Here is a 115,343-nt window from a genome sequence, read left to right on the forward strand (position 1 = left end):
TTTACAGTGAGACTGACTTGGATATACCTGATAGCATGTTTGACCGCATTTGGCCATGCGCACGGGCAACCCTATTATTTCACGCATTACCAAGTGGAAAACGGTCTGTCAAACAATGCGGTGCTCTGTAGTGTGCAGGATGAACTGGGATTCATGTGGTTCGGCACCAAGGATGGCCTGAACCGCTTCGATGGCTATTCGTTCAAGGTGTTCCACAGCGACCCGAATACACCCAACGGGCTGGGCAGCAACTATATCCGGGCGCTGCATACAGACAAAACCGGGCGCATATGGGTGGGCACCGACCAAGGCATCTTCCTCTTCGATCCGAAAACGGAGTGCTTCTCGCTATTTCACCCGATGATCGTCAACGAAATAATCGATATGCAAGCCGACCGGGCTGGTGATGTGTGGTTTATCGATAACCTTACCCTGTACCGATATTCCTTCGCCGATGACCGGTTGACCCCCATCACCCAGCCGTCGCAACATGCCGTCAGTTCATTTTGGGTAGCCGGGTCGGGGGAGATCTGGGCCGGCACCAGCCAAGGCGACCTGCTGCATTACCATCCGGCCAAGGGATTGATCGGTCAATATCCCCTGTTTGACCATTCGCCCAAGGTAACCTCGCAATGGATAGAACGGATATACGGCACCGGCGGAAATCACCTCTTCGTAGGCACGACCAAACAGGGCGTAAAACTGTTCGATACCCATACCGGCAGGTACGAAGATTTATTGGCCCGTGATGCAAGCGGAGCGGATGTCTTTGTACGGGATATCGTCGAAAATCAAGCAGGTGAATACTGGTTTGCCACGGAATCGGGCATCTTCATCTACCACCACGGCAGCGGATATCATACAAACCTCAGAAAGCAGCGCGGCGACCCCTGGGCGCTGTCGGACAATGCCGTATATACCCTTTGCAAGGATAAAGAAGGAGGGATCTGGGCGGGTACCTATTTCGGCGGGATAAACCACTATGCGGTGGGCAATACCTTTTTTGAAAAGTTTTTCCCGCTGGATGGATTGGGTGACACGAATACGATTTCGGGAAACGCCGTGAGGGAGATCTGCGCGGATCGAAAAGGCAACCTCTGGATCGGTACGGAAGATGACGGATTGAACAAATTGGAGGTGGCTACCGGCCGGGTGACGAACTACCGGCCCACGGGCGACCCGCAGGGCCTGGCTTATTCCAATATCCATGGGTTGCTGGTGACGGGGGATACGCTGTGGGTGGGGACATTCGAGCACGGACTGGACTTGCTGGACGTGAACACCGGTAAGGTCATCCGGCACTACGCTGCCGAAAATCAAGATGGGGCATTGCAAAACAATTTTATTTTCAATATCTATCAAACCCGCAAGGGACGGATTTTACTGGCCACCGGAAAGGGACTGTATGAATATGAACGACTGAACCGGCGGTTTCGCCTGATCCCTGAACTTCCGGATTATATCTTCTATACCACGTTATTTGAGGATAGCGAGGGAAGGATCTGGGCGGGCACCTGGCGCGATGGCCTGTATTGCTTCGACCCCAAATCGGGTGAAACAAGGTTGTTTGCTCACGATGTTCAGGAACCGAACAGCATCGGCAGTAATCGGGTAAACCGGATCATCGAGGATAGCGGCGGCCATATCTGGGTGGCCACGGAAGGCGGATTGTGCAAATGGAATGCATCGGACAATCGCTTTGTTCGATATGGCACGGCACACGGGCTGCCGAGCAATTTGATCCTAGCCATGCTGGAGGATGCCGAGGGGAAGCTGTGGGTAACCACTTCTAAGGGACTGGTACGCTTTGATGCCGCAACCGGGGAAATCAAAGTATTTACGAAGGCAAACGGATTGCTCAGCGACCAGTTCAATTACAATTCGGCCTACCGGGCGCCGGACGGTACGCTGTACTTCGGCAGCGTGAGGGGGTTGATCCGGTTCAACCCCGCCAACTACCGGGAAAACACCTACCAACCGCCGGTATACATCACGGGGTTGCAGGTCTACAACCGTGAGCTGGAAATCAACCAAACGGGATCGCCCCTTACCCGAGCGATCACGTTTACGGACCAACTGGAGCTCAACCACAATCAATCGTCTTTCAGCATCGATTTTGCGGCGTTGAGCTTCGTATCGCCCGGTATGACGGAATATGCCTATAAGATGGAGGGACTGGATAAGGCGTGGACGCATATCCGCACCAACCGGAAGGCTTACTTCACCGAATTGCCGCCGGGAGATTACCTATTCAGGGTAAACGTAGCAGACAGTAAGGGCGGATTCAAAGGCAAAGAGACCCAGCTGCGCATTACCATATTACCCCCTTTTTGGGCGAGCCTGCCAGCTTACGGCTTCTACCTGCTACTGGTACTCGGCGCCACGTGGTATGCCATCCGGAGCTACCATCGCCGGACCCACGAACGAAACAAGCGGAAGCTGGAACTGATCCGGCACCGGAAGGAGGAAGAACTTTACCGGGCAAAGATTGATTTTTTTACCAATGTGACACATGAGATCCGCACGCCGCTCACCCTCATCAAAGCCCCTTTGGAAAAGGTGCTGAAAAAGGCAGACGAGCTGCCCAGCGTAAAACAGCACCTGCAAACCATGGAACGCAATACCGAACGGTTACTGGAGCTGACCGACCAGCTGCTTGACTTCCGGAAAACGGAGGTGACGGGCTATCGGCTGACCTTTACCCCCATCAACATCCATGAACTGCTCCGTGAAAATTGCGCGGGTTTCAAATTGCTGGCCGCGCAGAAAAACATCCGCCTTCGGCTGACGCTGCCAAAAGCGCCCCGCATCGCTGCGGTGGACAAAGAGGCGGTGACGCAGATCATCGGAAATTTGCTGGGCAATGGACTCAAATACGCCGAACGCAGCATTGACGTGTCCCTGCTGGAAGGTACGCCGACGGACGTGCTATTGACGATCGTGGTCAAGAATGACGGCTACCTCATTCCCATGGACATGGGTGAAAAGATCTTCGAGACATTTGTGCGGCTGAAAGCTACCAACGACCAACAGGGAACCGGACTGGGACTGGCGCTCGCCCGTTCGCTCGCACAGCTCCACAATGGCAACCTTCATTTGGCGCCTTCAGAAAACGGGTTGAATGTATTCGTATTGACGCTGCCCCTAATGCAACAACGCGCATCAAAATGATTGTATGAACACGGATTTATCAACAGAAAAACCCGCTATATTGGTGGTGGATGACCACCTGGAGATACTCGAATTTATTGCTGACGACCTGAGTGAAGACTATCACGTATTGAAGGCCGAAAACGGGCGGCAAGCGCTCGCGATCTTGGCGGACCATCCGGTGCAGCTGATCGTCAGCGATGTGATGATGCCGGAAATGGATGGATATGAACTCTGCCGCCGTATTAAATCGGATGTGGAGCATAGCCACATCCCCATCATTTTGCTGACGGCCAAAAACACGCTGCAATCGAAAATCGAGGGACTGGAACAGGGTGCGGACGCGTATATCGAAAAGCCCTTCTCGCCGGAACATCTGCATGCGCAGGTGCACAGCTTATTATCCAATCGAAATAAGATCCGGGAATACTTCGCGAGTTCGCCCCTTGCGCACATCAAAACCATGGCCCATACCAAAGCAGACGAGCACTTCCTGGAACAACTGAACGAGGTCATTGGCTGTCACATGGCCAATGCAAGCTTCGATGTGGAACACCTGGCTGAAAAAGTGAACATGAGCCGGCCGACCTTATACCGGAAAATCAAGGCGATATCCAACCTCACGCCCAACGACCTGATCAACATCGCGCGCCTGAAAAAGGCCGCCGAACTGCTCAGCAAAGGGGGGTATAAAATCTATGAAGTGTCTGATCGGGTGGGTTACAGCTCCCAGACGCATTTCGGCCGAAATTTCCAAAAGCAGTTTGGCATGTCGCCAAGCGAATACCTAGCGCAGCACAAGCCGCAATAAGTCATTGCCTCCGCTTGCTTTCCGGTCGGGGCGGCAGGGGGGCTGGGTGTCCAGCCAATAGGGTTTGTAGCATATTGACGACCTCCGGTAAATCATTGGCGCGATTCTGCTCTTCGATCGCGCCCTCGGCATAGTCATACAACTCAACCTCCGGCACCCCAGTGCCATCTACGGCTTTCCATTCGACCAGCCGGTAACGATCAGTGCGTATTGCCCTGCCCAAGCGCCCGCCTCTCGGAAAACTGTGATACACATGATTCCGCAACACCGTATCGGGGTTGTTCAATACCGGCACCATGCTGATGCCGTCGATGGGCTGTTCGACCCGCGGCTGCGGAAGTCCCGCTAACGCCGCCAGGGTCGGATAAATGTCGACCGTTTCGGTCAGCTGCCGGGTGCGCGTGCCGCCGGTGACCTGCGGAGCCGCAATAATCAACGGAATCCGATTAGCCAGTTCGTAGTTGACATGCTTCGTCCACATGCCCATTTCGCCCAATAAATACCCGTGGTCGCCCCACAGCACCACGATGGTCCGCTCGTCAAGACCGAGGGATGCCAATTCATCCAGTACCTTGCCGATTTGGGCATCCACATAGCTCACCCCGGCATAGTATCCATGGATCAATTGGCGGGTCAGGCTATCCGGGAGCAACTCGGCTGCGGGCTCCGCCGGAATGGGCGCGTACTGATTGAGCTCCTCCTTGTTTTTTACCGCGTAGGGAGGCGCACCTGCCGGTTTATCGGTCACCGACGGCAAGGGCAGTTTTTCAGCATCATATAAATCCCAATACTTCCGAGGTACCGAAAAGGGTAAATGGGGCCGGGCGAAGCCCACGGCCAAAAAGAAAGGCTGATCGGCTGCCGCTTTGAATGCCCGGAGCCGTTCGACCGCCCTATTGGCTACCCGCCCATCCGCGTAGGCATCGTCGGACACCGCGGGCGACTCCCAGGCTGCTCCGCGCGCGAGCGCGCGGGCTGCCTGCCAGGTGTAGTTTGAAAACAGGGCTTCTTCGCGGGTAAATTTGCCGTGTGTACTTGCCGAATCCCGGTATTCGATGACCCGATCGGCATGATGGGGTACGCTCCACGAAAGGCTATCGTTGTACGTGTTATGACCGATGTGGAAGACCTTTCCCATCGATTCGGCATGATAGCCATGCTGCTTGAAATACTGAGGTAAGGTGACCGCTTCGGGATAGAAATCCCGAAAGTTCCGGCCGAAGTCATATATACCGGTAGACGTTGACCGGCTGCCCAATAAGAGGTTATAGCGGGATGGCGCACAGACCGCTTGGTTTGCATAGGCACGCTCAAACAGCAAGCCCGATGCTGCAAGCCGATCAATGTTGGGCGTGATCGCCATCGAATCGCCGTAACACCCCAGCGCCGGCCGAAGATCATCAACGAGGATCACCAACACATTTGGCTTTTCCTGACGCTGCTGCGCTGTGGCGCAGATCGACGCCGCCATTGCAAGCCATAAAACGATATATATCATCAATCTATCCGGATATCATACAGGCGCTGATGCAACCCGTTCAATTCCGTTTCCGGCATTTTGACCACCTTGCGGTCATAGGTCATCAGCCCATTGGTTTCCACTTCGACGTCGGTTGTCTGCGTATACACCGCAGCCGATAGCCCCAGGGGTATCAAGCGGGCCAAATCATCCACCAGTCCCTGGTAACGGCGCTTCAGCTCCTCGGCATTCTTGAAGCTCTGATAGCCCCAATTATCTTTGTTTTGCCAGGTATGCCCTTCAACAGGCAAACCCAAGCCACCGAACTCGCCGAGCACCAATATTCGCTTATCGCCGAACAATTCGGGACGTGGCATGACCGCATCCGGATAGTTATGAATATCGAAGATATGTCCGGTCGGGAAGAAGTTGCCCCCGCTGGCGCTGTTTACCAAGCGTGAGGGGTCGTATTTCATCGTCCACTCCGTGATCTCCGTAGTTTTGAACTGTCCCCAGGCTTCATTGAACGGCACCCATACGACAATGCTGGGGAAATTATGCAGCGCGTCCATAATGGCTTTCCATTCCTTGCGGTAGATGGCTTCCGACTCGGGACTGCGATCTTTGTCGTGCTGTTTGCCGGACGTGATCCCCGGCCGCATATCCCAGTGATTATCACCCAGGTCTCCGCTGGGCATATCCTGCCATACCAACACGCCGATGCTGTCGCAATAGTAATACCAACGGGCGGGCTCGACCTTGATGTGCTTGCGGATCATGTTGAAGCCCATGGCCTTGGTTTTCTCCACATCGAAGCGCAAGGCTTCATCCGTAGGTGCCGTATACAGTCCATCCGGCCACCACCCTTGATCAAGCGGGCCGTATTGGAAGGTAAATTCATTGTTGAGCAGCATCCGTTGGATTCCTTTGACATCTGCACCCATGGATATTTTGCGCATGGCGAAATAGGAAGTGATCTCGTCGATGACCTTGCCATTGCGTACGATAGCGGCTTTGAGATCGTATAAAAACGGAGCCGACGGCGACCACAATTGGGGGTTATCGATCTTCAGGGCGATGGCTGTGCCCACGGCGGTCGTTTCTTCAGCAATTTTCTCCTGTCCTTTCCACGCGGAGATACGGAGCTGGTCACCTGCTTTGGCACCCTCCACGGCGGCCTGCACCGACAGCGTATTGTTATCGATATTGGGTGTGTGCTTGGTGGATACGATGTGTGTTTCGGATACCCCCTCCAGCCAGACAGTCTGCCAGATACCGGTCACCGGTGTGTACCAAATCCCATGCGGATTGACCACTTGCTTGCCATTCGGTTGTGGTCCCTCATCGGTGGGATCCCACACCCCTACAACGATCTCCTGTTTAGCACCTTTGGCTAGGTGCGGCGTAATATCGATGGAAAAGGGGTCGAAGCCCCCTTCGTGTGATCCCGCCAGCTGGCCGTTGACATAGACGTCGCACTTCCAGTCCACCGCCCCGAAATGAAGGAGCACCCGTTGTTTGCGCAGGTTCTTATCAACGGCAATGGTCTTTCGGTACCATAGCGAACTATCTTGGCCCACCGTCTTGCCGACACCTGAGAGCGATGATTCCACCGGGTAGGGGACCAGTAACTGTCCATCGTAGTTGACTGGCGGTTTTCCCAGTTTTCCGGGCGAGATGGCATATTCCCACAAACCATTAAGATTTTGCCAATCTTCGCGAACCAGCTGCGGACGCGGATAGTCGGGAAGCGGATTGGTTGCATCTATTTTTTCCGACCACGGTGATTTGATTTTGTCCCCGACAGGCTGCCAGGTGGTTGCTTGCTGGGCGGTCAGGTAGCCCGTTTGCAAAACAGATAAGCATACTAAAATGAACCGGTGTTTCATCGTTTCTTCAGAAGTGTTTAACGTTTATAGTGACCGACAAAGTAACAGATAAATAGTTGGTTTTCAATATCAGTTTATTAACAAAATGTTATTTTATTGCATTTTCTGTAACAATCTTGACCCATTCTTGCAATTACACGTGCTTTTTTTCATATTTTTGCATCGGCTGAATAGTTATTAGGCATGTCTACTAAGATAAAAAGGAAACTATACGCAAAGTTATTTTTTGCCATCTTTTTTGCAAAGATGTTCATCGCTACTGCGCCTATTTTCCTCCATGGTTTTGACCGCGAAGCGTTATTGCAGGTAGTCATGCAGCTTGAAATCGAAAATAACAACGGAAAATCAGGCCTTGGTGACCAAGTCAAGGACATTTTTGGAAACGACTACCCCAAGTCAATCGCTTATTTTAATTTTCAGCCACCGACCGATTTCACCGTTCACCCCGTTTTCGTTTTGGATGATGCCCATCATACCTGCGCATTTTATCCGGCGGTGCCTACCCCCCCTCCCAATTGCTGATATCATAACCGTTCGTCAATCCATTTATCGGCTCATTCAGCCCTGGTGTTGAACGCAGTTTGTCCAAACCGACGTTACGGTCGTCGGTGTGTGCTGCGCCCAAGGACCGATGATTCAGTATGAATGCACATTAATATGATATCAGTATGTTTGGTACACGAGTATCCGCGATTTTGAAGTTATCAAAGCGGGATTTGAAATATGATTTACCGGCAAGTGTGGTCGTTTTCCTGGTAGCCCTGCCCTTATGTTTAGGCATTGCAATGGCTTCGGGAGCCCCCCTTTTCGCCGGATTATTAACAGGAATTATCGGAGGCCTGGTCGTGGCCTCCTTCAGTGGCTCACAATTGAGCGTAAGCGGTCCGGCCGCAGGACTTACAGTCATCGTCTTTGGCGCGATTGAGCGGTTGGGCGCGTACGAGACGTTCTTATTGGCCGTGGTGATCGCGGGTATAATCCAAGTTGCGCTGGGCGTTATCCGCGCCGGCATGATCGGCAACTATTTTCCTTCTGCCGTGATCATCGGCATGTTGGCAGCCATCGGGATTACCATCATCCTCAAGCAGCTGCCTCATGCGGTGGGGTATGACTCCTCGTTCTTCGGAGAGGAAAGCTTTGTGCAGGCCGACAATGAAAACACATTTTCAGCATTACAGAAAGCTTTTGGGGCCATCAATTATGGCGCATTCATCATTTGCGCCGTTTCATTAGCGATATTGATCCTGTGGCCCAGGTTTAAGAAATTGAGCATCGTGCCGGCGCCATTGGTCGTAGTCGTAATGGGGGTATTGATCAGCCAGTCATTGATTGGGAGCAACTTAGCACTTGGACAGAATCACTTGGTGGTCATCCCGGTTGTCAGCTCGTTCAATGAGTTTCTCGGATTGTTTACCTTTCCTGACTTCACCCAGATTATCAACAAAGATGTCTGGATAATGGCTATCACCATTGCGGTGATCGCTAGTTTGGAAACGTTGCTCAGTCTGGAGGCCGTCGACAAAATCGATCCATTTAAACGCGTTTCGCCGACCAACCGGGAATTGCTTGCACAAGGAATTGGCAACATGAGTTCAGGGTTACTTGGCGGCCTGCCCATGACGGCTGTGATCGTGCGGTCATCTGCGAACGTAAACGCCGGCGGGAGATCGAGACAAAGTGCAATGTTGCACGGCATATGGCTGTTATTGGCGGTCATCCTCATCCCTACCGTCATCAACTTGATCCCATTGGCCAGCTTAGCGGCCATCCTCCTCCATACGGGGTATAAATTGGCCAAGGGCGAGATTTTCAAGCAAATGTGGCATAAGGGACTAGACCAGTTCATCCCGTTCATGGTGACGATCGTTGCCGTCGTCTTTACCGATCTGCTTACCGGTGTCGGGGTGGGACTATTGGTCGCCATGTTTTACATCCTCCGGAACAACCTTTTCAATGCCTTTGAATATGACATTGAAGAAAATGAGGATGGTGCCAAAATAACATTTACCTTAGCAGAAGAAGTGACGTTTCTCAACAAAGCGGCCATACAGAAAGCCTTGTACAGCTTACCAAGGCGCATCAGCGATGTCATCATTGATGGATCTCAAAGCCGTTTTATTGATAAAGATGTGATCGAGGTGATCAAAGACTTTGAGCAGAATGCGGCCAGCAAGGGAAAAACCGTGGAACTGGTGGGCATCGTCAACAAAAAAAACGTGCCCAATATCAAGCGTTTTGCGCAAACCATTTTAAAAAATGATTCACTGAAAAAGAAAGCTATCAAACAACCGTTATAATTGTTTAAAAAAATAAACCCATGTATAAAAAGCATTTGGAGAACCCCCTATTAAAAGCAGGATTTGAAAAAATACTGGAAGGCAACAGAACATGGATGAAATTGGTCGCCGAAGACACCACTGGCAGATTCCAGCAATTGGCACATGGACAGCATCCTGAAATCCTGTGGATCGGCTGCGCCGACAGCCGAGTACCGGCCAACCAGCTTACCAATACCTTACCTGGAGAAGTATTTGTACACCGCAACATTGCCAACGTATGTGTGCATTCGGACATGAACATGCTCAGCGTACTGGACTATGCGGTGAATGTGTTGAAGGTAAAACACGTGATCGTGGCTGGGCACTATGGATGCGGCGGTGTGGCAGCGGCGCTTAGCGGCAAGCAATTCGGACTCATCGACAATTGGCTCGGCCACATTAAAGATGTATACCGTCTCCACAGCGAGGAGATCGATGCCATCGAAGACGAAAAACAGAAAGTCAACCGGCTCATTGAGCTGAATGTGGCCGAACAGGTCTCTAACCTGTGTGCCACATCGATCGTCCAGAATGCATGGAAAGAACGAGACGACCTGGCTGTGCACGGTGTTGTCATCGACATCGTCACGGGACAGATCATCGACCTTGCCATCACCTTTACGGGTTCGGAAGGACTGGGTAAAGTCTTTGCATTCCGTTAAAGACGGAGATATAAAAACAAGAACGGGTGGCCGCTTGGCCACCCGTTCTTGTTTTACTCCTGTTCCAAAAACGGATACCGGTAATCCGATGGCGGATCGAACGTCTCCTTGATGGTACGTGGCGATACCCAACGCAGCAGGTTGATCATCGAACCCGCCTTGTCGTTGGTGCCCGACCCCCGTGCGCCTCCGAAAGGCTGCTGGCCCACCACCGCCCCCGTACACTTATCGTTGATGTAGAAATTGCCAGCGGCATGTCGCAACACGTGCGTTGCCTGGCTGATGGCATAGCGGTCTTGGGCGATCACCGCACCCGTAAGCGCATAAATGGATGTACGATCGATTACCCCGAGTATTTCCTCCCACTGATCATCTTCGTACACATACACCGTCAATACCGGTCCGAAAAGCTCCTCACACATCGTCACGTAATCCGACCGCTTGGCCAGGATGACCGTCGGGTGGATGTAGTACCCTTCGCGCTTGTCGTATGTACCCCCTGCGATGATCTCGGCGTCTGGATCTTGTTTCGCCGCATCAATGTATTTTGCCAGCTTATCAAAGGATTTTTCGTCGATCACGGCATTGACGAAATTGCTGAAATCCTCGGTGGGACCGATCTTAAATGACGCAATATCTTTAACCATCAGTGCCTTCAGCTCCGGCCACAGCGACCTGGGGATATACACTCTGGAAGCGGCGGAGCATTTTTGCCCCTGATATTCGAATGCTCCCCGTACGATAGCGGTATTGGCGGCCGACACATCAGCCGAGGCGTGTACCAAGATAAAATCCTTGCCGCCCGTCTCACCCACGATGCGGGGATAGGAACGATAGCGATGGATATTCGCTCCGATGGTCTTCCAGATGTTCTGAAAAACGGCCGTCGACCCCGTGAAATGGATACCTGCGAAATCCGGATGCTTGAAAATCACGTCCCCCGCTTCGGGGCCATCCACATAAACCAGGTTAATCACCCCAGCCGGCACGCCTGCTTCACGGAATACCTCCATGAGCACGTTTGCCGAGAAAATCTGTGTATTGGCGGGTTTCCAAACCACCACATTGCCCATCATCGCGGCAGACGTCGGCAGATTGCCCGCGATAGCCGTAAAATTGAACGGCGTAAGCGCAAACACAAACCCTTCCAGCGGCCGCTGCTCTACCCGATTCCACATACCCCTTGGTGACACCGGTGGCTGCTGAGCATAGATTTCGCTCATGTATTGGACATTGAAGCGCAGGAAGTCCACGATTTCGCATGCCGAATCGATTTCTGCCTGGTAGGCATTTTTCGACTGCCCCAGCATGGTCGCTGCATTCAGCTTATACCGGTATGGTCCGGCGATCAGGTCAGCCGCCTTCAAAAATATGGCCGCACGCTGTTCCCATGGCAGGTCCTCCCACGCCGCTTTTGCCTCCAAAGCCGCCGCTATGGCAGCTTCGACGTGGCTTTTGTCGCCGTAATGGTAATGTCCGAGCACGTGCTGATGGCGATGTGGTGGGTGTATGGATACCTTACGATCGGTACGCACCTCCTTGCCGCCGATATACATCGGTATGTCTGCTTGCTCGGCAAGCGCAGCCTGCAGCGCTTGCTGCAACCGACTTCTTTCTTTGCTGCCAACCCCATATGATAATACTGGCTCGTTCACCGGTGCTGGAACGTTGAAAAATCCTTTTAACATGGTATCTATCCTTTAATATGAAGCTGCAAAGGTACCAAAAACGGTCCACCTGTCAAAGCGGCTCCGGCTGGGCGTCGCCGATGAACCTCCGTGAGGGCCTGCAGCAGCGCCAGGGCAGCACGGACCTACGAACATTGATACTTATCGTTATATTTGCTTAGACAAAACAAAACCAATGAAATGCCGGACACTGATATTATTGGGCCTTTTCTCCATTAGTCTCGCCTATGGACAGCGCCACTGGCAGCACGGGCGTGTGGGGGCGACGCCCAATGGACGTGACCTACAATACGAAGACGGGACACCCTTCTTCTGGCTGGGGGACACGGCATGGGAACTCTTCCACCGGCTTACCAAGGAAGAGATCAAACAATACCTCGACAACCGCAAAGCCAAAGGATTCAATGTCATCCAGGCCGTCGTACTGGCAGAATTTGACGGCCTGCGGCGGCCTAATCAATACGGCCATATTCCGCTGGCAGACCTAGACCCGAAAAAACCGAACGAGGCCTATTTTGACCTGGTGGACTATACGGTGCAATTGGCTCATGAACGGCAGTTATTCATCGGGTTGCTTCCCACCTGGGGCGACAAGGTAACGCGTATGTGGGGTACCGGCCCGGAAATTTTCAATCCGGACAATGCGTATCACTACGGCAAGTGGCTGGGCAGCCGCTACAAAGACCAAGAAAACATCATCTGGATCTTGGGTGGTGACCGGCCGGCTATGCAGGATGCGACAGATGCCCGTCCGATCTGGCGTGCCATGGCCAAGGGCATCCTTGAAACAACGGCCGGGAAGGCGCTGCTCACCTACCATATTTCCGGCGGCGAGCGCTCTACTTCGCAACAGATCCACCAGGAACCTTGGCTGCATATCAACATGATGCAATCCGGCCACGGTTCAGGACACGACGTGCCCGTATGGGAATGGATTGCCCGCGACCGGAACATGACCCCTACGAAACCCACCCTGGACGCAGAGCCGAACTACGAAGATCACCCCGTCAATCCCTGGCCAACGTGGGACCCCAAAAATGGGTACTTCAATGATTATGATGTGCGCAAGCAAACCTACCGATCGGTTTTTGCGGGGGGGTGCGGTGTCACCTATGGCCACCATAGCATCTGGCAATTCTGGAGTGCACGAGAGGAGAAGATCAATCATGCCGATCGGTATTGGACCGAAGCACTCGATCGCCCCGGTGCGTTTCAGGTCGGTTACCTCAGACAACTCATTGAATCGCGCCCCTTCCTCGATCGTATGCCGGATCAGGGTCTCATTGCCGGTGGACAAGGGGAACTGGGGGCATACAGTTGCGCATTCAGAGACCGCATCGGGAGTTACCTGATGGTGTACATGCCCGTTGGCAAAACCATGACGATAAACACGTCGGCCATCGGGGCGGATCGCATCAGGGCATGGTGGTTCAATCCGGCCACGGCTGAAACCACGGCCATCGGCACATTCGACAACCCGGGGAAGCTTGAGGTGACCACCCCGACACAGGGCTTCGGCCACGATTGGGTACTGATCGTGGATAACCCGGCTTACCGATACCGTATTCCGAGATTCAACCAGTGATTTATACCAACATGACGAACGCGTTTTTCGAAGAATTGTTTACCTATAGCCGCTACTGCAACCAGCGGTTGGCCGCGGTGCTCATGGAACCGTCCACGGCCGTTGACCAAAAATCAATAAGCTTGTTCAGCCACATCCTGAACGCTCACCAAATCTGGAACAGCAGGATCCAGCAGCAACCCAGTACGCATGGGGTGTGGGAAATCCGCCCGCTGGGTGAATGGGCCGAAATCGACCTGCGCAATTACGACCAGACGCTGGGCATCCTGAAAACCTGTGTACTGACCGATCCTGTCGCCTACACCACGAGCAATGGCCAACCCTTCACCAATACGGTTGGCGATATCCTATTCCATATCATCAACCATTCTACCTATCACCGGGGACAGCTGGCACTCCTATTCAGGCAACAAGGGTTGGAGCCCCTGCTGACGGATTACATCTTTTACAAACGGTAAGCTTTTTTTTGGACGTTTATTTCTTCAACCGTTCGGCAAACACTTTTTTAAACTTTTCCAGTTTAGGCACGATGACGTACTGACAGTATGCCTGCTCCGGATTGAGGTTGAAGTAATTTTGGTGATCGTCTTCTGCGACATAAAACGCGTTATAGGGCTCGAGCGTGGTCACAATAGGTTGATCATACACCTTTTCATCGGTGAGCCGCCGGATGTAATATTCGGCTTTCTGCCGTTCTTCATCGTTGTGATAAAAAATCGCCGACCGGTATTGTGTGCCGATATCGGCGCCCTGCCGGTTGAGCTGCGTGGGATCGTGCGACGTGAAAAATGCTTCGAGCAACTCGTCATAGGTAATGGCTTCCGGCTGATAGATCACGTTGATCGCCTCGGCATGGCCGGTCCGCCCCGTGGATACCTGTTTATAGGTGGGATTAGCTACCGTACCGCCGATGTAACCCGAGATCACGGTATCGACGCCCGCCAATTGCTGGAATTGGGCTTCGGTACACCAAAAGCACCCGCCGGCGAAGGTGGCCGTGTCGACCAGCGCGGTGGACGCTCCGCTGCGTGGGAGCGTATCGGACTGTGGGCGTGTGTCAGACTGCGCGGTATGCGAATCAGTGGTTTGCATGCATGCACCATTCAACATGGCAACAATCACGATCAATAATAACCTCATTTGCGGTATTCCTCTATACAAAAATACGAAACCTTTTTCTATTTGGCGGCATGGTTTACCCAACCGTCAATACGACCTTGCCGAACTGTGTCGACGTTCTCATTTTTTGAAGGGCCACTTCTGCATCTTCCAGCGGGTATACGCTGTCAATGATGGGTTTGATGCCATGATTCGTTACAAAAACCAGCATATTCTCTGCATCGGCGGGTGACCCCATGGTGGTGCCCAACAAGGAAAGCTGCTTCCAAAAGATCTTGCGCCCGTTGAGTGGAGGCAGATTACCGGCGGTGCCACCGAAAAAGACGATCCGTCCACCGGGATTTGCCAAGTCGGGGTAATGAACAAACCCTTCTCCCAACGCACTATCGATAATGACATCGAAGCCCGCGGCCCGCTCCGTTAACTGCTGTGCCCAATTGTCGTCCGTGTACAGCACCCCGCCGGTTGCCCCCAGTGCCACGGCCTGTTCGATCTTGGACTGGCTGCTTGACGTGACGTATACCTCCGCACCTGCGTGTACGGCAAACTGCAGCACAAATGTAGCCACCCCCCCGCCTATACCGGCCACCAACACCTGCTCTCCCGGCTGCAATGCCGCCCGGCTAAAGAGTGCCCGATAGGCGGTAATGCCGCCGAGCGGCAGGGCCGCGGCTTCTTCGAACGACAGATGCCGGGGTTTTTCATACAGGTTTGCTACCGGCACGCGTACATACGCTGCAAATGTACCATCCTGGGGTAGTCCGAGGATATGAAACGCCTGCTGCTGTACGGCCTGCCGATTGCCCCAATTGATGGATGGGTTGATGATCACTTCTTTGCCCACCCACTCGCGGCTGGTACTTTCGCCTACACGGTCGACGATACCTGCTCCGTCCGAACCCAGTATGATGGGGAATTTCAATCCGGCATACTGCCCCTGCTGTATCCACCAGTCGCGCCGGTTCAACGCCGCCGCCTTGATGCGCACCAATGCTTCGCCCGTTGCCAATTCCGGTAGGGGCACTTCTTTCATGACCAGCTGCTGTTTGATTCCTTCAAGGACAATGGCTTTCATCGTTTGAGATTTGAGACATCAGACTTTAGACATGAGACTTTAGACATCAGACTCTTTGGACTTCTGGATTAAAAAATAGCGGCTCATATCTGAAATATGGCCGCTATTGTTACTTTTTTTACTTTTTACTTTTTACTTCGCGTCTGCATAGCGCTTGGCCACGGCATTCCAATCAATGACATTGAAAATTGCTTCCAAATATCCGGGGCGTTTATTTTGATACTTCAAGTAATAGGCATGTTCCCATACGTCGATTCCCAATATGGGCGTTCCTTTCACTTCCGCGATATCGAATAAGGGGTTATCTTGGTTCGGCGTGGATGTCACCTGCAACTTGCCCGATGCGTCAACAATGAGCCAAGCCCAACCCGAACCAAAGCGCGTAGCGCCTGCTTCCTGCAATTTTTTCTTCAACTCATCAAATGATCCGAACGCCTCATCGACAGCAGCCGCCAAATCACCCGATGGCGTACCCCCGCCATTTGCTGACAGGACTGTCCAAAACAACGAATGGTTGAAATGTCCGCCTCCGTTGTTGCGCACCGCCGGGGGATATTTCGAAATGTTTTGGCATATTTCTTCGATGGTCGAGGTTTCCGCATCAGTGCCTGCAATGGCTTTGTTGAGGTTGTCCACGTAAGCCTGGTGATGCTTCCCATGGTGAATTTCCATGGTTTCCTGATCGATATGGGGTTCCAATGCATCGGTGGCGTAAGGTAACGCCGGTAATTCAAAAGCCATAATCTATATTATTTAATGAAAAATGAGTTATAAAGTACTTGGACAAACTTAGCTAAAGTTGTACGTAAATGCAACTTTTATCGAGCGCTCACCAGTTACAGAAACGATCATGCTGGCCTAATATAACGATTACAAAGGCTATTTTGTTTGGCGCAATCGATCGACCGGTTTACTTGGTCCTTTTATTACGAAAAAATGACGTGATTAGCGCTGCACATTCGCTTTCCAACACACCGCTGATGACGGTCGTCCGGGGGTGCAGTACGGCTTTGCCAAAGGAGGAAAACCCCCGCTTGTCATCCCGTGCTCCAAAGACGATACGGCTGATCTGGGTCCAGTAGGCGGCGCCTGCACACATCAGGCAGGGTTCGATGGTGACGTACAGCGTGCAATCTTGCAGGTATTTGCCGCCGATGTAATTGGCCGCCGCCGTGAACGCCTGCATCTCGGCATGTGCTGTCACGTCATTCAACCGTTCGGTGAGGTTATATCCGCGCCCGATGATCCTACCCTTGGAAACGATCACCGCGCCAATAGGCACCTCATCCTGCTCCAGCGCTTCCTGTGCCTCCTTTAGCGCTTCTTTCATGTAAACCTCATCAGAGACGGCATCCCCCGCGTCTTCAAAGTTGATGTATCTCATTTAAATTAATTTAGCGCTTTGGGCGCTTATACCCGGTTGCTATCGAGGTCAGCCAACCCCTTCTTCAGTGTAAACAGGATGTAATCGCGGTTGCGCTTGACGCGGCTGGCCAGCCGGCCGATCAATTCATCTTCGCCGCCTTCCCTGAACGCCAAGTCTTCGTCTGAAAGGTGATTGTATTTTCGCCTTAATTTCATTTTCAGGGCTTCCCACTCCCGGAGTGTTATCTTGATGTCTGCCATATCATGTGATTTCCGCCAAACTTAGGCAAACCTGCCCTTTTTTGCAAGTTGTGCAGCCACTCACCCGCCACCTAAAACCAATAGGGGTGTCCTTTGTTTTAACAAAATTTATGATATTATCCTCAATTTCGGCTTGAATTTTGTGGAAAAGCTTGATACCTTATATTATACGACATGAAAAAAATTAACATTATGAAAAAGTATTTTATCATTGCTTTCCTGGTAGCGGCAACCTCTTTGGGTGCCAACGCCCAATTGCTGCCCAGCCTCCAATTCGGTGTGAAGGCGGGTCTCAACTTTTCTAACCTAAGGTCTGAAGACGGCGGTTGGCTGGACGCCAGCACCCGTACGGGTTACCAAGCCGGTGTATGGGCCCGGATCGGCGGCGCAGGTGTGCATTTTCAACCGGAACTGTATTTGACTGGTAAAAGCTCGGAAGCTAAATTAGTCGACACCGACGAAGAAGGCAAAGTGACCTTCACGTCGCTGGATTTACCCTTGTTGCTCGGTACCCGTATCGGCTTAGGGCCTGCCGGTCTCCGTATCCACGCCGGACCGGTTGTTTCGTTCGTGGTAGACAAAAACATCGGCGAATCCCTGCAACAGGTGACCGAATTCAGCGAATATAAAAACCAAGCGTTCGCGGTGACCGGTGGCCTCGGGCTTGACATCAGCAATTTCCGCGCGGATGTGCGTTATGAACACGGATTGAGCGAATTGAGCAAAAATGACAGTGCTCCGCAAAAAGTCAATCTGTGGACGGTTGGAATCGGCTATCGCCTGTTCTAACAACCGATAAAGAACTCATATAATCAGCGCCATGCTTTTCCATCAGCATGGCGTTTTTTTATAGCCAGTCCAAAAACTTAGAACAGTTCTAAATTAAGGATTTTATTTGTTTGTTTTCACCGGTATTAAATCTATTGGTAGATTTGCTTACCAAATTAAAATACGCGAGGAGAATGACTAAGTCGAAACATCTGCTTTCTTCATCATTGGGGAAGAAGCTGATCATGAGTTTAACAGGGCTGTTTTTATGTTCGTTTCTAATTATCCACCTGATCGGCAACCTGCAATTATTTTATCATGACCAGGGCAAGGCTTTTAATGATTATGCCCATTTCATGACCCACTTTACGCCCATTAAGGTCATCTCCTATTTACTCTATGCTTCGATTGTCATCCATGCCATTTATGCGTTGCTATTGACCCTTCATAACCGCAGAGCCCGCCCTGCAAGCTATGCGGTATTCCGGGGGTCGGAAAATAGCGCGTGGAGTTCACGCAACATGGGCCTGCTCGGTACGGTGCTGCTCGTGTTTATCGTGACGCACATGAGTAATTTTTGGTGGAAATACCACAACGACGGCGTGCCTTATGTGGAATACCGCACCGACCTGGCCACACAAGAAACGACCGTGACCGAATTAATCGGCGACGAATACACGGACTACGTCAAATATGTTGATAATGATGTAGAAGTCCTCAAGGCAAAGGACCTGTACAAACAGGTGCAGTTTACCTTTAAAAACTGGATGTTGGTCGCGTTCTATGTCATCGCTATGGCGGCCCTGTCTTTCCACCTCATCCATGGGTTCAAGAGCGCCTTCCAGACGCTGGGTTTCGACCACAAAAAATATGCGCCCGTTATCCGGTTTTTCGGTATTTGGTTATTCGGCGTAGCCATTCCCCTCGGGTTTGCGGCCATGCCCGTCTATTTTTACTTTTTCAATTAAGCTATTGACGATGCCGCGGCTTTGCGGCGCATCATGATATATTAGCGTTTATTTAATATGTTAGATTCGAAAGTACCAGCAGGGCCGTTGGCCGAAAAGTGGTCTAAACATAAGTTTAACCTCAAATTGGTGAACCCCGCCAATAAGCGGAAATATACCATCATTGTGGTGGGCACCGGATTGGCCGGATCGTCGGCTGCCGCCTCGCTTGCCGAACTGGGTTATAATGTCAAGGCATTTTGCTACCAAGATAGCCCCAGGCGGGCACACTCCATCGCCGCCCAGGGTGGCATCAACGCCGCAAAGAATTATCAAAATGACGGGGACAGTGTGTATCGGTTATTCTACGACACCATCAAAGGGGGCGATTACCGTGCCCGGGAAGCCAATGTATACCGCTTGGCCGAGGTATCGGTGAACATCATTGACCAATGTGTCGCCCAGGGCGTGCCTTTTGCCCGCGAATACGGCGGGCTGCTTGACAACCGCTCATTTGGCGGCGCCCAGGTCTCGCGTACGTTTTATGCCCGCGGGCAAACGGGACAACAATTGCTATTGGGTGCTTACTCTGCATTGAATCGCCAGATCAACACCGGAAAGGTAACGATGTACAACCGGCATGAGATGCTGGATGTGGTCACCATCGATGGTCACGCCCGCGGCATCATTGCCCGGAATATGGTGACAGGCGCCATTGAAGCGCACGAAGGCCACGCTGTGTTGCTTTGTACAGGCGGTTACGGCAATGTCTTTTTCCTGTCTACCAATGCCATGGGCTGTAATGTGACTGCCGCATGGCGTGCACATAAACGGGGGGCGTTCTTCGCCAATCCGTGCTATACGCAAATCCACCCTACCTGCATCCCCGTGACAGGCGACCACCAATCCAAATTGACGCTCATGTCCGAATCCTTGCGTAACGACGGACGGGTATGGGTACCGAAAACGGTGGAACTCGCACAGAAACTCCGGAAAGGGGAACTAAAAATATCCGACATCAAGGAAGAAGACCGCGATTATTACCTGGAACGCAAATATCCCTCATTCGGTAATTTGGTGCCCCGCGATGTAGCTTCACGGAATGCTAAGGAGGTCGTAGACGAAGGCCGGGGCGTAGGTGCCTCGGGTATCGCGGTGTACCTCGATTTCGAAGAGGCGATCAAGCGGCTGGGTGAAGATGCGGTACGGGCCAAATACGGTAATCTTTTTGACATGTATTACCAGATCACTGACGAAAACCCGTATAAACAACCCATGCGCATCTATCCGGCCGTGCATTATACCATGGGCGGCTTGTGGGTAGACTATAATCTGATGACAAGCGTACCGGGATTGTATGCATTGGGCGAATGTAATTTTTCTGATCACGGCGCCAATCGGTTAGGTGCATCGGCATTGATGCAGGGACTTGCCGATGGGTATTTTGTGATACCCTACACCGTAGGTGATTACCTGGCAGGACTGGGTTTTGATCCGGTAGACAAAAATCACCCTAACTTTGAACGGACGCGCAAAGAGGTGGAAGACAATGTGCATAAACTGCTCGCACTCAAAGGCAGCAAAACGGTAGATGACATACACAAAAAGCTCGGCCACATCATGTGGGAGTACTGTGGCATGGCGCGCAATGAAGCAGGCCTCACCAAGGCCAAGGGACTCATCCAAGAGCTGCGCCGGGAGTTTTGGAGTGATGTGACCGTGCTGGGTGAAAATGAAGAAATGAACCAATCCCTTGAAAAAGCCGGTCGTGTGGCAGACTTCCTGGAACTGGGTGAACTGATGGTGGATGATGCACTTCAACGCCGCGAATCCTGCGGAGGGCACTTCCGTGAGGAAAGCCAAACCGAAGAAGGCGAAGCCAAACGTGACGATGAGCATTTTCGCTATGTGGCTGCCTGGGAATACACGGGTGAAAACCAGCCAGAGGTGCTTCATCAAGAATCATTGGAGTTTGAGAACGTTAAATTGACACAACGAAGCTATAAGTAATTTTAGCAAATCATATCATCATGAGTGGAAACATGAACCTGACGCTGAAAGTGTGGCGTCAAAAGAATGATAAAACGAGGGGTAAATTTGTGACCTACCAAGCCGATGGCATATCGCCCGACATGTCTTTTTTGGAGATGCTGGACGTGGTCAACGAAGGCCTGGTACGGAAGGGTGAAGACCCCATCCACTTTGACCACGACTGCCGGGAGGGCATCTGTGGCATGTGCTCTTTGCACATCAATGGAAGACCTCACGGACCGAAACAAGGCACGACCACTTGCCAATTGCACATGCGTAGTTTCCATGATGGGCAGACGATCGTCATCGAACCCTGGCGGGCTGCGGCATTCCCGGTGATCAAGGATTTGGCGGTAGACCGGTCTGCGTTTGACCGCATACAACAGGCGGGCGGGTATGTCAACGTGAATACCGGCGGCGTGCCAGACGCCAACGGCATCCCGATCCCGAAAGTAATAGCCGATGAGGCCTTTGAATCGGCTACGTGTATCGGCTGCGGCGCCTGCGTGGCGGCATGTAAAAATGCGTCGGCCATGTTGTTCGTTTCGGCCAAAATCTCGCAATACGCATTATTGCCGCAAGGGCAGACCGAGCGTTATAGCCGTGCGCAGGCCATGGTAGCCCAGATGGATGCAGAAGGTTTCGGCAGCTGTACCAATACGGGCGCCTGCGAAGCCGAATGCCCGGTAGGCATTAAGCTGACCAACATTGCGCGCATGAATCGCGAATACTTTACCGCCAAACTTTTCAAGGAAGAAGCAACGCACTAGCACCTGAAGGTTGCCGTTTGCTGTCACGCTATGATATTTCGCCTATGTTAATGCATGGGGTTATCATGGATTTTCTTACTTTTACATGGACTAATACGTGTAACTGTGAGTACGGTTGTCAAGATAAGGTTATTGTTGGTAGCGCTGACGCTGTGTTTTATCGGTACTGCTGTCACCATTAACCTTACATTCAACGATAAAGAGATTTTACTGCTTGACGCGCACGAACTACAGCGCAATCTACACAAGAAAGAGCAGATCGTCTATGAATTCTTCGGTGACTCCAGTCGTTTAGACAGGCTCAAATCGCTGGATACAGACGTCAAACAGGCCGAAAGCATTCTTGACCATTTTGCGGCGCAGCATGAAATTTATCCATTCGTATACGTCAATAGCGAACTCATATTCTGGGGTACGGATAAATTCGTGCCGAAGACCGACGCCGGCATACGCAATGGCGTAGACATCATCATTGCCGGAAATGGCCGGTATGAATCCATCAAAAAAAGCATCGGCAATTTCTCCATCTTATTTCTAATCCCGATAAAATCGGATTTCCAAAAAAACAACGAATACCTCCAAAGCAGTTTTGCTAAGCACTTGATCGCCACCAACAACCTCGATATTGCGGCGTATGACGACCAACTCATTTACAACATCAGGAGTCTGACCGGCGAATACCTGTTTTCTGTCAAACTACGCGATGGGCAGCATGACACGTTCTTTTCCACGCTCGAATTAGCCATGTGGCTGCTTGCCGGCTTGTCGGTTACCGTGCTGCTTAATATGATGTGTGTTTGGCTGGCCAGGCGCGGCAACGTATGGTCTTCGTTAGCGCTGTTTGCCTGTGGCTTGGTCGGAATCCGGTACCTGGAACTTCATTATGGCTGGTTGGCCTCCCATTTCTACACCGGCATTTTCGACTCCATGAATTTTGCGTCCAGTTTCATTTTTCCGCATTTAGGTGGATTTTTACTGAATGTCATCGCGTTTACCTGGTTCGTTGGTTATGCCTACTCTTTTCGAAATCAGCTGACCATTCCGCGGTGGGGACATACGAAAACGGGCGGTGTGGTGGTCATTTTTTTGTTCGGCGCGTTGATTTATCTGGTCAGCTACGCGATTACAGAGATATTCGCCGGCCTGGTCACCAATTCGGATATCAACTTTGACGTTACCAATATACTGGACCTCAATACATACAGTTGGATCGGGATATTTGCGCTGTGCTTGAGCATGATGTCGCTCCTGTTACTGATTGACCTGTTGGTTGAATTTGCCCACAGGCTCATCCCCAATTCACGGAGACTCTTGGCGATCGGGACGGCGGTGGTGATCTGTATGTGGATGCTTATTGATTATTTCGGTGAATTTTCGATCGATAACTTCCCTGCGACGTTCGTGTTATTGAGCGTATTAATAGGACTACGCGGATGGTATCTCCGCCGGGAAAGCCAATTCGACCTGGCGATCTTTATCGCTACCCTGCTGCTGCTTGCGGGTATTACCGCGGTAAAGCACAGCCAATTTCACCGTTATAAAAAAGAGGAAAAACAAAAGCTGGAAATTTCAAAACTGGAAGCCGTGGACGACGCCAATGCCATGTCGCTGTTTCACGACCTGGAAAAAGAGATGGCTCAGGATCCTGTACTGATCGAGTACTTCAAAAATCCGAAAGACGGGGATAGTGAGCTACTCAATGAGCATCTCAAACGAACGTACCTCAGCGGCCACCTGTCAAACTATGAGTTTTTGGCCAATCAATACGATACTGATTGGATCCCGATCGGCAAAAGTTCGGCGAGTAAACGCGAAGCATATCGGGAAAAAGTGATATCAGGAGCGATCAAGGTGTCCGAGAATTTCTATCGAGGCAACAGCAGGTTTGGCAATTTTGAGTATTTCGCCCAGCTCCCCGTGGAGGAAAATGGCAATCCGTTGGGTATTCTGCTCATCGAATTGCAGAACCGGTCATTCAATCAACTCGCATCATACCCCGGTATTCTGGCAGATAACCGGATAAGCCGGCAACAGACCGCACTGATTTCGCAATATGCCTATGCTTTCTATCGGGATGGCCAGCTGGTCAGCCAGTACGGAGACTATGTATACCCATTATCTGCGGAAGCGTACCCTGCGGAACAACGCAAATATATCTCGCTCGGCAACAATGGCGGATTTGAGCACCTGGTGTACCGTCCGAACAACCGGACCTTGATCGTGGTCAGCCAGCCGGAGCAAAGCCGCTGGACACAGTTGGCTGCCCTGTCCTTCATTTTTCTCGTTTTCTTACTGTTTGCCATACTCGCATACGTTTCGCGCTGGCTGGTGCTGACCTTGAACAGCAATGATTTTAGTCTGCGGAACCTCCGGTGGAGTTTCCTCATCCTGACGAACCGCGTGTTATACAGCACCCGGATCCAGACCTTTATGGTCATGGCCGTGGTGTTTACGTTGATTGTCGCTGGGACCATCACGTTTTTCAGTATCAGCCGACAGTTCAGAAAGCAACAGGAAACCGGCGTGTTGAAGCAGGTGGTTGACATCGCGGGAAGGTTGGAATCCCGAATGCTCAAGGAGGCTAACATTAACCAGGCCATATCAACGGATGAACAGTTCAACACGATCGCTGAATCCGTGGCTTCCGACCTGAATCTATACGGTACGGACGGTCAACTGATTTATTCAACGCAACCACGGATACACGACCTCCGGCTCATTTCGCGCTATATGCATCCACAGGCGTGGTTGCACATGGCGCGATACCGGCGTTCGGAATTTATACAGCACGAGCATATTGGAGGGCTGAATTATATCGCTGCCTATGCGCCCATCCGAAATGATGCCTATGAGCCCCTGGCTTTCCTGAGCTTGCCAAATTATAGCTATCAGAAAGAATTTGATCAGAACGTGGGACTTCTACTCAATACATTGGTGAATATTTATGCGTTGGTCATCTTGGTTTTAGGCTTGTTTGCGGTATTCGTGGCCAACAAAATCACGGCTCCACTTGCATTGGTGCAACGCAGCCTGGCCAAGACCAGCATCGGCAAGCAAAACGAGCCGATCTTTTGGAAAAGGCATGATGAGATAGGTAGTCTCATCAAAGAATATAACCTGATGATCGCCGCGCTTGAACAGAGTGCCAACACCATCATGCGTTCAGAACGGGAGTCTGCCTGGCGCGAAATGGCGAAGCAAGTAGCCCACGAAATTAAAAATCCATTGACCCCCCTAAAACTGGGCATACAACAGTTGGAACGCTCGTGGAAAGAAAGAGATCCCCGGTTTGACGAGCGGTTTGCGCGATTCAGCGCTTCCTTCATTGAGCAAATTGACAGCTTATCGCTTATCGCCTCCGAATTTTCGGAATTTGCAAAAATGCCGGACACGCAGCTTAAAGAAGTCGATGTATTGGATATCATCAACAAAGCAGCGGAGGTATTCAGTAATAATGTAGATGTCAAAATCCGCATCATCAATCGCTGCGGCGATGGTGTCATCACCACACAGGGCGATCGGGACCAGTTATTGAGATCGTTTAACAACCTGATCAAAAACTCGATAGAAGCCACCATAACCAAACGCAAATGCTACATTGACATCGCCATCAGCTATGATGCGGATGATTATGTATCCATCGCCATCCGGGATAATGGCGATGGTATAACTCCCGAAGCGAGGGAAAAATTGTTTCAACCGAACTTCACGACCAAAAGCTCCGGTACCGGACTCGGGTTAGCTTTTGTCAAACAAGCGGTGGAAGGAATGGGGGGGCATATCCGATACGAAACCTATGTCGGAAAAGGAACCACGTTTTACTTGCAGATCCCTTCGGTGTATGCCAAGAGGGCATCACACAGTGTTGTTCAGGGATAATCGCTCTTCGGTTTCTGAGGCATTGCATTGAGGCATTATTTCAAGACGACGCTGCTTTGCCCCATCACTGCGCCATCTGCATACAGCAGAATCGTATACGTACCTTTTTGAAAGCCCCGGGTGTCCTTCCATTCGATCGTATACGATGCCCCATCGTTGACAAAGTCTATCGCTGTTTTGTAGGTGTATTGAATCTGATTGCCATCGACTTCGAAGAGCCCATTATCAGTGGTGCGCAAGTTGCCATTTGCGTCAATCACGCGTATATAGATATCGTGCAGGCCCTGTTGGGCTAATTGGTTATCAGCGATCGTAAAGTCAATTTTTAACTTATCGACCCTGCGTGCACGTGTTTCGACCGATTCCCGATCATTGCTTCGCTCCCGTATGCCGCTGATCGACATATTCGAAACTTTAAGAGCCGACGCCAGTTTTATCTTATCGGTCAGGTCTGTGTTCTCTTCTTCTAACAACGCTACCCGACCTGACGAAGTAGAGACCTCCTGCTTGAGTGCCTCCCGCTCGGAAATCAGTTGTGCATTTTGGTCCCGTAAATTTTCGACGTCAGTTAAATATTTAGATACCTGCTGTTTCAGCTGGCTGATTTCTTGCCGGGCGTTGGTCAATTGCTCGCGCGTAAGGTTCTGTTGAGCCAGCTGCGCACGCAATTCGGTGATCGTTGTATGCGCGCTGTCACGTGCAGCTTTCAGCGCGGTACTAAGCTCAATACGTTCATCGTTTAATCGGTCCAACTCCGCTTCGATACGGTCTACCTCCGCCTGCATACTCACCCGTTCGCTCGTCAGTTCAAAGACCCGATCACCTGTGTTTTTATATTTGATATAGAAATATACATTGGTTGCAAGCAACGCCACAATGGCGACCACGAAGAAATAAATCTTCGTAGAATCCTTTCTCATCTCTTCAGGCCTGGATTCAACACCACCTGTTTCTTGCATGGTATATATTTCTTGCATGGTTTATGTACAGCAAACCCTCATCCTAACACACTGTGAAGGTATAAACAAAAATTGTTCCAACATATTTTCGGGAACATCGTCTTCTCATGCCTCGCGGGTGCGCGAAGAGAGTGGCCTGCGCATGAGCTGTAGGTCGGAATGCACCATCTCTTTCACCAGCGCATCAAGGCTATACCGGGGCTTCCAGCCCAGCGTTGACCGTGCTTTGGATGCATCACCGATGAGCAGGTCAACCTCCGTGGGCCGGTAATAGGTTGGGTCTACTTTTACAATCGTCCGTCCGAATTTTAGGTGCTCCGGGTCGATTCCCAGTTCACCCAAACGATTTTCATCGGCATCAATGATCACCCCCCGCTCACGCTCCCCCTTGCCGCTAAATTCTACCTCGATGCCCAGTTCCGCAAAACTCATTTTCACAAATTCCCGGACGGTGGTGGTTACGCCTGTAGCGATGACATAATCTTCCGCTGTTTCCTGCTGCAACATCAACCACATTGCCTCTACATAATCCTTGGCGTGTCCCCAATCTCGCTGGGCAGAGAGGTTGCCCAAAAACAACCCATCTTGCAGCCCCAGGGCTATTCGCGCCACCGCACGCGTGATCTTGCGGGTTACAAACGTCTCTCCACGGATGGGACTTTCGTGATTGAACAGTATGCCATTGCATGCATAGAGGTTATACGCTTCCCGGTAGTTGACCGTAATCCAATACGCGTATAACTTAGCCACAGCATAAGGACTCCGCGGATAAAAAGGGGTGGTTTCGTTTTGCGGCACTTGCTGCACCAGTCCGTACAGCTCCGATGTGGCCGCTTGGTAAAAACGGCACTTTTTGCCTAAACCAAGCAGCCGGATAGCTTCCAACACCCGAAGCGCCCCCACCCCATCCGCGTTTGCCGTGTATTCGGGTGTATCAAAACTTACTTTGACGTGGCTTTGCGCGGCTAAGTTGTAGATTTCATCTGGCTGGGTCTCTTGAACGATGCGGATAATATTGGTCGCATCTGTAAGGTCACCGTAGTGCAGCGTGAAAAGACGGTTGGATTCGTGGGGATCTTGATATAGATGATCAATGCGGTCCGTATTGAATAAGGAGCTCCTGCGCTTCAGGCCATGCACGGTATAGCCCTTATTGAGCAGCAATTCGGCCAAATACGCGCCATCTTGCCCCGTCACGCCGGTTATAAGCGCCGTTTTCGACATCGATCAATCCTAATTACGCCTCAGCACCGATTTCAATAAATATTGTCCGTACCCGCTCTTCAGCAACGGCTGTGCAATGGTCTCCAATTGTTGCGCGTCGATGTAACCCATGCGGTAGGCAACCTCTTCGATGCAACCGATCTTCAGTCCCTGCCGTTCCTCGATGACCTGCACGAACTGACCCGCCTGCATCAGGGAGGCAAATGTGCCGGTATCCAACCAAGCCGTGCCACGACTGAACACGCCGACCCGTAGTCGCCCCTGCTGGAGGTACACTTTGTTGACGTCCGTGATTTCGTATTCACCGCGGGCCGAAGGCTGGATGCTTTTTGCAATTTCAATCACCGAGTGATCGTAGAAATACAAACCCGGCACCGCGTAGTTTGATTTGGGATGCGCTGGCTTTTCTTCGATGGATACCACATTGCGTGCTTCATCAAATTCGACCACACCGTAGCGTTCCGGATCGGATACGGGGTAAGCAAATACAACCCCGCCTTCGGGGTCCGCACTCTGCTGCAACAAACGCGATAGTCCCTCCGCATGAAAGATGTTGTCGCCCAGTATCAATGCAACGTTATCCGTTCCAACGAATTCTTCTCCAATCACAAAGGCCTGCGCCAGTCCATTGGGCACCTCCTGCACAGCGTATGAAAAGGAACAACCTAATTGTGCGCCGTCGCCCAGCAATTTACGAAAAGCGGGCAAATCATGAGGTGTGGAGATGATCAGCACTTCCCTGATACCCGACAACATCAGCGTAGATAAGGGATAATAGATCATCGGCTTATCGTACACGGGCATAAGCTGCTTGCTTACAGCCAATGTCAACGGATGCAAACGGGTGCCCGAGCCCCCTGCTAAAATAATACCTTTCACTTATTTTGCGGCTTTCACGGCAAACGCCACAGTGACGTCTCCCCAATACAACGTCACGGCACCTGTTTTGTCGGCCTTAATAGTAAACTGTTCGACCAATGCTCCGCCAGCAGACGGTGTAGCCGTTACCCGCAGGGCATCCTGGGTTTCATCATACTCCGTACCTGACTGATCCCATGTTTTATTGAAAATAAACGTCATGCTCTGCTCATCGGGTATGGAATACAGGCTGTACTTCCCGGCGGGGAGCGGTTGACCCTGGATCAACACATCTTTGTCCACTTCAAAGGTAGTGGCCTCGTTAGCACCGGTACGCCAAACTTTGCCAAACGGGGCGATATCCACACCCAATTGGCGGCCCTTCAACGAGGGCTTGCTGTAATGGATTTCGATCGTGACACCGTCAGCCGTTGTCACCTTCGTGCTATCGGGGGGGCTTGGTCGTTTGCTCTTATCCTGCTGGGCAAAAGACAGTGTCGACATCGACACGACGAGCAGAACTGCTAAAATACTTGTTTTCATACAATTTAAATTTATGGGTTTACAAAAATAGGGTTAAAGCCGCTCGAAATTAAACACCAGGTATCCTACCTGACCATCCAACTCCAGGGGCATCCGCAATGTCAGTTGCTGTTCATCGGCATAAGACATATCAAGCCGATAACCTGCCGTCACATTGCTCGGTTTATCACCGGGATAAATCTTCTTAAACTGGAATTGGGGTTCGCCGTTATCCTTGCCCGGATTGTAAATCGACCAAACGATGTTGCGCACCGCTCCCGGGGCGCATAATGTCCCTTCCGTATTGAATGTGATGGTTCCCCGTCCATTATTCGGCAGGTTCCAAACACTTCCGACGAAGCATTCCGCCGGCGCTTCTTCAAAAATAGTTTTGACGGAATACGCTGTCGGAAAATTTTCTTTGTCTATCGAATGCAGTGTCCACTGCCCTTTGATACCGTTGCGCCATGCCGCGGCTGAAGGCCCTCCCGCTGCTTCGGAAGTCCCCCCGGTTGCCGCACCTTGCTGAGAAGCGCATGACATGCAAAGGATAGACGCGGATACGAGGGCAGCGACGATAACTAATAACCTGTTCATAATTTAAACGAAATAAGAAGGTGTAAAGATAATGGATTCCCTTATAATTTTATTGTTTTTTATCTGCCATATAGGATAATCATGTATGTTTGTGTGCGCAAGGCGTCATGAACTGTTTTGTATGACTAACACGTCCAAAAACCATACCATCAGCAAATTTATCGCTAAATTATTGGTGCGGCTATTTATATTGCTGCTATTGTTTGCACTGGCGCCGTTTGTGTTTGAAAAAAAAACCGCGAGACCTTTGGAGCAAACATTCGTATATATGGAGCACAAGTGGGCCCTCATTTTTCCAGGGCTGCTTTTCCTGAGCTTCTTCGTACTGCTCGTCTTAACGCTTCGACATCGATACCAACAGACCGACCTGAATTGGATGTTGTCATTGAACACGGCCCTGCTGGTTGTTTATGTCGTTATGCTGTATGTCAGGCTCTATCCGCTGATCTTCGGCTGAGATGAATCATCTTAGTCATTACCTTTTTATACCTTTGGGGTTTTATCCATAGACGATGGCTCAAAATAAAATATGGCGCACAACCAAGACGGTGCTTAAAATCAGCGTGACCGCCGTGGCGCTGTATTGGGTGTTCAACAAAGTAGAACCCAAGGACCTGAAGGAAGCATTGGTCCATTCCAACCCGATATTTCTGGTGCTGGCCTTCATCGCATACGCATGCTCCATCGTCATCGCCTCCTCCCGATTGAATAGCTTTTTCGGCAACACCGGTCTGGATCTGTCCGAACGCTATAATTTCAAACTCTACCTGCTGGGTTCGTTTTACAACCTGTTCTTACCGGGCGGCGTGGGTGGCGATGGTTATAAAATCTACTTCCTGCGGCGCAAATTCAAGGTCCAGGGCCGTCAACTATTGTCTGCCGTATTTTTTGATCGCCTCAGCGGATTCTGGGCGCTGTGCTTGATTATTTCTGCGCTTATCATATTCATGCCCCACCTGCGCATCCCGCGCGAAATCCCCATCCTCGCCGTCGCAGTAGGCACTGCCGCCTATTACTTGGTTTTGCGGAGGTATTTCGCGGTCTATAGCCGCCACTTCATGGTCACGCACCTAAAAGCGTTGGGTGTCCAATCCATGCAAGTGATCTGTGCGATCTTCCTGCTCTACGCATTGGGCTTTGAAGGCAAGTTTGCTCCCTATTTGTTTATGTTTTTGCTTTCATCTTTGGTCGCCGTTGTCCCATTCACCGTGGGCGGATTAGGTGCGCGGGAGATGGTTTATATTTATGGCGCCCAATATTTCTATATCCACTTAGACGATCATTTGGCGGTACTCTTCAGCTTGCTGTTTTACCTGACGTCGGCGGCGGTGGCGGCCCTGGGTGCGTATTTTATTTTCCGTCCGCAGGGATTGGGTGAAGACCGGCTGCCGACCACCGAAGAAGCCGAAATGGGCACAACGGCATACGAGGAAGAGGAAGCAAGCAATCCAAAAAATTAGGCATGGCAAACATTGTGATTAGTGGCGCCAGTAACGGTATCGGTTTCGAAGCCGCAAGGGCACTGGCCACCCCCGAAAACCAACTGGTGGCGTTGGCGCGCTCCGAGGAAGGTCTGCATAACCTGCGGGAGGCTGCCCTCCGGCACAACGCCAAATCCCTTATCCATGTCTTGCCGTTTGACATCGTCAGCGGCGACTATCCAAGGGTGCTGCTGCCATTCGTAGCGGAAAAGCTTGGCGGCCGGATAGATACGCTGATCAACAACGCCGGATCACTGGTCAACAAACCGTTTGAGGAAACTTCTGTAACCGAATTTTCAGACATGCTGCAAAGCAATTTTCTCGCCCATGTGCGCATGATCCAACACCTATCGCCGTGGATGCCGCCCGGGAGCCATATCGTCAATATCGGCAGCATGGGCGGATTCCAAGGCAGCGTGAAATTTCCGGGATTGGCCGCTTATTCGGCCAGCAAGGCCGCGCTGCATACCCTCACCGAATGTCTGGCGCTGGAATTTGCAGATAAAGCGATTAAAATAAATTGCTTAGCTTTGGGTTCCGCGCAAACAGAAATGCTAAGAAAAGCGTTTCCACAATACCAATCGCCGGTGACCGCTGCGGCGATGGGCGAGTACATCGCCCATTTTGCCCTTACCGGACATCGGTTGTTCAATGGAAAAGTGTTGCCGGTGGCAGTCACCACGCCCTAGCGGGGCATCGATTAACCGAAAAGAGATGAAAACACGGCATTCGCTCCGATTATTGGCAGCAGCCATTATCATGATGATGGCCTATTCCTGCCGGAATGAAACCCGGGAAGATGCCGAAGAAATAGCAAAGGACGCGGTATCGCCTTCCCTTCCTTATATCGCCTTTTTTGATGCGCAATCCGAACAGCTCGAAGCCAGAAAAAATCCAGCTTTTGACCATTCTCTGCTCAATGTTGACGCATTGACCCAAGCGCTCATCACCAATTATCCCGAGATCACCCCAAAAGTAGCGAAAATAGCCAACGACACCCTCTACTTGGAGATTACGGATGCACAGTATCTTACCCAGCAGATGGGATCATCCGGCGCTCAGATGTATCTATTGGAGGCAACCTACGCTTACACCGAACTCACCGACATCAATGCGGTCCATTTCAGTTTTAAAGAGGGCGATCATGCCTCACCCGGCACCTTCACCCGTGCGCATTTTGAGACGGTTGCACCTGTTCATTAGCCGTCTTTCAGCATCAGCAAACCCGCCAGCTGCTACATGATTTGCCAGTCGCTGTTTAAATCCTATCTTTGCTGCAAAAAACCAGCTCGGTATCTATTGCAATGAAGAAAATTTTGGGCTATATCCTTTCCCCTGTTTTTTATTTACTTTTTGGCATCGTTATCACCGTGTTCCATCCGATCCAATGGCTGTGTCTCAAACTCGGCGGCTATCAGGCACACAAGAACGCGGTGGATGTACTCAACTGTTGCTTGGTAGCCTGCTATTATGTATTAGGCAATACGGTGAAATTCAGCAACAAACAGCAGCTCCCGACGGACAGGCCTATCCTTTTTGTGGCCAACCATCAGAGCATGTACGATATCCCACCGTTGATTTTTTTCCTGCGTAAGCATCACGGCAAGTTCATTTCCAAAATCGAATTGACCAAAGGCATTCCGAGCATTTCCTTCAACCTCCGCCATGGGGGGGCAGCCAACATCGATCGTAAAGACCCTAAGCAGTCCATTGCAGAAATCCTGAAGCTGGCCAACAACATGAAAACCAAAAATTGGTCGGCTTTTATCTTTCCAGAAGGCACCCGTGCGAAGACCGGAAAAATCAAACCGTTTAACGTGGGCGGCATCGCTACGATCCTGAAAAAAGTCCCCAACGTGTTGATTGTGCCCGTAGCCATCAATCATTCATGGGAAATGGTCCGTTACGGATTTTTCCCGCTCAACACATTGACGCGCATGTCATGGGAAGTGCTTACGCCCATTGAACCCCAGGGCCTGGGCACGGAAGAGGTGGTCGCTCAGGTTGAAGCCAGCATCAAGGAAAAGATTGCACTCAATTAACCCGCCGTCCTTTCCATTGATACTTTCCCATGTTGCCCGCTATGCCGATGTATACCAAATAGATCACATGCAGCACGGTCAATACAGGCAGATAACCCAATAGATCGACCCGCTTCGCAAAGCGGCAGATCGGATACAAGAAGAACAGCTCGACAAGCAATTTCAACACGACAGCCGCAGCGAATACCGGCCACATCGTAACATCGACAAAAAGCATGGTCATGCCAGCCACCAACAATAACGCATTGAATAGCCAAATGGCTATGCCCAACGCCACAATCCCTTTGTTCTTATAGTGTGTGCTCTTAGATGCCCAGCGCCTGCGTTGTTGGATAAACTCCTGCAAATTCCGCTTCGCATCGGTATAGACAATCGCGTCTCTCGACTTGCAAAAACCAATGTTGTCGGGATACTTCGCCGCTACTTTATGCAAAAACAATTCATCGTCACCCGACGCCAAATGGTCAATCCCGTTGAATCCGCCCATTTCATAAAACACATCACGGCGATAGGCTAGGTTAGCCCCGTTGCAGGTAGAGGGCCGACCGTGCCCGATACCCGCGGCTCCCAAGCCGATCAGGTAGAGAAATTCCAAGGTCTGCAACTCCTCAAAAAAACCGCGTTGCTCCGAGTACACCACGGGCGAAGACACCAGGTAGCTCCCATGCGCTTCGGCATACGCGATCACCGAGGCCAGCCAGCCGCCCCCCATTCGGCAGTCGGCATCTGTGGTAACGATAAACTCGCCGGTGGCCATGGCCATGGCGGTAGATATCGCTTTCTTCTTATACGAATTGAGCGGTTCGGTCTCATTCAGTTTCAGCAGCTTCACGCCTCGGGAAGCAAACGACTCCACAATCGCAGAGGTATTGTCCGTGGAGTGATCGTCTACCACAATGATTTCGAGCAATTCCGCGGGAAAATCCTGTGCCAATATTGCAGAAAGTGTGCGCCCGATATTGGCCTCTTCATTTCTTGCCGCGATCAGCACGCTGACCCTCGTGCTGGGCGAGCCCTTCGTTGCCACGAACGGCAAGGCCAGCCATCCGGTCCGCATGTAACATACCAATACCGCGTATATTCCAGTGAATACCGCCAGGGTGATACTAGTTAGCAGTGTCGCCAAAGAAATTAATTTTTAAAACAAACACGGAACCCAAGATGGCCGGCAAGATAAGGTTTATAAACCAGATGCACGAAGCAATCGCCATTACGGCGATATCCTGACCGGTGATATGCGCATAGAGATAGCTCGCCGTGACACTCCTTACCCCAAAATCAAACAAGTCTAACGTGGGCAAAGCGGATTGCACAAAAAACAGGATAAAGATCATCAACAGCATGGGCATGAATCGGATATCCGGAATAATGACCAACATCAGTATGCAATACTGCGAAGTGAAGATGGCAAACCTTGCCAACGAGTTGAGGAAAACGACCGTCAATTCTCGCGGACTATAGCGGGTCAGTATTTCAAAAAAACGCTGAAACCGCTTGAGGAAACCGATTCGTTTGATCCAGGAACTGATCCACCTCACGTTGAAATACAACGTCAGGAAAAACCCGGCATAGGCAATTGCCAATAACCACAATGCCACACCGGCGATGATGCTGATGTCAAAAAAGCGGTTGACAAACCAAGCGATGCTAAGCGATCCGGCCACGCTTGTCATGACCAACTGCGCCAATGCGCCCACCCCCATCGCTACCGCGCCGAAAATACGCTTACGCGGTTTGAGAAACATCACGCGTCCGCCATATTCACCGATCCGATTCGGGGTGAAGATTGCCCACGTGAGCCCGCAGAATACAGACTGTACGGCTTTCCATAAACTAATCCGCTCAACGGGACGGCAGAGATAACGCCATTTTACCGCCTCCAGCAGCCAATTGGCAAACATCATCAAGACGACGACCGACAACGTGGTGATCACCGTGAATGTGCCGAGGGAATGCATCAGCCGCTTAAATTCCTGTAAATTCTGATGGTTATTGAGCTTGCGGTATAGCACCCATGCCACCAGAAGCAGAATGGTAACCTTGAGTACGATGCCCAGTATTTTTTTCGTGCCGTTGCCCAAACCTGATGATTTAGCGTGCAATGTTACTAAAATTTACGAGGCAAACCTAACACCATCATTTATGGAATCGGCCATGAAATTTCATCCAAAAGGAAACGGGGAGATTTGATTCCCGTCGGATTACATAACGGCCGTTTTGTTTACGTTTTTGTTCACTTTTAATCCTTATCGTTATGTGGTATCCAAAACAGGATATTTTCAGCCAACATTGGCTGGATATCATTTTTGAAGGTCGCAACAAACAATACGGCGCCTATGTCTTGCGGCGCAATGCGTCTAAAAACACCAACCTCGCCCTATGTATCGCCTCCAGCGTATTCGTAGTCTCCCTGCTCGGGCCGTTAATTAAAAACCGGTTTTCTCCCGATGCCGCCTCACAAGTGCTTGACCAGCCACTGAAACCAGGAGTCATCGTCGAATTGACACCCCCGCCCCCCATCGACAAGTCCCTCTCCCAACCGCCCGCGGCGGCGCCACCCGCACCCCGTACCAGCCAGGTGCGCATGTCCGCACCGGTGGTGGTCAGGGCCGACCAGGTGACAGAAGAGCCGCCATCAATCGCTACCCTCAAATTAGCCAACCCCGGATCACAAACCCTTGCAGGTAATCCCGACGCGGCCATCCACATTGACGTTCCGCTCGGCGACGGTCATGGCGATGTCGCCGTAACGGAAACCGGCGGACAATCAGACGTGCCTTTTACCGCGGTAGAAATCGAGCCTTCATTCCCCGGGGGAATGGAAGCGTTTCTGAAATATGTGCAGGAAAACTATCGCTATCCGCCACAAGCGATGGAGCATGGCGTAAAAGGCAAGATCATATTGGCATTTATCGTTGAGCGCGATGGCTCACTGACGGATATAACCATTATGCGTGATCTCAAATTCGGCACCGGCGAAGAGGCCGTCAGGTTGTTGACCACGTCGCCCAAGTGGACTCCCGGCATCCAAAATGGCCGACCGGTGCGCGTAGCCTATACCCTTCCTATTGGTCTCGATATTAGTCATTGAACCCACGACCCGCATTGCGTTTCCTTGGAAATGAAACGCATGCGGGTTATTCATTAAAAAAACCTAATATTGCAGCATGCTGCAACCGACCAACAACGAGCGAATTATACTGGGTATCGACCCTGGCACGGCCGTACTAGGCTACGGCGTCATCAAGGAAACGGGCAAACAGCTATCGCTCATCAGCCTAGGCGTTGTCAAGTTGGATCATTTGAATGACCATGGCCTTAAGCTGCAGCATATTTTTCAGAAAACAAGCGCCCTGATTGCGCAATATCAACCCGATTGTGTGGCATTGGAAGCCCCATTCTATGGCAAAAACATCCAGGTAATGCTCAAGCTAGGCCGTGCCCAAGGTGTTGCCATGGCCGCGGCGCTGAACCGGGATATCCCGATTTTCGAATACGCACCACGGAAAATCAAACAAGCGGTAACAGGCAACGGCAATGCCAGTAAGGAACAGGTGGCGGCCATGCTCAAGACCCTGCTGAAATTTGACGAAAGTCCGCAGTTCCTGGATGCCACCGATGGATTGGCCGTTGGTGTATGCCATGCATTCCAGAACCGACCCGCCACAGGAAAGAAACAGTCCTATTCAGGCTGGGAAGCATTCGTACGGGAAAATACCGACCGCCTGAAATAACCCGCTCTGCCCCAATTAACCCTACAGCTAACCCAGGCAGTTGCGGACGAAGCCTTGGAGACGGCAGCGAAGCGAACCGGATCCCAGCTGAGGAGCAACCGTCTGAATCACCCTTACAACTTCACTTGCCTGATCACATTCTTCACATTCAATTCAATAATATCCGTCATCGTCCGGCATTTCAGGTATTGATTATTCTCATAATAGTCGGCATAGCCTTCCCGCAACCGCTTTACATTGGCCGGTGTGGAGAGTTCCTCCGTATTGGACACGTCGCGCAATGCCGCAATACGATGACGCTCGCTTCGTACGCGGTGCACGATGGACGACCGCTCTTCCTGCTGGTATTGCGATACCGTACGATCCGTCAAGTGCTCCATGCAAAGCTGCACAAATGCCAAATTATCTTTAAAAAACTGGGGCATGTATATTTTAGGGTTACCTTCGTAAAACTGCTGATCAAAATCAATCGCACGGATGCGAAACTGAAAATCATCAAAGTCAGGCGTAATCTGCACGACAAAATTATACGCACGCATATCGCCCAGCAACGTAATGATACACCGCTCATTGAATTTCACGAACTCCTTGGCTATCCGTTTGGGGTTATAATCCGGATTATACATCAGCGATTTCGCAAATACGTCACCCGGAATACCCACGATATGCTCTTCCACCAAGGTGTGATCATCCACCAGGTAATTCACCTGGTTAGGGGATATGATCTGTTCCAATTCCAGTCCGTATATTCTCGATGCATCGGCTTGCTTCACATAAAAATAGTCGTAAACATCGTTCAGCCTGTTGACAATTCGGATCCTGAAGGGATGCGTGTTGCCAAAAGCGCAATATTCAACACGGTCAATATATTTATGCTCGACAATACGCGTATTACCGGATGCTTTCAATTGGGCATAAATGATTTTCAAGCCACTGTATAAATTTTCCTGTATGTGAGGCGGGTACAGCGGAGTTTCCCACAAGGTATCATTTCCGTTCTTGTCGATCACCGGCACGGTCTCATAGAACTCCAGCAAGTGGCTGTAGCTAATGGGCATGCGGGCATCCCGCTGATAAGCACGCAAATATTTCTGCAATTCCGGCGTTACCGGGTATATCGGTTTTTTTCGGGAAATCTTTACTTCCTCCATGTCCATAGCCGCGAGTCCTTTTTAGGTAAAGATACGAATTTGACCTCGACTATTTAAAAATTGAAATATTTTCATAAATCCAATCCATTTAGTACCTATTTTTGAGGAATTGGCAAACAAGCATCGGTCTTCCGCTAAACCTGGAGCAGCAGTTAAACGGTTTGGGAGTAAAAGGAAGAAGCTCCTTTGGGAGAGGAGCTTCTACGCTAACCAATTATAAACCTATATTAAATTGAGGGAGGGCAACACTATAATCAGCATTTTATGTCAACTTTTTGCTGATTGATTAATACAAAAGTAATAATAATATTGATTCATTAAAATTTTTTTATAGAAAAAATTCAATTTTTATGTTTTTTGTAATTAAATTTGGGATAATCTGAAAAAAACATCAATTTTTATGGAAAAAAAGAACGAAAATTTAGACCTTGACAACTTAGATATACAAATTTTATCTACTTTGATGAATGATGCGTCGATGCCTTATACAGAAATAGCAAAAAAATTGATTGTTTCTGGCGGCACCATACACGTAAGAATGAAAAAGATGGAAGAATTAGGCATCATAAGAGGGTCTAATTTGATTATAAACCCGCAAAAAGTCGGATTTGACATTACTGCTTTCCTCGGAATCTATTTAGAGAAGGGTTCACAATACAATAATGCGGTCGAACAGCTGAAACAGGTGAAGGAGGTAGTCGAATTACATTATTGTACGGGCACGTACAGTATGTTTGCCAAAATCATCTGCCGGGATACCACGCACCTGCGAAAAGTATTGAATGAAGATATCCAGGCGGTGAAGGGCATACAACGGACCGAAACCATCATCTCGCTTGAAGAAAGCATCAAACGGCAGATCAGCTTGACATAAGTTCCATATGGCTCGCGGCGTTGCGAGCCATATTTACCGTTGAATGCCTCCGTCCAATCCGACCTTTACATCAAAAGGCTTGCAGTATGCATCTATTAGCATCGCGAATTGCTTACGGGTGACCAGCTGTTGATCATCATATTCCCCTTCAAAATGGAACCGTTTTTTCCAGTTTTTCTGCACATATTCCTCCATCTCTTCTCCGCGCTGACCCACAAACTTTATATAGCTGAATACATCGGCCAATGTCAAGGTGTCCACATCGGGATGGTTGACAAACCAGATTTGGCTTCTTGAAAACAGCTGGTTCAATACCGGTTTGATTTCTGCTGCATGCACAGCGGTATCCGGATCAAAAAACAGGCGATGATCCGGACCCGTTCTGCCCACCAGCACACCGGTGGCGCCGATGCGTTGGATGGCAGCAAAATGCGGACTCTCGATCGGCACATCCGAAAACGGGATCAACCGTGCTCCGTATTGCAGCAGCTCGCCTTGCACATTCCGCGCATCCACCTTGTCTGATGTCGTCTTGAAAAATGCCGTATACGCTGCAGCCGCCCCGACCGCCTGCCCTACATGCATCAACAGCGGAATATCTTCAACGGTACCGCCCAGCAAACCCTCGACCGCCGGCAATGTGTTGGTCACAAATAAATTGCTATCGTCCGCCGGCATCAACGCCCCCAGTGGCAACGTAAACGGTATACCATCCAGATTGCCTACCGCCACCCCCGTGCGGGAGAGCGCGTGATAAGCCACCGATCCGATATATCCTTCGGGCAACGGTTTCCGCGCGGTTATACTATCCGCACCTTCCGTGGCCAGCTGGTACAGGTAACCATCGATAGAAGCATCGATGACCGCCCGCACATTGAAACGCTTCCTGTCCGCCAGTTCAATCTGCCAGTTCTTGCCTGATTTTTTTACCGAACGGAGTTGCCCCTGTTCGATTATCGTCAGGTTTTTGGTCGTCTTGATGAGGCTGTCCAACGCATTTTGTACGATCCTTGGATTCAATCTCCGCCTGGCTATCCTAGATAGCGAATCGCTGCGCTTATCACGCCGCAAAGTCGCCGCCAACAGATCCGCCCACACCCCGGCATCCAGGTTTGCGCCAGCAGTGATCGCCGTCGCGTCCGAAGTCAGCTCGGGCACCATCTTATCTCCATTGACTACCCAAACCGTATTCAGATTAGATTTGGAAGACTGCAAAGCCGCTGCATAGGCATCGGCACCATATCCATATACCAGTACTTGGGGCCGCTTGCTTTGCGAAAGGCCTATGAAAGGGAGCAATGACAATAGACAAAAGAGTAAACGGCGTTTATTCATACCAGTCGATTTAGTGCAAAACGTAAAATTAGACATAAATGCTTCAGTATGGTTTATTTTTTGTTTTTTAATCCCGCAAATCGTAAATGATAAATCATAAATCGTAAATCAATAACTACCTTTGCACCATGATAAGTGAAGAAAAATCCCTCAATTTCTTAGAGGAGATCATCGAAGAAGATATTCGAAACGGCAAGCACGGCGGAAAGATCATCACCCGTTTTCCGCCTGAGCCAAATGGGTACCTGCACATCGGGCACGCCAAGTCCATCGTGCTCAATTTTGGACTGACGCAGCAATACGAAGGCAAAACCAATCTGCGGTTTGACGACACCAATCCGGTGACGGAAGAAACCGAATACGTGGAAAGCATCAAAAACGATATCAGGTGGCTTGGCTTCGAATGGGCCGAAGAGCTGTATACATCCGATTATTTCGAAACCCTGTATAACTATGCAGTGAAGCTGATCAAAAAAGGAAAGGCCTACGTGGATGACAGCACATCGGAGGAGATCGCGGCATCCAAGGGTACGCCTACCGAGCCGGGCAAACCCACGCCTTATCGTGATCGCACAGTGGAGGAAAACCTGCGCCTGTTCGGAGAAATGCGCGACGGCCAATATCCGGATGGCGCCAAAGTACTGCGGGCCAAAATCGACCTGTCTAATCCGAATATGCACCTGCGTGATCCGCTGTTATACCGCATCAAGCATGCGCACCACCACCGCACGGGCACTGAATGGTGCATCTATCCCATGTATGACTTTGCGCATGGCCAAAGCGACTCCATCGAGCACATCACGCACTCGATCTGCACGCTCGAATTCATCCCCCACCGGCCGCTCTACGACTGGCTCATCGAAGAACTGGAGATCTTTCCATCAAAACAATACGAATTTGCACGGCTCAACCTCAATTACACGGTGATGAGCAAGCGGAAGCTGCTCCAACTGGTCAATGAAAAGTATGTGGAAGGCTGGGACGATCCCCGTATGCCAACGATCAGCGGCCTGAGGAGGCGGGGATATACCCCTGCCAGTATCCGCCATTTCTGCGAGCGCATCGGCGTAGCCAAGCGTGAAAACATCATCGATGTAGGGTTGCTGGAATTCTGCATCCGTGAAGACCTCAATAAAACGGCATGGCGCCGCATGGCGGTGCTCGATCCCATTAAATTGATCATCTCCAACTATCCCGAGGCAACCGAAATCCTTACAGGCGAAAACAATCCGGAGGTGGAGGGCGGCGAAGGGGAACGCGATCTCCCATTCAGCCGCGAACTGTGGATCGAACGCGAAGACTTCATGGAAAACCCACCCAAAAAGTTCTTCAGGCTCGGCCCCGGCTTGATGGTCAGGCTCAAACATGCATACATTGTCAAGTGCGAGGAATTCGTAAAAGACGCCTCCGGGAATGTGACCGAGATCTACTGCACCTATATTCCCGAGTCCAAAAGCGGCGAAGACACCAGTGGCATCAAGGTAAAAGGCACCATCCATTGGGTGAGTGTACCCCATGCCAAAACCGTGGAAGTACGGCTCTATGACCGCCTATTCAGTGTAGAGAATCCGGCAGCGGAAGCAGACTTCAAGACAACGATCAACCCAGACAGCTTGCAGGTCATCGAACGTGCCTACGTGGAACCCGATTTGCTGAATGCCGTTCCGGGCAAAGGATACCAGTTCATCCGCAAGGGCTACTTTACGCTCGACACCAAGTCGACACCTGATCAATTGGTATTCAACCGCACGGTGACACTCCGAGACACCTGGGTAAAAGAGATGCAAAAGGATTAAAAAACAGCCTGTATGATCCGCTTCGTGGGTTTCGGATTGCCCATGGTATAAAAGTGCAGCACAGGAGCTCCCATCGCCTTGAGTTCTTTGCATTGCTGGATCATCCACTCAATGCCCACCTCACGGACATCCTGTTCGGATTTGCAAGCCTGCACCGCCTGGCTTAATTCCAAGGGGATATCCAAGTGGAAGGTTTTGGGCAAACTAACCAGCTGTTTGCTACCCGTCAATGGCTTGAGGCCCGGAATAATGGGAATGTCGATGCCATTGGCGCGGCACCGATCTACGAAGGCTTTATATCTGCTGTTATCAAAGAACATCTGCGTCACGATAAAGTCGGCACCCAGCGCTACCTTTTCTTTCAGATACCTAAAGTCCGTATCCAAATTCGGTGATTCAAAATGCTTTTCGGGATAACCTGCCACTCCGATACAGAAATCCGTTTTTTCCGAGTTTTCCATGTCCTCATGAAGGTATCGACCGCTGTTCAAATTCACCACATGCTGTACCAGATCGGAAGCATAAGCATGCCCCCCAGGCGTTGGGATAAAGGAGCTGTCACTCTTGCGCGCATCGCCGCGAAGCGCCAGCACATTATCTATTCCCAGAAACTGCAAGTCAATGAGCGCATTTTCGGTTTCCTCTTTGGTAAATCCACCGCAGATCAGATGGGGCACGGCATCAACCTTATACCGATTCATGATGGCAGCACAGGTAGCCACAGTGCTTGGCCGTTTGCGGTATGCCACCTTTTCCAGCAAACCATTGGGATGTTGCTTATAGATATAATCTTCGCGCAAGTAGGTGACATCAATAAAAGGCGGGTCGAACTCCATAAGCGGGTCAATGGCATCAAAAATAGATTGGATGCTTTGGCCTTTTATTGGAGGCAATATTTCAAACGAAAACAAGGTTTTCCCCTTGGCGTTTTTAATGTGTTCGGTTATTTTCATATGCCGGAGCTGTCCGTTGCCCCTTAACAATATTCATAAGGAGCGGCCAAACTTAGGCAAATTATTGATATTGTTCAATATTCTTTTTGGTAATATCATGAGATCGCTCCGCTAAGTTCACTTTTATATGCAAAGCGAATTTGGCCTACAAATACACATCTACCAACCCTTCCGGCAGGTCTACCGTTAGCCGACTTCCCTCCCGATCGATGGACACGATTAATTCATCATTCAACGGAAATAGCAGTTCATTTCCGTTGTATATCACGGCAGCCACATACTGCTGGGGATACTCATGCACAGCAGCGATCTCACCCAACTCGCCATAAGTGCGATCATGCACGGCAAACCCCGTCAAGTCAGTCAGCCTGAAATCATCCGGGTGGCGCTCGGGCAGCTTACTGTTGGGCAGGTATACTTTTTTGCGGACAAGCGGTTGCGCTTTATCGATATGATCCACATCTTCAAGCAGCAAATAAGCCGTCCGATTAGGCAACACCTTCACGCTCTCCACAAAAAAAGGCACCAGCTTCCGGTCAATTTCCAGAAACAACGTCTCCAGGTCTAACGCTTCATAATCGTCAAACTCAAAAAACAACTGTACCTCTCCCTTAAGCCCGCGGGTTTTGCTGATATACCCGATATAGAAACTAGCTGACAAATCCATCATTCCGATCAGTGATGTTAAATCGATCCAATACAAAAAACCGCTCCGGAGTGTATAGACCAGGAGCGGTTCCGCTTACAGGATGAATAACGATGTTACTCCTCCGTTTTTGTTTCTTCGCTGGCAGCTGCCTCATCGGCACCTTCAGCAGTTGCTTCAACTGCGGGTGTCTCTGCTGCTGCTTCATGAGTTTCTTCCACTTCGGGAGCTTCCTCAACAGGAGGCGTATTTTTGGCTTCAATGGCCGCAGCTATTTCAGCTTTCTTTTTCGCCTCGGCGGCCAATGCGGCTTTCTTGGCTTCATCTTTGGATTGCGTTAAGCTCTCCACTTTGCCTTGTATTTTAGATTCTTTGGTATTCAGCCACGCTTCAAACTTGGCATCCGCGGCAGCCTCATCAAAAGCACCCTTTTTCACACCGCCCAGCAAGTGCTTTTTATACAGCACACCTTTGTAGGAAAGGATTGCCCGGGTGGTATCGGTAGGCTGCGCACCTTTTTCCAACCAATCAAGCGCCTTGTCGAAATTGAGGTCGATGGTCGCGGGATTCGTATTCGGGTTATAAGCGCCTATGCGCTCGATAAATTTACCGTCGCGTGGAGCACGCGAATCGGCCACTACTACGTGGTAAAAAGGCTTGCCTTTTTTACCGTGTCTCTGCAATCTGATTTTAACTGCCATTTTCTTTGTTAATATATGTATCCAACATAGCCCCCGGAGCCTTGTGCTGCGGGGCTGCAAAGATAGTTAATTATTTGATAACTAAAGCAAGCGACCACCTTTATTTTTGATCCCGTCATTGCTCATAACCGAACCGCTTGAGGTAATTGCTTTTCTTTCGCCAATCCGGGATCACTTTTACAAAAAGCTCCAAAAACACGTTCCGCCGCAGAAACTCTTCAATATCCTTCCGGGCATAAGTCCCCACTTTCTTGATCATGCTTCCGGCATTGCCGATGATGATATTTTTTTGTGAATCACGCTCCACGATAATTTCCGCGCTGATTCGGGTAATGTACTGCTCTTCTTTGAAGGCCGTAACGACCACCTCGGTACTATAGGGGATTTCCTTCTCGTAGAGCTTAAAAACCTTCTCGCGTATGATCTCCGACACGAAAAAACGCTCATTTTTATCCGTAAGCGTGTCTTTTTCGTAATACGGCGGGTGTTCGGGAAGACGGTCCAAAATAAACTGCATCACTGCCGCTATATTATGACCATGCAGTGCGGATACCGCAAAGACGACCTCCGGATTCACTGTCGCCTGCCAATAGGTGATTTTATTTTTGACATCGGTTTCAGTGGATTTATCAATCTTGTTGATCAATACCGCTACCGGTGATTCGGTCTGTTTCAACTTGTCGATCACATCGCTTTCGTCGTATTTTTCATTGATGTCCGTCACCAACAAGATAATATCGGCATCGATGAGCGATCCTTGTACAGCACTCATCATCGATTCCTGTAACGTGTACGCCGGCTTGATCACCCCCGGAGTATCCGAAAATACGATTTGATATTCCGGTTCGTTCACGATTCCAATAATCCGGTGCCGGGTCGTCTGTGCCTTAGGCGTCACAATTGCCATCTTCTCTCCCACCAACGCGTTCATAAGCGTAGACTTACCCGCGTTGGGTTTTCCAATAATACTGACGAATCCGGCCTTATGCGACATTTTTTGCAATTTGATTTGTTTTGCAAAGAAACAAATTATATCTTTGCAGTCCAATTCGGAAAAGAATTAAAAATCCGGTCGCAATGCCGGAATCTAAATAAAGATAAAGACACATTGCGGGGTGGAGCAGTTGGTAGCTCGTCGGGCTCATAACCCGAAGGTCACTGGTTCGAGTCCAGTCCCCGCTACTAAATCATTAGGGATTGTCAACAGGATTGTCAATCCCTTTTGCATTTTATTTTAGTAAGCCCTTAAGCTAACTCTCCAATATACGAATCAGGTCATCATTGATGTAAAATACTTCCCGTCCATCCTTCATGGGCGTAAGTATCCCAACTTCTACCAATTCCCCGAAATATTTGGTCAATGTCGTTCTGGATGATATGTGCAATGCATCCCCGATCAACCTCGGCTTTATGTAGGGCTGGCTGAACAGCAACTCATTCACTTCTTTACTATACCATTTAATCCGTGGCTTTGCATGTTCCAGCGTAGATTCCATTTGGCTGAGTATGCTACTGATGAGTTGATTGGTCAACATCGATGTTTTCTCCACGGCATCCAGCATATAGAGTATCCAAGGTTTCCACCTGCCTCGTTGAGTAACAACGCCCAGGTTGTAATAATAGTCGTCTTTGTGGATAATGATATATTTGGAAAGATAGAGGACCGGCTGGTCAAGCAGGCCCTTGTTGACCAGATAGAGGAGGTTTAAGACCCTACCCGTGCGGCCATTCCCATCCGGGAATGGGTGTATCGCTTCAAACTGGTAATGGGCTATGCACATTTTGAGCAATGGGTCTGTATCGAACAGCACATCATCATTCATGTAATCGAGTAGGTTATCCATCATTTTCTCAATGACACCTTGCCCCCGTGGCGGTGTGTAGATTACCTCACCCGACCTAAACTCACTCTGTCCTCTTTGAATCACTGTCAATGAATGTGGGGGCCGCAATCCTCCTGATGTATTTTTAATTTGTCTGAAAATAGCTGCGATACTTTCCAAGTCAACGCTTCCTGTTTCCTTTATACGCTTATATCCCTCCCATAGTGCCTCACGGTATCGCAACACTTCCTTTGTGGCTAGATTTGCATTTTCTTCTTGAATAGTGTCCGACACGGCTTTATAAAGCTCGTCCTCCGTGGTAAAGATGTTCTCGATTGCTGACGATGCCTTAGCTTCTTGAAGGGAAACTGTATTGATCAACATATAGGGATTGGGTAACCGCTGCACGTTGCTGTTTGCAGCGGCCAATGCCCGGGATGAACTGACCAGTTTTTTCAATATGTCCACATCCTCCGCTATGCCAACTGGAGGTAGCATAGGAAGATTATTAAATGGTTTTGTCCTGTCGTAAGCCATATATGTTCAAAAATCATATTAATATTGGACACATATGCAAATTAATAAAATAAAATGGACACATTCCAATCATACGTTCACTTTAATTAAAAAAATGGACACATAAAGGTTTCAAGTCCACCTAATGTACACGTTTTAAAAAAACAAGACTATGGACAATCCGGTTACTGAGGGGAAACCAAAGATAATACCTACCACCTCGTTGACTTAGCGGTCCGATACATCTTGATGACGAGGGTTGGTTTTACGTAAAAACTTATAAAGTCAAAGCCCCCAAATGGCGGACATTCAGAAAAACAGGATCCAAATCAACGGCCTCCTCGTTGCGCGGGTTATGATTTAGCCATCGAAGCGGACGCGCGGGAAACGCCTCCTGCTGGCCCCAAGCAGCCGATGACCCCATGTATTGGGACACAACATTTAGACCAGCATACAACTGCTTTTAGCGAGATATTAAAGCTTCACGCAATCAGTTCAAATTCCTGTACTCATTAGGAGTATAGCCTACACGCTGTTTGAAAAGCCTGCTAAAATGCTGAGGATATTTAAAACCCAACTCGTACGCAATTTCGTTAATTGTCTTACTGCCGTCAAAAATCTTATTCTTTGCAATGTCAATTATCTTGTTCTGGATATATTCCTGTGCCGTTTTCCCTGTTTCCTTTTTTATCAGGTCGCCAAAATAATTAGACGATAAATGAAGTTCATTTGCAAAGTGCGCCACAGCAGGCAAACCGATACTATAGGGTTTTTCGGATTCGAAATAGCTATTCAGTAGATTTTCAAACCTTTCCAACATTCCCTTATTGACATGTTCACGGGTAATAAACTGGCGGTCATAAAACCGCTCACAGTAATTCAGGAACAATTCAATATTGGATGCGATCAACTTTTTACTATGCCTGTCTACCGATTGGCCCAGTTCGTTCGCTATATTGGAAAAACAATCGAAAACAATTCCCCTTTCCTTTTCAGATAGATGCAATGCCTCATTGGTGTTGTAGCTGAAAAAGCTATACTCGTTCAGACTCCTGGCAAGGGGCGAGCCTTTTATCAAGTCCGGATGGAAAACCAGTCCATGTCCCATTGGCTGGTAATAATCCACCTTGTTTTCCACGTCGATCACCTGTCCGGGAGAAATGAATACCAACGTACCTGCCTCGTAGTCGTAATAATTACAACCATACTTTAAATCGCCACAGTGTATCTCCTTAAGAAAAACACAGTACAGCGCAAAGGTCATGCGGGACCCCGTCCTTTCCTTCGCCTTAGAGAAATCAACGATACTGACCAACGGATGCAGCGTTTCATGGTTATTGAATGCATTGTATTGGCTTACTGTATCAAAATGATAGGCCTTTTCCATAGCTCTTGCCTTTTGCTTATACAAAAGTAGGCATAATGATATAAGAATAACCGCCAGTAGCGCTCAATCCGTAATATTGGTAGTAAAACCAGTAATTCATATACCAATTCCCAGTGTATCAAATCGGAACTTTGTTTTGTAATAAACGCCGCATTGGCAAACATCAAAATTTCAGGCGAACGCTGCCCTGCACAATTACAGGCGAGGGTTGGCAAATAGACTAAAAACAAAACTAATTATGCAAAAAATGAATGCTCTGTTATGGTGTGCCATCGTCATCATCATTTCATCGTGTACCACAACAAAAGAAAACAACGATGGCAATCTGGTAATCAAAGAACAGGGAGCCTTCTCGGCGGGTGGCACAGTAATGACGAGCGAAGGTACATTTGACCCCCTCAAACCGTGGTATGAGCCACAAGGCGGGCAGACACGGCACGGTGATCACGCCGATGTGTTCTACCAAATCCCCGTAAATGCAAAAAACCATTCAATGGTGTTCCTGCACGGCTACGGACAATCCAAACGCAGTTGGCAGACCACCGCTGACGGGCGGGAGGGTTTTGCGGACATCTTTTTAAGAAAGGGCTATGGTGTCTATCTCGTTGACCAGCCGGGGCGTGGCGACGCGGGACAGGCCACGAAGCCTGCCCAAATCACCGCAACGCCTGATGACCAAACCTGGTTTACGCAATTCCGTATCGGGCAGTATCCTGACTTCTACGATGGTGTGCAGTTTCCGAAAGACAGTTTATCGCTGGACAGGTTTTTCCGTATGATGACCCCGAACACGGGCAATGTGGATGAAGCAACGATCGTGGATGCAATGTCTGCGGTGTTTGACAAGTCGGGAGACGGTATTTTATTTACGCATTCCGCAGGTGGCTCGCCGGGTTGGAAAACTGCCATTAAAAACGGGCGCGTAAAGGCGGTTGTCGCCTACGAACCGGGCGGATTTGCTTTTCCCGAAGGCGAAGCACCCGAAGGCAACCGTGGCGGGGCAGGCATACCACTTGAGGAATTTAAGAGGCTGACCAAAATCCCTATCGTCGTTTATTTTGGCGACAACATACCGAAAGAGGAAACGAATGCCGCTTCGCTGAACTTTTGGCGCAATGTGCTTGCCACTGCCCGGCAATGGGCGAAGGTGGTAAACGCTCACGGTGGCGATGTATCCATTGTCCACTTACCCGAAATAGGCATAAAAGGCAACACGCACTTTCCCTTTTCCGATCTGAACAATATTGAAATAGCCGACCTATTGTCCGAATGGTTAAGGGAAGAAGGGCTGGATAAGTAATATTGGCAGTAATACCCGTAATCCATATACCGGAAAGCCTGGTTTAGTGGAATAATGTATAATAATGGAAAAGATAAAATTTATAATAGTCGCCATGTTTATGGCAACAGGTGTCATCTCTTCGGCTCAGGACAAATCAAAAAATCTCTTTGGCCTTGTATATGGTGATGCGATCAGAGAAAACGAAAAGGGAAAGGTGAATATCCATCCGGTAACCTACAAACTGAACGGGATCGATATCGCGGCCAATGTTTATACGCCTGCCGGTTACGATGCATCCAAGAAATATCCGGCAGTCGTGGTCGCCCACCCTAACGGTGGTATAAAAGAGCAGACAGCCGGGCTATATGCGCAACGTCTGGCAGAGGCAGGTTATATAACCATTGCTGCGGACGCTGCGTTCCAAGGGGCAAGCGGCGGAGAGCCGCGCCATACGGACAACCCTGCATACCGGACAGAAGATGTCCATGGTATGGCCGACTTCATTGCAAGGTATCCGGGGGTTGATGCAAGCCATTTAGGTGCTTTGGGTATCTGTGGCGGTGGTGGCTATACGTTAAAAGCAGCCCAATCGGATAAGCGGTTTAAAGCCGTCGCAACGTTGAGTATGTTCAATTCCGGTGAGGTAAGACGCAATGGCTTCCAGAACTCACAATTGAACACCATTCAGGAACGCCTGAAACAAGCAACAGAAGCCCGTGCGCAGGAAGCAGCCGAAGGTGAAATTATTTATGCAGGCGTGGCGAGCATAACGGATGAAGAAATCGCGAAAACCCCGACCGACCTTTACCGTGAAGGCTTCGAGTACTATTACAGGACCCACGCACATCCAAATTCCACCTTTCTATATACCATGAGCAGCCTGCTTGACCTGATGACCTGGGATGCCACTACGAATATGGACCTGATCGACCAGCCCCTATTGATGATGGCAGGCAGTAAGGCCGATACGAAATATATGACGGATGAGGCATTCAGCAAGGCTACCAATGCAAAAAATAAGGAACTTTTCCTTATAGACGGGGCCACACATATACAGACCTACTGGAAACCGGAATATGTAAACCAAGCGGTAACCAAATTGGTCGATTTCTTTAGTAAAAACCTTTAATATAAAACCTTTAATGGATATGAAAGCATTAATTTTTGGATTATTCTTAACCGTCATGGGCGCACAATGGGCCCTTGCACAGAACGCTGATGCAGACGGGGAAATCATCAAACTGTCCAGGGAAAAATGGCAGTGGATGGCAGACAAAAACATTGAATTGCTGGATAATCTCTTTGATGAAAAATCCGTGTTTGTCCACATGGGCGGATCGTGGGGGAAACAGCGGGAAATCGACGTTATCAGGGATGGCGGTATCTGGTATAAAAAAGCGGATATACACGAAGTATCCGTGAACATCATCGACAATACGGCCATCCTTCTGAACCGGATTGACCTGTTGGCCATTGTGGGTGGGAATGAAGTAACCAATCCGTTCATGGTGACGGAAGTCTATGTAAAACGGGACGGGGACTGGAAATTAGGCTCGCTATCGTTTACCAGATTGATGACACCGTCAAGCAGATAACAACCATTAAAAACCTATAAAATGAAAAAGCTACTGGCTGGTTTGGCCCTCATTATCAGTTTTGGTCTGCATGCCCGGCAAATGCCTGCTCCCGTTGGGGCACCTACTGTCCGTACAGCCTCCGGAACCGTCCGTGGTGTATCGGATGGCGACGTGGACAGTTTCAAGGGGATTCCTTATGCGACAGCCCCTGTCGGAGAATACCGGTGGCGACCGCCGCAACCTTTCCCAGCGTGGGAGGGGGTACGGGATGCAAGCGAGTTTTGCCCGGATTGCGCGCAGGCAGGCTGGCCGCGTACTGCCGGCACTATCCGCGAAAATACGTCGGAAGATTGCCTGTTCCTCAATATATGGCGACCTGTCGGAACTAAGACGGAAGCAAAGCTTCCGGTCATGGTCTGGATACACGGTGGCGGCTTTGTGGGCGGTGGCGGTTCCCATCGGGAAACGTTCGGGAATCAGTTTGCCAAACAGGGCGTCATCCTGTTAACGTTCAATTACCGTCTCGGTAGGCTCGGCCATTTTGCGTTTCCTGCGCTGAGCAAGGAGCATCCGGAGGAACCTAACGGCAGTTACGCCTACATGGACCAGATTGCGGCCCTCCAATGGGTGCAACAGAACATTGCAGCATTCGGGGGCGACCCCGACAATGTGACCATCTTCGGCGAGTCGGCCGGAGGCGTTTCGGTACATTCATTATTGACCATTCCATCGGCGAAGGGTCTTTTCCACAAGGCTATCATCGAGTCAGGCGGTGGTCGGGACGGTGTTCTTACCGGCAGGCCGATACGTGAGGAAAATGCAGACCCATATTATCCGGTTCCGGCAGAAGCGATCGGGATAAATTTCGCGCGTAAACATGGAATCGAGGGCACGGATGCGGCTGCGTTGGCAAAGCTCCGTTTACTATCCATTGAGGAAATCGTGGACAGCGGACAGGAAAGCGATGGCCCGGATGGTGTGCCGATTTATTCCGGCCCTATCCTCGACGGCAGACTCGTTGTGGAAACGGCCCAAAGCGCGTATGAAGCCGGTAGACAAACACGCGTTCCGCTTATCATCGGCTCCAACAGTGCGGAAGTACCTGCCGGTTTCGTGAATGCCGGTTCCAAAGAAGAGCTGCTGTCATTGTTCGGCACCCTGAAGGATGACGTGACTTCGGCCTACGACCCCGATGGCTCTACCGAATTTGCCGAGATGCTCACGATGGTCAACACGGACAAGGTGTGGGCGGAACCTGCCCGGTTCACCGCGAACGCTTTTACCGCTATCGGTGACCCGGCCTATATCTATCTTTTCTCCTACGTTACCGCTTCGATGCAGGAACAGATGCGGTATGGTGCGGCGCACGGATCCGAAATCCCCTATGTATTTGATAACCTTGGTGACGGAAATGGCGGAGCCCTTGATCCAACCGATCAGCAGGTCGCCAGGACGATGAACACCTACTGGGCAAACTTCGCCAAGACGGGTGATCCCAATGGCGAAGGCTTGCCAACATGGCCCGTTTACGCTCCAAGCACGAACGAACTTATGGAGTTCAAATCCGATGGTTCCGCCCTTGGCATTCCGGATCCAAAGAAAGCACGTCTGGATGTAATGGAGAAATTTTCAATAAAGGCATTGGATTCCGAACAACAAGCCATCATACGTATTTCGGCATTTACGGGCAAAGGCGACCTACCAAAGTTACAGGGCGCATTGAATAGCGGGCTGGAAGCGGGATTGACCGTCAACCAGATCAAGGAAACGCTGATGCATGTATATGCCTACGCTGGATTTCCACGTAGTCTCCGGGGATTGCAGACGTTTATAGCCGTGCTGGATGAACGCAAGGCCAACGGAGTTGAGGATGTGACGGGCGCCGATGCCTCCCCCATCGATGATGATCGCAGCAAGTATGAGCGGGGTAAAGCAATACTGGAGGAATTGACAGGTGTGCCGGAAACGGGATCGAAAACCGGTTATGCCACATTTGCACCTACAATTGAGGTATTCCTAAAAGAACACCTTTTCGCCGATATTTTTGAAAGAGATGTATTGACTTACGCCGAAAGGGAACTCGTAACGGTATCTGTGCTGGCCGGTATCGGGGGGGTGGAACCGATGTTGCAGTCGCACTTGAATATCTGCCTGAATGTCGGTTTAACCCCGGAACAGTTGCAGCAATTCATAGGGGTTATCAGATCGACCATCGGCAAAAAGGAAGCGAAAGCGGCACAGCAGGTGCTGGACGAAGTCCTGAAAAACAGGAAGTAGTACATGTTAAAATAAACAAAGGGTAATGAAAGAAGCATTAAAGAAAACTGTCCAGACCGTTGCAGCGATATGTACAGCGTTCGGGATGGTGTCGTGCAACAACGGCAATAAACAACAGGGCGACACAGACAGTACAGATACGGATATGGTTTTCCCGAAAGGTGAAAACATCACCAATGATAATTTTACGGGGACGGTCTGGCTCAATTACTTGGTCGAAACCGATACGGTCCATAACGTTAACATCGGTTCAGTTACCTTTGAACCGGGCGCAAGAACAAACTGGCACTACCACGAAGGGGGTCAGATACTCCTGGTAACGGAAGGGAGAGGGCAGTACCAGGAAAAAGGCAAGCCAATTGAAATCATTGAAAAAGGTGAAGTGATGAAATGCCCTCCAAATATAGAACATTGGCACGGCGCTACACCGACCGATGCCATGACGCACATTGCCATCGGGACCAATACCGACATTGGGGGAGCAGTGTGGTTGGAGCCTGTGACGGATGAGGAATACAATCGAGTGCCTAATGATTAACTAATAGCAATATGATCAGGATACCCTTTTTTCTGGTATTGGCTCTATCGGCGATTGGTGTAAATGACACCTTCGGGCAGGGCCGAGAAAAGAAAGAACCCTTGGTGATTGCCGAACAGGGGAGTTTTACCGTGGGTGGCACCGTCATTACAAACCCGGGTACTTACGATCCGGTTAAACGTACTCCGGAAGGCCAGACCTTTCATGGTGACCATGCCTATTTGTTCTACCAAATCCCCGTAAATGCAAAAAAGCTACCGTTGGTGTTCTGGCATGGTATCGGCCAGTTCTCCAAAACATGGGAGACTACTCCCGATGGACGGGAAGGTTTCCAGCATATTTTTTTAAGAAGAGGGTTTGGGGTTTATCTGATGGACCAGCCAAGGCGGGGAAACGCAGGTCGTAGTACCGTGGAAGGTATGATCAAACCCGTTCCGGATGAACAGGAATGGTTCGGCACGTTCCGGGTTGGGATATGGCCGGATTATTTCCCCGGGGTGCAATTCTCAAAAGACCCCGAAACGCTCAATCAATATTTCCGTTCCATGACCCCCAACGTCGGCCCGATCGATATAGATGTCAATGTCAGTGCTGTTTCGGCCCTGTTTTCAAAAATCGGTTCGGCAATACTTGTCACGCATTCACATTCCGGCGGCATGGGCTGGCTCACCGCTATCAAAAACCCCGATGTAAAAGCCATCGTATGCTACGAGCCGGGAAGCGGTTTCGTATTTCCGGAGGGAGAAGTTCCCGAACCGATAACAAGTTCGGCAGGTTCACTGGAGGCCGTTGGTATTTCCAAGGAAGAATTTTTGAAACTGACGAAGATTCCAATTGTCATCTACTACGGGGACTTTATACCGACTAAACCTGATCCCAATCCGGGAGCGGATGGCTGGCGTGCGAGGCTTGAAATGGCCAAGCTATGGCGGGATGCGGTAAACCGTAACGGTGGCGATGTCACCGTTGTACACTTACCAGAAATCGGTATTCACGGTAACACGCATTTCCCCTTTTCAGATCTTAACAACATAGAAATAGCGGACCTGATGTCACAATGGTTAACCGACAAGGGCTTGGATAGGTAACGTGAAAATACCAATAGATATTGCTGCAATTATTGCTAAAGTCGGTGAACAGGAACTGACCATTTCCGAAAGAAGAAGATTATCTGACTGGTACCGACGGCTGAACTGTGGACATAATTCGCAATTTTCTGATGATGAAGCCGCTGCAATCGAAGAAAAATCTTTAAAAGGATTCAGGGTTTCATTGTGAACAGCAATGGAAATGGTGATTCAAGGTAAAATTAAATTATCACAATGAAACCTGAGCTTAATTGGAATTCTTGCTATCTCGAGAGGGTCTTTGCATTTAGTATGGCTTCGTAATCGGCCAAAAAGTTCGACATTTGACAATTTGCCTCTATTAAAGTGGAAAAAGGGGCATAATCCAGCCCAAGTTTTGGAATACTTTTTTTCTTTTTTGTTATAATTTGCTGAAAATAAGATATATACAAAAACAGTGAACTTATCCTCGTGGTTCGACACTCATCGGCTTTCTTGCTATAGCTAACCCTTTTAGGGAAGAGTGCCGGATAATTGTTTAATTAGTCTTTCAGCAAATCTGTTAAGCGTTTATCCTACTAATTTATAGTTGGCTATCTGCTTTTTTGAGAATTGCATTTCGAAAGTTTTCTTTAGTTTTATATGCATGAATCGGAATTCTAACTTAATGCGAAAACCATGTATCTACTCCACGGAAAAATGAACGCCCAAGCGGGAAAATCAGACGAACTTGCCGCGATACTGCTGGAAGCCTCGAAACTTGTTTCAACTGCCAAAGGCTGCAGGCTTTATGTTATCGGTCGGGATGAGGATGATAGCCATTCGGTATATGTTACGGAAATCTGGGATAGCAAAGATGACCATGACAATTCCCTAAAAGTCGAAGGCGTGAGGGAGCTGATCGTGAAAGCTATGCCGATTTTGGATGGGCAGCCGACCAAAGGTCAGGAACTCGAGATTTTAGGCGGCACCGGGATATAATCCTACCGGGTAGGTGGTCATGACTTTCTGGTAGATGTTCTCCTCCTCATAGAATATGGAGCGTGGTGGCCGTGCCATGAGCATTTCGTTGTAATCCTTGTAACCCGCATATATGCCTGAACGGCAGCTCCTAAACACGTCGCGGACAGCAAGCAGATGGCAAAGCTACCCGCAGCCGTCAGGACGCCGTCAGGGAGCAGGTACGGACGGGGTTACGCTCGAGGATGCACCACGCATTCAGCACATGCGCGTCATGCTTCGCAGATCTCCTTGAGCTTTTCTAGCGCCTTCGGATACGTCTGCTTGAAATAATCGACCATGCTGTCGTGTACATCGATATCGACGGTTACCTGCGTTGCCCCGTCTTGCTCTTCAAAGGTGTAATTTTCGAACGAACCAACCCAGCCTTCGGTGGCAGGGCCCTCCGTGATTTCCTGATCCCCATCAAGTAGGCCCGTATATTCAATGGAGACGAATTGATTAGGGATGTTTTCATTGATCCGGCCTACCATCCCTTCCTTTTTCCCTTCCTTGCTTATCCCCACAAATAAAATCTTGGCCCCTTTCTCCCAACTCCCTTCCATCCCACCTCCCTCGAAGTCGGATGACGGGTTGAATACCGCCGTCCATTGTTTGAATGTTTCTTTGCCGAGCATTGTGTCATACACCTTTGCCGTCGAGGCATCGATGGTTATACTGAATTGCATTCGTTCCATGATCGTAAAAATTTAATAGTTAAACATTGCCGGCATAACCGGATGAAAATGTCGCTATACAAAGATAACGCTATTGCTGCTCACCTGATATCGGTGTGTTGCGCCATTTAACAGGGGTATATGCGACAAAACCAGTGATTATTGCCACTTCTTTTTTTTATCTTGCCTCCCACTTAATTCTAAATTAGACATATAGATGATCACAGTTCGTTCCTACCTGGCTGCGGCGATGTCGTTCCTCGCCCTTCCCGCCTTTGCACAGCATGCTCCTACCTTTCTTTCTCATCCTGCCCTGAGCCCCGATGGACAGGTATTGGTCTTTGCATACGAAGGTGACTTATGGAAAGTCGCTACTGACGGTGGCCAGGCCCTGCGGCTTACGGCCATGCCGGGCGACGAGGTTGCACCGCGCATTTCACCCGACGGAAAGTGGCTTTCGTTCTCTGCCAATCAATTCGGCAACAACGACGTTTATGTGATGCCGCTGGAAGGTGGTGATATCCGCCAGCTTACCTTCCATGACGCTGCAGACGAGGTAGACAGCTGGAGCTGGGATAGCCAGACCATCTATTTTACGTCCGGCAGGTACAACCGATTCAGCAGCTATTCGGTCAATGTCAATGGGGGCACCGCCAAACGCCTGTTCCCCCATTTCTTCAATACCATCCATGGTGTCGTGGAAGCGCCAAACGGCGAACTGCTGTTCAACGATACGTGGGAAAGCTACTTGGCCGCCAACCGCAAGCGCTACAAGGGAGCATTCAATCCGGACATCCTGTCTTACCATCCGGCTACCCGTGCATTTAAACAGTATACGGACTACGAGGGCAAAGACTTTTGGTCGAGCGTAGACCGGCGGGGCAATATATACTTCGCCTCTGATGAAGCCAACGGTGAATATAACTTATATACGTTTGTAAACGGTCAGAAAACTACCCTCACACGCTTCGCTACATCGATCAAACGCCCGGTTGTATCAGCCAATGGCGAGCGGGTGGTGTTTGAGCGGGACTATCAGCTGTATGTATACGACGTGACCAGCAAGAAGACTGCACAACCGGCCATTACTGTCAACCGCAACCTGGTATTGAGTAAGCAGCAGGAATTTGATGTCAAAGAAAACATCAACTATTTCGACGTATCTCCCGATGGCAAAAAGCTGGCGTTTGTCTCACGCGGCGAGTTGTTCGTCAGCGATGTCGAGGGCAAGTTCATCCGGCAGGTGCCGTCATCCGGTGAGCGCGCCATGGAAGTTAAGTGGCTTGCCGACAATAAGACCTTGCTTTTCAACCAGACCTACGCGGGTTACCTCAACTGGTTTACCGTTGCCGCCGATGGCAATGGCACCGCCAAGCAGCTTACCGCCGACCTGCGCAACAACCGGGATATCGCCCTGAGTCCGGACCGCAAAAAAGCGGTATACCTCAGCGGCCGTGACGAGGTGCGCATCTTCGATCTCCCTTCGCTGAAGAGCACGACCGTGGTGAAAGATGAAGTCTGGGCCTTCCAAAACTCGAAGCCATCCTTTTCGCCCGATGGGGAATACGTGCTCTTCACAGCTTACCGCAATTTTGAGCAGGACATCTTCGTGCACCACCTCGGAAGGAAACAGACCATTAACCTCACCAACACCGGTGTTTCGGAAGCTTCCCCAACATGGTCGCCAGATGGAAAGTATATCTATTTCGCCAGCAACCGTACCAAGCCATCTTACCCCACCGGCATGCGTGACGCCGGCATTTACCGTATGGGGCTCGACAATGTTGACGAACCTTACCGTATGGACAAATTTGATGAACTTTTTGAGGAGAAAAAGGAGGAGAAAAAGGATGACAAAGCGAAAGAAAATGGCAAGCAGGACAGCACCAAAAACGACAGCATCAAACCCATTGTCATCAATACACAGGGGTTGCTCGACCGCATCACGCGCGTCAGTCCGGCTTTCGGCACACAGGCAGGCACATCGCTATTCAAAAAAGGTGAAAAAACCTATGTATTCTATTATTCCAACCATGAGGGCGGAAAAGGCGCCTTATACCGAACCGTGCTCCAACCCTTTGAAGACAACAAAACCGAAAAGGTGGTCGATGGCGGCGCGGGCAACCTCGTCGAGGTAGGCGGGAAATTCTTCGCGCTATCGGGGGGTACGATCCAGAAATACAATATCGATGGCAATAAACTGGAAAAGGTCGACATCGCCTTCAAATTCCGGCGTAATCTCGAAAACGAATTCAAGCAGATGTTCTATGAGGCATGGGCAGGCCTCGAAGAAAATTACTACGACGGCAGTTTTCACGGGGTAGACTGGAAAGGCGTCAAAGAACGCTATGCAGCTTACCTACCCGATCTCAATAGCCGGACCGATCTCCGCATACTCTTGAATGATATGCTGGGTGAACTCAACTCATCGCACCTCGGTTTCAGTTCCGGAGGCTCCGAAGAGCGGAAAAATCTCACCTATACAACCAACGAAACGGGCATCGTCTTTGACAATGACCATCCCTATCGGATTGATCACATCGTGGCGAATAGCAATGCCTCCCGCAAGGATACCGGCATCCAACCTGGAGATGTGTTGATCGCCGTCGATGGACAACGCGTCGATGCTAAGCTAGACCGCGACTATTACTTCACGCGCCCATCGCTGGCGGAGGAAATGGTGCTTACGCTTGATCGGGGTGGAAAAGAAATCACGGCTAAGGTGCGTCCGCAAAGCGCTGCTGCGCTACGCGACCAACTATATGACGAATGGATCAAAGGCAACCGCCGCCGGGTGGATTCCCTCGGGAAAAATCACATCGCCTATTCCTACATGAAAAACATGGGTGGCGATGAACTTGAGCGGTTTCTGCTGGATATGGTGGAGCAGGAAAACAATAAAGATGCAATTATCCTCGACCTCCGCTATAATACGGGTGGCAACGTGCACGACGAGGTGCTGCGCTTCCTGTCTCAACGACCGTATCTGCAGTGGCAATACCGTGGCGGCAAACGTTCGCCGCAGAGTAACTTTGCGCCGTCAGGCAAACCCATCGTGTTGCTGGTAAACGAGCAGTCATTGAGCGACGCGGAGATGACCGCGGCCGGATTCAAGGCGCTGAAGCTGGGGACAATCATCGGTACGGAGACCTACAGGTGGATTATCTTCACCTCGGCAAAAGGTCTCGTGGATGGCTCGATGTACCGGGTACCGGCCTGGGGTTGCTACACGCTGGAGGGTGACGATCTGGAGTTGACCGGTGTATCCCCTGATATCAATGTAACCAATACGTTCGTGGACCGGCTGGAAAACAGTGATCCGCAATTAGAACGTGCCGTACAGGAGCTGTTAAAGGAGCTGGGTGGTATTTAAAATTTAATTGTAATTTAATAGTCAGTTACTTATATTAGCCCATACAAACAACCGTTATCAATTAAATGTACACTAAAAATTATTAAATCATGGGAAAATTTGTCATTTCGAAACGAACAAATGGGGAATTCCAATTCAATTTGAAGGCAGGCAATGGAGAGGTCATTCTCGCAAGCGAGGGCTATGCCGCTAAATCTTCTTGCGAAAAGGGCATCGAATCTGTACGCAAAAATGCAGCAGATGAAAACCGCTATGAGCGGAAAGAATCCAAAAACGGCAAGCATTTCTTCAACTTGAAGGCAAGAAACGGCCAGGTTGTCGGCAGCAGCGAGATGTATGAATCCACCTCTGGCCGCGACAAGGGAATTGAGTCTGTGAAGCGCAACGCTCCCGAAGCTACCATAGACGATCAAACGGAATAACATACCAAGCGGATTGGCGTAAAATCCTTTCGTCCAATCCGCTTTTTTTCCTAACTTGCACACCTAAGAATTTTCAGCTATGAACGAGGCAGCAACAACAGCCATTCGGGTGGAGCAAACGCAACAGTCAAGACTCCCTCAAGTCGATTTTAACAACCTGAAATTTGGTCAACTCTTTTCAGACCACATGCTGGTGGCCGATTATACCGATGGGCATTGGGGAGAGGTGAGCATTATGCCTTATGGCAATCTGTCACTGAGCCCTTCTACTTCCGCGTTGCACTACGGACAGGCTATTTTCGAGGGAATGAAGGCGTATAAGTTTGCCAACGGCACGGTGAGCATGTTCCGCCCGGATAAAAACCTCGAGCGTTTCAATAAATCGGCACTAAGGCTGGAAATGCCCGCAGTACCGGAAGAAATCTTCATCGGCGGACTCAAGACGTTGCTTGATCTCGATCGCCATTGGGTGCCTGATATAACGGGGGCGTCTTTATACATCCGTCCGTTCATGTTTGCCACCGAAGCCGCTTTGGGCGTACACCCCTCCGACTCTTACAAGTTTATCATCATCACCGGACCGGTTGGCAGCTATTACAGCAAGCCGCTTCGCCTGAAGGTCGAAACTCATTTTACCCGTGCTGCCGAAGGCGGTGTCGGCTTTTCCAAGAATGCGGGCAACTATGCCCTTTCGCTCCATCCAACGCGGCTGGCCCAAGAGGAAGGCTTCGATCAACTGATGTGGACCGATGCCAATGAGCATAAATATGTGGAAGAGGCTGGTACTGCCAACCTGCTGTTCCGTGTGGGCGATACCATCATCACACCTTCTGCGGACACCATATTGCACGGCATCACGCGTCGTACCATCATCGAAATTGCCAACCATTGGGGCTATCAAACGGAAGAACGGAAGGTATCCGTGAAGGAGTTGGTCGACGGCATCGAGCAGGGCACGGTTACCGAGGCGTTTGCCGCAGGGACTGCCGCCACACTCACGCCGATCTCGGAAATCGGTCATGAAGGGAAAATCTATACATTGCCCGATCCGGCCAAACAGGAGTTTTCGAATAAGGTGCTCCGATACCTCAACGACTTGCGCTACGGCCGCATCGAAGACGAGTTTGGGTGGAATGTCATCGTGGATTAACACCGGTATGCGCTGCGATTAAGGATAGCATGTCTGCTACGGCTTCCGGGCGCAACCAGTGGGTTTTCGTGTCTTTCCTGAACCAGGTGAGTTGCCGCTTGGCATACCTTCGGGTATTTTGCTTGATTTTATCCACGGCTTGTTGCCAAGTACAGTGGCCATCAAGGTAGTCAAATCCTTCTGCATAGCCGACGGTTTGCAAAGGCGGTTTATCCCGATAGGGCAATAGCGACTTCACTTCCTCCAATAAGCCGGCTTCTACCATGGCATCTACGCGGCTGTTGATGCGTTGATACAGCGTTTCCCGATCGGTATCCAATCCAATCTTGAGTACATCGAAAGGGCGTGTATTTACCGCTTTTTTCCGAAAACGGGAAAACGGCATACCGGCACTCTCATATACTTCAAGGGCACGGATGACGCGTTGGGGGTTCTGGATATCGACTTCCTCGTAATACGATGGGTCGACCTGCTTCAACAGTTGCTGGAGGGGCTCCAGTCCCTGCGTTTCATACAGACCGTTCAACCGATCGCGCACGCCGGGCAGTGGCTTCGGCAGCTCGTCTAACCCGCGGCACACGGCATCGACAAACAACCCCGATCCTCCCGCCATGATGACAAGATCATGCTGCGCGAATAACTTTGCCAGCAGTGCCAATGCATCGCGCTCAAAATCTCCGGCAGAATAATCATCCGTAATCGTGTGGGAATCGATGAAATAATGGGTTGCAGCCGCCAGTTCCTGTTTCGACGGCTTGGCTGTGCCGATGGTCATCTCCCGGTAAAACTGCCGGGAATCAGCCGAGAGAATGACCGTGTGGAACCGTTGCGCCAGTTGAATCGCTACCGCCGTCTTACCGATGCCCGTAGGACCAACAACGCAGACCAATGTCTTTGCCACGAGCTCAACTAAAAATCTTCTTCTAACCGGCCGTTGCCTTCGTCCTTGCTCTCCTCAGGTTGTTCTTCCTCGTCCAACAAATCGAAATCTTCCTCTTCATTGATGCCGTATTCGGTCTCCTGAAGAAAATCATAGTCTTCCTCCTTCTTAGCGACCGTCTCGGCAGGCACCACCGTTGAGCCGGGCAGCTTCGGTGCCTGTCCCACGCTTTTGAACAATGCAGGATATACCTTGCCCTCCTCTTCCTTCAAGATCTTGATCAGTTGCACATGGAAATCGAACGGATGGTCGAAGTCATAGACATAATAGAATTTCTGGTGCGGATCATCGACAAACTTATTCAACTTAGCCTCTTCCATTAATGCCACGCCACGCTCCCTCTTTCGTTCATCCGGCAGGTAAGCGATCTCACTCCCCTTCTTCCAAAAATCATTGCTCACATAAAACGATGACGGCACCTCAGGATTGTACCCCGTAGCCACATGCAGGGCCTTGTGCAAATCCCAAAATGTTTGTTTGGGCAACACATCGATTTCCCGAATCACATCGTCATAATCCTCGAACGAAATCCTAAAACGGTAAATAGCCATGGCACTCCTTTTATTGTTGTTGACGTTAATTTTATGCGAATATCCGAAAATAAATACGAAGTTCGAAGTACATACCTCAATTCATACTGCTAACGGCGTGCCGCTTTAAGCCCCATTTCCGTTCCTCTTTTGAGCATAAACCGGTAGGCCTCCTCTCTCGTATTCGGGATTTCACCTTCCAATATGGCCTCACGGATCGCATTTTTAATGACACCGACCGCTCTCCCCGGTTTGAGATCAAAAGCGGCCATGATGTCTTCACCCGTCACCGGGGGTTGCCAGTTCCGGATTTGATCCCGTTCTTCTACATCTTTGAGTTTTTGTTTGACTAACTCAAAGTTTTGCCGGTATTTCTTCCGTTTGTATTCGTTTTTGGTGGTCACATCGGCATGGCAGAGCATCATCAGGCTGTCGATATCGTCTCCGGCTTCAAAGAGCAATCGCCTTACCGCAGAATCGGTCACGATGTCCTGTGCCAACACAATGGGCCGCAGGTGCAGCAACACCAGCTTTTGCACAAACTTCATTTTCTCATTAAGGGGCAACTTCAGCTCGGCGAACAATTTGGGCACCATCCTAGCGCCTTTATCTTCATGGCCATGGAAGGTCCAGCCATGCTGCTTATCAAAGCGCTTGGTCGCAGGTTTGGCAATGTCGTGCATGATCGCCGCCCAGCGGAGCCAAAGATCATCGCTCTGTTCGGCCACATTGTCCAATACCTCCAGTGTATGGTAAAAATTATCCTTATGCCCCTTCCCTTCGATCACGTCGACACCATGGAGATGCGTCATTGCCGGGAAAATCAGGTGCAGCAGCCCCGTATCAAATAAATAGTTGAAACCGACGGAAGGCTTATCCGCCAGCACAATCTTATTCAATTCATCGATGATCCGTTCCCTGGAGATGATCTGTATCCGCTCGCGGTTGGCACTTATTGCCTTGATAGCCGGCACATCGATCTTGAAATGCAGCTGCGTCGCAAACCGAATGGCCCGCATCATGCGCAGCGGATCGTCGGAAAAGGTTTCCGCCGGATTCAGCGGCGTACGGATAATCCGGTGCCGGATATCACCAAGCCCATTGAACGGATCGAGCAGCCGACCGAAATCACGTTTATTGAGCGACAGGGCCATGGCATTGATCGTAAAATCCCGTCGGTTTTGGTCATCTTCCAAACTACCATCTTCCACGATGGGTTTGCGCGAGTCCGTCCGGTAAGATTCCTTGCGAGCGCCGACGAATTCGATCTGAAGCGAGTCGTGCACCAGCATGGCGGTGCCGAAGTTCTTGAAAACGGATACATTGGCCCCTACCCGCGCGCCGACGCGCGTGGCGAAATCGATGCCGCTCCCGATCACGACGATGTCGACGTCATTTTTGAAGTCGCGCCCCATGATCCGATCCCGCACATAGCCGCCCACCACGTAGCAGTCCACCTGGGCTTCCCCGGCGACATCGCATAACAACTCAAATATAGGGTGTTGCAAAAATTCGTTCATGGTTTCCGGCATCGCCCAAAATTAATCCCTATCCCGAGCCAAGCGTTTGGTGACCAACGGATTTGACGATAACACTTCGTGCTCCTGACGGCGCGCTACGATGTGAATGGCCGCAAATATCGCCTCGCGGAAAGACGCCTCCGATGCCACATTTTTCCCTGCGATGTCGTAGCCGGTACCATGGTCTGGAGAGGTACGCACCACTGGCAGGCCCGCTGTGTAGTTGACGCCGCTACGCGAAGCGATATGCTTAAAGGGGATTAGTCCTTGATCATGATACATGGCCAGCACGGCATCAAACTTCGTATAGGTGTCTGAGGCGAAGAAACCATCCGCCGGATAGGGTCCAAAACAAAAAATACCGGCCGCTTTAGCCTGTTCAATGGCCGGAATGACGATCTCCTGCTCCTCCGTGCCGATAAGCCCATTGTCGCCGGCGTGCGGATTCAATCCCAATACGGCGATTTTCGGCTTTTGGATCCAGAAATCCTTTTTTAGGCTCGCGTTCATTAACGCCAATTTGGATACAATGGCTTCGGTCGTGAGTTTGGGTGCAACATCCTTCACCGGAATGTGTCCGGTGACCACCCCTATCCGCAGTTCATCGCTGATCATAAACATCAGCACGTCGCCGCTTGCCGTCCTCGACTGCAAGTACTCGGTATGCCCTGGAAAATCAAATCCTTCCTGTTGGATATTATGTTTATTGATCGGTGCGGTCACCAGCGCGTCGATCTTGCCTGCTACCAAATCGTCTACCGCGTGTTTCAATGATAGAAAGGCATACTTGCCCCCGATTTCATTTTCTTCGCCCAAGGTGATCTTCACGTCCTCCTGCCAGCTATTGATCATGTTGGGGCGTTTGCTGTGTGCCTGATCCGCCGTGTTGACCACATTAAAACTAAAATCATTGATGCCCAAGGCCTTGCGATGGAATGAAGCAACCTTGGTATTTCCATAAACGATGGGTGTGAAATATTCGAGTATCCGGTTATCCAGCAATGTCTTGATGATCACTTCTAAACCAATACCGTTTACGTCACCGATGGAAATTCCTATTTTCAGTTTATCGCTCATGTCTGCCTTCTTTATGCTTCGGCAACCAAAAGTATGAATTTTAGCGGATGCACTCAAAACAATTTGCGCAGCAGCCCCATCACTGCGCAATTTCTTTCCTGCCCAAAACCTCATCCACATCCCTTTACAAAGCAACAAAAAAACTATCTTTGCCCAAAATCTACGTCATCGATGAGCAGTGTCCGCGCCAAAAAACACCTTGGCCAGCATTTTCTTACAGATAAACATACCGCCGCCAAAATCGTCGACGCATTGCGTCCGCAATTGGGTTACGATACCGTATTGGAGGTCGGTCCGGGTATGGGCATTCTTTCGGATTACCTGCTGCGGACAGACAGCTACCAAACCTGGCTCATCGACGTCGACGATGAATCGATTCAGTTTCTGCGGCGGCAGTATCCGCAGGTAGGCCATCAGCTCATCCACGGCGATTTTCTGCAGTTGGATTTTTCCGCACATTTCAGCGGTAAACTGGCCATCATCGGCAATTTCCCCTACAACATCTCTTCCCAGATCCTATTCAAAATACTCGATGAACGCCATCGCGTGGTCGAAGTCGTGGGCATGTTTCAAAAAGAGGTGGCCGAGCGCTGCGCTGCGCAGCCGGGCAGCAAGGCATATGGCATTCTGAGCGTATTCATTCAGGCCTATTACCGCGTCGAATACCTGTTTACGGTAAAAGCCGGGGCCTTCAATCCACCGCCAAAAGTACTTTCAGGCGTCATCCGGCTCACCCGCAATGCCACCGAAATACTCGCCTGTGACGAAACATTGTTTTGGCGCGTGGTGAAAGCGGCCTTCAACCAACGGCGCAAGACCCTGCGGAATGCACTGGCCTCAGTAGTGCCCAAGGACAAATTAGGTGACAATCCCGTTTATGATCTTCGCGCGGAGCGGCTATCTGTGGCCGATTTCATTCAGCTGACCAACGATATCGCTCAAAAAATACAAGGAAACTCATGACCAAATTGCTCATCGTGGATGATATCCATCCCATCTTCATGGAGAAACTCCAGGCAAATCGCATCCCTTTTGACTACCAACCCGCTATCGGAAAAGAAGAAACACTGGGCATCATCTCCCAATACACCGGGCTGGTCATCCGATCCAAGTTTAGGGTCGATGCACCATTCCTGGATGCTGCTCCGGGCCTGAGATTCATCGCCCGCGGCGGTGCAGGCATGGACAATATCGACGAAGCTTATGCGCTGGAAAAAGGGATCACGCTGCTCAACGCGCCGGAGGGCAATCGCGACGCCGTCGGCGAGCACTTAATAGGCATGTTGTTATCGTTGATGAATAACCTCAATCGTGCCAACCTTGAAGTCAAAAACGGGCTTTGGTTGCGGGAGAAAAACCGCGGACTGGAATTGGGTGGGCGCACAGTTGCCCTTATCGGCTATGGCAACAATGGGCAGGCCATGGCCCGCAAACTATCGGGTTTCGGTGTCAGCGTCATTGCCTATGACAAATATAAAACAGGCTTCAGCGATGTATACGCCACCGAAGTGAGCATGGAAGAAGTCGTGCGGCGGGCCGATGTGCTGAGCCTCCACATCCCCCTCACCCATGAAACACGTGGCCTGATCGATGATGAGTACCTCTTCCATTTCCGTAAGCCGATTTTCTTTCTCAACGGAGCCCGCGGCGAAATTGTCAACATCCCTGCCGTGCTGAAGGCCTTGGATGAAGGCCGTGTCCTAGGAGCCGCTTTTGATGTCCTCCCGGTCGAGAAATTCCCCGACCTGGCCAAACAGCCTTGGTTTGCACCCTTGATCACCCACGAAAAGATTATGCTGAGCCCGCACGTGGCCGGATGGAGTGTGGAGAGTTATTTTAAAATCGCCGATGTGTTGGTGGATAAAGTGGTTGGTTTTCTGCGTAGTTAAAATAGAATTGTCTTCTGGATACCCAACGCAACTGGAACACTCGCTTCGCTCATGCCCCAAGGTTGCTTTTGGGCATCCAGAAGACTTGGTATGCACTGCGCCTTACCAGTCCTTACTGATTCCTTATCCCTCGCTTATACCTGGCTTACTCCTAGTACCATTGATGCACGACGAAAGTATTTTATCCTGCTCCCCATACCACCAAAAACTGCACTACGAGTGTGCCATCCAGTACCAGAAAATAGTAATACTCGTTTTTCTTCATCGGTGAGAATACAATAATGAGTAGGCACAACAGCGATACGAGACACAACACTAAGCGGATCGTCAGCACATAAGGGCTCAGCCACACCCAACCGATATGCAGCACCAACAGCAAGCTTGATAATGCGAGTGCCTTGCGCTCACCCACCAATACCGGGATGGTCTTCAGGCCATAATACCTGTCTTGGTAAATGTCGCGGATATCAAACGGAATCGTGATGGCCACCACAAACAGAAATACCCATCCCATCAACATCAATACTTGCGGCCAAAATATGGCGAAACCATCATGATACACCTCGGCCACCGGAAGCAACACACTGCTCATGGCCCATATCGCTCCGATATAAAACAATTTGAGTCCTGTGACCTGCCGTAGCCCAGCCCAGTGCCGTTCGCCTTTGATCCGAATAAACGGCACATTATACGCCAGGCCCATGGCGCCCATCACACCTAACAATGCAAACGACGGGAGGTGGAGCCGTAGCCCGAAAACGAGGCAAACGACCAGTGCCACACCTGTCCACCCCCAAAGCGATCGCTCATGCTGGAATATCCAACGCACCCGCCGGTAGGGGGACGTCTCCGGGTGCCGGGGCCTGGCCAAGATCATGCTGAAATTATACAGGGCCAGCGTGGCACAACCGAGGATCGCCAGCACCGAGTAATTGACCGGCAAGGACAGCAGGGAGTATGTCAGCCTGCCTTGGGCCACTGCGCAGCCAGCAATGAACACATTGCTGAATAACAGCATGTCCAATCCCTCTCTGATGTAATTACGCGCCATTTGGCAGAAAATTCTCTTTTTTACAAAAAGTATGTAAATTAGCCAGCTATAAAAACCAACGGTAGGCCAACGTGTTGTCCGACAAAATAACGCATAAAAACATAAACTAAATATGGATTTACAAATCAAATCATTTGACGAGTATCAGCAGGTTTATCAGCACAGTATCGACAAGCCCGAGGAATTTTGGGCTGGAATAGCCGAACATTTCTATTGGCGGCGCAAATGGAATAAGGTGCTGGACTGGAACTTCAGAGAACCCGAAATCAAATGGTTTGACGGCGCAAGGCTCAACATTACTGAAAACTGCCTCGACCGCCATATCTATACGTTGGGAGATAAGCCCGCCATCATATGGGAGCCCAACGACCCTAACGAGGCGCATCGCGTGCTCACGTATAAACAATTGCTGGACAAAGTAGAGCAGTTTTCCAATGTGCTCAAAAACAACGGTGTCCGCAAGGGCGACCGGGTCTGTATTTACCTACCCATGGTGCCCGAGCTGGTCATCGCGGTGCTTGCCTGTGCCCGTATCGGGGCCGTCCATTCCGTCGTGTTCGGTGGCTTTTCGGCCCAATCCATTGCGGACCGTATCAACGATGCGGACTGCCGCTTGGTCATTACATCGGACGGCGGATACCGCGGCACCAAGCATATTGAACTGAAGAGCATCGTAGACGATGCATTGGTGCAGTGCCCATCCGTTGAACGCGTCGTCGTGCTCACCCGTACCCGCACACCGGTATCGATGATCAAAGGCCGCGATGTGTGGTGGGAAGATGAGATCAAGAAAGTGGAAACCCAGGGCAACCCATCCTGCCCTGCCGAAGAGATGGACGCCGAAGACATGCTGTTCATTCTGTACACGTCTGGCTCCACGGGCAAACCCAAGGGGGTCGTCCATACCTGCGGCGGCTACATGGTGTATACCGGATACACCTTTTCCAATGCCTTCCAATACCAGCCTGGCGAGGTCTACTTTTGCACCGCTGATATCGGCTGGATCACGGGGCATTCGTATATTGTCTACGGACCGCTATCGCAGGGTGCCACATCGTTGATGTTTGAAGGGGTGCCTAATTGGCCCGATGCCGGCCGCTTATGGGACATTGTCGATAAGCACAAGGTCAATATTGTATATACCGCCCCCACGGCCATCCGTTCATTGATGGCTGCGGGCGACGAATACGTAGAAGGCAAAGACCTGAGCAGCATCACGAAGCTGGGATCGGTCGGTGAGCCCATCAACGAAGAAGCCTGGCATTGGTTTGATGAGAAAATAGGTCACGGAAAAGCGCCCATCGTTGACACCTGGTGGCAAACCGAAACCGGCGGCTTCCTTATTTCGCCTATTGCCGGCGTGACACCCACCGTACCGGGATATGCCATGTTGCCCCTTCCGGGCGTGCAACCTATTTTGGTGGATGAAAACGGCAAGGAAATCCAAGGGAATGACGTCAGCGGCAACCTGTGCATCAAATTCCCGTGGCCGGGGATGCTTCGCACGACGTATGGCGACCATGAGCGCTGCCGCCAAACGTATTTTTCGGCTTATGAAAACCTGTATTTCACCGGAGATGGTTGCCTGCGCGACAAAAATGGCTATTACCGGATCACCGGGCGCGTGGATGATGTATTAAACGTTTCCGGTCACCGTATCGGCACCGCCGAGGTAGAAAATGCCATCAACATGCATAGCGATGTAGTAGAGTCGGCCGTGGTCGGCTATCCACATGCCGTCAAAGGCCAGGGCATATACGCCTTCGTCATTGCCAGCCAGCACCATACCGATGAAGAACTTACCCGATTGGATATCAACAAAACCGTGAGCCGCATCATCGGTGCCATCGCCAAGCCGGACAAGATCCAGTTTGTGAGCGGACTGCCGAAAACCCGCTCGGGCAAAATCATGCGCCGCATCCTGCGGAAAATCGCCGAAGGTGACACCGCTAACCTGGGGGATACCACGACGCTGCTGGATCCGGGAGTGGTGGAAGAAATCAAAGCCGGGGCAGAGAAGATGCGGGGATAAGCATGAGCCGATAAAAACTCCACCAAGGTCAGAATACTGTCTGCTGCTACAGTACACCGACCAAGGTGGGGTGATCGTAGGACGCTAGAAAATCGGCTTCATGGCGCTATTGTATATTTAGCGGGTACCCCTTCGCCGGGCAAGGTTTTAGCAATAAACGTCCGCAAGTCTTCGTTGGCAGTCTCTAAGTCCTGTTTTCTCAGATACATCATATGGCCGCTGCGATACCCCATGAAATCGGTCCGGTCCAGCAATTTGCCCGAGGGATCCATTTGCCACAAGTTGTATTTTGCATTGAAATAATCGCATGCGCCGTCATAGTACCCCGATTGCACCAAGACATGCAGGTACGGATTCTGTGCCATGGCTTGGCGAAGGTTCAACCCGGTATTGTCATCACTCCTATCCCACGGATGTACGGGTCCGAACAAGTTGTATTTGACGTCCGTTTGATAGTTCAGTTCATTTTTGAAATAATAATTGATGGCAGGCGTAAACGAATGCAGCCAAGACGTCAATTCCGCAGCATAATCCGGCCGTTCGCCCCCATCTTTAAAGTCGATGCCTAGATACCGTGAGTCCAGTCGGCCGACGGTATATCCACTATCGCGAAGCAGTTCCTTCCAGAAAAAAGAAGTCGTGATGTCTAGATTGTGCTGAAGAATCACTGCTTCCGAGAGACCGGAATAATGGGCCATTTTTGCGGCGACCTGACGTTTTTCCTCGTCACTTAAACTTCCGCCTTTGGCAATGGCTGGCAATAGCTCATTCATCGTGAAGGCTTCCACTTCGGGCAGCATGTCTGTCAAATCCTGTTGCTGTAAATCTGTTGGCAGCGCGTTGTGAAACCATGCCGTAGCCGCGTAATAAGGCCATCGCAATGCCTTGTCTACCGGACCTCCCCGCTCGAGGCCCAAGTCGGTCGGCGAGACCAGCACCACACCGTTTAAATACATCCATTGCGCGTTCTGTAATTCCAGTGCCAATCCAGAAACCCGTGTAGTACCATAGCTTTCGCCAATCAGGTATTTCGGAGAAGGCCATCGGTTTTCGCGGCCGACGAATGTGTTCAACCACTCAGCAAGATATTTAATATCGGCATTGGTTCCGAAAAACAATGACCTGTCTGCTTTGGGATCCAATATGCGGGAGTACCCCGTATTGACAGGGTCTACGTAGACGATGTCGGCCACATCTAAGATAGAATAGGGATTTTCCTTGATTCCGTAGGGTTGAACAGGATATCCCTCATCATCGATCTTCAGCAGTCGCGGACCCGTATAGGCGATATGCATCCATACGGACCCTGATCCGGGTCCTCCGTTGAACGAGATAACCAGTGGCCGCTTATCGCGCTCTTTGATGCCATCCCGTTCATAATAGGTATAGTGGATCGTGGCAATGGGCTCCCCATTTTCATCCCAAACGGGTTGCGTACCGGCTTTTGCCGTGTAGGCAAACCGGACCCCCTTAACGGTAACCTCGTGTTTGGTTACAATAGTCGTATCCGCCCATTGTTTTCGCTGGCCGTAGCCAAGAGTAATCCAACATACCAGCAATATTGCAGATAATATCTTTTTTATATTTTTCATATCGAAGTGATTATGGAGTGACCGAATATTTCGCGGGCACATCTTTTCCTGGTGTACTTAGTTTGATAAATTCGCGCAAATCTTCGTTGGAAGTGATCAGGTCTTCATACCGCAGATACATCATGTGTCCGCTACGGTATCCCTTCCAATGCAACCGGTTCTTCAGCTTACCACTGGGGTCCATATTCCATAAATTATATTGGGCGTTGAAGTAATCGCAGGCACCGTCATAGTAGCCGGATTGTACCAATACATGCATAAATGGGTTCATGGCCATGGCCTGCCGGAGGTCTTCGCCGGAGGTTTCCGTCTCCTCTCCCTCACGTGGCCAAGGTCTGGTATGGCCGGCCACATAATACTCCAAATCCGTGTGGTACTTCAGGTAATTGGTATAGTAATAATTATTGGCCGGTGTAAAAATGTGTTGCCAAGTAGTATTCTCGGGTGCGTAGTCCGGTTGCTCCCCAGCCACCGCGCGGTCGATGCCCAGGTACCTGGAGTCTAAGCGACCCACCGTGTATCCTTCTTTCCGTAGCAACTCCTTCCAGAAGAAAGGCATCGGCACGGCAAGATTATGGTCTAGAATGACCTGCGCTGAGATACCCATATACGAGGCCATCCGCGCAGCGATGGCAGTCCGTTCTTCCGCAGGCAGGAACCCTCCCTTGGAAATGGCCGGGATCAGTTCGTTGACGGTATAGGCCTCAACCTCCGGTAACAGCTCGGTCAGGTCCCGTTGTTGCAAGTCGGCAGGCAATTTCCGATGATACCAGGCAACCGCCGCATAATACGGAAGCTTGTTTGCCGCCGCCACCGACCCATCCCGGGGTATTCCCAGTCCGGTAGGCGACACCAATACCACGCCGTTGACATACATCCAATGCTTGCTTTGCAACTCCAGGGACAATCCCGAAACCCGCGTGGTGCCATAGCTTTCGCCGACCAGGTATTTGGGCGAAATCCACCGATTATTCCGGGACACGAAAGTCGTTATCCACTTCGCTAAGTATGCCACATCCGTCTTTACGCCAAAAAATTTCTCTGCCGGCATGCCGTTTATCGGCCTGGAGTAACCCGTATTTACCGGTTCAATGTAGACGATGTCGGCCACGTCAAGCAAGGAGTGCGGGTTATCTTCAATTCCATATGGCTGGATGGGAAACCCTTCAGCATCTATTTTGATGCGGTGCGGCCCTGTATAGCCCAATCGCATCCAAAGCGCCCCGGCGCCCGGCCCTCCATTGAACGAGAAGACCAATGGCCGTGTATCCTGTTCGCTCACATCCGTCCGTTTATAGTAGGTATAGAAAATACCAGCCTGTGCTTTGCCCTGTTCATCCCATACGGGTTGCATTCCCGTCGTGGCGGTAAACTTGACGGCTTTACCCTTGATGATCACCTCATGTGAGGTTGTGACGGCAGAATCGGGGTTGAATTTTATGTCTTGCGCATGTGCCGCAGCATGAAGACACAGCAACACTAACAGCAGATGAACTACTTTTCTTTTCATGATCATTTCTTTTTAGGTGTAACTATTGGTAAGCTTCGTTTTGTTCAACATTGGGGTTCGCGCGGATTTCAACCGATGGGATTGGCAAAACCTGCCTGCCAGCATTGGTGAGTGAATAGCTTGGTTGGCTTCCCGTGGTCCTTACGATATCGGCAAAAATGCTCAACCCCAGCCCCCGCCTGATCACATCGAACCAGCGCTGCCCCTCGCCAACAAATTCAAGACGGCGCTCTTCCAATATGGCCGAAATGATCGCGTCTTTTCCATCCGCGTCACTCGGTTGCAGCCCCGCCCGCGCCCTCACCGCGTTCAAATCGGCCAATGCCTCATCAAACCGGTTAAGTTCAGCATAGGCTTCGGCCCTTATCAGGTACTGTTCAGCCAGGCGAAGCAGCTGGAAGTTGTCGCCCTCCTGCGGGTCGTCCCATTTAGTGGGATAGTAGGTGGGTCTCGTAGGACTTTGAGCGATCAACTGTGCACGCAAATCATCCGGATCATCGGTGATGGCCTCGTAGGTAGACTGATGGAGCGCAGTCCCGCCGCGGGCACTCAAATTTGAGGGGTAATACCAGTTGCGTAAGCCATTGGCGTCTGCATTATTAAACTGCACTTCAAACAAGCACTCTTCCGTGTTCTTATTCCTAAAAATCGACATAAACGGCACGTTCAACGGCTTACCTGCGATCGCTTCCGTTGCATATTGCGCTGCCAAATCCCACTGTTGGTTGTATAAATAACACCTCGCCAGCAGGGCACGCGCAGCCGGTTTAGTGGCCTTTACTTTGGTGAGCACGGCCGAACTCCGGCTTTCCGGGAGCAACTGCAATGCTTGAAGCAAGTCTGATTCTGCTTGCGAATAGGTTTCGGCCAAGGTATTTCTTGGGAGCACATCGCTATCGGAGATACCCGAAGAAGGCGTGAGCACAATGACAGCACCAAGTGCTCCATATACCTGCGGATAACCTCCAAAAAGTCGCGCGAGATCAAAATAAGCTAGTCCCCGAATCCAATATGCCTGCCCGACCATGTCGTCTTTTGTGGATTGATCGATGTCCATTTCGGGCACATATGCGATGATATTATTCGCGATATCGATGCATCGGTAATAGGAGGTATAGAGGTCTTCCACCTCCGAATTGTCTACGCTCCAATTGAACTCATCTGCCGCGATCAGCGCATCCCAGGTATCGATCTGCTGCGACATGTCGGATGCCACGTCAGAGATGACCTGCACGCGCCACATATAGGGGGTCTGCAGATTATTATACATCCCGTTTACTGCTCCTTCCGCGCTATTGAGGTTTGAAAATGCCTGGTTGCTGGTAATTTGGGACACAGGCTCCAAATCGAGCAGGTTACATCCCGCTAGTGTGAGCAAACCAAAAAATATTACTGCTTTCAATTTCATGTCCTGTAAATTTTAAAATGTCAGATTTATTCCACCTGTCCACAATCTCGGCTGCGGCATTACGCCCTGGTCGACGCCTTGTACCGTTTCCGATGGGCTAACGGATACTTCGGGATCCAGCCCGCTGTATTTCGTGAACGTCAACACATTTTGTCCAGACACATACAACCTCAACTGGCTTGCACCCAGTTTTTTCACCACGCTGCTCGGCAGCGAATACCCCAGACTTATATTCTTGAGGCGTAGGTAAGACGCATCTTCGATATGCCGGGACGGACGATAATTGATGTTATAGTTGATGTTTGCCATCCTGGGTATATCGGTGGCATCCCCTGGTTGCTGCCACCTATCCAGCTGCTGCGCGCTGTAGCCGGTGGTGCGTTCACCCCCATGTTCGAAGAAATAACGATTATAGTTGAACACGTAATTGCCATAGCTGAACTGGAAGAATGCCGATAGGTCAAAATCCCGGTATCGAAACGTATTGGTCAACCCGCCTTGAAAGTCCGGCCAGGCGTTTTTATCGGATATGAACCGGTCTCTGTTTACATTAAACTCGCCATCCTCGCCCGTGCGCCAGATAATGTTCCCCGTTTGCGGATCCACGCCCAGTTGCTCATGCACATAGAATGAATACAGCGGATAACCTTCTTCCAGCCGGATATATTCTCGCGAAAACTGGTTAAACGGCGAGGCAAGCTTCTTGATCAGATTGCTATTTTTCGAAATGTTCAATCCGATGTCCCAACTAAACAGCTCGCTGTTGATCGCATTGGCGTTGATACCCAATTCAACGCCTTTATTTTCCATTTGACCATAATTTTGCAACATCACGCTATAGCCCGTAGAGCGCGGTACCGGCACTTCCAGCAAAAGATCCCTCGTCTGTTTGTTATAATAGTCCAACGATACGCTAAGTCTGTTTTTGAAGAAGCCGAGGTCGACACCTGCATTGAACTGGGCCGTCGTCTCCCATTTCAGATCGGGGTTTTCGAGCTGCACCGGATTAAAACCAGCGAGATCACCATAGGAAGCCGCTCCACCCTCGCCGGGTGTGGCACCGCCACCGCCGCGATAGCCGCCACGCTGCCCGCCCCACAGCCCCAAAGAGGCATAATTCCCGATCCCGCTCTGGTTGCCGGTAACCCCGTAACTTACGCGCCATTTCCACATCGACACTGCTGATACATTCCGCATAAACGGTTCATCCGACATCACCCACCCTACGGATGCGGAAGGAAATAGCCCCCAGCGATTATTAGCCCCGAAGCGTGATGACCCATCGTACCGCAGATTGAGACTGAGTAGATATCGCTGCTCAAAATCATAATTTACCCTTCCAAACACCGATGCAATCGCCCATTCGCTTTCGTCGCCACTGGAATTTTTCGTTGCAGCGGATGATATCTTCCGGAAGCTATCGCTCGGGAATCCCTGTCCCGTTGCGGTTACAAACGTATTGTTGTTCTTCTGAAATGTCGTACCCGCCAAAAAGTCCAGATGATGCACCGTATTCAGGTCTACCTGATATGTCAACAGGTTTTCATTGATCCAATTCAGGTCGTTCACCACACTGCTTGTCGCTTCACCGCCTACACCTGCTCCAGCCACCATCTTCGTATTGGAGTAGTTATCTTCGCTAATGTAGTTGTTGTCCAAGCTCCAGGTCGTCCGGAATACCAGTCCATCGATAATGGTCCAATCGGCGAAGAAATTACCGATGATCCGGTTGGTATTCATTAGGTAGTCGGTCTCATTTACGATGGCCAATGGGCTCTCCCACACCGGTCGATTGTACGACCCGTCATCATTGTATGCCGGGATATTACTCGGGTAGAAAAACGAATTCGCCAAGGCAGAATTGATGTTATTGCCATTTTGTATGCGGTTGCGCCGGCTATTGGAATAAAAAATACTCGTTCCGAACTTCAAGTCGTCTGATGCAGAAAAATCAATGTTGCTCCGGAATGACTTCCGATTAAACATGACCGGCTTCATAATACCCTCTTGGTCGAAATGATTAGCAGACACCATATAACGGATCCGATCATTGCCTCCGGCAATAGATGCATCAATATTATACACCGTACCCACTTGCATAATCGGGTCCATCCAATTGGTATTGATGGTATTGGCGGGATCGGCATAGGGAGGTGCAAATGCCGCGCCCGAAGGGCTCAGTGCACCCAAGCTTCCATACCGATCGATCCAGTTGTTCGCTGCCGCCTCATTTTGCAGCAATTCGAATGTCGGTCCGTCCACACGCAGCTCGTTCGGATCCTTCCACGCCTTAGACGTTCCCGCATAGGTAGCAATGGATATGGTTGGTTTGCCCGATTTCCCGCGTTTGGTGGTAATCAAGACGACACCGTTGGCGGCCCTGGCTCCGTAGATCGCCGTGGCTGCGGCGTCCTTCAGCACTTCCATCGACTCGATATCGGAAGGATTCAGATCGGCCAGCGGGTTGGTTGCCTGCCCGAATGTCGTTCTCGCCAAATTTTGCGATACAATGGGTACCCCATCGATGACATACAAGGGTTCTGAACTCGCGTTGATAGACGTGCTGCCCCTTACGCGGACAACAATACCTGCCCCCGGCTCGCCGGATGCGGAGGTCACCTGTACCCCTGGAGCCCTACCTTGCAGCATTTGATCGGGACTCGGCATGGGCAGATCTTTTAGCGTCTCCCCGTCCACGCGCGTGATCGCACTGGTGATGGTCCTGCGGCTTTGCTCGCCATAGCCCACGACGACCACTTCATCCAATTGAGAGGCATCCTCTTCCAGCTGGATATCATAAGGTCCCTGACCGGTCGTCACTACCTCTTTGGTTAGATACCCTACATACGACACCTGTATCACCGATCCTTTAATCACAGCGAGCTTGAAAGCTCCAGAACCATCCGTTTTGGTGCCTCGGTTGGGTTGGTCTTTTACGACAATGGTAGCCCCGCTCAAATTTATTCCAGCCGCGTCCTTGACAGTGCCTGTGATGGTCATTTCCTCCTGAATGGGGACGGTGTGCTGCTGCAAAGCGGGAACAAGCGCTGACTTCGGTAAAGAGACGATTACCGTTTCGGAAATGATCTTGTAGCGCATACCCTGTTTGTGGATGACTCGATCCAACACCTCCAATATTTCGGCATCCTTCACCGAAATACTGACTAAATCTGCTAGTTGGACAACCTCATCACTGTACAGGAAACGATAGTTCGTTTGCTTGGTTATTTCGCGAAAAACATATTCGAGATCTGCATTCTTCAACGAAAGCGTTACTTTCTGGGCTCGCCCTTCAGCATAAGCCCCCGCTACAAATGCAATCAGCAAATAAAATGTAATCTTCACGGCAAGCAGGAGTTTAGTGGTCGAGGCACGCCAATGTCCGTTGCTTGGCCTGCCCTTGCCAATTGAAAAGTATTTCATACTTTTGCTTAATTAGGGTTAATTGATAGATTAATTTGACACAGTTTAACTATTAGCCTTCATCGGGAGTGCTGCAACACTCCCGTTTTTTATGCGGCTTTAAAAAATTTGCTCTTTCTTCATCCCGTTAAGTTTGGTGTTTGACAATCAATTAGTTGGAAATCGTATGGAGACCTGCTGCCCATTCACTTCAAACGTGGCACCGCTTAGATAGGACAATATGTCCAATGCCTCCGATAGCTTGAATGACCGCTGGATATTTCCGTTGAACCGCTCCGCAGGCGGTTCGTTTTCAAAAGACACCGATATGTCATACCACCTGGACAGTTGTTCCATGATGTCTGTCATATCATCACTCTTGAAGTAGAAATCGCCGTTTTTCCAGGCTACTGTTTTTGCAATATTCGCCTCATGCAGCGATATGTGCTCCCCCACCCGTGCTTCCTGACCGGGTTTTAGCAACTCCCTCCCCGTTTTGTTGGATATCCGGATAGCTCCTTCAACTAACGTAGCGGTCAGCTGCTTATACGAATTGACATTAAAATGGGTGCCCAATACTTCTATTTGGGTGCTGTCTACTGCCACTTTGAATGGTCGGGCCGCATCATGGGCCACTTCAAAATACGCTTCTCCTTTCAATTCGACCACCCGCTCGTCGCTCCCAAACTGAACCGGAAACCGCAGTTCGGACATGGCATTTAGCCACACCTTGGTGCCATCCGACAAGGTAAGCTGATAGGTACCGGCTTTGGGTATCACCAACGTGTTGTAAATAAGATTGTCAGCTTCTGCATCAGGTGTTTCGTAGGTCAAGCCGCCCTTAGCACTGACGATTTGGGTACCATCTCGTTCCTGCAGCCCCGCGGTATCGTCCCGCAGGTCTACAGATTGCCCATCCGACAAGATCAATTGTGCCTTGTTGCCTCCCGGCATGACATCGTTATGAAAGATATTGCCTGCCTGGGTCATATTGGGTTTAGCTGAACGCGACGGTGAAAACCATATCCAAGAACATGCAATGAGCGCTATGCTCGCTGCATATCCCAGGTAACGCCCGATACGTTTCAGTTGCTTCGCCCGATTCCGCTTTTGTAAGCGTGTCCAAGCAGCATCCACATCAATCTCCCGAATGAAGTCGATATCTCGCTTCGCCCGATCGGTATCTCGAAAGGATTCCAATAATGCCTGGTTTCGCTCATCTTCATTCAGCCATTGCTTTAGGCGGATCTCCTCTCCTTCCGAAAGCTGCCCTAAAAGGTATTTGCCTATCCATTCAGCAATATGGTACTGATTTGGTTTCATCGTCTTGTACAGTATCTTAGGTAGTCCACCACGTGATGGCACCAGTTAGTTATAATAAAGAAACCGAACGTGGGAAATGGGGTGACAAGAAAGCAAATTTTTTAGTCACGCACGAGACACATCAGCAGCAAGACAAATAACTCAGGGTTTAATTTGCCCTTGATGATTTTCAGTCCGCGCTGCTTTTGAGTTTTTACTGTATTGATGCTAATCGCCAGTTTTTCGGCAATCTGTGGGTTAGTCAGCCCTTCCAAGTACCCCAGGCGAAAAACCTCTTGGCACCCATCAGGCATCGATTGGATAATGGCATAGATCTCAGCCATCACCTCCGATCGGATAATTTTGGTCAACACCTCCGACTCTTCCGATTCTTCGTGTTGCTGAATCATATAATAGCGCTGGGTTGTTTTCTCCCGCCTAAGGGTGTTATAGCACGAATTTCGCACCGCTGTGTAAAGGAAGTTCTTTATGGCAATGTCTTGGTCGGCAATGGCGTCCTTGTTATTCCAATAGGCCATGAACGCATCTTGAACGATGTCTTCTACGGCATCCCGATCATGTAACATTTGCCACGCAAAATGGCATAGGCGCGCGTAGTACTTTTTGAAAACGTCCTCGATCGACAAAGCGCAACTGTTGTTCATTTAACTATGATTGGACATAAATTGATGACCGGAGCCAACTTTATCCCAACCTGATTTGATATTGATTTACAATCGGATATCCAAATATTGGAATTGCAATCGTATTTTGCAACTTTTGTACGAAATCAATGGCGGATTTGAGTATTTTAGGCATTTTTTGAGAAGTAAGTCATCCAAATCGATGCGAATGTTCTTTAAAACACCAAACACACCGGCGCGCCCACCGAGATGCGGTTTCCCGTATCGCGCAGCAATCCGGTGTCCGCATCACGGGCGAAGATAACCACCTCGTCCGACTGCTGGTTGGCTACCAACAGGTATTTGCCATCGGGAGAAATCGTAAAGTTGCGCGGACCGCGCCCCAATACCGATTGGTTACCCACCCTGGTGAGCCTGCCACTGGCCCGGTCCACCCGGTAAATGGCCAGCGTGTTGGCATCGCCCCGGTTGGATGCATAGAGGTAGTTGCCATCGAGTGATCGCCTGATGTCTGCCGCACCGTTCTGACCGGTGAAACCCGCCTCATTCATGCCGACTTCCTGAATGGCTTCCAACCGACCCTCGTGCTGGCGGTAGACTTTTACTGTCGCGGTCATTTCCTGCACGAGGTAAACGACACCGCCATCGGCTGACTGCGTGATGTGGCGCGGGCCGCCGCCCGGGGTGCCGCTTGCAAAGGGTTGAGCCGCCGGGCTCAAGGGGCTTTCCCAGTTTTCAGGTCGGTAATCGTAGATTTGGATATGATCCGTACCTAAGTCCTGCACGTAGATGCGCTCCTCGTCTATACTGAAAAAGGCGGAGTGCACGTGTGGCCCTTGCTGCCGGTTTTGATCCGGACCGCTACCTGTATGCTGGATGAGCTGTGTCAGGGCACCGAGGCTCCCATCGGGTTCGATGGGAAAGACGCTGAGGTTGCCCCCGGAGTAATTGGATGCCACGACGTGCCGCCCCTGACTATCGGTTGCCACGTGGCAGGGGTGATCGCCCTGGGTAAGCTGCTTGTTCAGGAATGACAGCTTTCCCGCAGCATGGTCATAGGCATAAGCGCTTACGCTTCCCTTTCCATCACCATTTTCATTGGCGGCATATACATACTTTTTATCGGCGCTGATGACCAAAAAAGAAGGGTTTTCCGAGCTTACCGTACTTTTCAGCGTTGCCCCGCCTGTCGCGGGGTCGAATGCGTATACATAGATACCCTCGCTCTTGCCGGTATTGGTATAGGTACCGATGAGCAGATCGATGGGTTGTTGAGCAAATAGCATGGCGGGCAATGTGATCAAGAGCAATGTAGCGCGTGTTTTCATTTGTAACTATTTTTTTATGACCTCATGCGGCGGCAGGCATCGAAAGCGATATTAGCGATCGTCAGGCAGGGGATCCGGCGGGGCGGGGTCCGCAGGATCGTATACTGCGACGGCTACCCTCGAATCCGCACAGCCGTAATACAGGTACCACTTTTCCCGGTGGTATACCAATCCCTCGATGAATACGGTGCCGTCTACATATTGCCCGCTCTTCTCAAACGGCTCCATTGGTCGCAGGAAAGGGACATCCAGACGTCCGATGGCCTTCGTCGGGTCTTTTTTATCAAACAGCACTTGCCCGGCGCTATAGGTACCCTTGTTGAATCGTCGGTCGCCTTTCGCTGGGTTGTTTTTGCCGTTGTACAGCAACAATATACCCTTGTCCGTCATGATCGCCGGCGGTCCGCACTCGGTCAGGTCACTGTCGAAATGCCCTTCACGTGGCGCAATGAACGCCTGGAGTGCCCCTTGATCGTCCACCACCGGATCCCAGTCGACCAAGTTGTCCGATGTGGCGCCATATACACCGTGTTCGCCCCAGTACAGCCAATATTTGCCGTTGATTTGGGTGATCACCAAGCGACCGTTTTCCAGCTTGGTCAGGATGGAGGCCGACTTGTGCGGCATGTCGAAAAGGTCGGGATAGGTCTTGTTATTCTCGAAAATCGGGCCGTGTTTCTCCCAGTTGAGGAGATCGTTGGATGTCGCCACGCCGAGCCGGGGGATCTTTCTGTTCCATTGGGTATAAAACATGACGTATGTACCGTCTTCGGTCACGGCTATCCGCGGGTCTTCCGTACCGCCGGGCCATTCGTATGCACGCTGGTGATCATCCGCGGGATAAAACACCGGTGTGGTCCTGCGCTCAAAACGGATGCCATCGGCACTGCTGGCATAGCCGATGCGCGAGGTGCGGTGCCCGATGCCCACCCCTGATGGGTCCTCAGCGCGATACAGCACCACAATGTGCCCATCCTTTACGGTTGCCGCCGGGTTAAAGGTGTCGTTGGACTCCCATGCGACCAAGGTATCCGTCATCGGGTCATCAAAGGTGGTATTCATGGGCGAGATGACCGGATTGACGCCTTCCGGACGAACAAAGCCGCCGAGCGCCCAGTCGGGCAGCTCGTTGGTTTCTGCTACAGCCGTTTCTACCGTGGCCGATTGCCGTACGTTGGCCCGTTGCGCACATCCGAGCAGCATGCTCCAACACAACGCCGCCGCTACGGTCCATACGGCATGCCTCGTCCCAATGACCTTCATGATCGTATGCTATGCCAGCCCCAACAAGCGCCGGTTGCCGTCCTCGTCGGCCTTTCCGCCCGCAAAATCGTCAAACGTCTTTTCAGTGACGCGGATGATATGGTCTTTGATGAATATAGCCCCTTCACGAGCACCGTCTTCGGGGTGTTTGAGGGCGCATTCCCATTCCATCACCGCCCATCCCTTGAAGTCATACGCCGTCAGCTTGCTGAATACCGCCTTGAAATCCACCTGCCCATCACCCAGCGAACGGAAGCGACCGGCGCGCTCCACCCAGCCTGAATAACCGCCGTATACGCCCTGTTTGCCCGTTGGGTTAAACTCGGCATCCTTCACATGGAACATCTTGATGCGTTCATGATAGTGGTCGATATATGCGAGGTAGTCTAAGCACTGCAACACGAAATGCGATGGATCGTATAGCAGGCAGGCTCTCGGGTGGTTATCTACCTTTTCCAAAAACCGCTCATAGCTGACCCCATCGTGTAGGTCCTCGCCGGGGTGGATCTCGTAGCACACATCCACACCGTGCTCATCAAACACATCGAGTATCGGGCGCCAACGCTTGGCCAATTCCGTAAAACCGGTATCCACCAGGCCCTGCGGGCGCTGCGGCCAGGGATAGACCGTATGCCACAGCAGCGCCCCGCTGAAGGTCGCGTGTGCATCCAGTCCCAAGTTGCGCGAGGCTTGGGCTGCATACTTCAGCTGCTGCACCGCCCATTCCGTACGTGCCTTTGGGTTGTTATGGTATTGCGCGGGCGCAAAACCATCGAACAGCTGGTCATAGGCCGGATGCACCGCCACCAATTGCCCCTGCAAGTGAGTAGACAATTCCGTGATTTCCAAACCCATTTCAGTGATCTTGCCGTTGATTTCGTCGGCATAGGTCTTGCTCTCTGCCGCCTTTTGCAGATCGAAGTAAGCGGTTGCCCAAGTCGGTATTTGGATGCCCTTGAAGCCCAGTTCCTTCGCCCATTTGCAGATGGACTCAAGGGTATCAAATGGTGGCTGGTCGCCTAAAAATTGTGCCAGGAAGATCCCGGGACCTTTTATTGTTTGCATAATCGTTATAAAATTAAAATAAGATAATCACTGCTCTGCTAAACCGTAAACGGGGTCCACTTTTCATTGCTTTCGTTGCTGCGGATCACATTATCCAAAAACGCCATCCCCCGTACACCATCGGTCACGGACGGGAAGTCAAGCGCATCCGCGCTTACCTGCTCCCCGGACAGCTTGGTACGGAGCGCTCCCGCAAAACGCTTGTACAGGTTTGCAAACGCTTCCAAATAACCCTCGGGGTGTCCGCCGGGAGTACGGGCGAATGCCAGGGCTGCTTGATCCACGTAGCCGTTTTTACCTGCCCGATAGATCTGTATGGGTTGATCATTCTGCTTCAACACCAGCGAGTTGGGCTCCTGTTGGCTCCATTCTAAACCACCCTCTTCGCCGTATAGGCGTATTCTCAAGGCGTTTTCCTCTCCTGCGGCCACTTGTGAGGCGATCAGCACACCGCTGGCTCCATTTTCAAACTGCAGCAGGATATTGCCGTCGTCGTCCAGCTTCCGGCCGGCCACATAGGTATACAGCGCCGCGCACAGCTGGGTGGTCCGCAATCCGGAGATATGCTCCGCCAGGTGCAGCGCGTGGGTACCGATATCGCCCATGCAGCCGGCCTTACCCGACTTCGATGGATCCGTACGCCATGACGCCTGCTTATTGCCGTCCTGCTCCGAAAATTTGCTGAGCCAGCCCTGCGGATACTCCACATAAATTTTGCGGATGGCGCCCAATACCCCATCGCGCACGAGTTTCCGGGCTTGCCGCACCATGGGGTAGCCGGAGTACGTGTGGGTAAGCAAGAAGAGCAGCCCGGTCTCTTCCACCTTTTGCTGGAGCTGCTTGGCTTCTTCCAAGTCGAAGGTCATGGGCTTGTCCAATACGACGTGGAATCCATTCTCCAACGCCATCATGGCGGGCCCGAAGTGGACATGGTTTGGGGTGACGATGCTGACGAAATCCATGCGCTCACCCTCAGGAAGCTTGCGCTCTTCCTCGATCATCTCCTGATAGCTGCCATACACCCGGTTGCTGGGGAGGAAAAGCGCCTCCCCGCTTTCTTTTGATTTTTCTGCATCTGAACTGAACGCACCGCAAACCAATTCGATAACCCCGTCCATGGCAGCGGCAATGCGGTGTATCTCACCGATAAACGCCCCTTTTCCACCGCCTATCATTCCCATTCTCAATTTGCGATTGACACTGTTGTTGACCATAATATATTGATTTTTATTGTTTATCCACTACTGCTATCGTTGGCATTCAATGCTGGCTTATTGGGTACACAAACTTAGAAAAATGCTTTGTATTCACGAACACCTAATTAAAAAAACAAGCTCATTAATCTCAAAAAAACCAATGGTGATGTGTTAAAAATGGTTAAATCCAAGTCGTGTTATTAGCAAATGTGTACATTAGCCATTTGAAATAAGCAGGTTGGTGTCGCGTGCAATGAAAAAACTAATGGTTAGGACATACGTGTTGGCTACTGTCATCCTTACATTTTTGTTCGCAGCATGTCATCCGGAAAAACCCAAGCCCGTAGCCCGATCGTTTGATCGGTACCTCTATCCGGAGGACCTACAGGGAGTCGTGCCAGCCGGGGTAAAAGGGGATGACAGCATCCAGCTTGCACGGGCTTATATTGAGCAATGGTTGCAGCAACAGGCATTATTGCACCATGCACAGCGCAATGTCAACATGAATACCGAACACCTTGAAAAACAAGTGGAAGCGTATAAAAATGGCCTCATCGTCTATGAATATGAGCAGGGTCTGGTTAGCCAAAAGCTGGATACGGTGGTGACCGATGAAGAAATCAAGGCATATTACGATTCGCGCCAAGAATTGTTCGTCCTCAAGCAACCCATCCTGAAAACATCCTATATCCGGCTGAAGCCGGATGCTCCGGAACAGGAACGCGTAAAGCGGTGGTTCCTTTCGGAAGATTTAAAAGAACGCGATCTGCTTGAAAAATACTGCTCCATGTATGCTTCGCAATATGCCCTTTACGACACCACATGGCATTACGTGGATGAGTTGGTCAACAAGATTCCGCTTTCGAAGATCAGTGAGGATGATTATCGCCAAATCGGGCGAATTTTCGAAATAATTGAAAATAATGAATTATATCTGATAATTTTGCACGACTCAAAATTCAGGGACAGCCGGTCGCCGCTGTCATTGGTGCAGCGCAGCATCCGCAACCTGATTTTGAACAAACGCAAAATTGATCTGATCGATCAAATGCAAAAAAGCATCGTAGCGGATGCGCGGGACAAAAATAATATCGAAATATATAACTAATGAGTAGACATAGCTGCATTTTTTTGATTTTGGCGATAGTAGGCACTTCCAGCGGGGCCATGGCCCAAGAAGCGAAAGTGATCGATAAGGTAGCGGCGGTAGTGGGGTCCAACATCATTCTGCAATCGGAGATCGAAATGCAATACGCCCAATACCTTGCCCAAGGCAACAAGGCCAATGACGATTTCAAATGCTACATTCTCCAACAGCAGCTTACCCAAAAACTCTTAGCTCAGCAGGCTGCTATTGACTCCATTGAGGTAAGCGAGGGCGAGGTAGATGACAACATCAACTCCCGGTTGCGCTACATGTCGGGCCAAGCGGGTGGGCAAGAGCGGCTCGAGCGTTTCCTCAACCGTTCGCTCCTTCAGTATAAGGAAGAGATGCGCCCCAGCGTGTATGAGCAGCTGAAGGCCAATAAGATGCAGCAAAACATCGTGACGGATATCGACGTCACTCCCTTGGAGGTAAAGCGCTATTTCGAGTCGCTGGATAAAGACAGCCTCCCCTACTTCAATACCGAAGTCGAGGTAGGCGAACTGGTCGTATACCCCCAGCTCACCCGCGAAGAGAAGCAACAGTATCACGACCGTGCTGAAGAGCTGCGGAAACAGGTAGCAGACGGCACCGACTTTGCCACTGTGGCGCGGCTCTATTCACAGGATCAGGGGTCTGCTCCGTATGGTGGCGACCTGGGATTCAGTACCCGTGACCGCTATGTAAAAGAGTTTTCGGCTGTGGCCTTCCGGCTCAAACCGGGCGAACTTTCTCCCGTCTTCGAGTCGGAGCATGGCTTCCATTTCCTAGAGGTATTGGAGCGGCGTGGTGAAGAAGTGCGCGTACGGCATGTGCTCATCCAGACCAAACCCACGCAAGCCAGCCTGGAGCGGGCTAAAACACATATTGACACCATCTATAATCAGGTGGTCTCGAAGAAGCTCGACTTCTATAACGCCGCTACGCTGTATTCAGACAATAAGGAAACCAAGTACAACGGTGGTATGCTGCTCAACATGGAAAACCAGCAGAGCCGCACCACGCTGATTCCGGCCGATAAACTGGATGCATCTGTTTTTACGGCCATTGACACCCTGCAAGTTGGCGGGTACTCGCAACCGGCGCAATTTACCGACCCCACGGGCAAGATCGGATACCGCTTTACGTACCTCAAATCGAGGACTCCGCCGCACCAAGCCAATCTGGAGCAGGACTTTGCCAAAATCAAGGAGGCAGCCCTGGAAGACAAAATCAACCGCAAGCTAAGTGAGTGGTTTGAAGGGCGCCGGAAAGTGACGTTCATCGATATCAACGAAGCGTACCACGACTGTAGCGATCTGCAGATATGGTTGGAAGACAGCAAGGCGGACGTAGCCAGCAGCAATTAGGGCTTTCCGATCACGGCCGATTTTCGCTCCCCGCTTCAAATAGCATTTCAACGATGACACGCCATTGGAAGTCGGGCTGCAGTTGCCAAATCCTGACGTAGTTGCAGTTGAGCTGTTCATCTCCCATAGCCACTTTCGCGGTGCCATACGAATACGCCAGTTCACCGCTATAGGAGCGGTTGGCGACCAGTGACTTGGCCTGGATGGCCATATCCTGTTTCTGGATAAATTCAAGGATGTTCTCCTTTCCCACGATCGGTGTTTTCCACGGAAAATAGAAGCGGGCGTTATCGGCCAAAAATTCACCATACGCCACGGCCGCGCTGGATTTCAATACCGCCGACAGCAATTGGTCGTTGCTGCTGACGATCTCCTTCCGCTGCTGTATCCGCTCCTTCGTGCGAAACTTGGTGTAGTCTTTATCATCCGGTTCGACATATGCGAGTTCGGGTTCCGTCTCGCCGCCTTTGTGCTCCACCTGCGCCCGAAGGTCTATTTTCCAATCGCCTTTGCGATCCCGCCGCCACACCGTCAGGTACTCTCCATACCGCTTGATGGCGCCGACACGCTGGAACGTCATCGAACCCGCGGTCACCCCCCACTCCATGCTCTTGGCGATCGCTGCAAATGTCGGCTTCCAGGTGAGTACATCGGGGATATTCGGCCGGTTGTTCAAATGCTCCAATGCATCCACCGGGGCGGGGGTAAAAAAGGTAGAGTTGCGGTCTACGACCGACAGCAATGCGGCATGCGGCCCTTCGGTGGCCGACAGCCTCGCAGCCGCCCGGTCCGCCGACAGTAAACTGCCCACCTTGCCCATCACCTGTCCAAAGGCATGGGCAGCAAAAAACATCAAAAAAACAAACGTACAGTACCGAATCATGTTGTGTGTCATCAAATCTTATTCCAAAGCGTGCCGTCTTTGCTGTCCTTTAGCTGGATACCGATGGCGTTCAACCCCTCCCTGATGCGATCGGATGCGGTATAGTCCTTATTTTGCTTGGCGTCATTGCGCAGGGCGATGACGACCGCCATCAGCTTTTCGAAATCATCTGTGCCCGTATGGTCATCGACGAGCCCGAGCACATCATGCACAAAATGCTGCATCAACGTTCGTAACGCGTCTAGCGACGACTCATCCAGGGCAAGCTTACCATCATACGCGCTGTTGATCATGCGCACGGCCTCAAACAGCTCCGCGATCAATACCGGACTGTTAAAATCGTCATGCATGGCCGTATAGCAACGTTGCTGCAATTCCCCGATATCCGATTCCCCTTTTTTGGCGGTTGGCTTCAGCTTGGGCAGCAGCGCCATGGCATTCATGAGCCGTTTATACCCTTTATCGGCAGCTTCCAGCGCCTCGTTGGAGAAGTCGAGCGTACTCCGGTAATGCGCCTGCAACATGAAAAACCGGACCGCCATGGGCGAATATCCACGGCTCAGCAGGGGATGGCTTCCGCTGAAGAGTTCATGGGGCAGGAAACCGTTTCCTGCGGATTTAGACATGCGGGCGCCATTGACCGTCAGCATATTCGTGTGCATCCAGTACTTGGCGGGCTGCGTATGGTTGCAGGCCTGCGACTGCGCAATCTCATTGGTATGGTGCGTAGCGGCAAGGTCCATCCCGCCCCCGTGGATATCGAATTGGTCGCCGAGGTACTTGCTGCTCATCGCCGAGCACTCGATGTGCCATCCGGGGAAGCCTACGCTCCAGGGCGAGGGCCAACGCATGATGTGCTCAGGCTTCGCTTTAATCCACAGCGCGAAATCGAGCCTGCCCCGCTTTTCATCCTGTCCATTCAACTCGCGCGTGTTGTTGAGCATATCCTCCAGCTTGCGGTTCGTGAGGATGGTATAGTCGTATTCCTTCACATATTTCTCCACGTCGAAGTACACGGTGCCATTCGCGACATATGCATATCCTTGATCGATGATCCGTTTGACCATCTCGATCTGCTCGGAAATATGGCCGGTAGCGGTGGGTTCAATACTTGGCGGCAAGGTGTTGAAGAGTCGCAATACCTCATGGAATCCCAGGGTGTACTTCTGTACAATCTCCATGGGCTCCAGTTGCTCCAATTTGGCCTTCTTTGCAAATTTGTCCTCCCCCTCGTCGCGGTCGCCTTCCAAGTGGCCCGCATCGGTGATGTTACGCACGTAACGCACCTTGTAGCCCAGATGAAGCAGGTACCGGAAGATCAGGTCAAAGGATACAAACGTGCGGCAGTTGCCTAAGTGCACATCGCTGTACACCGTGGGACCGCAGACATACATCCCCACGAAAGGCGGATTCAGCGGTTCGAACTTCTCTTTTTTTCTTGTTAACGTATTGTAAAGAACCAAACGGTTATCCATGGGCGCGAAAATACGAATTTATTTCTGCCGGAAATACACCTCCACGGGCACCCCTTCAAAATCAAAGTTTTCGCGCAGCTTATTTTCTACGAAGCGCTTATAAGGCTCTTTAATGTACTGCGGCAGGTTGCAGAAAAAGGCAAACATCGGCGACTTGCCCCCTACCTGCGTGGCGTATTTGATTTTGATATACTTGCCCTTAGTAGCCGGAGGCGGATTATGTTCAATGATGGGCAGCATCACGTCATTCAACTTCGAGGTCGACACTTTCTTTACCTTATTTTCATACACCTTGGTCGCCGCCTCTATCGCTTTGAAAATCCGTTGTTTCTCGGTGACCGACGTGAAGACGATGGGCACATCGGTAAAAGGCGCAATTTTTTCACGGATCAGTTCCTCAAATACCTTGGTCGTCTTGTGGTTTTTCTCGATCAGGTCCCATTTGTTGACCAAAATGACGACCCCTTTGCGGTTCTTTTCGGCAAGGTGAAAAATATTGATGTCTTGCGCCTCTATCCCTTCGGTGGCATCCAGCATGAGGATCACCACATCCGATTCTTCCAATGCCTTGATGGTACGCATCACCGAGTAAAACTCGATATTCTCCTTCACCTTGGTCTTACGGCGCAGACCGGCGGTGTCAATGAGGATAAAATCGTGTCCGTATTGATTATAATGGATACCGATGGAATCGCGTGTGGTACCCGCTATGGGGGTCACGATGTTCCGATCTTTGCCGATGAGTGCATTGATCATGGAAGACTTGCCCACATTTGGCCTACCCACAATGGCATACTTCGGGCGTTCGTCTTCGTACTCCTCTTCCTGCTGGAAATGGGTCACCACCTCATCGAGCAGCTCACCCGTACCCGAACCGGTCATGGACGATATCGGGTAGATTTCGCCCAGTCCAAAGCTATAAAAAATGCTGGCCTCCTGCTGCAGTAGCGGGTGATCTACCTTATTGACGACTACAAATACCGGCTTTTTGCTGCGGCGCAGCACATCTGCAATGGCATCGTCCAGGTCGGTGATACCGGTGGTCACATCCACCAAAAAGAGGATGACAGACGCCTCCTCGATGGCGATGAGCACCTGCTCACGGATAGCCGATTCGAACACATCTTCGGACCCATGCACATACCCGCCGGTATCCACCACCGTAAATTTCTTTCCGATCCACTCGCCCTGTCCGTAATGCCGGTCGCGTGTCACCCCACTGAAGTCGTCCACGATCGCCTTGCGGCTTTCCGTCAGCCGGTTGTACAACGTGGATTTCCCCACGTTCGGCCGTCCTACTATTGCGATGATATTTGCCATAAGGCTACAAAGTTACGGATAAGGAACCGTAAAAGGCTTATGTTGCCTTCAGTTGCTTCAAAATATCGTCCAGGTAGGCACGCTCATTGGCCAGCCGCGGCACCTTATTTTGGCCGCCCAATTTTCCGCGCGACTTCATCCAGCGGTAGAAAGTTCCATCCGGCGCCAGGTGAATGATCGGGAAGCGCAGCGCCAGGTTGTTGAACCGCTTGGCATCATAATCCGAGTTGACTTCGCGCAACGTGGCATCCAATACCTTGCAGAAGGCATCGAAATCATCCGGCTGCACTTCAAACTCAATAACCCACTCATGCGCCCCCGCGTCATCTCCCTTGAAATAAACCGGACCGGCAGTGTAGTCGCGTATAGACGCCCCTGTCTCTGCGCAGGCCCGCTCCAGCGCATGATCAGCATTATCCACGATGAGTTCCTCGCCAAAGGTATTGATATACTGTTTGGTGCGCCCGGTAATCTGGATACGGTAAGGGTGCAGGCTGACAAACTTGATCGTATCGCCCAATAGGTAACGCCATAAACCCGCATTGGTGGAGATGATCAGCGCGTAGTTTTTACCGAGTTCCACCTCGTGGAGGCCCAGTGTCCGGGGATGTTCATCATGCAGGTTTTCCATCGGCAGAAACTCATAGTAAATGCCATAATCAAGCATGAGCAAAAGATCATCCGAATCCGATTGGTCCTGCAGGGCGAAATATCCTTCCGAGGCATTGTAATTTTCCAGGTAGTACATCTCGTCCGAAGGGATGAGCTTCTTGAACTGCTCGCGATAGGGCTTGAAACTGACCCCGCCATGGCTGTAAAATTCGAGGTTGGGCCATACCTCCAAGAGGTTTTCCTTGCCCGTGATTTCGAGGATACGCTTAGCCAGTACCACATTCCACGTCGGCACACCCGAGATGTTGGTCACGTTTTCCCGGATGGTCAGCTGGGCCACATTTTCAATTTTCTCCTCAAAATTAGGGTTCAGCGTCGTCTCCAGGTCGGGCGTCCGGTTAAATTCGGCCCAAAAAGGAAGGTTTCGGATGATGATAGACGACAAGTCGCCATAATACGAATCGGAGTTGAAGCTGTTGATCTGCGAACTTCCCCCTAAGATCACCGCCTTACCGGTCAGGATCTTCGTGTTGGGCCGGTTGTGACAGTACACCGAAAGCATGTCTTTGCCTCCTTGGAAATGGCAGTCTTCCAGCGCTTCTTCGCTTACGGGGATAAACTTGCTGCGATCTGCCGTTGTACCCGATGATTTGGCAAACCACTTGATGTCAGACGGCCACAGGACATTCTGTTCACCCTTGATCATCCGGTCGATATATGGTTTCAGGCTATTGTAGTCCTGTATGGGTACCCGTTCCTTGAAAATTTCAGGCGTAAGAATGGAGTTGTAATCGTACTTCTTCCCCCATTCCGTGGCCTCGGCCGTGGAGATAAGGCTTTGGAACCACTCTTCCTGCACCTCATGCGGATACTTCATGAAGAGCTCAATCTGGTGAATGCGCTTTTTCATGATCCACGTGAATATCGAATTGAAGAGGGCCATATTAAAGCTTCTTTCTTCGTAGCTCAAAATTGCGTCCCAGGTAAAACTTCCTGGCCATCTCATTCACGGCGATTTCCTCGGGCGTACCGGCAAGCATGATCTTGCCTTCGGTAAGCAGATAAGCCCGATCCGTTATCGATAGCGTTTCCTGCACGTTGTGGTCGGTGATCAGGATACCAATGTTGCGGTGCTTGAGTTTAGAAACGATGGTCTGGATCTCCTCTACCGCAATAGGGTCTACCCCTGCAAAGGGCTCATCCAGCAGGATGAAATGAGGGTTGGCGGCCAATGCCCGGGCAATTTCCGTACGGCGGCGTTCGCCGCCCGACAGCAGGTCGCCCCGATTCTTGCGCACCCGATTAAGGCTGAACTCCGCCAGCAGTTCCTCCAATTTCTCTTTTCGCTCGGCTTTATCCTTATAATGGATTTCCAATACCGCCATGATGTTATTTTCCACCGAAAGCTTGCGGAATACCGATGCCTCTTGCGCGAGGTAGCCAATGCCCCGTTGTGCCCTGCGGTACATCGGGTCTTCTGTGATCTCCTCGCCATCGAGGTATACATGGCCTTCATTGGGTTTGATGAGCCCTACAATCATGTAGAACGATGTCGTCTTGCCAGCACCATTCGGTCCCAGCAACCCTACGATCTCCCCCTGCGACACGTCAAACGACACGTCGTTTACCACCGTGCGCTGCCGATATTTCTTGATGAGGTGTTCTGCTTTTAAGATCATTGCAACCTAATGTCCTTTACATTCAATTGGATTCTCCGTTTATCACGCCATACATTCTCCTCGATGGCATAGCAGATATCAATGGGTTTGCCGCTGTTGACCAAGGCTGCATAGCTTCCCAGCCCGAATGCGATACAATCAAACGCGGCGGTACCCTCCTGCATCACGGTCATCTTGAGGTGGCTTCCACCCACCACCATGGCCTGTCCGCAGCTGTAAACCTGTTTGCTCAAAAACAATGGCGTTTCATTCTGCGGACCAAATGGCTCAAACTGCTGCAAAATACGGAAAAATTTGGCATTGATATCCGATAATCGCAGTACCGCATCGATCACGATCTCGCGCTCGAGCATACCCGGCAAGATACTGGCCGATACCACTTCTTCAAAACGCTGTTCAAACAGTGCCACATTTTCGGGCTTCATGGTGAGGCCCGCCGCGTATTTATGCCCGCCAAACTGGTCAAGCAGGTCGCTGCAAGCGCTCAGCGCTCCATACAGGTCAAATCCCACCACCGAGCGGGCGGAGCCTGATACGTGTCCGTTTGTTTGCGTGAGCACCACCGTGGGGCGGTAGTATTTCTCCGTCAGGCGGGTCGCCACGATGCCGATGACACCCTTATGCCAGTCGGGCCTGAATACCACGGTTGAGTTCCGCTGCTGCAACACCTCATCGCCATCGATGATGGCCAGCGCTTCCTCGGTGATGCGCAGGTCAAAATCCTTCCGCTGCGAATTTTGCTCATCGATGCTGCTGCTATACACCGCGGCTTCATGCAGCGACTTGGATATCAGCAGCTTCACCGCATCCTTGGCATGGTCTATCCTCCCCGCGGCATTGATACGCGGACCAATCTGAAAAACGATGTCATTGACCGTAAACCGGCCGCTCTTATGCGTCGATAGGTCGATGAGTGATTGCAGCCCGCAGCAAGGGTTGCTATTGAGCTTCTGTAGCCCAAAGTGCGCGAGTATCCGGTTTTCACCGGTGATCGGCACCATATCCGAAGCGATGCCCACGGCCACCAGATCCAGGTACTGATAGCACTGGTTGATGTCCATGTTGTTTTTCTGGATAAAGGCTTGGATGATCTTAAAGCCGATACCACACCCCGCCAGTTCCTTATACGGGTAAGCACAATCCGGGCGTTTGGGATCCAGCACCGCCACCGCCTCCGGCAGGCGATCGCCGGGGAGGTGATGGTCGCCGATGATAAAATCGATGCCGCGCTCGTTGGCGTAAGCGATCTTGTCCAGCGATTTGATGCCGCAATCCAACGCAATAATGAGTGTAAAACCGTTTTCCGCGGCATAGTCAATGCCCTGGGTGGATATGCCATACCCCTCGGCATAGCGGTCGGGCAGGTAAAACTCCAGCCGGGAGTGAAACTGCCTGAAAAAACTGTACACCACCGCCACGGCGGTGGTACCATCCACGTCATAGTCGCCATAGACCAACACCTTCTCCTTATTGCCTATTGCCCGCTCGATACGGTCGATCGCCCGGTCCATATCGCGCATGAGGAATGGATCGTGCAGCAATGACAGATCCGGACGGAAAAACCGACGGGCATACTCGAAGCTTTCCACGCCCCGATTCACCAGCAAATCAGCCAGCACAGCTTCTACGCCTAGTTCCCCACGGAGCCGTTGCGATGCCGCCAGGTTGCTACAAGAAGCGATTGCCCATCTTTTTTGCATATGTTTCCTCTATGAAAAGGCAAATTTATCTAAGTTTGTGCACTACGAAGCGGTAAAGATAAAAACATGCAGGCACATTCCTTATTCGAAGGTTCATTTTCCGTCGATTCATCCAAAAAGTTCGTTCCGTTTGACGCCTCCAAAGACAGTAAAAAAGACCGTCCGGGATCGCTATTCATCCATGTACACCCATTCCTGGTCGAGTCCGGGGACGGGCTGCTGCTCCTCGATACCGGCATCGGTTTCGCCGACGATGATGGCGACCTGCAATTGCATGACAACATCCGCAAGGCAGGGTTCGACCCCGCAGACGTGCGGTACGTGCTGCTCTCTCATTTGCATAAAGACCATGCAGGCGGCATGGTGGCAGACAGCAACGGGCGGCTCCGCCTAGCCTTCCCCGATGCAGAGTACGTGGTGCAAGCGGGCGAATGGGAGGATGCCTACAGCGGCAAGTCCGATTCGTACCGAACCGAGATTTTTGACGTCCTCCAGCGGAGCGGCAACTTGCTGCTCGTGTCGGGAGATGGGGTGTTGACCAATGAGATTCGTTACGAGCTATCGGGCGGCCACACGCCCCACCATCAGGTATTCCATATCCACAGCGGCGGCGAGCACTACTTCTTCGGCGGCGACGAAGCGCCCGAGCCCGAACAATTTTTCCGGCAGTTTGCCGCCAAATACGATTACGACGGCCGCAAGTCCATGGCCCTGCGCCAGCAGTACTGGGAGCAAGGCAGCATTGAAGGCTGGATCTTCCTCATGTACCATTCCACCAACATCGCCATTGGCCGGCCAGAGCCGAAAGAAAATGGCGATTACCGGCTGATGGATGCCACAGCGTAAAACTGCATCATGCCGGACATCGTCATCTATTGGAAGCATGGGCAGTAGATGGAGGCGTGCATGGGGGCCAACGCCAAACGGCGGTGCATCATCGGGTAGTCAGCTGGCTATCAGGGTGCGGTCACCTTACTGTAAGGGTGCGAAAAACACCCGGCGGACAGCCAGTTGACAGCAGGCAGGAAGCCAATTCACGCGCGGCGGTCTGGCAGCGGTCCGGCAGCAGATAGGCCGGCGTCGGTGTAAATAGTCTTTACATTACCCCCCGCTTTACCGCATCGGTCCCATACCTCATCCGGATACGGTCCATCGCCGTCATCAGATTGATCTCTTCCACCGTATCATGAAATAAATCGATCTGCAAATCCCCGGAAATGAGGTGCGAAAGCTTCACCCCGACCAACCGGATCAGCATCCTGCCCGCATACAGCTTGGCAAACAGGGCCATGACCCTGGCGAAGATAGCCCGCTCAGAATGGGTATACGGCATGCGGGTCTGCATGGTATGCGTATCGAAATCGCTGTATCTGATTTTCAGGGTCACACAGCCTGCGAGCTTCTGGTGCCGCCGCAAGTCGAAAGCCAGCTCATCCACCATGCCGATCAGCGTCCGTTTCAAGCGATCCATATCCATGGTATCTTCATGAAACGTCGTCTCTGTGGATACGCTCTTTTGCTCGCGGAACGGGACAACCGGGCTGCTGTCGATGCCGTTTGCTTTCTTCCAGATACCAACCCCGTTTTCACCCAATACCTTTTTGAGGTTGTCTAGCTCCAGCTGCTGAAGCATGTGGATATGGGTGATGCCCAGATGGCGCAGCCGGGCGGCGGCTTTATCGCCCACCATCGGGATCTTGTCGACGGTCAACGGCGCCAGGAACGCTTTTTCAAGGCCGGCATCTATTTTACGTTCCCCACAGGGTTTGGCTTCCCCGGTGGCAATCTTGCTCACCGTTTTGCTCGTCGAAAGCCCGAATGACACCGGCAATCCCGTCTCCCGCATGATGCGCTGCCGCAGTTCGCGCGTCCATTTCCAGCAGCCGAAAAACCGGTCCATCCCCGTGATGTCGAGATAGTGTTCGTCAATGGATGCCTTTTCCACAACGGGCGCGCAGCGCTCGATGATTTCGGTAACCATGTTCGAATACTGGCTGTATAGGTCATGACTACCCTTTACCACCACCGCGTGGGGGCACAATCGTAGTGCCTGCTTCACCGGCATGGCCGAATGCACGCCGTACCGCCGGGCTTCGTACGAACAGGAAGCCACCACTCCCCTGCCGCTGCTGCCGCCTACCAATACCGGCTTGCCCAGCAGTTCGCGATTGCGCAGGCGCTCCACCGATACGAAGAAGGTATCCAGGTCGCAATGCACAATGTGCCGTTCGCTGCAGTCTTTCATTGTCTAAACTTCAATGAAAGACAAAATTACTAAAATAATTAGTTATTCCCCGATACTCCGCTGACAAAATTTGGCAGGTGCCGAAACGCTGTTATCGTGCCTTCTCGGCTTTATCCATCCACCGACTACTGGTATGCAGGTCAGATTCCAATACGACCTTATAAAAGTCCGACGGGTACTGGCTGATGTCCAGTGTTGCATTCCCATCGGCCAACGCCACTTCTCCCAACGAGATGTATTCATCTTTTCCACCGGTTTTGTGATTGTTGGTTGTGCTAAGCCATACCGTCAGCGCTCCGTCTGCTTTGAAGGGTTTCCACGCCAGTTGCAAGCTGTCTCCCGCCACCGTTGCCTGGGTAAACCGGTGGGACACCTCGCCTGACAAGGGAATACCGTCCCACTCAAACCGGTATTCGCGCGGTGCTTCTACGTCGAGGAAACGCAATACCGTGGGCAGCAAATCCACTGCGGCCGGCTCGTCTTCGCGGAAATGGACGTTCAGGTTTTTATCATTGGTGGCCAGCCAGATGCCGCGCTCGCGGGGGGTCTGTCCGCCATGGTGGAAGCCTTTGTCGTCGCGACCATGATCGGTCACGATATACACCAGCCAATCTTCGTTGAATGTTTTCTCGCGGTATTGGACGGCTTGCCACAGCCGCCCCACTTGGTTGTCGGCTTTGACCACAGCGCTGTCCATCTGTGGACTATCGCCGTAGCCGTGACCGATGTTGTCGGTGTACTGCAGGTATACCCATGAGAGATCCGGCGCGTCTTGGCGGATGGATTGAGCGGCTTCTTTCGATACATGCTCGTCGATCAGGTCGTAGAAGACGCCTTTCGGATCGTGGGGAAATGCCACGGTATCCAGCTCATACCCGTCCTTGTAAAAATCCATCTTGATGTTGCCGGTTTCGGGCTTCCCTTCTCCGATGAGCTTCGTGCGGTTATCCTCCCAAGTGGAATAGATTCCGATCTTCTTTTCGGGATGCTGTTGCTTGAGGTACCAGAAGAAGGTGGGATAATGGTAGTTGATGGAGTCGATTGCATTATCCCACACATTGTGCTTGTGGGTCCACGTACCGGTGATAAAGTGCGTATAGCATACGGCGGAAATCGTGGGCGACTGCGAGTATCCATCTTTTTCGCCGCCGGTATATGCACGTGCATAGCCGCCTACGGCCGCAATGCTGTCTATCCACGGGGTGTTTACCCGCTCGATGACATCGGCTGGAATGCCATCTACAATGGCAAACAGCACCTTCCGTTGCCGCTGCTCGGATGATTGTTGCTGACAGGCGCTGAAGGTAATCAGCACCAGCAATATCCCCAGGATCGATGTCCGCTGACGCGGCAAATCATAACATCTCATCATCGTTTCTTTTGTTGTTATTTGTTTACCTGATCGACTGTCCACCCGTAATCAACATATTCCCAGTTGAAGTCATCGCCATCGGTCGTGACCTTCAGATAGCCTTCTTCCGTACCGTGGAAGGATCCGCTCCACCAGCTGGCACTGATGGCTCCCGCGGTGATGAACTGTACGCCTTTCACGTTGATTTCTTCGTAGAGGTGCTGATGGCCCTGGAGCACGAGCTTCAGCTTGTGGCCGCTGAACAGGTCAAACGCCTGCTTCTGGTTCACGAAGGTATCGGTATCTGTGTACCGTCCTTCCAATACCGGATAGTACAGCGACAGGAAGGGCACGTGCGTGGATACGATGATGGGTTGCTCGGCGGGGGTACTGGCCAGTACCGACTGGAGCCATTGGAACTGCGCATCGCTAAGGCAATAGTTGCCGTCGCATACTTCGGTGCTGTTGAGCACGATGAACCGCCATCCTTTGTGGTCGAAGGTATAATAGGTATCGCCAAAGAAGGACTTAAACAGGGTCTCTCCATAAGCACCGCCCTTATCGCCGTCGCCCCAGTACCGGTCGTGGTTGCCGATGGTGTAGTACCATTTCAGCGAAGAGGTGCCGATCATGTCTTTATATTCCTGGTAGAGCTGTACGGCATCGGCTCGCCGGTCGGCTTTCATGCCATCCACATCTACATTGTCGCCCCCGGTCATCACGAAATCCACTCCGGTCGACCCCACGTGCTCAATGGCCATCTTCAAGCCGTCAAAGGTCTTTGCCTTCGGATTTTTATTCATGTGAAGATCCGTAAAGAATGCAAAGGAGAATTTTTCCTGTGCGAGGCCGCTGTAGGCCAGCGTCAGTAAAACGAGTAAGGAACTGAACTGTTTTTTCATGTTTCATGTAGTTTTTTAATGGTCTGATCGTTATTCCCAATCAAATAGCTGCTGTAGGTTCGGATTCAGCAAGACCTGCTGCTGAGGTACCGGCCGGTAATAATACTTGGGTTCCACAAAGATGCCGGAATTCTCAATGATCAGCAAATTACCTGAGGTCGCGCCACCCAGGAAGATGGATACATCCTGCCCGAACGTACCTGCGCGGTAGTAGGCCATGGTCACCCCAAGACTATTCTCCTTACGGTCCGCCGGGATGGTCTGTGATGCGGGCAGCAATACGATGTCCGGCACATCGTCTCCCGTCAGGTCATGTTCGCCCAAGCGGGAGAAATAAATGCCTTGCGGCTCTTGCTCCAGAAACTTACCGATCCCCCAGCGCATCAGGTCATCGTGGCGGCGCCCTTCGAAGGCCAGTTCCACCCGCCGCTCCCGGCGGATCTCGTAAATCTCCGCGCGTTGCGTAGACGTCACGTTCGAGAACTTGGCTGCTTTTACCGGATCGATGGCCGGATTAAGCGTCATATGAGGCATGCCAGCCCGGTCGCGCAGCAGGTTGATGGACATATCCAGATCAGCCTGCGTCAGCTCACCCAACTCGGCTTTAGCCTCGGCATAGGTCAACAGGACTTCGGCAAAGCGATACAGCGGCACATCCATGTTATTCCGCTCGTCTTGATTGGTAGTATTGTAAAAACCTTTAAGCTGATGGTAGCCGGAGAAGTTTTTAGCCAATTGTTGCACATACAGGCCCGCCCCCTGCGCGTACGTGCCCGAGCGCGACAGCACCCACCCCGGATAGGCATAGGTCTGATACAGCCGGGGGTCGCGATCTTCGAACTCCGCGACAAACTCGTTTTGCTGGTAGTTGGGCTGACTGCTATAATAGCTGCCATCGGCCATCAGGTAGGTCTGCACCAGGTCTTTGAGCGGGTAGGTCTCATAATTGCCAAACACCCCCTCCCCGCTGTCCCCGTTCAGCAGGTTCGCCTCGTAGTAGCGGGCAAAAATAATCTCAGGATTGCCGCCCAGGTTCTGGCTTTTGAATAGGGTGCCGTAGTCCTCCATGGGATTGCCGGTGGAGTATAAGCTGAATGGACCGTTATCCATGATATCCCGGGCAACGGCAGCTGCCTGTTGCAGCAAGGCCGCGGCGCTACCCTCCAGATTCAATTCAGGGTGGTACATCCGGTAGGTGCCTTCATGCAGCAGGAAACGGGCGTAGTCGGCCTTGACCACCCAGCGGTTCACCGCTCCCTGCGACGAGGAGGCATCTACGTTATTGGCGGCAAACTCATAGTCGGCCAACAAGTTGCCGACCACGGTCTCACGCGGGTCGCGACTGCCGAACAACACGTCTTCGTTATCCGTCGTGACCACCACGTCGACCCAGGGGACATCCGAATACCGCTTGACCTTGTCGGCGTAAAACCGGGCGCGGAAAAACCGGGCCAGCCCCTCGAAATGGGCCAGGCGTTCTTCAGCAATAGCGGCATTCCTGAAATTCTCCAAGAAGAAATTGATATTACGCAGCGGTCCCCAACTCCATCCGCCGGTGATCGTAGACGAACTGGGTGTGGTGGTCATGATGGTTTTCAGCTCCACATTCCCCGTGGAATACGCGTTGTCCGTCAGCGTATAAGCCTCGTCGGTATAGATGCCCGTGGAAGGAAAATCATATAGGTTATAGATGGCCAGGTTCAGGTCTTCTTCGGTATTGAAGAAACTTTCCCGGCCAATGGACGTTTCCGGCAGTTTATCCAGAAAGCCATCGTTACAAGCACTGACGGAGGCCGCTAGCAGCACCACAACCGCCCAGTTGGAAAATCTTTTCATGATCGGATTGATGATATGCATGATCGATAATATTAAAACATAATGTTAACGCCGAACGAATAACTCCGCTGGAAAGGATAGGTCATCCCGTTGCCCTCCCCGCTTCCCGTCCCAGTGGCCGGGTTGGTGTTGATACTCGCATTGGTGGTTTCCGGATCGAAGTGCTTCTTGATCTCGGAAAACTCCAGTACGTTTTCCCCGGTGGCAAATACCCGCAGGCTGCTGATCCCCGCACGCTCGGTAAACTGCCTGGGCAGCGTGTAGCCCACTGTGAGGTTTTTCAGCCGGAGGTAAGCCCCGTTCAGCAGGTGGCCGGTATTGGGTATGGCCATCCCCATCGACTGGTCGATGCGGGTACCCAGGTTCACGTCGGCCAGCCAGGATTGCAAGACGGGGAAGCGCGCATCGTGGTTCGGATCGGCCAGACCCAGCGCCAGGTACGATTGGGAATGCTTGGCGCGTTCTTCCGGGCTATCGCCTTCGCCACGGTAGAAATCAAGCAGGTGCTCATACATATTGCCATAAGGCTGTTGGTAAGCACCCCAATACAAGAAGTGCATGGGATAATAGTCCCGCTTGCCTACCCCCTGCCAGAACATACGCACGTCGAAATTCTTCCAGTTCATATTCACATCCAAGCCGAAACGGAAACGTTCGGTAGCGTTGCCGATGACCGAGAGGTCTTTGGTATCGCCCAGGGTATAGCCCTTTTCGATCGCACCGTTGCCGTCCAGGTCTTTAAACTTCGGCCATCCCGGCACGATCTGGAGCGCTCCCCACGGGATAATGGAAGTTTCATCCAGTTGGGCGATTTCCTCCGTGGTCTGAAACAGGCCATCATACTGCAACCCCCAGATTTCGCCCATGTCCATGCCCTCGTAATATTGGGTAATGCTGCCGTTCGGATTATCAAAGCGGGTAATGGTACTCCTGGAGTCAGACAGCACAAAACGTGTTTCCAAGCTGAAAGGCGAACCACCCACCGTGTAGTTATCCCGGTAACCCAGCGAGAGCTCCCAACCCCGTGTCCGCAAGTCTGCCGCATTCTCCCTGGGCTCGCTTGCGCCCAGGATATCCGGCAAGTCCCTGCCCAGGGTGAGCATGCCCAGCGTATGACGGGTGTACTGATCAACGACCACACTGAATCGATCCTGAAGAAAGCCCAGGTCTACCCCAAAGTTGAGCGTATTGACCTTCTCCCAGGTATAATTAGGCGATACGAGCGCCGGTGTAGAGATACCGAAAGGGCGCTCGCCGCCGATGAGGTAGTCCGTCTGGAAGGTAGACATGGATGGAATATACCCGTAGTTGGACACCGCTTGATTGCCCAGGGAACCATAAGAAGCACGGAGTTTCAGGTTGCTGACGACACTGCGGGCACCCTCCATAAACGACTCCTGATCCACCCGCCACGCCACAGACCCGGATGGGAAGAACCCGAAGCGCTTGTCTTTCGGAAAGCGGGAAGAACCGTCATACCGACCGTTGAGCTCCAGGATGTAGCGGTCGTCATAGATATAGTTGAGTCGATAAAACGCGCCGCGCAGTGCATAGGTATCGATGAGCTCCGTACCGCTGGCATCCCCGGTAGCCAACCCAATGGTGGGGAATGAGCTGGAGATTAATCCCGTCCGGGTTACCTCAAATAGCTCACGCCGGTAATCTTCCTGGCTGTAACCCAGTATAGCGGTAAAGGCGTGTCGGTCAATGTCCTTGCTGAGGGTGCCGTAGATATTGAACACCCGGTAATAATCGAATATGCCCCTCCTGGAAGCGGCGTTATCGCCCTCTTCCCGCACATCATCAGGCCCGAACCCGATCAGGTAGGCGGTCCGATAGGAATTGTAGTTCTCGCTGGTTTTGCGGTAGGTATAATCAGCATTCACCCGTAAGAGCCGATCCCAGAACGACAGTTCGGTCGTAAACTGGGTCTGCAGCTGTTCCAAGCGGTTGGTCGTCTCTCCGCCGTCCACGATTCCCGCCGCAGCGCGGCCCACCGGTGAATTGGCCCACGTACCGTCCGGATTGACATCGTAATAGGTAGGAAACATATTGTATATGCCAAATACATCCAGCCGGCTGGGCGATTCCCGCAGCGTATTGCTCATAGAGGTATTGTTGCCCACCTTGATCCAATCGGCCAATTGGTAGTCTACCTTAGCGCGCAGGCTATAGCGATCAAAATAGTCCTGGCCCAGCGTCAGGGCACTGTTCTGCCGGTTGTAGCCACCGGATAGGTAATAACGCACCTCGTTGTTTTCGCTCACCCCGCTGATGGCCAAGTCATGGTTGTGGCTGAAGTTGTAGTCATCAAAAAAGTAACGGGTCCAGTCACGGTCGCCCATATACTCCCACAGGGTCTCGTCAGACGGGTTGACCCGCACACCGGGTACGCTGGGGTCATCCGACCGCTGCCTGGCATATTCGTAGAACTGGTCATTATAGTTCACGTTGTCCCAAGGGGTATTGTCTGTAGACGCTTCCAACAGACGGGAAAACACATAAGGGTCCGTAATCATCTCCGGTATCACCGTAGGGGTATTCCACGTGAAGTTATTGGAATAGCTCACGTTGGTGCCGCCCTGTGTGCCCGTCTTGGTGGTGATGAGGATCACCCCGAATGCGGCACGCGCACCATAGATGGCAGCCGCAGAGGCATCTTTGACCACGGATATGCTGGCAATGTCCTGGGGCGCGATCAGGTTCAGTTCCGCTGAACTGGATTGCACCCCGTCAATCAAAATCAAGGGATCGCCTCCATTGATCGAGGTGATGCCGCGGATATTGATATTCGCGGCCGCTCCCGGTGCACCCGAGTTGAACCGGATATTCAAGTTGGGGATCAGCCCCTGCAAGCCCTGGGAAACATTGGCAATTGGCCGATTCACCAACGCCTTGGTATCCACGTAGTCCACCGCACCCGATAGGTTCACTTTTTTCTGCGTACCGTACCCCACGACCACCACTTCCGAAAGACTGGAGGCATCCTGCTCGAGCACCAGATCATAGTGCTCCTGGTCGGTCACTTCAAATTCCTGCGCCAGATAACCCACCATCGTCAGCCGTAGCCGCTCACCCGGCACAGCCGGCAGGCTGAAACGGCCCTCCTCATCGGTAGTGGTGCCGCCGGGTTTGCCAACCACGGCAATGCTGACGCCCGATAAGGGCAGTCCCTCTGCATCGTGGATCGTACCACTGACGCGTTGCTGCCAAGCCCCGGCAAGTGTCAACGCATCGCGCCCCAGCGCCGAGGCAGCACCCGAACCCATGGAAATAAACACTCCATGCATCAGGCAAATCGCTAACATTATTGATTTACGTTTGAATAGACTAATCATCTTCAATAATTGTTTGTAGGTTATCCGCTCCAAAGGAAAGATGAATATATTAAGTTTACATTAGCCAATTGTTATTTTTATAAACTGAATGTTCATTCAATAAAAACACAATTGTATACATCAAAGATTACTAATATTTTCGTCAAAAAAAACACACATGGGAAGAAAGAGCTTAAAAGAAAGCCGACAGTTGGAAATCGTAAAGGTATTCTACAAAGTAGCTAAGAAAGAGGGTCTCGAGAATACCTCTATCGCCAAGATCGCCAAGGTGATGGATATCAACCCCAGCCTCGTCATCCACTATTTCCAAACCAAGGAAGAGCTCACCTATGCGTTGATCGACTATATTTTAGATAAGTACCTGCTGATATACAAGGTAAGCAAGGATAGCCAGGTGCCGCTCCGGGAGGCGCTGGTCACCGTTATCGACGATCTGTTTTCAAAGAAATGGAACAAGCTGTTTGACGACGGGTTGTTTTACAGCTGCTATGCGTTGACTTTCCGGGAGCGGAAGGCAAAAACCATGTATAAAAGTCTATCGGATTCACTAAGGGAGCGGCTGGCCTCGCTCATCCAGCGATGCAAACAAGCTAAACTGATCACGGTCAGCGATCCGCGCCGTACAGCCGACCTGATCTTTGCGCTGGTAGACGGGGCTTACTTCTACCTCAGCCTGGCCGGTGACGCAAAGGCGTTTGATCTGAAGATTGCCGATTATAAGACGGAAGCTTACCGGCTACTGGGCATCCGTGATGTTGCGCTTTTTGCGCAGGCCACGTAATTTCTTGGCATATCGGAATATCCCGAATACCGCAATCAGCACCCACACGATGTTAGCGGCGATATTGGGACCATCGTTGAAATAGATCGCACTGATGACCAACCCCAAGCCACCGATGGCATTCAGCACTTGGTAAAGTGCGCCATCGAAGCGGATCATCCGGGTATTCAGCAGCAAATAGGCTACGGTACAGAAAATAAATCCCAGCCATCCGATCGCCGTAATCGCTGATGCCGCCATCGCTTTACTTAGCCGCCACGATTTCGATCGCTAACAGGAACTCATCCGAGATCGCCCGGTCGCCGAGGTCGCTGAAGAAATTTCCCGAGCGGTACTTGATATCGAACTTTGTGCGATCGATCTTAATGCCCGTGGCCGTAGCGTGCACCCCACTAGCCGATTGATGCACCACTGCTGGAAATGTGATCGATTTGGTAATGCCTTTGATGGTCAAATCGCCCGTAATCGTCGCATCACTACCCGAGCCGCCAACTTTGGTGATCTTAAAGGTGGCTTCGGGAAACTTGGGCGCATCAAAAAAGTCTTCACTTTTCAGGTGGTCGGCCAGCTTGGTGGCGCGACCGCCCTCCAAATCCGTCACGGCGATACTGTTGATGGCCGCCGTAAAACTACCTCCGGTGAGCGTACCGCCGACAGCGGCCAACTCACCTTTGCTGATGTTGATGGTTCCGGTGTGCTTGCCACCAGCTACATTCTGCCCGGTCCAACTAATCCTGGATTTGCTGGTATCGACCTTGAAAACATCGGCCGCAGAGGGACTAAACGCGTAAAGCGCAAAAATGGCAGCAATGGCCAATACTGATGAGGTGACGGTCTTTTTCATAACTTCTATTTTGTTGCTTCAAACTTAGATAAAGTTGCTTCGAAATGCAAACTTTAATCACATGAGATAAAAAAGCAACGTTATTCGCTGCAGTCTGCTTCCATAGGTGCTCATGAATGCTACGCATTTATCGATCTCTCCTCTGCCATTGAGAGACAACTTTTATAGAGGAAATATAGCTAACGGTTCGCTTGATCGCGTGCGTTGACCTGTATTTTTTTATTGGGCGAAAAACTACCCATATCCGCTAATTCAGCCTTCATCAGGAAGACATTGTACGGCATCCACATGGACATCAGGAAGTACAGGTGATCGCCGGTCGCAGATAATGGATGGAAGTAAGAGCCATACAGTTGAGGATAATCCTCACCCGATGCCAATTCATCAGGTTCGCTCCACGGCCCGGTAATATCCGCAGCCGTGCGCATGGTTATTTGATACCGGTCGGCATTGAAATAGGCGATTATCCATTTTTCATGCGTATCGTTATAGATGAAAGACAGCTCACCCACCTTATCGGCTATTAAGACGGTAGCCTTACGTTCATCACCTCTTACCCATTGATCGGCTGTGCTGTTCCAGTATTCATAATTACTCCGATTTTCGATATCGGACTCCCTGAAACGGGCCAGGTATGCAGGGCTATCCCGCCCGGGCTGCGTACCCATCATATATACATAACCATCTTTCTTGAAATAACCACCCTGCCCGAAATTACTGGCTGACGAGAATACCACATCCTCACATCTCGTCCAAGTCTGGCCGTTATCAACCGATTTGTACATCCCCGAATAGTTAGTCACCCATCCTGTCCATGATTTGATGTTAAAGTAATGCACATAATCCGCCCCATTGGCGCGGATAGCTGCCGTAGGAATGGATGTCCAGTCGCCGTTGCCCGACTGGTCTTTCGCGCCGTAGACAATTTCGCGGGCATTTCCGCTGTTATCGGTAGCCATACCGCTCAGGGATAGTCCGTCTTCCAGCTGCTCATCCGCTGAAAATGCCAACACATTGCTGCGCCAGCTACCGCCATTAGGTCCCGGATTCGCCGGATTGGGCACAAAATCGAGTCCGTATGTGTCGCCGAAAAAAACACCATACTTCCCATGTTCCATTTCCCATATCACACCAAGGTCAGTTCCGCCCACATTCCATGCCGTTGCCGTATTGTTCGGACTCGGAAAAGATTCGCCTGCCATTGCTCTTCCGGTCACTCGGGCTATACGGCTGACATTTCGGATAAAAAACCCCCAACGGTTGTCGACACTCAAGGAAAGGTCTTTCGACTCCTTTCCATCATGGTAATGAGCGGTCAGCACTAACTTGAAAGACTCGGGATCCGATGATTGAATCGTATAGGTAAACACATAGGGTGATGAAAGTTCCTGCCGGTTTATGTTGACCGAATAATGATCTGCTCCGCTTTTCTTGACCGCTATGTAAGCGATGGCATCAAGATCATGGAAACGTAAAACGGCAGATACCGCCTTGGTATCCTTGTCCGGAATAAGGTTTGTTTCCGACGATATGATCTCATCTGCCGGAATATAACCCTTATTGTTGCCATCGTCGCTGCACGACGTTAACAGGCCCAGATAACAACCAAAAGCTATCAATACGCTATAATTTTCAATGTATCCCAAATTCATTCGATCTCCAAAATCTGACCTTGCGAATAGACCCTATCCGGCTTACCTGTTTCCCTTGCCTCGTCCGTCAGGTATCCCGCTAGCTTTACTACAAATCTATACGTTTTACTGGGATCGATTGCAATATCGCGAGACGTACCTTCAGCCCCCACAATGATGATTTCCCTGTAAATATCATTCTCTACTTTTTGTATGCTTATCTCCAACGGTCTCCTAAATGCAGGAGATATATCAGCGGGTATTTCCCACGTCAATTGCACGATGTCTCCCTCCTTGGTGTAATTTAAATTTTCGACGACGGGCAACGCGTGGTCAAAATCCTTATGATCGATAATGCCCCTATCGTAACAACCTGTAAACAAGGCAGCGGTGACTGCTATAAATAGCACATGAACTAAATTTTTCATCTGTATATAATTTGTTTTTTAACGGTGATGAAGCTATCAGATTTATTCATTCCCCCTGTGTGATCGAATAAATCATGATGGTTTCATAACCTATAATTTTACGATTAATACCCCGGATTTTGTGTGTAATTCCCTTTTGCCCAGTTGATTTGGGCTTGTGGTATTGGGAAATATTCGTCGCGCCCAGCAGTAAAGCGTGCGATATCCATCCATGAAAACCTGGTTTTTTCAACGGCAAAATAGTCGTTCATGGTTTTCTCCAAAATGCCCCACCGCTGCAGGTCAAAGAAACGACGCCCTTCACCGGCCATCTCCAGCCGATTTTCCCATTGCAATGCTTTCCACGCGAACGCTTTATCCCACGTACAGTTTACCCCCGGCTGGTATGGTTCGATGTGATAATTCAATATAGGCGATCCGTCTTTTTTCAGCAAACGGGCCGTGCTATTTGCTGCACGCTGACGAACCTTATTGATCAACCCAAGAGATTCGTCCACCCGATCCAGTTGGATCAGCACTTCCGCTTTCCACAATAATACCTCATCGTACCGGATCATCCGTTTATTCATCGAATTGAACTGCCATCCGTCATATAATAAACAGTTACAATCCGGAGGCACCAATTCTTTGATGGATTTCAGGTAACCGTATTCCTCACCGTTCCGGATTCCGGCGGTTTCAAATAATAAGTCGGGGTCATATTTCCAGGGTTGTCCGGGGGCGACCGCCGTGTGGCTGAAACGCGGATCGAATGTATTCTGACCAAAAAACACCTCATCTCCATCTGCATAGCTGCCATTATTGTAGGTATCAAACAGCGGTAATCCGTCAGGTCCGGTTTTGAAGGCGTTTGCCATCGAATAGCTGATTTGATGAAATCCGCAGCATTGGAACCCGCCCCACTGAAACGGATGGTTCAGTCCCTCACTTCTGTTTATTTTACCACCTGTAGAACTACCATCGTCAATGGAATACTGTATTTCCCAAATCGATTCTTTCGTATTGTTATCAAAAGCGATATCAAAGTTCTCCGCGAAATCAGCTTGCAGACCAACCTTTGCGCCTTCCTGATCGGTCAGCTTATTCAGGTAAGTCAAGGCTTCATCCAACCGCTCTTTGTTGATGTTCACCACAGCATGCCGGTCATCCTGCTCGTACGCCATAAACATCAGTGTCCTCGCCACCATAGCTGTCGCAGCGTTCTTGTCTATCCTTCCTTTCTCTGGCTGGATTGCGGGCAAAAGCTCTTCCGCTTTTTTGAAGTCAGCCAGAATCCGCTCCCACAAATATTGATCATTGGGTTGATCCCTGTCTCTGTTGGGGACCGCTTCAAATTCCACTGAAGTACCCACCACATTTTCGTCGATGTAGGGGATGTATTTGAAAAATTGTTTCAGCCTGAAATGGGTAAATGTCCGGATAAATGTCACCTCACCAAGCCGGGCATTTTTTTGCGGAAAATCTTCTTCCGTAATATTTTGCAGCTTTTGTATCGCGGTATTGCACCGCTGTATGACCTGATAAGACACATACCAAGGAAAATCGAGCGGCCAGCCGTTTGGCGTTACACCGACGAATGTCTCCATAAAATGCCAGCCATCACCGTCCCACGTTCCACCGCCGCCCTTGTAGGAATCGTCAGAACGCAATGAACCGGTCCACCAAGGAGAGAAAGGAGAATCCCAGGAGGGAATATCCGTCATCCGGGCATAAGCCGCAGTCACAAAACCTTCCATGTCGCTCGGTTTTGTCAGTAATGATTCGTCCAATACCTGTTTCGGTGGCACATTCAGCGAATCGGCACAGCTAGTCGCGGTCAATACGACAGCAGAAATTATGATGAATTTAAGCTTTTTCATAACAAAAAATTTAGAAAGTGACGTTAAGTCCAAGGGTGAAAAAAAACGGGGTCAAATAACCGTAGCCTGGCATCTCCGGATCGAAACTGGTAAACCGATCCGCACCCCACCATTTTTTGAGCGTAAATACATTACGCGCCGAAGCATATAGCCTTAAATGCTGCATCATCATCTTATTTGACGCTGCACTCGGAAGGGTGTAACCCAGCTCGATGTTCCGCAATTTCAGGTATGATCCATCCTGTACAAAATAACTGGAAAAACGATGTTCTGCATTCTGCGTCGAATTGGATATGGCGGGAATGTCCGAATCCGGATGGTCAAACGACCAGGCATCTAGCATCCGGGTAGCATGGTTTTTATGTGACGGCACGGTGATGTTCCACAAGTCGGATTCGCGCTTCCAACCGTTGTCTACTTTATTGCCAAAAACACCCTGGAAAAACACATTCATATCAAAATTGCGATAACTGAGGTCAAAGGTAACTCCACCAAAGAAATCCGGATCTGTGATTCCGATATAGGTCCGATCATGGAGTTCTTGCACTACACCATTGCCATCCAGGTCCTTGTAACGAATCCGGCCGATGGCTTTTCCGGGTTGTTCAGCGTGGTTGTCGACCTCCTCCTGTGTTTTAAAAATACCATCCGCCACCAAACCGTACAGGATATTAGGTGTCCTGCCCAAGACAAGATCATGGACGCCATCACCCGGATATTTGTTGATGACATTCTCGGGGAGGCTCACCAGCTTGGTTTTGTACGTACCTATATTGGCCGAAATGGCGTATTGAAAAGCATGCTTCGGGTCATTGCGATAGCCGATTTCAAATTCGATCCCGCGGTTATTCATATCCGCACCATTGATCCATGGTTCACCTCCTTCTCCCATGGCTGCGATGTAAGGTGTCTGCACCAAAACATCCCTTGTTTGTTTGAAATAATAGCCTAATGACCCGCTTATCCGATTATTCAGGAAACCGAAATCAACGGCTAGGTCCGTTTGTGTGGTCGTTTCCCATTTCAGATCTGGATTGCCCAACCACGTCCTTCGATAACCCGAATACAGCGGTCCTGTTTCATTTCCTTCTATCGCATACGATGTTCCGAAATAATCGGTTGCAAACGGCGTGGACGTATAGCCACGGGGCAGTCCCTGTACACTCCCGTTTGCACCCCAACCGGCACGTATTTTAAGATCCGATATCACCTCATGGCCCTGCATAAAAGCTTCGTTGCTGATCCGCCAGCCAGCCGAAAATGCCGGAAATATGGCATATCGGTTATTGGCACCAAAGAGGGATGAACCGTCACGGCGCAAGGTAGCAGAGAACAGATATTTGTCGTTATAAACATAGTTAGCTTTACCGAACAAGGAGAAATAGACATACTCATCCGCCGAGCTGCCAAGCGAATACTTCGTGCCTGTCGTCACGCCGATATGGGCAAAATCCCGATCCTCCAGATAAATGCCTTCCCTCCTTGCCGAAAACCCTTCTTGCACAAATCGGGTGTATTCAACCCCCGCCACGGCATCCAGGCTATGCTTCTCCGTATTCATATTATAAGACAATGTATTGGTCCACACATAGCTCAACGGATGAGATTGACTGCTTCCTACATAATTTTCTCCATCACTATTTCGACCTCCGGTCTCAGACCAAAGTTTGTCTACCGTTCGGTTGTAGGCATTTCCATAATCAACCCCGAATTGCGTACGGGCCGATATGCCCTTCCAGATGTCAAGGTCCAGAAAGACATTTCCGATTATTTTGACATAATTACTGATATTGTCCTTGTTGTCTGTCAGTACCCGCACCGGATTCGTGAAATCGTCAAATCCGGCGGCTCCGGCCCATCCTCCGTTTATGTCGTACACAGGGACTGCCGGCGGATTGATCAACGCCCAACGCAGTTCGTTGGCATCCCGGTATTGCAAATACGATACCGCCAGATTCTCGCCTATTTTTAACCGGTCACTGATCAGGCTGTACTCGGTATTGGTACGTATCGAATATTGCCTGAAGAACGTGTGGATCTGCGTACCCTCATTATCATAGTAGCCCAGGGAAAACAAACTTCTTGATCGATCCGTTCCGCTGGAAATCGTCAATTGATGGTTGGTCATCATTGCGGGTTGGAGAATCTCCCCCAGCCAGTCCGTATCCGAGCCCCTGACGGTTTGCTCGGGATTAAGCCATTCCGCAGGTCTCACCGCATCCAATACCGCTCTTCCATTCTCATCCCTATGCCACGTGAAATCGTAGGTGCCAGGCAGCGACATGGGCATGCCATACACTTCTTCATCGTACGCATATGCCCGAAAAGTGGCAACTCCATATTGTTCGGCGTTCATCAATGTCGGCTTATCAATTACCGTACTTAACGCCACACTGCCATTGTATTCAACTTTGGTTTGGCCGACGTTTCCCTTTTTCGTTTGAATCAGAATCACGCCTCCGGAAGCCCGGGCACCGTATATACTGGCGGAAGCAGCGTCTTTCAATACCTGGATGGATTCAATATCACCGGCGTTTATATCACGGAGATTCAGATTCTGGGTAGGCATCCCGTCCAACACGATCAGCGGTGTAACGCCGCCCGACAGCGATGAAAGTCCCCTGATCTGCACATTTACACCTTCCGCAGGATTACCGCCATTCGTGGTAATGTGCACCCCGGCGAGCTTTCCCTGGAGGGATTTCATGGCATTTGCTGAAGGATTTTTAGCAATATCGTCTGCTGACGCGATCGCGATCGAACCCGTAAGATCAGCTTTCCGCTGGGTCATATACCCGACGTATACTTCCGAAAGCATGGTCTCCTCGCCTTCCATCACCACATCGATTACCGTTAACCCTTTTACCGGACGTTCCACCGTTTTTTTACCGGTGTAAGAAAAGACGAGTATGGCTTCTTCTGAAGCAATGGTTACTTCATATCGCCCTGCGGTATTGGTAACCGTACCTACCGCAGATCCTTTGACCTGAACACTGGCGCCTACCAGTGGTTCATTCGTACCTGCTTCTGAGACTATTCCCCGCACTATTTTGTCCTGTCGTATCGCATCGGGACTATTGGTAGCATGGGCATGAACAGCGGGACCTAAAAGCAAGCAGCCCAACATGATTTTGTTCATAGCTTTTTTCATAATGGTATAATTGGTATAATTGGTGAATGCGCCTTACATTTTCGTCCACCGTTTGAAATGGCCTGATCATCAACTCTTGCGTCTGTGTGAAACCTAGGTTACAAGCGTATAAATCCGCTTCATTTATTAACACAGTACGTTGTTGACTTAATTTCTAGGTTCAATATCACCCGGCGATCGGGATTATAACTGTTGGTTAGCGTTAGTTTTCTTTTAGCTAAAATCGGATGTTTTTCGGCAGTTTCACACCTATCCCTTAACCAATACTGACTTTATTTTATCATTGTTGATCCGGGTCAATCGGGCAGTAGGTTTTCGCCAGCTGCCCGCATTTCCCAATAAAATCGTATCTTTGGTCGACTTTTAAACTACTAAGGGGAGACAATCATGTCAATTGTAAGAGAATCAGACCTGATCGGCATTGGTAAAAAGTATCAAATCGAGACTGAAGCCGGAGACAATATGGTGGTCGTCATCCATGACGACGGGCGCCGCGAACTTTACCGCTATGACGAAGCGGAAAGTGAATCCCGGTGCGTGATGACCCTGTCTGACGAGGAATCACGCCAAGTAGCCGGCATCATCGGCGGACTGTCCTACAAACCTAAGGCCCTGGAGACCATTGAAGTTGCACTGGATAACCTGATCATCGAATGGTATAAGGTGGAGGACGGTGCGACCAGTATCAGCAAATCCATCGGGGACCTGGAGGTTCGGAAACGTACGGGCGCTTCGATCATCGCTGCCATCAAAGGCGGAGATAGCATCATCAATCCCGGTCCGGACTATGTCATTACCGCCGATACCACCTTGGTGGTTGCAGGCAAACGGACCCACATCAAATTGTTAAAAGAAATCCTCTGATGCCGTCACACACCCTGATTTTAGAAATTGGTATTGCCGTAGGTTTGGTAGCGCTTGTCGGATTGATATCCAATAGGCTCCGCTTTTCGGTGATTCCTTTTTTCATTCTCATCGGGATGGTGCTCGGCCAGCATGCGCCTACTTTCGGCAACATCGACCTCACCTTTACCGAAAGCAAGCCTTTTATCGATTTCATGGGGCGGCTGGGTGTGTTGTTCTTATTGTTTTACCTAGGACTGGAATTTTCCGTCGGCAGGCTGATCAAGTCGGGCAAGTCTATCGTTACCGGCGGGACGGTCTACGTGGTGCTTAATTTCTGCTCAGGCCTGCTGATCGGTTGGCTGATGGGCCTGCCCTTCAAAGAAACCATGGTGCTGTGCGGTATCATGACCAGCTCGTCTACCGCCATCGTGGCAAAGGTGCTCACGGATCTAAAACGCACGGCAAACCCCGAGACGGAAGTG

98 protein-coding genes and 1 tRNA gene (1 of these 99 running past the window's edge) are annotated in these 115,343 nt (G+C 50.8%); 43 read left to right on the plus strand and 56 right to left on the minus strand.

The genetic code is table 11. The features are described 5' to 3' along the window. Window positions 1-39: 39 nt before the first annotated feature. Together ACMGDE_RS01035 and ACMGDE_RS01040 are read left to right on the plus strand one after the other, a co-directional pair. A complete protein-coding gene (locus ACMGDE_RS01035) occupies window positions 40-3,171 on the plus strand; it encodes a ligand-binding sensor domain-containing protein (RefSeq protein WP_436830888.1) in 3,132 nt (1,043 codons plus the stop codon). Between the two features lie 4 nt (window positions 3,172-3,175). Further along, window positions 3,176-3,961: a response regulator transcription factor gene (locus ACMGDE_RS01040; protein WP_436830889.1), complete on the plus strand. Its 786-nt coding sequence runs from the start codon at window positions 3,176-3,178 to the stop codon at window positions 3,959-3,961. A gap of 1 nt (window position 3,962) precedes the next feature. On the opposite strand, the gene ACMGDE_RS01045 is transcribed toward ACMGDE_RS01040, so the two are convergent. Together ACMGDE_RS01045 and ACMGDE_RS01050 are read right to left on the minus strand one after the other, a co-directional pair. Next, a complete protein-coding gene (locus ACMGDE_RS01045) occupies window positions 3,963-5,459 on the minus strand; it encodes a sulfatase (protein WP_436830890.1) in 1,497 nt (498 codons plus the stop codon). After that, a complete protein-coding gene (locus ACMGDE_RS01050) occupies window positions 5,459-7,309 on the minus strand; it encodes a glycoside hydrolase family 2 protein (RefSeq protein WP_436830891.1) in 1,851 nt (616 codons plus the stop codon). Before ACMGDE_RS01050 ends, ACMGDE_RS01045 begins: the two co-directional genes overlap by 1 nt. A 246-nt stretch (window positions 7,310-7,555) precedes the next feature. Here ACMGDE_RS01050 and ACMGDE_RS01055 point away from each other — a divergent pair, with 246 nt between their 5' ends. From ACMGDE_RS01055 to ACMGDE_RS01065, 3 genes are all read left to right on the plus strand, one after another. Next, window positions 7,556-7,831: a hypothetical protein gene (locus ACMGDE_RS01055; protein WP_436830892.1), complete on the plus strand. Its 276-nt coding sequence runs from the start codon at window positions 7,556-7,558 to the stop codon at window positions 7,829-7,831. A 146-nt stretch (window positions 7,832-7,977) separates the two neighbouring features. Beyond that, window positions 7,978-9,606: a SulP family inorganic anion transporter gene (locus ACMGDE_RS01060; protein ID WP_436830893.1), complete on the plus strand. Its 1,629-nt coding sequence runs from the start codon at window positions 7,978-7,980 to the stop codon at window positions 9,604-9,606. Window positions 9,607-9,626: 20 nt separating this feature from the next. Further along, a complete protein-coding gene (locus ACMGDE_RS01065; protein WP_436830894.1) occupies window positions 9,627-10,289 on the plus strand; it encodes a carbonic anhydrase in 663 nt (220 codons plus the stop codon). A gap of 53 nt (window positions 10,290-10,342) precedes the next feature. On the opposite strand, the gene pruA is transcribed toward ACMGDE_RS01065, so the two are convergent. After that, on the minus strand, window positions 10,343-11,977 hold the full coding sequence (gene pruA, locus ACMGDE_RS01070; protein ID WP_436830895.1) for an L-glutamate gamma-semialdehyde dehydrogenase: 1,635 nt from the start codon (window positions 11,975-11,977) through the stop codon (window positions 10,343-10,345). A gap of 175 nt (window positions 11,978-12,152) precedes the next feature. On the opposite strand from pruA, the gene ACMGDE_RS01075 reads away from it, so the two are divergent. Both ACMGDE_RS01075 and ACMGDE_RS01080 read left to right on the plus strand, forming a co-directional pair. Further along, window positions 12,153-13,562, plus strand: coding sequence for a glycoside hydrolase family 140 protein (locus tag ACMGDE_RS01075; RefSeq protein ID WP_436830896.1), 1,410 nt, complete (start codon window positions 12,153-12,155; stop codon window positions 13,560-13,562). Between the two features lie 11 nt (window positions 13,563-13,573). Next, window positions 13,574-14,020, plus strand: a complete 447-nt coding sequence (locus ACMGDE_RS01080) for a DinB family protein (RefSeq protein WP_436830897.1) — start codon at window positions 13,574-13,576, stop codon at window positions 14,018-14,020. A gap of 16 nt (window positions 14,021-14,036) precedes the next feature. On the opposite strand, the gene msrA is transcribed toward ACMGDE_RS01080, so the two are convergent. The 5 genes from msrA to ACMGDE_RS01105 form a co-directional block, all read right to left on the minus strand. Next, complete coding sequence (msrA, locus tag ACMGDE_RS01085; protein WP_436830898.1) at window positions 14,037-14,702, minus strand: peptide-methionine (S)-S-oxide reductase MsrA; 666 nt, start codon at window positions 14,700-14,702, stop codon at window positions 14,037-14,039. Window positions 14,703-14,757: 55 nt separating this feature from the next. Then, on the minus strand, window positions 14,758-15,756 hold the full coding sequence (locus tag ACMGDE_RS01090; protein ID WP_436830899.1) for a zinc-binding dehydrogenase: 999 nt from the start codon (window positions 15,754-15,756) through the stop codon (window positions 14,758-14,760). Window positions 15,757-15,888: 132 nt separating this feature from the next. After that, window positions 15,889-16,497, minus strand: a complete 609-nt coding sequence (locus tag ACMGDE_RS01095; protein WP_436830900.1) for a superoxide dismutase — start codon at window positions 16,495-16,497, stop codon at window positions 15,889-15,891. Window positions 16,498-16,666: 169 nt separating this feature from the next. Next, window positions 16,667-17,140 carry a nucleoside deaminase gene (locus ACMGDE_RS01100; protein WP_436830901.1) on the minus strand — a complete coding sequence of 158 codons (474 nt, stop codon included), beginning with the start codon at window positions 17,138-17,140 and terminating at the stop codon, window positions 16,667-16,669. Between the two features lie 26 nt (window positions 17,141-17,166). After that, window positions 17,167-17,382 carry a CsbD family protein gene (locus ACMGDE_RS01105; RefSeq protein ID WP_436830902.1) on the minus strand — a complete coding sequence of 72 codons (216 nt, stop codon included), beginning with the start codon at window positions 17,380-17,382 and terminating at the stop codon, window positions 17,167-17,169. A 192-nt stretch (window positions 17,383-17,574) separates the two neighbouring features. Between ACMGDE_RS01105 and ACMGDE_RS01110 the strand changes: the two genes are divergently transcribed. The 5 genes from ACMGDE_RS01110 (at window position 17,575) to ACMGDE_RS01130 (ending at window position 25,777) form a co-directional block, all read left to right on the plus strand. After that, on the plus strand, window positions 17,575-18,171 hold the full coding sequence (locus tag ACMGDE_RS01110; RefSeq protein ID WP_436830903.1) for a porin family protein: 597 nt from the start codon (window positions 17,575-17,577) through the stop codon (window positions 18,169-18,171). Between the two features lie 173 nt (window positions 18,172-18,344). Further along, on the plus strand, window positions 18,345-19,118 hold the full coding sequence (locus tag ACMGDE_RS01115; RefSeq protein ID WP_436830904.1) for a succinate dehydrogenase cytochrome b subunit: 774 nt from the start codon (window positions 18,345-18,347) through the stop codon (window positions 19,116-19,118). 57 nt (window positions 19,119-19,175) lie between these two features. Continuing rightward, on the plus strand, window positions 19,176-21,107 hold the full coding sequence (locus ACMGDE_RS01120; protein WP_436830905.1) for a fumarate reductase/succinate dehydrogenase flavoprotein subunit: 1,932 nt from the start codon (window positions 19,176-19,178) through the stop codon (window positions 21,105-21,107). A gap of 20 nt (window positions 21,108-21,127) precedes the next feature. After that, complete coding sequence (locus ACMGDE_RS01125) at window positions 21,128-21,898, plus strand: succinate dehydrogenase/fumarate reductase iron-sulfur subunit (RefSeq protein WP_436830906.1); 771 nt, start codon at window positions 21,128-21,130, stop codon at window positions 21,896-21,898. A gap of 105 nt (window positions 21,899-22,003) precedes the next feature. Beyond that, window positions 22,004-25,777 carry a sensor histidine kinase gene (locus tag ACMGDE_RS01130; protein WP_436830907.1) on the plus strand — a complete coding sequence of 1,258 codons (3,774 nt, stop codon included), beginning with the start codon at window positions 22,004-22,006 and terminating at the stop codon, window positions 25,775-25,777. Between the two features lie 35 nt (window positions 25,778-25,812). Here the strand turns inward: ACMGDE_RS01130 and ACMGDE_RS01135 are convergent, their stop codons facing one another. From ACMGDE_RS01135 to ACMGDE_RS01155, 5 genes are all read right to left on the minus strand, one after another. Further along, entirely contained in the window at window positions 25,813-26,754 is a 942-nt protein-coding gene (locus ACMGDE_RS01135) for a DUF8428 domain-containing protein (RefSeq protein WP_436830908.1), read from the minus strand. A gap of 87 nt (window positions 26,755-26,841) precedes the next feature. Then, a complete protein-coding gene (gmd, locus tag ACMGDE_RS01140) occupies window positions 26,842-27,960 on the minus strand; it encodes a GDP-mannose 4,6-dehydratase (protein WP_436830909.1) in 1,119 nt (372 codons plus the stop codon). A 9-nt stretch (window positions 27,961-27,969) separates the two neighbouring features. Beyond that, window positions 27,970-28,839 carry a glucose-1-phosphate thymidylyltransferase RfbA gene (gene rfbA / locus ACMGDE_RS01145; RefSeq protein WP_436830910.1) on the minus strand — a complete coding sequence of 290 codons (870 nt, stop codon included), beginning with the start codon at window positions 28,837-28,839 and terminating at the stop codon, window positions 27,970-27,972. Beyond that, window positions 28,840-29,361, minus strand: coding sequence for a DUF2911 domain-containing protein (locus ACMGDE_RS01150; protein WP_436830911.1), 522 nt, complete (start codon window positions 29,359-29,361; stop codon window positions 28,840-28,842). It lies immediately after the preceding gene. A gap of 33 nt (window positions 29,362-29,394) precedes the next feature. Next, window positions 29,395-29,937: a lipocalin-like domain-containing protein gene (locus ACMGDE_RS01155; protein WP_436830912.1), complete on the minus strand. Its 543-nt coding sequence runs from the start codon at window positions 29,935-29,937 to the stop codon at window positions 29,395-29,397. 121 nt (window positions 29,938-30,058) lie between these two features. On the opposite strand from ACMGDE_RS01155, the gene ACMGDE_RS01160 reads away from it, so the two are divergent. The 5 genes from ACMGDE_RS01160 (at window position 30,059) to ACMGDE_RS01180 (ending at window position 33,460) form a co-directional block, all read left to right on the plus strand. Further along, window positions 30,059-30,394: a hypothetical protein gene (locus ACMGDE_RS01160; protein WP_436830913.1), complete on the plus strand. Its 336-nt coding sequence runs from the start codon at window positions 30,059-30,061 to the stop codon at window positions 30,392-30,394. A gap of 55 nt (window positions 30,395-30,449) precedes the next feature. Continuing rightward, a complete protein-coding gene (locus ACMGDE_RS01165) occupies window positions 30,450-31,397 on the plus strand; it encodes a lysylphosphatidylglycerol synthase transmembrane domain-containing protein (protein WP_436830914.1) in 948 nt (315 codons plus the stop codon). Between the two features lie 2 nt (window positions 31,398-31,399). After that, window positions 31,400-32,107: an SDR family NAD(P)-dependent oxidoreductase gene (locus tag ACMGDE_RS01170; RefSeq protein ID WP_436830915.1), complete on the plus strand. Its 708-nt coding sequence runs from the start codon at window positions 31,400-31,402 to the stop codon at window positions 32,105-32,107. A 25-nt stretch (window positions 32,108-32,132) separates the two neighbouring features. Continuing rightward, a complete protein-coding gene (locus tag ACMGDE_RS01175) occupies window positions 32,133-32,621 on the plus strand; it encodes a hypothetical protein (protein WP_436830916.1) in 489 nt (162 codons plus the stop codon). Window positions 32,622-32,722: 101 nt separating this feature from the next. Further along, entirely contained in the window at window positions 32,723-33,460 is a 738-nt protein-coding gene (locus ACMGDE_RS01180) for a lysophospholipid acyltransferase family protein (protein ID WP_436830917.1), read from the plus strand. On the opposite strand, the gene ACMGDE_RS01185 is transcribed toward ACMGDE_RS01180, so the two are convergent. Both ACMGDE_RS01185 and ACMGDE_RS01190 read right to left on the minus strand, forming a co-directional pair. After that, window positions 33,453-34,586 (minus strand): glycosyltransferase family 2 protein, encoded by a 1,134-nt coding sequence (locus tag ACMGDE_RS01185; RefSeq protein WP_436830918.1) that lies wholly within the window; start codon window positions 34,584-34,586, stop codon window positions 33,453-33,455. The genes ACMGDE_RS01180 and ACMGDE_RS01185 overlap by 8 nt on opposite strands. Next, window positions 34,567-35,562: a lysylphosphatidylglycerol synthase domain-containing protein gene (locus ACMGDE_RS01190; protein ID WP_436830919.1), complete on the minus strand. Its 996-nt coding sequence runs from the start codon at window positions 35,560-35,562 to the stop codon at window positions 34,567-34,569. Before ACMGDE_RS01190 ends, ACMGDE_RS01185 begins: the two co-directional genes overlap by 20 nt. 152 nt (window positions 35,563-35,714) lie before the next feature. On the opposite strand from ACMGDE_RS01190, the gene ACMGDE_RS01195 reads away from it, so the two are divergent. Both ACMGDE_RS01195 and ruvC read left to right on the plus strand, forming a co-directional pair. Then, window positions 35,715-36,551, plus strand: a complete 837-nt coding sequence (locus ACMGDE_RS01195; RefSeq protein ID WP_436830920.1) for an energy transducer TonB — start codon at window positions 35,715-35,717, stop codon at window positions 36,549-36,551. Between the two features lie 76 nt (window positions 36,552-36,627). Beyond that, a complete protein-coding gene (gene ruvC / locus ACMGDE_RS01200) occupies window positions 36,628-37,194 on the plus strand; it encodes a crossover junction endodeoxyribonuclease RuvC (protein WP_436830921.1) in 567 nt (188 codons plus the stop codon). A gap of 113 nt (window positions 37,195-37,307) precedes the next feature. Here the strand turns inward: ruvC and ACMGDE_RS01205 are convergent, their stop codons facing one another. Continuing rightward, window positions 37,308-38,351, minus strand: coding sequence for a hypothetical protein (locus tag ACMGDE_RS01205; RefSeq protein WP_436830922.1), 1,044 nt, complete (start codon window positions 38,349-38,351; stop codon window positions 37,308-37,310). 394 nt (window positions 38,352-38,745) lie between these two features. Here ACMGDE_RS01205 and ACMGDE_RS01210 point away from each other — a divergent pair, with 394 nt between their 5' ends. Then, on the plus strand, window positions 38,746-39,219 hold the full coding sequence (locus ACMGDE_RS01210) for an Lrp/AsnC ligand binding domain-containing protein (protein ID WP_436830923.1): 474 nt from the start codon (window positions 38,746-38,748) through the stop codon (window positions 39,217-39,219). A gap of 33 nt (window positions 39,220-39,252) precedes the next feature. Here the strand turns inward: ACMGDE_RS01210 and ACMGDE_RS01215 are convergent, their stop codons facing one another. Further along, window positions 39,253-40,554, minus strand: coding sequence for an FAD-dependent oxidoreductase (locus ACMGDE_RS01215; protein ID WP_436830924.1), 1,302 nt, complete (start codon window positions 40,552-40,554; stop codon window positions 39,253-39,255). Between the two features lie 128 nt (window positions 40,555-40,682). Here ACMGDE_RS01215 and ACMGDE_RS01220 point away from each other — a divergent pair, with 128 nt between their 5' ends. Continuing rightward, window positions 40,683-42,350, plus strand: coding sequence for a glutamine--tRNA ligase/YqeY domain fusion protein (locus ACMGDE_RS01220; protein WP_436830925.1), 1,668 nt, complete (start codon window positions 40,683-40,685; stop codon window positions 42,348-42,350). Here the strand turns inward: ACMGDE_RS01220 and metF are convergent. The 4 genes from metF to era form a co-directional block, all read right to left on the minus strand. Next, the gene (gene metF, locus ACMGDE_RS01225; RefSeq protein ID WP_436830926.1) at window positions 42,347-43,303 is read right to left on the minus strand and encodes a methylenetetrahydrofolate reductase [NAD(P)H]; all 957 of its coding nucleotides are present in this window, start codon (window positions 43,301-43,303) and stop codon (window positions 42,347-42,349) included. The genes ACMGDE_RS01220 and metF overlap by 4 nt on opposite strands. A gap of 145 nt (window positions 43,304-43,448) precedes the next feature. Then, window positions 43,449-43,970 (minus strand): ribosome maturation factor RimM, encoded by a 522-nt coding sequence (rimM, locus tag ACMGDE_RS01230; protein WP_436830927.1) that lies wholly within the window; start codon window positions 43,968-43,970, stop codon window positions 43,449-43,451. A gap of 95 nt (window positions 43,971-44,065) precedes the next feature. Further along, window positions 44,066-44,650 (minus strand): 30S ribosomal protein S16, encoded by a 585-nt coding sequence (locus ACMGDE_RS01235; protein WP_436830928.1) that lies wholly within the window; start codon window positions 44,648-44,650, stop codon window positions 44,066-44,068. A gap of 115 nt (window positions 44,651-44,765) precedes the next feature. Next, window positions 44,766-45,644 carry a GTPase Era gene (era, locus tag ACMGDE_RS01240; protein ID WP_436830929.1) on the minus strand — a complete coding sequence of 293 codons (879 nt, stop codon included), beginning with the start codon at window positions 45,642-45,644 and terminating at the stop codon, window positions 44,766-44,768. A 115-nt stretch (window positions 45,645-45,759) separates the two neighbouring features. On the opposite strand from era, the gene ACMGDE_RS01245 reads away from it, so the two are divergent. Further along, window positions 45,760-45,832: transfer RNA gene (locus tag ACMGDE_RS01245), tRNA-Met, on the plus strand. Between the two features lie 68 nt (window positions 45,833-45,900). Here ACMGDE_RS01245 and ACMGDE_RS01250 read toward each other — a convergent pair. Together ACMGDE_RS01250 and ACMGDE_RS01255 are read right to left on the minus strand one after the other, a co-directional pair. Then, window positions 45,901-46,971, minus strand: coding sequence for a Fic family protein (locus tag ACMGDE_RS01250; RefSeq protein ID WP_436830930.1), 1,071 nt, complete (start codon window positions 46,969-46,971; stop codon window positions 45,901-45,903). A gap of 508 nt (window positions 46,972-47,479) precedes the next feature. Beyond that, window positions 47,480-48,376 (minus strand): helix-turn-helix domain-containing protein, encoded by an 897-nt coding sequence (locus ACMGDE_RS01255; protein ID WP_436830931.1) that lies wholly within the window; start codon window positions 48,374-48,376, stop codon window positions 47,480-47,482. Between the two features lie 247 nt (window positions 48,377-48,623). Between ACMGDE_RS01255 and ACMGDE_RS01260 the strand changes: the two genes are divergently transcribed. The 8 genes from ACMGDE_RS01260 to ACMGDE_RS01295 all read left to right on the plus strand — a co-directional run bounded on the left by ACMGDE_RS01260 (window position 48,624) and on the right by ACMGDE_RS01295 (window position 56,098). After that, entirely contained in the window at window positions 48,624-49,676 is a 1,053-nt protein-coding gene (locus tag ACMGDE_RS01260; protein ID WP_436830932.1) for an alpha/beta hydrolase, read from the plus strand. Between the two features lie 94 nt (window positions 49,677-49,770). After that, entirely contained in the window at window positions 49,771-50,787 is a 1,017-nt protein-coding gene (locus tag ACMGDE_RS01265; RefSeq protein WP_436830933.1) for an alpha/beta hydrolase, read from the plus strand. A 19-nt stretch (window positions 50,788-50,806) separates the two neighbouring features. Further along, on the plus strand, window positions 50,807-51,253 hold the full coding sequence (locus ACMGDE_RS01270; protein WP_436830934.1) for a nuclear transport factor 2 family protein: 447 nt from the start codon (window positions 50,807-50,809) through the stop codon (window positions 51,251-51,253). Window positions 51,254-51,274: 21 nt separating this feature from the next. Next, window positions 51,275-53,512: a carboxylesterase family protein gene (locus tag ACMGDE_RS01275; RefSeq protein WP_436830935.1), complete on the plus strand. Its 2,238-nt coding sequence runs from the start codon at window positions 51,275-51,277 to the stop codon at window positions 53,510-53,512. 25 nt (window positions 53,513-53,537) lie between these two features. Next, window positions 53,538-54,050 (plus strand): (R)-mandelonitrile lyase, encoded by a 513-nt coding sequence (locus ACMGDE_RS01280; RefSeq protein WP_436830936.1) that lies wholly within the window; start codon window positions 53,538-53,540, stop codon window positions 54,048-54,050. 11 nt (window positions 54,051-54,061) lie between these two features. Further along, complete coding sequence (locus ACMGDE_RS01285; protein ID WP_436830937.1) at window positions 54,062-55,138, plus strand: alpha/beta hydrolase; 1,077 nt, start codon at window positions 54,062-54,064, stop codon at window positions 55,136-55,138. Window position 55,139: 1 nt separating this feature from the next. Then, window positions 55,140-55,328, plus strand: a complete 189-nt coding sequence (locus tag ACMGDE_RS01290) for a hypothetical protein (protein WP_436830938.1) — start codon at window positions 55,140-55,142, stop codon at window positions 55,326-55,328. Window positions 55,329-55,795: 467 nt separating this feature from the next. After that, on the plus strand, window positions 55,796-56,098 hold the full coding sequence (locus tag ACMGDE_RS01295; protein WP_436830939.1) for a putative quinol monooxygenase: 303 nt from the start codon (window positions 55,796-55,798) through the stop codon (window positions 56,096-56,098). A gap of 251 nt (window positions 56,099-56,349) precedes the next feature. Here the strand turns inward: ACMGDE_RS01295 and ACMGDE_RS01300 are convergent, their stop codons facing one another. Continuing rightward, entirely contained in the window at window positions 56,350-56,814 is a 465-nt protein-coding gene (locus ACMGDE_RS01300; RefSeq protein WP_436830940.1) for an SRPBCC family protein, read from the minus strand. A gap of 196 nt (window positions 56,815-57,010) precedes the next feature. Between ACMGDE_RS01300 and ACMGDE_RS01305 the strand changes: the two genes are divergently transcribed. From ACMGDE_RS01305 to ACMGDE_RS01315, 3 genes are all read left to right on the plus strand, one after another. Continuing rightward, complete coding sequence (locus ACMGDE_RS01305) at window positions 57,011-60,166, plus strand: S41 family peptidase (protein ID WP_436830941.1); 3,156 nt, start codon at window positions 57,011-57,013, stop codon at window positions 60,164-60,166. 89 nt (window positions 60,167-60,255) lie between these two features. After that, window positions 60,256-60,588 (plus strand): YegP family protein, encoded by a 333-nt coding sequence (locus ACMGDE_RS01310; RefSeq protein WP_436830942.1) that lies wholly within the window; start codon window positions 60,256-60,258, stop codon window positions 60,586-60,588. A 79-nt stretch (window positions 60,589-60,667) separates the two neighbouring features. Then, window positions 60,668-61,738: a branched-chain amino acid aminotransferase gene (locus tag ACMGDE_RS01315; RefSeq protein ID WP_436830943.1), complete on the plus strand. Its 1,071-nt coding sequence runs from the start codon at window positions 60,668-60,670 to the stop codon at window positions 61,736-61,738. Here the strand turns inward: ACMGDE_RS01315 and miaA are convergent. The 4 genes from miaA to pdxA all read right to left on the minus strand — a co-directional run bounded on the left by miaA (window position 61,725) and on the right by pdxA (window position 65,805). Beyond that, on the minus strand, window positions 61,725-62,639 hold the full coding sequence (gene miaA / locus ACMGDE_RS01320; RefSeq protein WP_436830944.1) for a tRNA (adenosine(37)-N6)-dimethylallyltransferase MiaA: 915 nt from the start codon (window positions 62,637-62,639) through the stop codon (window positions 61,725-61,727). The genes ACMGDE_RS01315 and miaA overlap by 14 nt on opposite strands. Before the next feature lie 8 nt (window positions 62,640-62,647). After that, window positions 62,648-63,229, minus strand: a complete 582-nt coding sequence (locus ACMGDE_RS01325; RefSeq protein WP_436830945.1) for an IS1096 element passenger TnpR family protein — start codon at window positions 63,227-63,229, stop codon at window positions 62,648-62,650. An 89-nt stretch (window positions 63,230-63,318) separates the two neighbouring features. Next, window positions 63,319-64,728, minus strand: coding sequence for a CCA tRNA nucleotidyltransferase (locus ACMGDE_RS01330; protein WP_436830946.1), 1,410 nt, complete (start codon window positions 64,726-64,728; stop codon window positions 63,319-63,321). A gap of 21 nt (window positions 64,729-64,749) precedes the next feature. Further along, window positions 64,750-65,805 (minus strand): 4-hydroxythreonine-4-phosphate dehydrogenase PdxA, encoded by a 1,056-nt coding sequence (gene pdxA / locus ACMGDE_RS01335; RefSeq protein WP_436830947.1) that lies wholly within the window; start codon window positions 65,803-65,805, stop codon window positions 64,750-64,752. A 171-nt stretch (window positions 65,806-65,976) separates the two neighbouring features. Here pdxA and rsmA point away from each other — a divergent pair, with 171 nt between their 5' ends. Beyond that, window positions 65,977-66,768, plus strand: coding sequence for a 16S rRNA (adenine(1518)-N(6)/adenine(1519)-N(6))-dimethyltransferase RsmA (gene rsmA, locus ACMGDE_RS01340; RefSeq protein ID WP_436830948.1), 792 nt, complete (start codon window positions 65,977-65,979; stop codon window positions 66,766-66,768). Further along, window positions 66,765-67,694 carry an NAD(P)-dependent oxidoreductase gene (locus ACMGDE_RS01345; RefSeq protein ID WP_436830949.1) on the plus strand — a complete coding sequence of 310 codons (930 nt, stop codon included), beginning with the start codon at window positions 66,765-66,767 and terminating at the stop codon, window positions 67,692-67,694. The genes rsmA and ACMGDE_RS01345 overlap by 4 nt, the downstream gene beginning before the upstream one ends. A 181-nt stretch (window positions 67,695-67,875) precedes the next feature. Here the strand turns inward: ACMGDE_RS01345 and ACMGDE_RS01350 are convergent, their stop codons facing one another. Then, on the minus strand, window positions 67,876-68,745 hold the full coding sequence (locus ACMGDE_RS01350; protein WP_436830950.1) for a UbiA family prenyltransferase: 870 nt from the start codon (window positions 68,743-68,745) through the stop codon (window positions 67,876-67,878). 112 nt (window positions 68,746-68,857) lie between these two features. On the opposite strand from ACMGDE_RS01350, the gene acs reads away from it, so the two are divergent. After that, window positions 68,858-70,777, plus strand: a complete 1,920-nt coding sequence (acs, locus tag ACMGDE_RS01355; RefSeq protein WP_436830951.1) for an acetate--CoA ligase — start codon at window positions 68,858-68,860, stop codon at window positions 70,775-70,777. A gap of 98 nt (window positions 70,778-70,875) precedes the next feature. Here acs and ACMGDE_RS01360 read toward each other — a convergent pair whose 3' ends face one another. The 10 genes from ACMGDE_RS01360 to ACMGDE_RS01405 form a co-directional block, all read right to left on the minus strand. Continuing rightward, the gene (locus ACMGDE_RS01360) at window positions 70,876-72,369 is read right to left on the minus strand and encodes a S10 family peptidase (RefSeq protein WP_436830952.1); all 1,494 of its coding nucleotides are present in this window, start codon (window positions 72,367-72,369) and stop codon (window positions 70,876-70,878) included. A 10-nt stretch (window positions 72,370-72,379) separates the two neighbouring features. Then, the gene (locus ACMGDE_RS01365) at window positions 72,380-73,879 is read right to left on the minus strand and encodes a S10 family peptidase (protein WP_436830953.1); all 1,500 of its coding nucleotides are present in this window, start codon (window positions 73,877-73,879) and stop codon (window positions 72,380-72,382) included. A gap of 22 nt (window positions 73,880-73,901) precedes the next feature. Next, on the minus strand, window positions 73,902-75,287 hold the full coding sequence (locus ACMGDE_RS01370) for a RagB/SusD family nutrient uptake outer membrane protein (RefSeq protein ID WP_436830954.1): 1,386 nt from the start codon (window positions 75,285-75,287) through the stop codon (window positions 73,902-73,904). Between the two features lie 12 nt (window positions 75,288-75,299). Continuing rightward, window positions 75,300-78,710 (minus strand): TonB-dependent receptor, encoded by a 3,411-nt coding sequence (locus ACMGDE_RS01375; RefSeq protein WP_436830955.1) that lies wholly within the window; start codon window positions 78,708-78,710, stop codon window positions 75,300-75,302. 147 nt (window positions 78,711-78,857) lie between these two features. After that, complete coding sequence (locus ACMGDE_RS01380) at window positions 78,858-80,012, minus strand: FecR domain-containing protein (RefSeq protein ID WP_436830956.1); 1,155 nt, start codon at window positions 80,010-80,012, stop codon at window positions 78,858-78,860. Between the two features lie 101 nt (window positions 80,013-80,113). Then, complete coding sequence (locus tag ACMGDE_RS01385; protein ID WP_436830957.1) at window positions 80,114-80,656, minus strand: RNA polymerase sigma-70 factor; 543 nt, start codon at window positions 80,654-80,656, stop codon at window positions 80,114-80,116. A 194-nt stretch (window positions 80,657-80,850) separates the two neighbouring features. Beyond that, on the minus strand, window positions 80,851-81,963 hold the full coding sequence (locus ACMGDE_RS01390; RefSeq protein ID WP_436830958.1) for a lactonase family protein: 1,113 nt from the start codon (window positions 81,961-81,963) through the stop codon (window positions 80,851-80,853). 51 nt (window positions 81,964-82,014) lie between these two features. Beyond that, window positions 82,015-83,226, minus strand: coding sequence for a beta-1,2-mannosidase (locus ACMGDE_RS01395; RefSeq protein WP_436830959.1), 1,212 nt, complete (start codon window positions 83,224-83,226; stop codon window positions 82,015-82,017). 9 nt (window positions 83,227-83,235) lie between these two features. After that, complete coding sequence (locus ACMGDE_RS01400) at window positions 83,236-84,291, minus strand: sugar phosphate isomerase/epimerase family protein (protein WP_436830960.1); 1,056 nt, start codon at window positions 84,289-84,291, stop codon at window positions 83,236-83,238. 38 nt (window positions 84,292-84,329) lie between these two features. Then, window positions 84,330-85,505: a Gfo/Idh/MocA family protein gene (locus ACMGDE_RS01405; protein ID WP_436830961.1), complete on the minus strand. Its 1,176-nt coding sequence runs from the start codon at window positions 85,503-85,505 to the stop codon at window positions 84,330-84,332. 247 nt (window positions 85,506-85,752) lie between these two features. Here ACMGDE_RS01405 and ACMGDE_RS01410 point away from each other — a divergent pair, with 247 nt between their 5' ends. Together ACMGDE_RS01410 and ACMGDE_RS01415 are read left to right on the plus strand one after the other, a co-directional pair. Beyond that, window positions 85,753-86,595 (plus strand): peptidylprolyl isomerase, encoded by an 843-nt coding sequence (locus ACMGDE_RS01410; protein WP_436830962.1) that lies wholly within the window; start codon window positions 85,753-85,755, stop codon window positions 86,593-86,595. After that, the gene (locus ACMGDE_RS01415) at window positions 86,595-87,980 is read left to right on the plus strand and encodes a peptidylprolyl isomerase (RefSeq protein WP_436830963.1); all 1,386 of its coding nucleotides are present in this window, start codon (window positions 86,595-86,597) and stop codon (window positions 87,978-87,980) included. The genes ACMGDE_RS01410 and ACMGDE_RS01415 overlap by 1 nt, the downstream gene beginning before the upstream one ends. A gap of 10 nt (window positions 87,981-87,990) precedes the next feature. Here the strand turns inward: ACMGDE_RS01415 and ACMGDE_RS01420 are convergent, their stop codons facing one another. Genes ACMGDE_RS01420 through recJ form a run of 6 tightly spaced genes read right to left on the minus strand, consistent with a single transcriptional unit; the run spans window position 87,991 to window position 95,649 of the window. Continuing rightward, a complete protein-coding gene (locus tag ACMGDE_RS01420; protein ID WP_436830964.1) occupies window positions 87,991-88,875 on the minus strand; it encodes a Cif family virulence factor in 885 nt (294 codons plus the stop codon). Then, window positions 88,875-90,338: a cysteine--tRNA ligase gene (cysS, locus tag ACMGDE_RS01425; protein ID WP_436830965.1), complete on the minus strand. Its 1,464-nt coding sequence runs from the start codon at window positions 90,336-90,338 to the stop codon at window positions 88,875-88,877. The genes ACMGDE_RS01420 and cysS overlap by 1 nt, the downstream gene beginning before the upstream one ends. 18 nt (window positions 90,339-90,356) lie before the next feature. Next, a complete protein-coding gene (gene der / locus ACMGDE_RS01430) occupies window positions 90,357-91,658 on the minus strand; it encodes a ribosome biogenesis GTPase Der (protein ID WP_436830966.1) in 1,302 nt (433 codons plus the stop codon). A gap of 37 nt (window positions 91,659-91,695) precedes the next feature. Next, window positions 91,696-93,213, minus strand: a complete 1,518-nt coding sequence (locus ACMGDE_RS01435; protein ID WP_436831772.1) for a GH3 auxin-responsive promoter family protein — start codon at window positions 93,211-93,213, stop codon at window positions 91,696-91,698. A 1-nt stretch (window position 93,214) separates the two neighbouring features. Beyond that, window positions 93,215-93,949 (minus strand): LPS export ABC transporter ATP-binding protein, encoded by a 735-nt coding sequence (lptB, locus tag ACMGDE_RS01440; protein ID WP_436830967.1) that lies wholly within the window; start codon window positions 93,947-93,949, stop codon window positions 93,215-93,217. Beyond that, window positions 93,946-95,649 (minus strand): single-stranded-DNA-specific exonuclease RecJ, encoded by a 1,704-nt coding sequence (gene recJ, locus ACMGDE_RS01445; RefSeq protein WP_436830968.1) that lies wholly within the window; start codon window positions 95,647-95,649, stop codon window positions 93,946-93,948. The genes lptB and recJ overlap by 4 nt, the downstream gene beginning before the upstream one ends. A gap of 66 nt (window positions 95,650-95,715) precedes the next feature. Here recJ and ACMGDE_RS01450 point away from each other — a divergent pair, with 66 nt between their 5' ends. Next, on the plus strand, window positions 95,716-96,495 hold the full coding sequence (locus ACMGDE_RS01450) for an MBL fold metallo-hydrolase (protein ID WP_436830969.1): 780 nt from the start codon (window positions 95,716-95,718) through the stop codon (window positions 96,493-96,495). Window positions 96,496-96,524: 29 nt separating this feature from the next. Then, window positions 96,525-96,722, plus strand: a complete 198-nt coding sequence (locus ACMGDE_RS01455; protein WP_436830970.1) for a hypothetical protein — start codon at window positions 96,525-96,527, stop codon at window positions 96,720-96,722. A 23-nt stretch (window positions 96,723-96,745) separates the two neighbouring features. On the opposite strand, the gene dinB is transcribed toward ACMGDE_RS01455, so the two are convergent. From dinB to ACMGDE_RS01480, 5 genes are all read right to left on the minus strand, one after another. Next, the gene (gene dinB, locus ACMGDE_RS01460) at window positions 96,746-97,894 is read right to left on the minus strand and encodes a DNA polymerase IV (protein ID WP_436830971.1); all 1,149 of its coding nucleotides are present in this window, start codon (window positions 97,892-97,894) and stop codon (window positions 96,746-96,748) included. 91 nt (window positions 97,895-97,985) lie between these two features. Then, window positions 97,986-99,266, minus strand: coding sequence for an alkaline phosphatase family protein (locus tag ACMGDE_RS01465; RefSeq protein ID WP_436830972.1), 1,281 nt, complete (start codon window positions 99,264-99,266; stop codon window positions 97,986-97,988). Window positions 99,267-99,280: 14 nt separating this feature from the next. Beyond that, window positions 99,281-100,147, minus strand: a complete 867-nt coding sequence (locus ACMGDE_RS01470; protein ID WP_436830973.1) for a metallophosphoesterase family protein — start codon at window positions 100,145-100,147, stop codon at window positions 99,281-99,283. A gap of 30 nt (window positions 100,148-100,177) precedes the next feature. Further along, window positions 100,178-101,983 carry a RagB/SusD family nutrient uptake outer membrane protein gene (locus ACMGDE_RS01475; RefSeq protein WP_436830974.1) on the minus strand — a complete coding sequence of 602 codons (1,806 nt, stop codon included), beginning with the start codon at window positions 101,981-101,983 and terminating at the stop codon, window positions 100,178-100,180. 32 nt (window positions 101,984-102,015) lie between these two features. Next, entirely contained in the window at window positions 102,016-105,291 is a 3,276-nt protein-coding gene (locus ACMGDE_RS01480; RefSeq protein WP_436830975.1) for a SusC/RagA family TonB-linked outer membrane protein, read from the minus strand. Between the two features lie 187 nt (window positions 105,292-105,478). On the opposite strand from ACMGDE_RS01480, the gene ACMGDE_RS01485 reads away from it, so the two are divergent. Then, window positions 105,479-106,102 carry a TetR family transcriptional regulator gene (locus ACMGDE_RS01485; RefSeq protein WP_436830976.1) on the plus strand — a complete coding sequence of 208 codons (624 nt, stop codon included), beginning with the start codon at window positions 105,479-105,481 and terminating at the stop codon, window positions 106,100-106,102. On the opposite strand, the gene ACMGDE_RS01490 is transcribed toward ACMGDE_RS01485, so the two are convergent. The 6 genes from ACMGDE_RS01490 to ACMGDE_RS01515 all read right to left on the minus strand — a co-directional run bounded on the left by ACMGDE_RS01490 (window position 106,058) and on the right by ACMGDE_RS01515 (window position 114,003). Next, window positions 106,058-106,342, minus strand: a complete 285-nt coding sequence (locus tag ACMGDE_RS01490) for a CBU_0592 family membrane protein (protein WP_436830977.1) — start codon at window positions 106,340-106,342, stop codon at window positions 106,058-106,060. The two genes, ACMGDE_RS01485 and ACMGDE_RS01490, sit on opposite strands and share 45 nt — an antisense overlap. Window positions 106,343-106,346: 4 nt before the next feature. Then, entirely contained in the window at window positions 106,347-106,946 is a 600-nt protein-coding gene (locus ACMGDE_RS01495; protein ID WP_436830978.1) for a YceI family protein, read from the minus strand. A gap of 179 nt (window positions 106,947-107,125) precedes the next feature. Continuing rightward, complete coding sequence (locus ACMGDE_RS01500) at window positions 107,126-108,598, minus strand: glycoside hydrolase family 183 protein (RefSeq protein ID WP_436830979.1); 1,473 nt, start codon at window positions 108,596-108,598, stop codon at window positions 107,126-107,128. Then, the gene (locus tag ACMGDE_RS01505; RefSeq protein ID WP_436830980.1) at window positions 108,595-109,005 is read right to left on the minus strand and encodes a DUF4945 domain-containing protein; all 411 of its coding nucleotides are present in this window, start codon (window positions 109,003-109,005) and stop codon (window positions 108,595-108,597) included. Before ACMGDE_RS01505 ends, ACMGDE_RS01500 begins: the two co-directional genes overlap by 4 nt. 104 nt (window positions 109,006-109,109) lie before the next feature. Next, window positions 109,110-110,864 (minus strand): RagB/SusD family nutrient uptake outer membrane protein, encoded by a 1,755-nt coding sequence (locus ACMGDE_RS01510; RefSeq protein WP_436830981.1) that lies wholly within the window; start codon window positions 110,862-110,864, stop codon window positions 109,110-109,112. Between the two features lie 10 nt (window positions 110,865-110,874). Next, window positions 110,875-114,003: a SusC/RagA family TonB-linked outer membrane protein gene (locus ACMGDE_RS01515; protein ID WP_436830982.1), complete on the minus strand. Its 3,129-nt coding sequence runs from the start codon at window positions 114,001-114,003 to the stop codon at window positions 110,875-110,877. 399 nt (window positions 114,004-114,402) lie between these two features. Here ACMGDE_RS01515 and ACMGDE_RS01520 point away from each other — a divergent pair, with 399 nt between their 5' ends. Together ACMGDE_RS01520 and ACMGDE_RS01525 are read left to right on the plus strand one after the other, a co-directional pair. Continuing rightward, window positions 114,403-114,879, plus strand: a complete 477-nt coding sequence (locus ACMGDE_RS01520) for a cation:proton antiporter regulatory subunit (protein WP_436830983.1) — start codon at window positions 114,403-114,405, stop codon at window positions 114,877-114,879. Beyond that, window positions 114,879-115,343, plus strand: the beginning of a protein-coding gene (locus ACMGDE_RS01525; protein ID WP_436830984.1) for a cation:proton antiporter. Its footprint extends 780 nt past the window's final position; 465 of the gene's 1,245 nt are visible here — the first part of the coding sequence; its start codon is at window positions 114,879-114,881; the stop codon falls past the right edge of the window. Before ACMGDE_RS01520 ends, ACMGDE_RS01525 begins: the two co-directional genes overlap by 1 nt.

This window comes from Parapedobacter brassicae (assembly GCF_051400755.1).
Classification (GTDB): Bacteria; Bacteroidota; Bacteroidia; order Sphingobacteriales; family Sphingobacteriaceae; genus Parapedobacter.

Bases quoted from the DNA above. Each gene is read 5' to 3' on its own strand.
- ACMGDE_RS01040 (WP_436830889.1), top strand. From the start codon at position 3,176: ATGAACACGGATTTATCAACAGAAAAACCCGCTATATTGGTGGTGGAT.
- ACMGDE_RS01045 (WP_436830890.1), bottom strand. From the start codon at position 5,459: ATGATATATATCGTTTTATGGCTTGCAATGGCGGCGTCGATCTGCGCC.
- ACMGDE_RS01050 (WP_436830891.1), bottom strand. From the start codon at position 7,309: ATGAAACACCGGTTCATTTTAGTATGCTTATCTGTTTTGCAAACGGGC.
- ACMGDE_RS01055 (WP_436830892.1), top strand. From the start codon at position 7,556: ATGTTCATCGCTACTGCGCCTATTTTCCTCCATGGTTTTGACCGCGAA.
- ACMGDE_RS01060 (WP_436830893.1), top strand. From the start codon at position 7,978: ATGTTTGGTACACGAGTATCCGCGATTTTGAAGTTATCAAAGCGGGAT.
- ACMGDE_RS01065 (WP_436830894.1), top strand. From the start codon at position 9,627: ATGTATAAAAAGCATTTGGAGAACCCCCTATTAAAAGCAGGATTTGAA.
- pruA (WP_436830895.1), bottom strand. From the start codon at position 11,977: ATGTTAAAAGGATTTTTCAACGTTCCAGCACCGGTGAACGAGCCAGTA.
- ACMGDE_RS01075 (WP_436830896.1), top strand. From the start codon at position 12,153: ATGAAATGCCGGACACTGATATTATTGGGCCTTTTCTCCATTAGTCTC.
- ACMGDE_RS01080 (WP_436830897.1), top strand. From the start codon at position 13,574: ATGACGAACGCGTTTTTCGAAGAATTGTTTACCTATAGCCGCTACTGC.
- msrA (WP_436830898.1), bottom strand. From the start codon at position 14,702: ATGAGGTTATTATTGATCGTGATTGTTGCCATGTTGAATGGTGCATGC.
- ACMGDE_RS01090 (WP_436830899.1), bottom strand. From the start codon at position 15,756: ATGAAAGCCATTGTCCTTGAAGGAATCAAACAGCAGCTGGTCATGAAA.
- ACMGDE_RS01095 (WP_436830900.1), bottom strand. From the start codon at position 16,497: ATGGCTTTTGAATTACCGGCGTTACCTTACGCCACCGATGCATTGGAA.
- ACMGDE_RS01100 (WP_436830901.1), bottom strand. From the start codon at position 17,140: ATGAGATACATCAACTTTGAAGACGCGGGGGATGCCGTCTCTGATGAG.
- ACMGDE_RS01105 (WP_436830902.1), bottom strand. From the start codon at position 17,382: ATGGCAGACATCAAGATAACACTCCGGGAGTGGGAAGCCCTGAAAATG.
- ACMGDE_RS01110 (WP_436830903.1), top strand. From the start codon at position 17,575: ATGAAAAAGTATTTTATCATTGCTTTCCTGGTAGCGGCAACCTCTTTG.
- ACMGDE_RS01115 (WP_436830904.1), top strand. From the start codon at position 18,345: ATGACTAAGTCGAAACATCTGCTTTCTTCATCATTGGGGAAGAAGCTG.
- ACMGDE_RS01120 (WP_436830905.1), top strand. From the start codon at position 19,176: ATGTTAGATTCGAAAGTACCAGCAGGGCCGTTGGCCGAAAAGTGGTCT.
- ACMGDE_RS01125 (WP_436830906.1), top strand. From the start codon at position 21,128: ATGAGTGGAAACATGAACCTGACGCTGAAAGTGTGGCGTCAAAAGAAT.
- ACMGDE_RS01135 (WP_436830908.1), bottom strand. From the start codon at position 26,754: ATGCAAGAAATATATACCATGCAAGAAACAGGTGGTGTTGAATCCAGG.
- gmd (WP_436830909.1), bottom strand. From the start codon at position 27,960: ATGTCGAAAACGGCGCTTATAACCGGCGTGACGGGGCAAGATGGCGCG.
- ACMGDE_RS01150 (WP_436830911.1), bottom strand. From the start codon at position 29,361: ATGAAAACAAGTATTTTAGCAGTTCTGCTCGTCGTGTCGATGTCGACA.
- ACMGDE_RS01155 (WP_436830912.1), bottom strand. From the start codon at position 29,937: ATGAACAGGTTATTAGTTATCGTCGCTGCCCTCGTATCCGCGTCTATC.
- ACMGDE_RS01160 (WP_436830913.1), top strand. From the start codon at position 30,059: ATGACTAACACGTCCAAAAACCATACCATCAGCAAATTTATCGCTAAA.
- ACMGDE_RS01165 (WP_436830914.1), top strand. From the start codon at position 30,450: ATGGCTCAAAATAAAATATGGCGCACAACCAAGACGGTGCTTAAAATC.
- ACMGDE_RS01170 (WP_436830915.1), top strand. From the start codon at position 31,400: ATGGCAAACATTGTGATTAGTGGCGCCAGTAACGGTATCGGTTTCGAA.
- ACMGDE_RS01175 (WP_436830916.1), top strand. From the start codon at position 32,133: ATGAAAACACGGCATTCGCTCCGATTATTGGCAGCAGCCATTATCATG.
- ACMGDE_RS01180 (WP_436830917.1), top strand. From the start codon at position 32,723: ATGAAGAAAATTTTGGGCTATATCCTTTCCCCTGTTTTTTATTTACTT.
- ACMGDE_RS01195 (WP_436830920.1), top strand. From the start codon at position 35,715: ATGTGGTATCCAAAACAGGATATTTTCAGCCAACATTGGCTGGATATC.
- ruvC (WP_436830921.1), top strand. From the start codon at position 36,628: ATGCTGCAACCGACCAACAACGAGCGAATTATACTGGGTATCGACCCT.
- ACMGDE_RS01205 (WP_436830922.1), bottom strand. From the start codon at position 38,351: ATGGACATGGAGGAAGTAAAGATTTCCCGAAAAAAACCGATATACCCG.
- ACMGDE_RS01210 (WP_436830923.1), top strand. From the start codon at position 38,746: ATGGAAAAAAAGAACGAAAATTTAGACCTTGACAACTTAGATATACAA.
- ACMGDE_RS01215 (WP_436830924.1), bottom strand. From the start codon at position 40,554: ATGAATAAACGCCGTTTACTCTTTTGTCTATTGTCATTGCTCCCTTTC.
- ACMGDE_RS01220 (WP_436830925.1), top strand. From the start codon at position 40,683: ATGATAAGTGAAGAAAAATCCCTCAATTTCTTAGAGGAGATCATCGAA.
- metF (WP_436830926.1), bottom strand. From the start codon at position 43,303: ATGAAAATAACCGAACACATTAAAAACGCCAAGGGGAAAACCTTGTTT.
- rimM (WP_436830927.1), bottom strand. From the start codon at position 43,970: ATGGATTTGTCAGCTAGTTTCTATATCGGGTATATCAGCAAAACCCGC.
- ACMGDE_RS01235 (WP_436830928.1), bottom strand. From the start codon at position 44,650: ATGGCAGTTAAAATCAGATTGCAGAGACACGGTAAAAAAGGCAAGCCT.
- era (WP_436830929.1), bottom strand. From the start codon at position 45,644: ATGTCGCATAAGGCCGGATTCGTCAGTATTATTGGAAAACCCAACGCG.
- ACMGDE_RS01250 (WP_436830930.1), bottom strand. From the start codon at position 46,971: ATGCTACCTCCAGTTGGCATAGCGGAGGATGTGGACATATTGAAAAAA.
- ACMGDE_RS01255 (WP_436830931.1), bottom strand. From the start codon at position 48,376: ATGGAAAAGGCCTATCATTTTGATACAGTAAGCCAATACAATGCATTC.
- ACMGDE_RS01260 (WP_436830932.1), top strand. From the start codon at position 48,624: ATGAATGCTCTGTTATGGTGTGCCATCGTCATCATCATTTCATCGTGT.
- ACMGDE_RS01265 (WP_436830933.1), top strand. From the start codon at position 49,771: ATGTTTATGGCAACAGGTGTCATCTCTTCGGCTCAGGACAAATCAAAA.
- ACMGDE_RS01270 (WP_436830934.1), top strand. From the start codon at position 50,807: ATGAAAGCATTAATTTTTGGATTATTCTTAACCGTCATGGGCGCACAA.
- ACMGDE_RS01275 (WP_436830935.1), top strand. From the start codon at position 51,275: ATGAAAAAGCTACTGGCTGGTTTGGCCCTCATTATCAGTTTTGGTCTG.
- ACMGDE_RS01280 (WP_436830936.1), top strand. From the start codon at position 53,538: ATGAAAGAAGCATTAAAGAAAACTGTCCAGACCGTTGCAGCGATATGT.
- ACMGDE_RS01285 (WP_436830937.1), top strand. From the start codon at position 54,062: ATGATCAGGATACCCTTTTTTCTGGTATTGGCTCTATCGGCGATTGGT.
- ACMGDE_RS01295 (WP_436830939.1), top strand. From the start codon at position 55,796: ATGTATCTACTCCACGGAAAAATGAACGCCCAAGCGGGAAAATCAGAC.
- ACMGDE_RS01300 (WP_436830940.1), bottom strand. From the start codon at position 56,814: ATGGAACGAATGCAATTCAGTATAACCATCGATGCCTCGACGGCAAAG.
- ACMGDE_RS01305 (WP_436830941.1), top strand. From the start codon at position 57,011: ATGATCACAGTTCGTTCCTACCTGGCTGCGGCGATGTCGTTCCTCGCC.
- ACMGDE_RS01310 (WP_436830942.1), top strand. From the start codon at position 60,256: ATGGGAAAATTTGTCATTTCGAAACGAACAAATGGGGAATTCCAATTC.
- ACMGDE_RS01315 (WP_436830943.1), top strand. From the start codon at position 60,668: ATGAACGAGGCAGCAACAACAGCCATTCGGGTGGAGCAAACGCAACAG.
- ACMGDE_RS01325 (WP_436830945.1), bottom strand. From the start codon at position 63,229: ATGGCTATTTACCGTTTTAGGATTTCGTTCGAGGATTATGACGATGTG.
- ACMGDE_RS01330 (WP_436830946.1), bottom strand. From the start codon at position 64,728: ATGAACGAATTTTTGCAACACCCTATATTTGAGTTGTTATGCGATGTC.
- pdxA (WP_436830947.1), bottom strand. From the start codon at position 65,805: ATGAGCGATAAACTGAAAATAGGAATTTCCATCGGTGACGTAAACGGT.
- rsmA (WP_436830948.1), top strand. From the start codon at position 65,977: ATGAGCAGTGTCCGCGCCAAAAAACACCTTGGCCAGCATTTTCTTACA.
- ACMGDE_RS01345 (WP_436830949.1), top strand. From the start codon at position 66,765: ATGACCAAATTGCTCATCGTGGATGATATCCATCCCATCTTCATGGAG.
- ACMGDE_RS01350 (WP_436830950.1), bottom strand. From the start codon at position 68,745: ATGGCGCGTAATTACATCAGAGAGGGATTGGACATGCTGTTATTCAGC.
- acs (WP_436830951.1), top strand. From the start codon at position 68,858: ATGGATTTACAAATCAAATCATTTGACGAGTATCAGCAGGTTTATCAG.
- ACMGDE_RS01360 (WP_436830952.1), bottom strand. From the start codon at position 72,369: ATGAAAAATATAAAAAAGATATTATCTGCAATATTGCTGGTATGTTGG.
- ACMGDE_RS01365 (WP_436830953.1), bottom strand. From the start codon at position 73,879: ATGAAAAGAAAAGTAGTTCATCTGCTGTTAGTGTTGCTGTGTCTTCAT.
- ACMGDE_RS01370 (WP_436830954.1), bottom strand. From the start codon at position 75,287: ATGAAATTGAAAGCAGTAATATTTTTTGGTTTGCTCACACTAGCGGGA.
- ACMGDE_RS01375 (WP_436830955.1), bottom strand. From the start codon at position 78,710: ATGAAATACTTTTCAATTGGCAAGGGCAGGCCAAGCAACGGACATTGG.
- ACMGDE_RS01380 (WP_436830956.1), bottom strand. From the start codon at position 80,012: ATGAAACCAAATCAGTACCATATTGCTGAATGGATAGGCAAATACCTT.
- ACMGDE_RS01385 (WP_436830957.1), bottom strand. From the start codon at position 80,656: ATGAACAACAGTTGCGCTTTGTCGATCGAGGACGTTTTCAAAAAGTAC.
- ACMGDE_RS01390 (WP_436830958.1), bottom strand. From the start codon at position 81,963: ATGAAAACACGCGCTACATTGCTCTTGATCACATTGCCCGCCATGCTA.
- ACMGDE_RS01395 (WP_436830959.1), bottom strand. From the start codon at position 83,226: ATGAAGGTCATTGGGACGAGGCATGCCGTATGGACCGTAGCGGCGGCG.
- ACMGDE_RS01400 (WP_436830960.1), bottom strand. From the start codon at position 84,291: ATGCAAACAATAAAAGGTCCCGGGATCTTCCTGGCACAATTTTTAGGC.
- ACMGDE_RS01405 (WP_436830961.1), bottom strand. From the start codon at position 85,505: ATGGTCAACAACAGTGTCAATCGCAAATTGAGAATGGGAATGATAGGC.
- ACMGDE_RS01410 (WP_436830962.1), top strand. From the start codon at position 85,753: ATGGTTAGGACATACGTGTTGGCTACTGTCATCCTTACATTTTTGTTC.
- ACMGDE_RS01415 (WP_436830963.1), top strand. From the start codon at position 86,595: ATGAGTAGACATAGCTGCATTTTTTTGATTTTGGCGATAGTAGGCACT.
- ACMGDE_RS01420 (WP_436830964.1), bottom strand. From the start codon at position 88,875: ATGACACACAACATGATTCGGTACTGTACGTTTGTTTTTTTGATGTTT.
- cysS (WP_436830965.1), bottom strand. From the start codon at position 90,338: ATGGATAACCGTTTGGTTCTTTACAATACGTTAACAAGAAAAAAAGAG.
- der (WP_436830966.1), bottom strand. From the start codon at position 91,658: ATGGCAAATATCATCGCAATAGTAGGACGGCCGAACGTGGGGAAATCC.
- ACMGDE_RS01435 (WP_436831772.1), bottom strand. From the start codon at position 93,213: ATGGCCCTCTTCAATTCGATATTCACGTGGATCATGAAAAAGCGCATT.
- lptB (WP_436830967.1), bottom strand. From the start codon at position 93,949: ATGATCTTAAAAGCAGAACACCTCATCAAGAAATATCGGCAGCGCACG.
- recJ (WP_436830968.1), bottom strand. From the start codon at position 95,649: ATGCAAAAAAGATGGGCAATCGCTTCTTGTAGCAACCTGGCGGCATCG.
- ACMGDE_RS01450 (WP_436830969.1), top strand. From the start codon at position 95,716: ATGCAGGCACATTCCTTATTCGAAGGTTCATTTTCCGTCGATTCATCC.
- dinB (WP_436830971.1), bottom strand. From the start codon at position 97,894: ATGAAAGACTGCAGCGAACGGCACATTGTGCATTGCGACCTGGATACC.
- ACMGDE_RS01465 (WP_436830972.1), bottom strand. From the start codon at position 99,266: ATGATGAGATGTTATGATTTGCCGCGTCAGCGGACATCGATCCTGGGG.
- ACMGDE_RS01470 (WP_436830973.1), bottom strand. From the start codon at position 100,147: ATGAAAAAACAGTTCAGTTCCTTACTCGTTTTACTGACGCTGGCCTAC.
- ACMGDE_RS01475 (WP_436830974.1), bottom strand. From the start codon at position 101,983: ATGAAAAGATTTTCCAACTGGGCGGTTGTGGTGCTGCTAGCGGCCTCC.
- ACMGDE_RS01480 (WP_436830975.1), bottom strand. From the start codon at position 105,291: ATGTTAGCGATTTGCCTGATGCATGGAGTGTTTATTTCCATGGGTTCG.
- ACMGDE_RS01485 (WP_436830976.1), top strand. From the start codon at position 105,479: ATGGGAAGAAAGAGCTTAAAAGAAAGCCGACAGTTGGAAATCGTAAAG.
- ACMGDE_RS01490 (WP_436830977.1), bottom strand. From the start codon at position 106,342: ATGGCGGCATCAGCGATTACGGCGATCGGATGGCTGGGATTTATTTTC.
- ACMGDE_RS01495 (WP_436830978.1), bottom strand. From the start codon at position 106,946: ATGAAAAAGACCGTCACCTCATCAGTATTGGCCATTGCTGCCATTTTT.
- ACMGDE_RS01500 (WP_436830979.1), bottom strand. From the start codon at position 108,598: ATGAATTTGGGATACATTGAAAATTATAGCGTATTGATAGCTTTTGGT.
- ACMGDE_RS01505 (WP_436830980.1), bottom strand. From the start codon at position 109,005: ATGAAAAATTTAGTTCATGTGCTATTTATAGCAGTCACCGCTGCCTTG.
- ACMGDE_RS01510 (WP_436830981.1), bottom strand. From the start codon at position 110,864: ATGAAAAAGCTTAAATTCATCATAATTTCTGCTGTCGTATTGACCGCG.
- ACMGDE_RS01515 (WP_436830982.1), bottom strand. From the start codon at position 114,003: ATGAACAAAATCATGTTGGGCTGCTTGCTTTTAGGTCCCGCTGTTCAT.
- ACMGDE_RS01520 (WP_436830983.1), top strand. From the start codon at position 114,403: ATGTCAATTGTAAGAGAATCAGACCTGATCGGCATTGGTAAAAAGTAT.